We start from the raw sequence: 115,343 nt of genomic DNA, 5'->3' as shown, positions 1-115,343 counted from the left end.
CAGGGTTTCTGTGTCGTGCTTGGTTGCCATACGCTTATTCTAATGCTTTCACAGTGGTTGTCATGCGCAATATCTACGCCTTTCCAATTGTTTTCAATCTTACGCGTTTTCTTAATACTGCGCAGATGGCGACCTTGCCGTCAAAATCAAGAGTTGCTTTTTTGGTTGTCGTGAAGAATTTGGCAATATCGATGGAAAAGCGCTTGACTTCATTATTTATTCCGCCAACAATGCTGTATCGACTGTTGCAGTAATGTACAGCTTGATAAGAAGTGAGACGTCGAGGAGGGGGCAAGAAGCTTCTTGCTTTTATGGCTCGTGTGATTTGTTTTAATTTTGAAAGTTCTTTTTATGGCAACAGGTACAGTTAAGTGGTTCAATGATTCCAAAGGTTTTGGCTTCATCACTCCAGATGATGGCGGCGAAGATTTGTTTGCTCATTTCTCCGCAATCAACATGAACGGTTTCAAGACCCTCAAAGAAGGTCAAAAAGTTCAATTCGAAGTCACGCAAGGCCCTAAAGGCAAGCAAGCTTCCAACATCCAAGCAGCCTAAGCATCGCCGGCCCTCAGATGTGAAAAACCCCGTCTCCTGACGGGGTTTTTTTTCGTCCGCAGGGTGCGCGGCACCCTGCCCCTCCAGTTACATGTGCTCGATCATCACTTCGCCGAAGCCGGAGCACGACACTTGCGTGGCGCCTTCCATCAGACGGGCAAAGTCATAGGTGACGCGTTTCGAGGCGATCGATTTTTGCATCGAAGAAATCACCAGGTCGGCCGCTTCCAGCCAGCCCATGTGGCGCAGCATCATTTCCGCCGACAAAATCAACGAACCGGGGTTCACGTAATCCTTGCCCGCATACTTGGGCGCCGTGCCGTGCGTCGCTTCGAACATGGCGACGGAATCGGACAGGTTGGCGCCCGGCGCGATGCCGATGCCGCCCACTTGCGCCGCCAGCGCGTCGGAAATGTAATCGCCGTTCAAATTCAGGGTGGCGATGACGCTGTATTCGGCCGGACGCAGCAAGATCTGTTGCAGGAACGCGTCAGCGATGGAGTCCTTGACGATGATGTCGCGGCCCGTCTTCGGATTCTTGAACTTGCACCATGGGCCGCCATCGATCAGCTCGGCACCGAATTCCTTTTGCGCCAGCGCATACGCCCAGTCGCGGAAGCCGCCTTCCGTGTACTTCATGATGTTGCCTTTATGCACAATCGTCACGGATGGCTTGTCATTGTCGATCGCATACTGAATGGCCTTGCGCACCAGGCGCTGCGTGCCTTCGATGGACACGGGCTTGATGCCCAGGCCCGACGTGGCCGGGAAGCGGATTTTCGTCACGCCCATTTCATTGACGAGGAAATCCATCAATTTCTTGGCCTCGGGAGAGCCTTGCTGGTATTCGATGCCGGCGTAGATATCTTCCGAGTTTTCGCGGAAAATCACCATGTCCGTCTTTTCCGGCTCTTTCACTGGCGATGGCACGCCCGTGAAGTAGCGCACGGGGCGCAGGCAGACGTACAGATCGAGCTGCTGGCGCAGGGCCACGTTCAGCGAGCGGATGCCGCCGCCGACGGGCGTGGTCAGCGGGCCCTTGATGGAAACCACGTAATCTTTCAGCACGGCCAAAGTTTCTTCCGGCAGCCACACATCGGGGCCGTACACATTCGTCGATTTTTCGCCCGCATAGATTTCCATCCAGCTGATCTTGCGCGCGCCGCCATAGGCCTTGGCCACGGCGGCATCGATCACCTTGATCATGACCGGGCTGATATCGATGCCCGTGCCATCGCCTTCAATGAAGGGAACGATGGGATTATCTGGTACATTCAGCGAAAAATCGGCGTTGACGGTGATTTTTTGGCCGTCAGCAGGTACAGTGATATGTTGATACATCGTGATCTCCGAAGTGGGACACACCGCTGGCGGGCAACGCATGCCGGCGACGCGCTCTGCGGTTGCAGAGTTTACAAAAACAAGTGCGAACATGGCGGCAACAACGCACTTTAGCAGGGAAAGAACACCCGGGCCATCTGCGGCGCCAAAGAATCTCAATGCCATACCGTCCATGTCTTCTATAAGACATAAGACTAACACCCACATTATGCACCAGTATCCTACAGGGCGCCACGCTTTTGCGGCGCCGACCAGCAGCCACCATCGCTTACATCAATTCCTCTACCAGCATGCCACTCATTCTCTTCAATAAACCATTCCAGGTCCTGTGCCAGTTCTCGCCGCAGGATGGCCGCGCTACCCTGGCCGACCATCTGAGCATCCCCGGCATCTACCCGGCCGGCCGGCTCGACGCCGACAGCGAAGGCTTGCTGCTGCTGACGGACGACGGCCGCCTGCAGCACGAAATCAGCCACCCGGACCGCAAGGAAGCGAAAACCTACTTGGTGCAGGTCGATGGCGTGCCCGATGCGGCCAGCCTGGCGCGCCTGCAGGCGCCGCTGGACCTGGGCGACTTCATCACCAAGCCATGCAAGGCCGTGCGCATCGCCGAGCCGGACTGGCTGTGGCCGCGCAATCCGCCCATCCGTGCACGCGCCGACAAGCCGACCTCATGGCTGGCAATCACCTTGAAAGAAGGAAAGAACCGGCAAGTGCGGCGCATGACGGCCGCCGTCGGCCTGCCCACCCTGCGCCTGGTGCGCAGCGCCATCGGCCCATTCTCGCTGGCCAGCCATCCCTTGCTGCCCGGAGAATGGTGCGAGGTGCCGGCCGAGAACATTGGGAAAACGTGAGCCGGACAAGAAAAAACGCCTTCAGTACCGAATTTTGCCAATAAGCACTATTTATTTTTAGATAATGCATTAAAATCATCTGACCTCAACATGACCGAAAAGGAAAGATGATGACAAAAGCAATACTGGCCTTGGCCGCTTCCCTGCTTGCCGGCGCCGCACTGGCGCAATCGGGCGCCCAGGTGCATGCTTCCGCCGCGACCGATGCCGTCAAGCCGCCGCCCGCATCGGCTGCCAGCCATGCCTCGGCCGCCACCGACGCCGCCAAGCCGGTGCCGCCGGCATCGGCCACCGTCAACGCTTCGGCCGCGACGGATGCGGCGCGCTCAGGTGCATCGACCAAGGCCTCGGCCGCAACGGATGCGCCGCGCCTGATTCCCCAGGCGCGCAAGACCAAGCAGCCGGCCGCTGAAGGCAAGCCCGTGAAATAAACGCGGTTCCCGGGGTTACGGCAGCATGTTGCTGTAACCCCACGCTTTCGGCGCGGCCAGGCAGCACGCTTGACCAGGCGGCCACCAGCATGGCTTAATCGCCGCTTCGCAGCCACCGTCCCGCCCCATGAAAAATTCCCTACGCCGCCTCAGCCTGTCGATCGCCCTGCTGGCGTGCGCCAGCATTGCTCAAGCGCAGACAAAGAGCTTGCAACTGTCGGCTGGCATGCATTTGATCCAGGCGGAAGTGGCCGCCACGGAAGAGCAGCGCGAACAGGGTTTGATGTACCGTGAAAAGATGCCGGCCAATGCGGGCATGCTGTTTGTCTTTGGCAACCCATCGACGCAATGCATGTGGATGAAGAACACGCCGCTGCCCCTGTCCGTGGCCTTTATCGATGCCGGCGGCAAGATCGTCAATATTGAAGACATGCAGCCGCACACCCTCGACAGCCATTGCTCGACCAGGACAGTACCCGTGCGCTATGCGCTGGAAATGCACCTGGGCTGGTTCAAGCAAAAGAATATCAAGCCGGGCATGAACATCGGCAACTTGCCGGCGGCACGCTAGGCCGGCGCGGCCGCGGCCCGCCGCTGGCGGGCGCGACCGCAAAAAAAGGTGAAAAACGCGAAAAAACCCGCCAGAATGAATCTGCGGGTTTTTGCTTTTCAACCAGTGCCAGCGTACCGGCACAGGCAAGGCCACCATGGTGGCTTGCCTGCTGGCAAATATTAAGCGGACAGTGCTTTCAAAGCAGCTGCCAGACGGCTCTTATGGCGAGCTGCCTTGTTTTTGTGGATGATCTTCTTGTCAGCGATACGGTCGATGGTCGACACGGATGCTTGGAAGATTGCAGCAGCAGCTGCCTTGTCGCCGCCCTGGATCGCTTTGCGAGCAGCTTTGATAGCCGTGCGCAAGGTCGAACGTTGGGACGAATTGTGTGCGTTTTGCTTAACTGCTTGACGAGCGCGTTTGCGCGCTTGTGCGGTATTTGCCATGGAATTTCCTAAAACAGGGTCAAAGTGCGTTTGCAAACATTAGTGTTTGCCAACCGGTGCGTTCTGTGCGTCTGCCGAACCATGTGTGCCAAACCAGTGCCTGTCAAACATTAGTGTCTGCGTAACAGAATTCTGTACAGCCTTCGATTATAGCGATATTTTCAAGCGGGGGCAAATCAAAAAACCGGGTATCGCGGTAAAAACACCTGAAAATGGGCCTGGCAAGGGCGAATCGGCGGCGCTTGTTACCCGCTTGTTACCATATTTTAACCGTTTGCCAGTACCGCGCCCGGCTATAATCTGGCCCCATGAACTTGCTTAAAACCCTCGCCGCCATTTCCAGCATGACCATGCTGTCCCGTGTAACCGGATTATTGCGCGAAAGCCTGTTCGCGCGCGCCTTTGGCGCCGGCGCCTACACGGACGCCTTCATTGTTGCCTTCCGCATCCCCAACCTGTTGCGCCGCCTGTTTGCCGAGGGGGCCTTCTCGCAAGCCTTCGTGCCGATCCTGTCTGAATACAAGAACCAGCATGGCCAGGAAGCCAGCAAGCAACTGGCCGACCATGTGGCCACCACCCTGGTCTGGGCCACCCTGCTGGTGTCCGCCATCGGCATCGTCGGCGCGCCGTGGTTCGTATATGTGATCGCCACCGGCCTGTCCAAGGACCCGGGCGCTTTTGACGCGGCCGTGTGGATGACGCGCTTGATGTTCCCTTATATTACTTGCATGTCCTTCGTGGCCCTGGCCGGCGGCATCTTGAATACCTGGCGCGAATTCAAGATTCCCGCGTTCACGCCGGTGCTGCTGAACCTGTCGTTCATCGCCGCCTCGCTGTTCCTCGCGCCCCATCTGGAGCAGCCGATCTACGCCATGGCCATTGCCGTGTTCGCCGGCGGCCTGCTGCAGGTGGCCATCCAGATCCCTGCGCTGATCAAGATCGGCATGCTGCCGCGCCTGTCGATCAACCCCGCCATCGGCCTGTCCGACGGCGGCGTGCGCCGCGTGCTGAAAAAGATGGGGCCAGCCGTGTTTGCCGTCTCGGCAGCGCAGATCAGCCTGATGATCAACACCAGCATCGCGTCGCGCCTGGCCGAGGGCAGCATTTCCTGGCTATCCTATGCGGACCGCCTGATGGAGTTCCCCACCGCCATGCTGGGCGTGGCCCTGGGCACCATCTTGCTGCCCAGCCTGTCGAAGGCGAATGTGGATGGCGACAAGACGGAATACTCGGCCCTGCTGGACTGGGGCTTGCGCCTGACTTTCCTGCTGGCCCTGCCCGCCGCCGTCGGCATGGCGGCCCTGGCCACGCCACTGATCGCCACCCTCTTCCACTACGGCAAGTTCACGGCCGAATCCGTGACCATGTCGACGCAGCCGCTGGTGGCCTACAGCCTGGGCCTGATCGGCATCATCCTCGTGAAAACCCTGGCGCCTGCCTTCTATGCGCGCCAGGACATCCGCACGCCCGTGAAAATCGCCATCGGCGTGCTGATCGCCACGCAACTGATGAATCTGCTGTTCGTGCCCTACATCGCCGTGGCCGGCCTGGCCCTGTCGATCGGCCTGGGTGCCTGCCTGAACGCCAGTTTCCTGTACTGGGGCTTGCGCAAGCGCGGCATCTACCAGCCGAAGCCGGGCTGGGCCAAGTTTTTCCTGCGCCTGCTGCCGGCACTCATCGTGATGGGCGGCGTCGCATATGTTGGCGCCATGCGCATCGACTGGATCGCCATGCAAGCCCATCCGCTGCTGCGGGCCGGCGCGCTGGCCCTGGTGGTGGCCGTGTGCGGCGTGGCGTACTTTGCCACTTTGTTCCTGGTTGGCTTCCGCTTCCGCGACTTCAAGCGCCACGCGTGACAAGCTGTGCAGGACGTTGTTGCCGGCGTCTCGCCGTACTAGCGTACTGTCTTCGACTTGGCGCCTGGTCCTGCGCAGCTTGTCCGGATTGTGCAGGACGTGGTTGCGGCGTCTCGCCATACTGACGAAAGACGAAAAAAAACCCGCCGAAGCGGGTTTTTTTCATTGCAGCGAAAGCTTAGGCAGCTTTCTTGGCGCGGCGGCGGGCCACGGCGCCAACCAGTGCCAGGCCGCCCAGCAGCATGCCATAGGTTTCTGGCTCTGGTACTGGCAGGGCCGACACGGAACCCAGGTAAGCGGCATTTTTCAGACCCGTCAGGCCCGTCACATGCACCGTGTACGAACCGGCGGCCAGCTGGCCATCCCAGCTCAGGCTCTGGATACCAGCGGCGCTGGTGTTGGTCAGGTTGCCGTAACCCAGCAAAGTGGCCGAGAAATCCTTGATCGCGCCTTCAACCACGGAGAACGTTTGCAGTGCGCCAAACGACGTCGACGATGGGGTGACCAGCTTGAAGGTCCAGAAGTCGTCAACTGCCGAGTTAGCGGCAAACTTGGTGGTAATGGCCGACAGGGTATCGGAACCGGTTGGATCCAGGATGCCCAGGTCGTACGTTGCTGCCGATGCGCTGAACGATGCTGCTGCCAGAATGCCTGCAGCGATAAATTTCAATTTCATAGTTTATCCCTTAAAAAGTAATTTATGGCTGCAATGCGCAGGCCACCAATAGTTTTAGTACCGGAAGTACTAGACAGGATGGTAGCATAATCACATCAAATTACTTATAAATATTTTATCGAAGTTTCATTTAGGATAACTATTTTCGAAATGAACTATTTGCCACTATCTATGAATTTCTATGGAAAAATAGTTACCGGGGCATACATCTAATTTTTCCCATGTTTAACGGTGAAAACGCCTATTCGGCAGGGTTTTCAACGGGACTTTGCGGTTCAGGCGGCTCAACTGGCTCTGTTGGCGCCTGTTCTTGCGATGGAGTAACAGGGCGGGAAAACAACGGTGGCGCCGGCAAGGCGGGCATGATGCCGGCCTCATCACCCGCCGGAACAGTTGCCGGTCCCGCAGGCGGCACGGATGACAGCCGTGCATCGACCATGAAGTGCCACTCCGAGAAATGCGCCCTGCCTTCGAAGCCCGCAAACCGGGCGTCGAAATTGCCAACCTTTAATGGCGCCGCCTGCGACAGGCTGTGTACGCCGATGATGCCCTGGCTGCCGGGCTGGTACAGCAAGCCCCACTCGGCGCGTCCCGTGATGGGGTCCACATACAGCTTGCGCAAATGGCGGCGCAGTTGCGGAAAGCGGGGGTCGCGCAGCAAGGCCGCCAGGGTCGGAGGCTGCTGCGGCTGGCCGGCCGGCGTGGCGGCCGCATAGCTGTAGAGGGCATCTGAAAACTGCGCGCCGATGTCGAGCAACTCCTGCTCGGTCGCCTGGCGCTGCAGCAAGGAACCCATCTTCAGTCCGGCCGCCCCCACGAGGCCCAGGATAGCCACCAGGATGATCAGGCCCAGGTAGGTAAAACCACGCTGACGGCGCGCAGGACGGTGCATGGCCGCTACCAGTCGGCAAACGGCGTGCCGCTGCGGTCCTTGCCGGGCGCGCCGCTTTTCACGTCATACACCTGGCCCGGCGTGTCGTCGGGAGGCGGCACGATGAGCCAGCTGCTGTCGCTATCGGTGATGGGATCGATGGGCATGGCCCGCAAATATTTCTTTTCCACCAGCTGCTCCAGCGTATCGGGATAGCGCCCCGTATCGCCGTGGAACTGGTCGATGGTCGCGCGCAGGTTGCGCAAGTTGTCCGCCAACACGGTTTCCTTCGCCTTGTCCAGGCTGGGAAAGTAGCGGGGCACGGCCAAGGTCAGCAGCAGCGCCACGATGCCGAGCACCACCAGCAACTCGATCAGGGTAAAGCCGCGCCTGCGGTGTGGGATATTTTCAGCAGCCATGGTTCACCATAGACGGTAAGGCACGTTGTTCAAGCCCGTTTTGCCGGACGTACAATACACATCGTAGACATCGTCGCCCTCGCGTGGTTCGGCCGCTTCGCTGGCGTAGCTGCGCTTGCCCCACGTTTGCGCATCGCTCAGGCCAGCGTCCGCGTTGAACGGGTCGCGCGGCACGCGGCGCAGGAAAAACAGCTTGCTGCGCTTCGGGTTGCGCTGGTCAGGCACGCCCTCGACCAGCAGTTCCAGGTTTTTCGGATAGCCGCTGGCGTCTGGCGCGCGCAGGATACGGCCCTCGTCGCCGGCCCGTTTATAGGCATCGAGCCCCTGGCGGATCTCGCGCAGCGCGCGCCGCAATTCCTGCTCCTGGCGCCGCTGCACCGTCACCTGCGTGACGGGGATCACCAGGGTGGCCAGCACGCCCAGGATGGCCAGGGTCACCAGCAGCTCGATCAGGGTGAAGCCGCTCTGCCCACCCTGCGCATGCGCCAGTCTCATTTGACGGGCGGCGGCGGCACCACCGGCACCGGCTGGCTCGATGACAGCGGCAAGGGCGCCGCCTGCAGCGGCACGGGCTGGCCCGACGATATCGGCAAGGGCGAGGCGGCCGGCTCGGGCGACGGCGCCACTTCCGGCGCCGGAACGCTCTGCGGCAAGGCCGGTGGCACCGGGCCGGGCACCATCAGCGGCTGCGGCGGCGCCGGCTGCATGCCGACGGCCGACGGGCCGGAACGCACGATCACTGTGCCCGGCATCTGCGTGGCCGCCTTGGCCGCCATGTCGGGCCGGCGGCGGAAGCTGCCTTCCGTGCCGGCCGAGAATTCCGATTCCTTCGCTTCCGGACGCTGCACCGTACGCACGAGGTGCGGCGTGATCGACAGCACGATTTCCGTCTTCTGGCTGTCGTCCTTGCTGCTGCCGAACAGGCGCCCCAGCACGGGTATGTCGCCCAGGCCAGGCACCTTGTTGCCCGAACTGCGCTCTTCATTGTTGATCAGGCCCGCCAGCACCTGGTTTTCGCCATCCTTCAGTTGCAGCATGGTCGACGCCTGGCGCGTGCCGATCTGGTACAGGGTCGAGCCGCTGCGGGTGGTGGTGGCCGCGCCCAGGTTGCTCACTTCGAGCGAGATGCGGATGCCCACTTCATTGTTCAAATAAATGGTCGGCTCGGCATTCACCGTCAAGCCCACGTCCAGGTAACTGATGGACTCGGAAGCGAAGCCGCCCGTGCCGGGCGAAATGGTGGTGGTGACCACTGGCACCCTGTCGCCGATGACGAACTTCGCCTTTTCCCGGTTGCGCACGCGGATGCGCGGATTGGCCAGGATGTTCGCGTCGCCGTCCGTCTTCTTGGCGTTCGCCGTCACGGACAGGTCGCTCACGCCGATGGTGCGCTGGTTCAGGTTATTCAAGTCATTGATGGTCAGGCCCGCGCCGCCCGAGGTGGAGAGCGGCGTCAGCGTCAGGCTGGTGGGCCAGGCCACGCCCAGTTCCATCAGGCGGCTGCGCTTGACTTCGAGGATTTCCAGTTCCAGCACGACCTCGGCCTCCGGCACGTCCTGCAGCGCGATCAGGCGCTCGGCCAGACGGATCGCCTCCGGCGTGTCGCGCACGATGACGAGGTTGAGTTTTTCATCGGCCACCACGTCGCGCGTCTTCAAGATGGTCTTGAGGGTGTTGGCCACCTGCTTGGCGTCCGCATTCGCCAGGAAGAAGGTTTTCACCAGCACTTCCTGGTACTCCTTCAATTTTGCCGCCACGTTCGGGTAGATCAGGATCGTGTTTGCATCCATCACCTGCTGTTCCAGCTGGTTCGTCACCAGCAGGAAGTAGACGGCCGATTCCACCGTGCTGTTTTTCAGGAAGATCGAGGTTTTCGCATCCGCCTTGACGTCCTTGTCGAAGACGAAATTGAGGCCGGAACGGCGCGCGATCAGCTCGAACACCTGTTTTAATGGCGCTTCGCGAAACTCGATGGTGATCGGCTGCTTGTACGATTTGGCCAGGCCCGATTCGACGACGGGCGGCGCCGTTTTGTCATCGACCTCGCGCAGCAGCGCGCGCGCGCCGGCGTGATTCGGCTGCTCGGTCAGGATCGCGTTCAGGCGCTGGCGCGCCGGGTCGTAGCGCTTGGCCTCGATATCTTTCTGCGCTTCGGCCAGCAGCTTGCCCTGGCGCTGCTCGCGCTCGAGCGCGCGCAAGCCGCTGTTGGCCCGTTCGTTCTGTGCATCGATTTCCAGCACGCCCATGAACGAGGCGCGCGCCAGCTCGCCCTGCCCCGCCTGCGCCTGGCGCTCGGCCTGCTGCAAGCGGCTGCCAGTCGCCCGTTCGCGCGCCTGCAGATAGGCGCTGCGGTATTGCGCATTGCCGGGGTCCTGCTGCAGCGCCTCCTGCAGTTTTTGCAGGCCGGCCGGGATTTGATCTTGCGCAATCAGCTCGCGCCCGTCGCGGTAGGCTTGCTGCCCTGCGCAGCCGGACAGCAGCAAGAGCAGCAGCGCCGATGAAAAGGAACGAGACATCACTCGGAAACTCCAATGTTGAGCTGCTGAACCTGGTTCAACGGCAGATAAGTGAGCGTCATGACGGGCGGCGCAATCGTCACGACCTTGTAGGCGCCATCGATGACGGTGTTGGCGCGCACGATATACGTCTTGTCGGCGCGCGACAAAAACACTTCCCAGGCGCCATCGGCGGCCGCCTTGCCCAGGTAGACGAAGGGCAGCGGCGGCGCCATCGGCGGTGGCGGCGGCGGTGGCGCGACGGCTACCATTTTCGGCGGCGGCGGATTCCAGTTCTGGCTCTGGAAGACAGCGCCGGCGCCGGCAAAGGTATCGCCATCCTCGCCCGCCACTTCGCTGCGCGGCAGCAGGGCCAGGATGGCCGGCTGCGCGGCTGGCGGCTTGGCGGCCGCATGGCGCGCGGGCGCGACGGCCCGCTCCACCGCTTCGGCCACCTCGGCCACGGGCTGGCGCTCGCCGAACAGCAGCAAGGCGCCCGCGCCCAGCACGCCGGCCAGCATGAGCCAATGGCGCGGGGTCATGGCGCCTCTCCCGCATCGCCAGGCGTATCGGTCAGATAAAAGGTCAGGCGCAAGCGCGCTTCGAGTTCCGTATCGGCGATCTGCTCGCGGCGAAAACTTAGTTCGTCGAGCGAAGCGAAGGGGACGGCGCGCAGCGCTTGCAGCGCGAACTGCCACACGGCCGCATAACTGCCCTTCAGCGGCAAGGTCACCTGATAGCTGGCAACCCTGCTGGCCTTGTCGTAGCCGCTCTTGTATTCGCCCTGCGCCAGCAGCAAGCCGTTTTTCGCGGCCAGGTCGAACAGCTGCTTGACTTGCTGCTCCGCGTGGCGCTGCTGCCCCAGGGCGGCATAAAAGCGCGCCAAGTTCTCGCTGGATGTCGCCGGCGGCGCCGCGATGACTGCGGCCAACGATGGCTGCGGCAAGGGCCGCGCTTCCAGCTGCGCCGCCACGGCGCGCTGCTGCCAGGCCCACGCCCAGGCGGTCAAGCCCAGCGCGAGCAGGGCCACGGCCAGGCAGGCAGGCGCGCCCAGGCGGCGCAGCAGCAGTTGCACGCGCAGGCGCACGCTATTGATGTCGATGGCCATCATGGCGTGCCCCAGCGCGCTTCAAGCTGAAAGCGCAAGGGTTTGTTCGGATCGAGCGCGTTGATTTCATGGCGCAGCAGCTGCACGCGGGTGCCGAACAGCTCCTGCTGCTTCAGTTGCGCCACATACGCGACCATGGCGTCGCTACTGGTCGTCTCGGCCGTGATCTTCAGCACGCGCTTGCGCGCATCCGGTTCCAGCGCCAGCAGCGCGATGGCGGGTGGCGTGGCGCTGGCCAGCGCATCCTGCACGTCGCGCCACGGCAGATTCAGTTGCAGGATGGCCGCATTCACGGCCGCCGCCTGCGCCGGCGCGATGGGTGTTTGCGGTGCAGCCACCGGTCCCTGCGTGGCGGCCATGACGCGCTGCTGCGCCAGCCGCCAATGTGCCTCGCTTGCCTGCTGCCGCTGCAGCGCGGCGCTGCCGCTGTACGCCGCCGTGGCGATCAGCGCCGCACCCAGGGCGCCGATGCACCACACCCACGCGGGCACGCGGTGCAGGCTGCGGCGCCAGTTGGGCGGCGCGAAATCGATATCGAGGCGCGTCATGCCACGCCCCCGCTGCGGGCCAGCCGGGCGGCCGGCGACAAGGCGCCGTCCCCGTCCGGCGCGGAAAAAATCTGGCAGTGGAGCGCTTTCGCCTGTGTCAGCCATGCGGGCGGCGGCGCGCCGCACAGCTGCAGCAGCGCCGGTGCGGGCACGCCTTGCAGCAGCGCCTCGCGCGCCAAGGTCTGCGCCAGCCAGCCATGGCCGGCGTCCGGGGGCACGGGCAGCGCGCGCACGGCGCGCAGGCGGCCATCGTGCCGCACGCCCAGGGTCAGGACGTTCTCCTGCAACTGGCCAAACCAGGCGCCCGGCTTCAACGCGCCGTGCCAGCGGTTCCAGTGGCGCGCGAATTGCGGTGTGATAAAAATCAGGGCCAGCTTGCGTGCGTCGGCCACGCGCGTCAGCTGCGCCAGCAGCGCACGGGGCACGGCGCAAAAGAACGGCGCGCGCGCATCCCAGGCGCTGCTGCTGCGCCACAGGCCGGGCGCATCGCCATACAGCGACTGGAAGCGCAGCGCGGCGGCAGCCTCGATATCGGCCAGGCGCGCGGCGCCTTGCGGCATGTCCACTTGCCACAGGCGCGCCAGCCCATCGTCAAGCACCACGGACAGGGGCCAGCCGGCGTATTGGCTCGCTGGCAGAATCTGTTCCAACGCCTGGCCCAGGGCGGCAAAGTCGCCATGCAGCGTGTCGTCCGGCACATACGCGGCTTCACCCAGCAATATCCATGCAGGGGCGCGCCAGCGGCTGCTGCGCCACAGGCTCACCTTGCCCGCCGCCACGCCCAGGCGCAAACCTTGTCCAAAACCTCTACGCATGCAGGGTGACCCTCTTGATTTCCGTGATGGTGGTGGCGCCCCGCTTGACCAGTTCCAGCGCCGCCAGGCGCAGGCTGCGCGTGCCGTTCGCATACGCGGCCGCCTTGATCTGCCGGATCGGTTTCTTGTCGACGATCAGTTCGCGGATTTCATCGGTCAGCACGAGGATTTCGGCAATCGAGCGGCGCCCCTTGTAGCCCGTGCCGCGGCAGTCGCCGCAGCCCTTGCCCTGCTTGAATTGATACTGCGCCACGTCGGCGCGCGCCAGGCCCACGCTGGCCAGCTCACCATCGTCGGGCGTGTAGTCGGTGGCGCAATGGGGGCAGTTGGTGCGGATCAGCCGTTGCGCCCAGATGCCGTTCAGGGCCGAGACGAACGCATACGGATCGATGCCCATGTGGGTAAACCGGCCGAACACGTCGAAGACATTATTCGCATGCACGGTGGTGAGCACCAGGTGGCCCGTGAGGGCCGACTGCACGGCGATTTCCGCCGTTTCGCGGTCGCGGATCTCGCCCACCATGATCTTGTCGGGGTCGTGGCGCAGGATGGAGCGCAAGCCCTTGGCAAACGTCAGCCCCTTCTTTTCATTGACGGGTATCTGCAGAATGCCGGGCAGCTGGTATTCGACGGGGTCTTCGATGGTGATGATCTTTTCGCGCCCGTTGTGGATTTCCGTCAGCGCCGCATACAGGGTCGTCGTCTTGCCGGAGCCGGTCGGTCCCGTCACGAGCAGCATGCCGTAGGCTTCCTGCGCCAGCGCGCGCAAGGCTTCCAGCGACGGCGCGTCAAAGCCCAGCGCTTCCAGGGTCAGGGCGCCATACGCCTCGATCATGGCGCGCTTGTCGAGGATACGGATGACCGCATCCTCGCCATGGATGCTGGGCATGATGGAGACGCGCAGATCGATTTCGCGTCCGCCCGATTCGACGCGGAAGCTGCCGTCCTGCGGCACGCGGCGCTCGGCGATATCGAGTTCTGCCAGCACTTTCAGGCGCGAGATGATGTGCTCGGCCACTTCGATGCCGTTGACGGACGTGGCGTGATCGAGCACGCCGTCGACGCGGTACTTGACGGCCAGGCCGCCGGCCGTGCTTTCCAGGTGGATGTCGGAAGCGCCCGCCTTCAGCGCGTCATATAAGGTCGAGTTGACCAGCTTGACGGCGGGACTGGCCGCTTCCGACACGCTGGCGAACGACAGCACGGCCGCCGTCTTGCCGTCGCGCCGCGCGTCCGTGGCGGCGCCGGGCAGCAGGCTGTCGACGGCGCGCGCCGATTCTTCCTGCTTCGACAGATAGGCGCCGATGTCGGCCTGCAGCGCCAGGCGCACGTGCAAGGTGCCCTGCCCGGCGCGCGCACTCAGCCAGGTTTGCAGGTCGAGATCGAACGGGTCGGCAATCACGCCCACCAGCTGGCCGTCGGCGGCGCGCAGCAGCACGCTGTGGCGCGCCAGCGCCTGCGACAGGGGCAGCACATCGAAGGCGGGAGAAAACGCCAGCATGTCGGCCGTTTCCAGCACGTCCAGGCCGAACGGGCGCGCCAGTTCGCGCACCACGGCGCGCGCCTCGATGCCGCTCAGCTCCTGCAACTCCTCGACCAGGCTGCGTTTCGATTGGCGGCTCAGGACGCGGGCACGCTGCAGCAGGGCCGCGTCGATGGCGACGCTGGCCAGGGTGGATTCGGCAGCGGTGGGCATCATGAAATATCGCCGGCAAGGTCAAAGATGGGCATGTACAGCAGGATCACGATGGCGCCCACGACCAGGCCGATGCCAGCCATCAGCAAGGGTTCGAAAGTACGCGTAAAGCGGTCGATCCAGCGGCTGATTTCACCGTCGTAGAAGGCGGCCGACTGCGTCAGCATGGGCCCCATGTCGCCCGTGCGCTCGCCCACGCGCAGCATGCGCAGGGAAATCGGCGTCGTCAATTGATGCTGCTCGAAGGCGGACGACAGGGGCTGGCCCGCCTCGATGGCGCCGCGCGCGCCCTGCAAGGATGCCTGCATGCCCGGCGAGACCATCGCTTGCACGGTGGAAATCGCCTGCACGATGGTGATGCCGCCCTCGGCCAGCATACCCAGGGTCAGGTACAGGCGCGACAGTTCATAGATGCGCACGCGCTCGCCGATGCCGGGCAGTTTCGCCAGCAGGCGCGCCACGCCGCCATGGCGCAGCACGCGCCGCACGGCCATGAACACCGCGCTGCCGACGAGCGCCAGCCCAAGCAGCAACAGCACGCCATGCTGCGTGACGAACTGGCCCCAGCTGAGCATCACTTGCGACATCCACGGCAGGTTGCGCCCTGCGCCCTGGTAGACCTCGGCGAAACGGGGCACCACATAGCTGATCAGGAAGGCGCTGACGCCGCCGCCCACGGCCAGCAGGATGGTGGGATAGATGGCGGCGCTGACGATCTTGCCACGCACCGTATCGATGCGCTGCTGGTAGTCGATATAGCGCGACAGCGCGCGCGGCAAGTCGCTCGTGCCCTCGGCCGCCTTGACGATGCCGATATACAGAGGGGGGAACAGTTCCGCCTGCTCTGCCAGCACGGCGGAAAAGCGCTTGCCTTCGCGCAAGCCTTCCAGCAGACGCGTGAGCACGCTGCGCGTGGCCGGCGACGCTTCCTTTTCCAGCAAGGCTTCCAGCGCTTCGACGATGCCCAGGCCCGCTTGCAGCAGCGCCAGCAATTCCTGGCTGAACAGCAGCAGTGGCAAGGCGCGCGCCCGCTGGCGCCCGGCCGCGCTGAACGGCGTGGCCCGCAACGGGCGGATGGCGCTGACAAACAGGCCGCGCGCTTCGGCCTGGCGGCGCGCGTCGGCTTCGTCGCGGCCGTCGATCACGCACGTATGCAAGGTTGCTACGGCCTGGTCCGTGGAAAGCGCGCGTACTTCGAACTGCATGATGGCTTGTCCGTAGGAAAAAGAATGGCGCTGGCGTTATTGCGAGCTGATGTCGGCGTTCTCGCCGCTGCCGCCCGGCTGGCCATCCTTGCCCATCGAGACGATGTCGTACTCGCCCTTGCTGCCGGGCGCGCGGTATTGGTAGGCATGGCCCCACGGGTCGAGCGGCACGGCCTTTTTCAGGTAGGGACCATTCCAGCGCGTGCCGGCGGCGGGCGGCGCGGCCAGCAGCGCGGCCAGGCCTTCTTCCGTGGTGGGATAGCGCCCCACGTCGAGGCGGTAGGTGTCGAGCGATTTTTCAAACGCCTCGATCTGTGCCTTGGCCACCGTCACTTCGGATTTGCCCAGCTGGGCGAAATACTTGGGGCCGACATACGCCGCCAGCAAGCCGATGATCACGATGACGACCAGCAATTCGAGCAAGGTAAAGCCGCGCGCATGGCGCGTTGCCGCAAGGTTCTGCCTGTGTGCTGCATGCATCCGGTAACTCCTTATTGCCTACCTTCAATACATTGCGTCGCTGCGCGCGGCGGATGGCCACGCACAGGCGACACGCGCTTGCCTGATGCTTATCAGCCTACCATGCCGGTTATGGTTCATACAATCTTTTCTTTGCACTGTGAACAACAAATTCCGGCGGAAACCATCCAGTGTGCGCGAAACCGCCACGGCGACGCGCGCGCTTGACTGGCTGGTCAATCACTCAACTATTTTCAATGCGGAAACTATCTACTACTGGTTACCAATTCATAGTAAGTGATGAATTTTATTCATTCATTATTTGTAACTTTCAAATTAAATTTGCAAGAATATCAAACAATGAAATTGCCTCTTTTGCTATAGTAAAAATCAATTTTCTACGTATTGGTCTTATCCGTCCACGCAGGAAAGAGCATCCCAGACGCAAAACATATTGCATCCTACATAATCACCAAGGGAAAATTCATGACTCGTATTGTGCATTCGAAGGCAGCTTCCGCAGCAAGTCCTTTCTCGGCCAAGCAGTGGACCGGCGCCGCCATCCTGGCCCTGTCCGCCGCCTGGGCCCCCGCCGCCATCGCGGACGTGATCAACTTTGACAATCTGGATAGCCAGTTCGTCGGCCATGGCGACTCCCTGGAATTCGGCAAATTCCTGCTGACGGGTGCTTCGAATACCGCCGGCGCCAGTTATGGCGACCTGGTCGGCGCCGTGTTCGACGGCACGGATCCGGCCGCCTGCGGCCTGGCGTGCCCGACCAACAATACGAGCCATTACTATGCCTCGCTCAACGACGGCATCATCTACCTGGACCCGCTGAACCCGGGCGGCAGCGTCAGCCTGCAGGGTTTCGACGCCAGCTTCATCGGCTACGCCCAGGGCGTCACCTATCCGGCGGTAGCCGGCCTGCTGCGCGTGCAAGGTTTCTACGCGGACGGCTCTTCCCTGTATGAAACATACCAGCTGGGCGGCCCCATCGGCGGCAACTTCCAGTTCCAACACTACAACACCAGCGCCAGCTTCGGCAGCCAGCAATTCGCCTCGCTGGCCTTCTTCGGCTTCACTTGCAACACGGCCGGCAATTGCAACGCCTTCAGCACCAACAAGGGCCAGTTTGCGCTCGACAATATCGTCGCCTCGGTACCGGAGCCATCGACCTACGCGATGATGCTGCTGGGCCTGGCAGGCATCGGTTTCGCGGCGCGCCGCCGCCAGCAAGCCTGATTTCCCCCTTTCGATTCCCGCTACCGCCACCAGGAAACCCTACATGACATTCCGTCCCGCCTTGCGTCCCATTTCGCTCGCCGTGCTGAGCCTGTTTGCCAGCCTCAGCTTCCAGGCCCACGCCGACGACCTGCGCCGCCCCTACATCGTGCAACTGAACGACAAACCGATCGCTTCCTACACCGGCTCGGTGGAAGGCCTGGGCGCCACCCAGCCTGCCGCCGGCGGCCGCCTCGACCTGGCCAGCACACAAGTGCAGCTGTACGGCGACTACCTTGAACAGAAACAGGCCCGGGTACAAGCCCTCGTCGCCGCCGCGCCCGTGCAATACCAGTACAAGATCGTCCTCAACGGCTTCTCCGCCCTGCTGACCGACGCCGAAGTGCGCCAGCTGCAGGCGAGCGGCGAAGTGGCCAGCATCGCCCCCGACGAACCGCGCGCCCTGCAGACGAACTACACGCCCACCTTCCTGGGCCTGGACCAGCCGGGCGGCCTGTGGAGCCAGCTGGGCGGCAAGCAGCATGCGGGCGAAGACATCATCATCGGCATCGTCGATGGCGGCGTGTGGCCGGAAAACCTGTCGTATGCGGACAAGGTCGACGCCAACGGCACCCCGACCTTCGACCCGAACGCCACCCTGGCCTACGGCGCCGCACCGGCCGCCTGGAAAGGCAGCTGCCAGACGGGCGAAGGCTTTACGCAAGACCACTGCAACAACAAGCTGCTCGGTGCGCAATACTTCAATGCCGTGCGCCTGACCGAGACGGACAAGATCCAGCACTGGAGCGAATTCACCTCGCCGCGCGATTCCATCGGCGACCCGAATGGCGAAGGCGGCCACGGCACGCACACCTCGTCCACCGCGGGCGGCAATGCGGGCGTGCCCGTCACGGCCAACGGCACGCCGCTGGGCGCCATTTCCGGCGTGGCGCCGCGCGCCCGCCTGTCCGTCTACAAGGTGTGCTGGTCGTACAATCTGGCTACCCAGCCGACCGGTGCGAAGAACGGCTGCTACGGCGGCGACAGCGTGGCGGCGATTGAAAAAGCCGTACAGGATGGCGTACACGTCATCAATTACTCGATCAGCGGCGGCGGCACTGTCAACGATCCCGTCGAGCAAGCCTTTTTGCACGCCTCGAATGCGGGCGTCTTCGTTGCCGCTTCGGCCGGCAATGCGGGACCGGCCAATACCGTGGCCCACGTCAGCCCATGGATCACCACGGTGGCCGCCTCGACGCACAACCGCGCCAACCAGGCCAAGGTGACCTTGAGCAACGGCGCCAGCTACACGGGCGCCTCGCTCAACTACAATCCGCTGCCGGCCACCACCCTGATCCGCGCGCAAGACGCGGGCCTGGCCGGCGCCGATGCGCAAAAACTGGCCCTGTGCTACCGCGCCGGCGACAACGGCGGCGTGGCCCTGCTGGATCCGGCCAAGGTCGCCGGCAAAGTCGTCAGCTGCCTGCGCGGCACCACGGCGCGTACCGACAAGGGCGTCGCCGTGCTCGAAGCGGGCGGCGCCGGCATGGTGCTGGTCGACACGGGCGTGGGCCTGGTGTCCGACCCGCACGTGCTGCCGGCCGTGCACGTGAGCGCCGCCGATGGCGCGCTGATCAATGCCCAGGCGCAAACGGGCACGGCCACGGCCGCCATCTCGCGCTTCGTCACCAACGGCAACGGCCCTGCCGCGCCCGTGGTGGCCGACTTCTCGTCGCGCGGCCCGAACCTGTACGACGCCAACCTGCTCAAGCCGGACGTCACCGCGCCTGGCGTGGACATCCTGGCCGGCGGCACGCCTGCCCTGTCGCGCGCCCAGCGCGACGCCGTGCAGGATGGCAGCCTGGTCCCTGCGCAAGCCTACATCTTCCTGCAAGGCACCTCGATGGCCAGCCCGCACGTGGCCGGCCTGGCCGCCCTGCTGCGCCAGCAGCATCCGGACTGGAGCCCGGCCGCCATCAAGTCGGCCCTGATGACGACCGGCAGCACCACCTTGCCCGACATCCAGGCAGGCGACGCGCGCGGCATCCTGCCATGGGGCCAGGGCGCCGGCCACGTGACGCCGAACAAGGCGACCGATCCCGGCCTCGTGTATGACGCCAACCTGGCCGACTACAAGAAATACATGTGCGGCGTCGGCATGACGGCCGAGTGCGCGGGCGGCACCCTGGCCGGCTACAACCTGAACATGCCGTCCATCACCATCGGCAACGTGCTGGGCACGCAAACGGTAACGCGCCGCGTCACCAACGTGGGCAGCAGCAGCGCCACCTACACGGCCAGCGCCTCGCTCAGCGGCTACAGCGTTGCGGTGGCGCCTGCCACCCTGGCGCTGGCGCCCGGCGAAACCAAGTCCTTCACCGTCACCCTGACGCGCACCACGGCGCCGGACAACGCCTGGCAGTATGGCGCCCTCGTATGGAGCGACGGCGTGCATACGGTACGCAGCCCCGTCACGGCCCGCTCGGGCCGCGCGGTGCAGTCGCCGGCATTGCTGCAGGCCGACAAGGTCAGCGGTCTGCGTTCGCTGACCCTGTCCACCGGCTTTGCCGGCAAGGTCGGCGCGGCGACGGGCGGCCTGAAGGAAGTGGCGCGCAGCGCGCAAACCATCAGCCAGGCCGCGCCGGGCAGCGTGGAAACGCTGGCGCAGATGGCCGACGCGTGCAAGGCGGGCGGCAGCGGCGTGCGGGTCGTCAATGTCAGCATTCCCGCCAGCACCGTCGTGGCGCGCTTCGAAATCTTCGACCGCGACACCAGCGAAGGCGCGGGCAATGACCTCGACCTGCTGCTGCTCAACAGCGCTGGCGCGACCGTTGCCACCTCGGCCACGGCCGGCTCGAACGAGGCGATCACCGTGACCACCCCGGCGGCAGGCAGCTACAAGGTGTGCGTGGTCGGCTATGAGCTGGCAAATGGCGCGTCGACCGGCTTCGGCCTGTCGTCGGCCGTCGTCACGACAGCCGACAAGGGCGGCAACCTGAAAGCCACCCTGCCTACCAAGGTGTATGTGGGCGGCAGCGCCACGGCCGGCGTCAGCTGGTCGGGGCTGGAAACGGGCAAGCGCTACCTGGGCGGCGTAGTCTTCCTTGATGGCAACAACGCGGCAGCGTCCACCACCGTGCTGTCGGTGGAGACCAACAGCCCGTTGCCGCTGGCCGTCCCCAGCCAGCGCAACGTGAAGGCGGACGCCAAGCTGTAACGGTATCGCTCCAGGCGGTAACACGACGCGCCCTGCGGGGCGCGTTTTTTATGCGTAACACGCGTACAATCGGCGCACGGGCAACTCGTCCGCCATGCGCAAAGGAGTTTGCATGTCCGCATTTCGCCTCAGCATTGCCATCCTGGCCGGCATGGCCAGCCTCCATGCACTGCCTGTCGCGGCGCAGGCCGCTGCGGCGCGACTGTCCTATCTGGTGCAATTGCGCGCCCCGCCGCTGGCCTCGCAAGCGGACGGCGTGCATAGGCTCGATACGGACAGCGACGCGGCGCGGCGCTACACGGCCCAGCTGGAAGCGCAGCAGCGCGCCGTGCTGGCGCTGGTACCCGATGCCCCAGTGCAATACCGCTACACAGTGGCCTTCAATGGCTTTGCCGCCATGCTGACACGCGCCGAAGTGGCGCGCCTGCAAGCGAGCCCGGACGTGGCACGCGTCTCGCCCGGCAGCATCGAACACACGCAAGATGGCGGCGGCAGCGGCAAGCCGCAGGCCAGGCCGCAGGACCAGCGCTAATGGCTGAGCAAGCGCAGCGCGATGCCGCGCGACACGGCTTGCATGCGGTTACTCACGCCCAATAATTTGTAGATACGCTGCAAATGGCTTTTCACGGTGGCGCCGCTGATACCGAGAATTTCCCCCACCTCCTCATTGCTTTTCCCTTCGCGCACCCAATGCAGCACTTCCAGTTCACGCGCACTGGCCGCGCGCGTGGCAGCCGGGCCGGCCATGCGCGCACGCTGACTGCCTGGCAGCGCCAGCCAGTGCACGTGCAGGTAGGGCAACAGCAGTTCCAGCACATACGCCTGGCGCGCAGCGTCCGCCGGCATCACGGCGAACAGGGCAAAAAAGCTGCCGCCGGCATCGCCCACGCTGCCGTGCACCAGCACGCCGTCGATGACGGCAGCCCCCTGGCCGCCCGCGCGCCAGGCCAGCGCAAGGTGCGCCAGCTGGCCCTGGCGCTCGCGCAGCAGCGCGTGATCGGGCGCGGCGCTGTGCCAGGCTTCGCTGCGCAGCACGGCACCATCGGCATCCAGTTGCGCGCACATTAATATGTCGTGCGGCAACAGCGTTTGCAGCGGCCCCTGGCTCCACAGAAAGAAATCGCCGGGCGCGGCGATGCCATGCGCGCCGAGGATGGCGTGCAGCAGGTATTCCTGCTCCCGCCCCGTCAGCAGCATCATGCGCACATGGCGGCGTCAAACGCCAGATAGCGGTAGCCGCTGCCGCGCACGGTTTCGATGCGGTGGCCGCAGCCGCCCGGCTGCAACGCCTGCCGCAAACGCCCTACGTGGGCGTCGACCGTGCGCTCGTCGAGATACGCTGCATGGCCCCACACCTGGTCCAGCAACTGCGCGCGGCTATGCACCCTGCCCGGATGGTTCATCAGGAAATGCAACAGCTTGAATTCCACGCGGCCCAGGTTGACGGGCACGTTACCGGCCGTCACGCGCAGGGTGTGCGGGTCGAGCCGCAGCGCTGCCGTGCCTGCGCCTGCGCGCAAGGCCGATGGCGCGCGCCGGCGCAGCAGCGCGTGCACGCGGGCCAGCATTTCACGGGGACCGAAAGGCTTGCACAGATAGTCGTCGGCGCCGCTTTCCAGCGCCAGCACCTTGTCCTGTTCGCTGTTGCGCGCGCTGACCATGATGATGGGCAAGTCGCACAGCACGCCATCCTGGCGCACCTGGCGCAGCAGCGCGATGCCGGACGCATCCGGCAGCTCCCATTCCAGCAGCAATACATCAGGCGGGTCGGCCGCCAGCAGCGCCAGCGCGCCGCGCGCATCCAGGGCGCAGCTGACCCGGTAGCCGGCGCCTGCGAAGTTATGCGCCAGCAGCGCTTGCATGGCAGGCGCAGGGTCCAGCACCAGGATATGGCCAGGCATCGATGCATCTCCCGAAAAAAGTTGGCGGCAATCTATGAAGAACTAAGTAATCGCCAGAAAATTATTGTGAATTTATAGCAAACAGAAGTGGATGTGATGCAAGGCGCCCGGGGCGACGCAGTGCGAGCACTGCTAGCGATGGGTAACGCAGCAGCGCGCCACTTATGGAAGCTAGAAAACACAAGAATTTATTGGGGGTTACTTAGACTGCCCGACAAGTTTTTTACTATGCATCAAGCGTAAAACGGTGACCAATACAATTTAGTTTCCTGATTTATAGCTATTTCAAATAAATAAACAAAAAAACACAGCGGCCCGCAGGCGCGCTGTGTCCAGGCTGGAAAGACTAGGCCCGTGTGCCAGGCTGGCGGCGGCGCAGGGCAAAACCGATCAGCGCCAGGCCGCCCGTCAGCATCATCCATTCCGACGCTTCCGGCACGGCCGAGATCGTCGCGATGCTGGCGTAACTACTGCCCGCAATGCTGGCGGGCAAGCCGCCGTTGAGCGGGGTCAGTTCAAATTGCACGAGGTTGCCGTTCGCATTGCCCAGATAAGCCATGCCGGTGTAGTCGAGCAAACCCACGCCAAACGTCGTGCCCGCGTTGCCGGCCGTGTTCAGGAAGTCGCCGCCGAAGACGATATTGAAACCGAACTTGCCGCCCAGGGTCACGTTGTGAAACCAGTCGTTGTAGGCGCCGCTATTGCCGAAGGTCAAGGTGCCGGGCAAGCTGCCGCTGACATTGCCTTCCTGCGATGCCAGCCCGCCGAACGCTCCCGAAAAATTGCTGAGCACAGCGCTGGCGCCCGGCGCGGGGCTGTTGCCGGCGATAAAGGCGAAGTCGAGGAAACCGGCGCCCGAGAACTGGCTCGTGTCGATTTCCACGCGGTAGCCGAGCGGATCGGCCAGCGCCAGGCTGGAGCTGGCGGCCAGCACGGCGGCCAGGACGGCGTGGCGCAGGGCCGGATGAAGTGTCGTTGTCAACATGATGGTGTCCTTAGAAGTTGCCGGCGAAAATGCTGGCGGAATAATTGATCGTCACTTTCGACGGATTGGTGAAACTGACGGCAAACGAGGCTGTCGCGCCCGGCGCCAGGCTGGCCGCGTTGACGGTGACATACGCGGCGCCCGCATGGCTGCCCGTGGCATTGGCCAGGGCCACGCCGGCAGGCAAGCCGCCGAACACCACCTGGAACGGGCCGTTCAAGGCGCTCGTGCCCGTGTTGGTGAACGAGAAGGTGCCCGTGTATTTTTGCGTCACGCGGTTGTACGCGAGCCCCGAACTGGCTTGCGCCACACCGGCCGTGATGTCGCGGTAAGCGGGCTGCAAGTCCAGGCTGATGACGACGGGATCGTGGTCCGAGGCGCGGTAAGGCAAGCCGTTGTATAAGTCTTGCGGCTTGGCCGAGTCGATGTTGTAGTCGATCACTTCCGGCTCGTCCGCATTCACATGCCATTCGGCCACGCCTGCCACTTGCGGGCTCAGCGACGCACTGGCCAGCGCATGGTCGAGGTAGCCGCTCTGGCCGCCGAATACATACGAGTACGGCATGCCGGACGGCCGCACGAAACGCTCGAGTTCATTGACGAAGCCAGCGCCCGTGATGACCTGGATCGGGTCTTCCGCGCCATATGAATTCAGGTCGCCGATGACCAGCACGTCCGCGTCGCCGGCAGCGGCCGCCACTTGCGGCACGAAACTGCCCACCAGACGCTGGGCTTGCTGCACGCGGGTGGCATTCCAGCAGCTCTGGCTATCGTTCTGGTCCGCGTCCAGCCCGCTCGAAGGGCAGCTGCCCTTCGACTTCAGGTGGTTGACGACCAGCGAGAATTTCTCGCCATTGCCGGCGCGGAAGGTCTGTGCCATGGGCGGACGGTTGTTGATGGCGTTGGCATCCGACAAGGCGCCGCCTACCAGGCCCAGCTTGGCCGGCTTGTAGATCATGGCCACGCGGATGGCGTCCGTTCCCGTGGCGGCCGGCTTCGGCACCACGGCATACGTGACGCCGCCGATGGCAGCGTTGAGCTGCTCGACCAGGTAACTGACGGCTGTTTCGCCATTGTTCTGGATTTCCATCAAGCCCACCACGTCCGCATCGATGGCTTTCAGTTCGGCGACGATCTTGTCGCGCTGGCGCACGAATTCGGCCAGGTTGTCGGCGCCGCGGCAATTGCTCTTGCTGGTAGACGAGCCCACGGTGCAGCCCTGCCCCGTCTGGCCAAACACGTTATTGCCATTGGTAAAGGTCGTAAAGAAGTTCAGCACGTTCGCGCTGGCCACCTTGACGTTGCCTGATGGCAGTTCCGGGCTGCCTGTGCGCGGGTTGTCGCGCGAAAATTGCGGCGCCTGCGTCGGCTGCAGTTTGTAGGCGGCACCGCCACCGCCGATGGCGCCAAAGTCCACCACGCCCGTCAGGTCGGCCACCGTGTCGCCGCTGCGCACGGTGCCATCCTGGCCGATGTACGGTATCGTCGGCGGTGCGACAAAGATGCCATCATCGAGCACGATCAGGTTGTTCGCATTGGCGGCGATCAAGGCTTGCGCCTCGGCGGAGCCGGCCGGATAACGGTTGGTCGGCACTTCGCGCCGTCCCGCCGAGAGGGTCAGCTCGCCGCGCGCGCCCAGGTAGGCGTTTTGCGACACGGTCAAGGGCTGCGTGAAGCGCACCAGCATGCCTTCCACGGCGGCCAGGTTCTCGTTCGGCAAGGTCACATTCGTCGGCACGATGGCGTGGCCCGCGCTTTGCGTGAGGATGGCCGTCACGTCCTTGAATTCCGTATAGGAATTTTTCGCGCCCGACGGCGTGTATTCGACCACCGTGCCCGTCACGCGCACCAGCTCGCCCGGCTGCACGGTGGTGGCCGTCGCGCCCGTGTACACGAAGATGCCGTCCGACGTCGATGGGTCGCCATCGCCGGCCGCGTCCTGGATGAAGAAGCCAGTACCCACTTTCAGGGTCACCACGCCCTGCGTCGTTTGCACGGAATTGGCGTAAGGGCTGGCGGCGCCGCTGCCCTGGATCTGCGGGATCGTGTGGCTGACGGCAGCCAGTCCTTGCACGGCGACATCGATCTTGCAACTGGCGCTTTGCTGCTGGTCGTTGCTGAAATTCACGATGACAGGATAATTTCCCACCGGCACTCCGGCGGCCACCAGCAGGCTGACCATGGCGCTCTCGCCCGCCACGCCGGCCGCGCTGAAATTGGCCAGGCTGATGCCGGCCACGGCCGGCGAGCTCAAGGTGGCGGCATTCACGACGCCATCGACGTCGGATGCGCGCAGCACGGCGCTGCCGCCATTGCCCACGGCCAAGGCCAGGCTGGCTGGGCAGCTGGTGACGATCTGGTGCACGACAGGGCCGCCGCAGGCATTCAATGGCGACGCCGTATTGCGCGGCGTCACGCTGCCGGTGGCGAAGTCGGCGCTGTTATCGTCCGTATCGGCGCAGCCGCCATTCGCGCGCGCAATCGACAGCGTATTCGATGGCGCGGGAGCGACGGCGCCTTCGAAGCCGTTGGCCGTGCCGAAACCGACCAGGTCGACGATGGCGGCGCCCGTGGGGCTGGTGCCCGTTTGCGCCGTCTTGCTATTACTCAGCAACACCTTGCCCGCCGTACCGGACATGGCCAGGCTGCCCGTGGCATCCGGCGCAGGCAAGTCCTGCGTACCGCCCGCGCCCTTGGCTTGCTGGACCAGCAAATACTGGCCAGGTTGCAATTCGATAGCCGGCAAGGCCGTCACCGACCAGCTGGAACCGGCGGCGGACGCGTATTGCACGCTCCAGTTGCTCACATTCACGGGGCTGGCACCGCGGTTGAACAGTTCGATGAAATCGTTGCGGTACAGCGCCCCCGTATTGCCGCCCCCGCCATACACCTGGCTGATGACGATATCGGAAGCAGCCAGGGCCGGCACGGACAGGCTGGCCAGCAGGGAGGCCATGACGGTCAGGCGCAACGGTGTGCGCAAGGGGGAAAACGAGGTGTGCATGAGGATCCCGGTCGGTAAATAAAGGACGCCGGTCCCGCATGATCGGCCGGCGCGCCACAATTAACAAAAGTATTTCAGACTTGTTATTTGCATATTAAAGGCCCGGGATGACGACTTGATGACATTTGATTAAGCCGAATGGAGTAAGGTGGCGCCCATTAAAGTGGCGACCAAGCAACAAAAATAATTCTGCAGAACATCGCCTCAGCAGCAACAGGCAAAATATGATATATTTCCTACAAATAAGTTTAATTACTTGCAACGATTTAAATGTTGCTGGCGCCCATACTCCAGGTACCAGCAATACAGTCGAAAACGTATCGGGCCCAACCCATGCCTGTTTTTCAGCTGTGCACTGCAACAGCGATGTACCGCATTGGCCCAACGAAGACAGCACACGCTGTCAGCAATAACTCCGCGAGATCAAACATGACCACACCGATCAGTTTCAAATTATCATTCTTACTCGTCACGCTGCTGACCTTGACACATGCGACAGTTAACGCGCAGAACGCGCGCGCGCAAACCGGGGCGGAACAACAGAAACGATGCGAGGCTGCCGGCGGCAACAGCGCCGGTGGCAAGGCAAACAAAAATGACGATATGGACAGCACTTATAGCTCATGCCGGCTGATCGACGGCTATATCGGCATTGATGTCCGCAGCAACGACGGTGTCGGCGAGACAAAGCAATATGACGGCAATGACGCCACGCCCGACCTGAGCAAACCAGCGCAGTCCGGACGCACGCACTCGCTTGGCCTGTTCGACGATGCTGGTTTGAGTGGCATGAATGGCGGCCAGGGCGGCAAAGGCTTAAAGAGCCGCAACTCTGGCAGCAATATCGACCAGTTTACCTATGCGGCCACTGCGGACGAGTTTCCCAGCTGGGATGGCTACCACGCACCCTCGCTCGTGCGTCAGAACGTGCCGGAAGACGTTACGCAATTGCTGAGCTCAACCTCAAGCAGCGGCGGCAGTTTGCCAGCCGGCAGCGGCGTGGGTGGCGGTGGCAGCGGCGGCGGTATCGATACGGGCCGCAATACGGTGCCCGTCCCATTGGTCCCTCCCATTCCTGCCGTTCCTGAACCACAAACCTGGGCCATGCTGATGGCTGGGCTGGCCTTACTGGGCTTTGCCGCACGCCGCAAGGCATAACAAAAAAGGCTCGCAAGAGCCTTTTTTTTCATCGATCAACACCACCTCAGCGCCGGAACCTGGCATACGGCGCCGCCAGGGGATCGCCGATAAACAGGCCTTGCGCGGGCCAGGCCACGCTGCCCCAGTACGCTTCCAGCGCCGTCATGCCGGTCAGGTAGCGCCGCAGCAACACCGTCGAATTGGGAAACTTTTGCCAGTAGTTGCACGGCTCGCTAACGGTACCGTAGCTGGCCGTCGCGCCCGCCTCCAGCCAGCGCTGGCTGCTCATTTGCGCCGTCCCCTGCAGATCGCCACCGAACGAAGTCAGGTGATCCGCCAGTGCGCCAGGCAGGAAGCGCAAGGTGTCGAGCTTGGCGACCTTGGCCATGCCCGTCTGGTACACCATGATGTCCTGCGCCCCATCGAGCGCATCGGCCTTCAGGTTCCTGACCGTCAGCTTGCGCTGGCGCACGATTCCGGCCGGCGGAAAAAAAGCGGCACGGCTGTTGCGCGCACTTTCGCTGGTGGTCAGATAATACGCGCTGGCGGCAGGCACGGAAAAACCGCTGACCGTTCCACGATCCACCACGGCCTTGGCCTCTTCCACAAAATCGATGGGCAGCAGCATGGACAGGCGCATGCCCATCTGCGTAAATGGTTGCGGCACATTGCTGTTGAAATAACTACTGGACTTGCCGGCGTCACACGTCTTCGCGCATTGCCCCGCATCGTAGCCCAGGGTATAGGCGGAAGTGATGGAATTGCATTCGACCGCATATGGCGCACTCCACACCATCAGCACGGCCTGGATATGGGGCTTCAATTGCGCATCGATGCGCTCCTTCAACTGCGCGAACTGATCCACGCTGAGCTTGCGCGGGCGGTTCGGGATATTCACGTGCACAACGTTTGCAGGAGGAATGCCATGCGCCTGGCGGTAATATTCGCCCACCGCGATGCTGTTCGGTTCGGCGTCATTGATCACGACAGCCAATTGCGCGGCATGCAATCCCGGCGGCATGGATGGTGCATCCGCATGGGCGATGCCAGCGGCCAGCGCCAGCGAAAGGAAGAGAAATTTATGCAAGGTCAATATCGTCGTTGAGGAAGATCGAAGCAGCCGTGCCGCAGCCGCCCACTGTGCGTGACGATTATAGCCCCACGTCGGCCGGCGGCAAAAAAAACGGAGGCCGCAGCCTCCGTTTCATATCCAGAATGTTTTATCTTCAGGCTTGCAGCTTGCGGCGGCGTGCCGCGAATCCCACCAAACCCAGGCCCGCCAGCAACATGCCGTAGGTTTCCGGTTCCGGTACCGGCGTGACGGCCAGGATACCGCTATAGCTGCCACCAGTTGGCGAGGCAACATAACCATCAATTTGCAGGAAGTAATTACCAGCAGCCAAAGGCGTGGAACCGGACTGCAGCGACCATGCCTGGTCTTGCGCCGTGAAGTTGATCAGGTCAAGCGCGCCATGAAACAGAATGCCGCTGGCATTACCCAGGCTGAAGCCGGTCAGGGTCAGGCCCGAGTTGGCGCTCGGCTTGAGCGACGTCGCCAATGCGCTCAGGTCATTCAAGCCCGTCACGCTGAACGTGAATTTGTCGCTGAAAAAGTTATTGCCCGCGCCGGCCAACTGGCCTGAGGCCAGCGAAAACGAGCCCAGCAGCTCACTACTGGAATAATCGAGCAAATCTTGCGTCAGATCCGCAGTCGCGTGGCTGAGGTCAACCGGCGCCGCATGGGCTGCCAGGCTGCTGCCGGCAAACATGGCGGCCACAAACAGGGATTTCAGGAATTTTTTCATACTTTTCACCAAGAGGACTGCAACTGGCTCAGGCCAGCTGCGGGAAGGAAACGCAAACGAGGATGCCAATCAGCCAGGCAGGACTCAAGCCCCATTCTGGCGGCGACGTGCCATGAAGCCCAGCAAGCCCAAGCCCGCCAGCAACATCGCATACGTACCTGGCTCAGGCACGGCCGATACCAGGCTACCATTCGCACTGAAAGCCGCGCCCGTGTTCGACACCACATTGCCACTGACTTTCAAGTAATAGGAACCGGCGGCCAGATTGGCATACGACAGGGTCCACTTGTCATCGATGCCGGTCAACAACTGATCGCCGCCCAGCAGCAAGGTATTGCCAACGCTGCTGTACAAGCCGAAACCCGTCAGGTTCAGGCCATTCGTCGCGCTGCTGCTGCGCGAACTCAGCACAACGCTCAGGTCGCTGGCCTGTGCCACATTGAACGTGAACAGGTCATTGAAAAAATTGCTCTTTTGATTGTTTTTGAACTTGTCGCTAAACGTCAGCGAACCGCCCGCTGCCAGATTGACGGCGCCAGGCGTGGAACTGATGTCGACAGGCGCGGCAAAGGCTGCCTGCGCGAATAAAGCTGAGCCGGCAAAGGCCAGCGCGGCCAGCACCGAATACGTATTTTTCTTCATGCGATTCCACTGAGCGTAAATGCGGACGCGCCAGCGCGTCCGCATGAGTTATCTGATCAAACCAGGCAGAATCATAGCATAAAGCAATTTTTTATGTTAACTATTGTTTAATGAAAAGTTACTTTATAGCATCATTCTTTAAGCCAATAGTTTCACGGTGCTGGTATCGCAAAAACCGCACCTCAGGCACGCTGGTAGACATCCTCCAGGCGCACGATGTCGTCTTCGCCCAGGTAGCTGCCCGACTGCACTTCGATCAGGTGCAAGGGCAGCTTGCCCGGGTTTTCCAGGCGGTGCGTCATGCCGATGGGGATGTAGGTCGATTCGTTTTCCGTCAGCAAAGTCACCTTCTCGCCACACGTGACTTGCGCCGTGCCGCTGACCACCACCCAGTGTTCGGCGCGGTGATGGTGCATCTGCAGCGACAGCTTGCCGCCCGGATTGACCGTGATGCGCTTGACCTGGAAACGTTCGCCGATATCGATGCCTTCATAACTGCCCCATGGGCGGTACACCTTGCGGTGCTGCACGTGTTCGCTGCGCCCCGCCTGCTTCAAGTGATCGACCACCTGTTTCACGCGCTGCACCTGGTCCTTGTGCGCCACCAGCACGGCGTCGTCCGTTTCCACCACGATCAAGTCCTGCACGCCCAGCACGGCCACCATGCGGCGCTCGGCGCGCACCAGGCAATTGCTCACGCCGTCGAGATACACGTCGCCGCGCACCACGTTGCCGTTGGCATCACCCTGCTGCACTTCCCACAGGGCCGACCAGGAACCGACATCGCTCCAGCCGATGGCGGCAGGCAGCACCACCGCATGCGCCGTATGTTCCATGACGGCATAGTCGATCGAATCGGATGGACAGGCGGCGAAGGCTTTCTCTTCCAGGCGGCAGAAATCGAGGTCGCGGTAGCCGTCGCGCACGGCCGTTTCACAGGCGGCCAGCATGGCGGGCTGGAATTGCCCCAGCTCGCCCAGATAGCGTTCGGCGCGGAACATGAACATGCCGCTGTTCCAGAAATAGTTACCGGCGGCCAGGAACGACTGCGCCGTGGCCAGGTCCGGCTTTTCCACGAAGCGCTCGACCTTGCAGCCCGCCGTACCCGACGCCACGGGCGCACCGCTGCGGATATAGCCATAGCCCGTTTCCGGCGCCGTCGGCACGATGCCGAAGGTGGCCAGCGCGCCATCGGCCGCCAGCAGCGCCGCCTGGGCGATAGCCTGGTGAAACGCAGCCACGTCGGTGATGACGTGGTCGGCCGGCAAGACCAGCATCAGCGCCTGCGGGTCGATGGCCAGCAGGTATTGCGCGGCCACCGCCACGGCCGGCGCCGTGTTGCGTCCCACTGGCTCGAGCAAAATGCCCAGCGGCGGCAAGCCGATCTCGCGCAGTTGCTCGGCCACCATGAAGCGGTGCTCATTGCCGCACACCACCAGCGGCGGCATGACCTCGAAATCGGCCAGTCCGCTATCGCCGGCACGGCGGTTGGGCAGGCTCTGCACGCGCAGCGCCGTTTCCTGCAGCATGGTCTTGTCCGTTACCAGCGGCAACAGCTGCTTGGGCAACACGGCGCGCGACAGCGGCCATAAACGGGTGCCCGAACCGCCGGACAGGATGACTGGATAAATTTTCATGGTTTCACTTCGCAAACAGTTTATTGAGGAGCATGCACGCTCGACACTATAATCCTTCAGACGATCAGCAGGCCGCGCACGGCGCTGTTGTCCGGAGCTATCCGCCGCCATCCTTGCTCAAGGTCACTGAAACGGCGGGCGTGGCGGCGGGAAACAGGCGCGCATACGCGGCCAGCAGCTTGGGCGCTTCATATTCCCACTCCAGCTCGTTGATCACGCGATGGCGGCCAAACGCGCCCATCTGCTCGCGGCGGGCGGGATCGTCGAGTAATTCAACGATCTTGCGCGCCATGTCGATGGGGTCGTTCTTCAAGGCATACAGCGACGCCTGCTGCGCGGACACCTTGCCCTCGACCAGGTCGAATTGCACGATCGGCTTGCCAAGCGCCATGTATTCCATGATCTTGTTCATGGTCGACTTGTCGTTCATGTCGTTGGCCACGTCCGGGTTCACGCACACATCGGACGTGTTGAGCATTTCCAGCAATTGCTGGTCCGGCACGCGCCCGGTAAACGTCACGTAGTCGGCGATACCCATGTCCTGCGCCATATGCTTCATCTGTTCCAGCGACGTGCCGCCACCCACCAGGCCGAACTGCACATCCTCGCGCTTCAAGGTCTGCACGATGTATTGCGCCGCCTGCAGCAGCAGATCGATGCCTTCCTGCGCGCCCATCACGCCCACATAGCCGACCAGGTAAGTGCGGCCCTTCTTGAGCTCCGGCACGGGCGGCAGCACGCGCAAGCGGTCCAGCTTGGGCCCGCTGCGCACCACGTAGACATCCTCGGGCTTCATGCCGCCCCGCTCGATGGCAATCTTCTTGTACGACTCGTTGGTGGCGATCGACACGTCGGCGCTCTGGAACGACCAGCGCTCGAACAGCACCATCAATTTATAAAAGAAATCGCGCCGGCCGAACTTGGCTTCGTACAGTTCCGGATTGATGTCGTGGTGGTCGAACAGGAAACGCTTGCCCATCGTCAACTTGAAGAAGCCGCCGATGAGGAACAACAGGTCAGGCGGATTGCAGGCGTGAATGACGTCGAAGCCGCGCGCGAAATGCACCTTCCACGCCAGGCGGAAAGTGTGGAACAGCGCCAGCGAATATTCGACCAGATAGCCCTTCGCCCCTTCCGCTTCCAGCGGGAGGTTGTAGCGGTAGATATGGATGCCGTCGATGGCTTCGTAGCGCGACTCGTAACCCTTGCCCGTCGGGCAGATGATCGACACTTCATAGCCGTTCGCATGCAGAGTGGTCGCTTCCTGCCACACACGCCGGTCGAATGGCGAGGGCAGGTTTTCCACCAGGATCAGCACGCGACGCGGCTGGCCTGCCACGGTGTTACCAGCAGATGCCGTCATACTGTTCTCCACTTTGTTCCTTGCTGATGCGCACCAGGTCGACGATGTGCTGGTGCGGCTTCAGGCTGCCCGGCACACTCTTGAATTCGGCTGCGCCATTGCCGATGACGATGGTGTCGGCAAAGTCGAGCACGTCCTGCATGTTGTCCACCATCAGCTTGGAAATATGCGGGATCATGTTCAGGATGTAATCCTGGTTGGCACCCGTCAAGGCGGCCAGGTTGACGTTCTTGTCGTACAGCTTCAGTTCGTAACCTTTTCCCAGCAGATACTCGATGACATCCACCAGCGGCGACTCGCGCAAGTCATCCGTGCCGGCCTTGAACGAGAAGCCCAGGATGCCCACCTTGCGCGCACCTTTGTCGACGATCATCTTGATGCCCTTTTCCACTTGCCGCTGATTCGACGGCAGGATGGAGTTAAGCAGCGGCAAATCGAGGTCCAGGCTGCGCGCCTTGTAGGTCAGCGCGCGCACGTCTTTCGGCAGGCACGAGCCGCCGAAGGCAAAGCCCGGCTTCATGTAGTACGGCGACAGGTTCAGTTTGGTATCCTGGCAGAAGATTTCCATCACCGTGTGGCCATCGATGCCGACAGCCTTGCAGATGTTGCCGATTTCATTGGCGAACGCCACTTTCACGGCATGCCAGGTATTGTCCGTGTACTTGACCATCTCGGCCGTTTCCACATCCGTGCGCACCAGCGGCGCGTCCATCTTTGCATACAGTTGCACCAGCAGCGCGCCAGCCTTTTCATCGGATTCGCCAATCACCGTCTTCGGCGGATTGTAGTAATCGTAGACAGCCGTGCCTTCGCGCAGGAATTCCGGGTTGTTGCACACGCCAAAGTCGACGCCGGCCACCTTGCCCGACGCCGCTTCCAGGGTCGGAATGACCAGCGAGCGCATGGAACCAGGCAGCATGGTCGAGCGCGCCACGACGACGTGGAAGCTGTCCTTTTCACGGATGGCGGCGCCGATTTCCTGGCACACCTTGCGCACGTGGCTCAGGTCCAGGTTGCCATTGAGCTGCGAGGGCGTGCCCACGCAGATGAGCGACATGTCCGAGCCGAAGACGGCGTCGCGCACATCGAACGTGGCGCGCAAATGGCCGCTCTTCACGGTGGCGGCGATCATCTCGCCGATGTCTTTTTCAATGATGGGCGTAGTGCCCTGGTTGATCAGCTCAACCTTGGTCCTGTTCGGATCGACGCCGATGACTTCGTGTCCATCCGTTGCCAGGCAACCGGCCGAAACGGCACCCACATAACCCAAACCAAATATGCTAATTTTCATGTTTTCCTCGTATTTTCTGACAGATCAGGGGTAGCCAAACTCAGGTGAAACTGCGTGCGCAAGGTGACCGCACCTTGCAGCTGCCCACGCCAGACCACCACAGGCGCAGCCTGTTTTTCATCGAAGCGGTACGAAACCCAGCCCAGGGGCGGAGCTTCGCTGCCGCATACCAATTGCACGGAGGCATCCGGCAACGGCGGCAAATGTATTTCCAGCGAGAAGGTGTCGCCCGCCACGCGCAGCACCTGGCCGTCCAGCTGCACGCGGCAGCGGGGATCGATGTGCCAGAACAGCTCCACCTCATGCGCGCCCTCGCATTCGAGCACATCGTCGACCACGATCAGCGCGGCGCCGGGCGCCACGCGCACGTCGCGCCGGTGCAGCACGGCATCTTTCAATCCCAGGTAGCCGTCATGGCTGGCGCTCCAGAATTGCCCATCCGCATCATCGCGCCACGTCAGGCACTCTGCCCTGGCCTTACGCAGCCACAGGAAGTTACCGCCCGACTCGGACTGGTCGCGGCCATCGATGCGCACGGTGTTGTGCGCGCTGGTGCCGCGGAAATAGTCGCGCCACTGCTTTTGCGTATGGTAGGCATACGTGCCCGGGTCGACCAGCACCATCTGGCCCGCCACGGACAAGGTCAGCGCCAGCGCATCGGCATGACCGTGGGCGGCGATGCCCAGGTAGCCCAGGGGACCGGCGTCGGCGGTCAAGCGCACTTCAGCGGGCGTGCCAAAGCCGGCGCCCATCACGTAATAGCCACCCTCGGGGAAGGCGCGCGGCAAGGTATCCGGCGCAGCGTCCGGCAAGGCGTCAAACGCCTGGCGCCCCGCCTCGCCCAGCAGCCAGGCGCTTTTCTCGTCGAAGGTACGCGCCTTGGCCTTGAAGTCGGCGCGGCCGAACAGGGCTGCACCGCTGGCCAGCAGCGAGGTGTAGGGATTGGCGCCCGGCGCCTTGTCCCAGTGCGCCAGCAGCGCGTCGTCGGCGTCGCCGATCATCGGCACCTCGCCCACCACGCTCGTCATGGCGGCGATAAAGTCCAGCATGGCTTCCAGGCGCTGCAAAAAGGCGGCAGAGCGGGGCCGGCCATTGGCGCGGCCCGCCAGCACGCACAGCAGCATTTCATCGGCCACCGTATGTTGATAATAAATCGCTTGCTCGCGGTTCACGCCATCCGGGCCGTTCTGTTTCAGCGCCTGCGCTTCCAGCTCGCGTTCCGTCTGCGCCAGCCAGCCGGCACTTTCTGGCCAGCACGGCCATGTGACCGCCGCGATATGCAAGCCCGTCAATTCACCAAACAGGTGATTGTTGGCCGACGAGTGACGCGAAAAATGGCCGGCGATGAAATGGCAATGCTGGTAGATGCTGTCGAGCCAGCGCTGCAAGAAGGCTTGCCCCTGCGCGCCCTGGAACAAGGGACTATTGATGCCACCGAGTAAATGCCACGCATGCGACCAGCTGACCAGGCGCAAAGCCAGTTCCAGCGCGCTGCTCCAGTTCGGTCCCAGCGGATACGGACACTGCTGCCACCATGATTCGAGCAAGGCTTGCGCGCCGTGCGCATGGCGCAGGTCGCCACCGAGGCGGTACGCCATCGCCAGGTCGGCCACAGCCAGGTGGCGGTTCGGTTCCCACAGGCATTTGATGTCGCCTACCACCGCTTCATCGCGGTAATTGAGCGTCTTGCCAAAGCCCAGCGGCACCACGGTGCCCGTCTTCGGATCGCGGTTCCATTCGGGCGGGAAACCCAGGTCCGCATCGCGCAGGGCGAAGACATCGAAGCGGCCCGCCAGGATGCGTTCGGCTGCCGCCAGGTGCGGCGCTGCGTCGATGGGCAGGCCCAGCCATGGCGCGCCGAAACGCTGGCGCACGGCGGGCGGCGGCACATGCGCCAGGCCATAGCCGCGCGCCTGCAGCCGCTGCTGCACGGCATCGCGCACACGGTGCGCCACCTCGGGCGCCCCCATGGCGCGCAAGCGGTTCAGTTTCCAGGACAGGTTGCTCAGCATGGACATCTCACAGATACTGGCGGTGCCAGATTTCCAGGGTAAGCAAGCTCCACAGCAGCTTCTCGTGGTTTTGCCGCCCGGCCACGTGTTCGGCCAGCACCTGCTGCAAGGCTTGCGCATGGTAATAGTGACGCGTGCGCGACTCGGCGCCCGTCAGGTGCTCGTACAGATAATCCTTCATGGGGCCGCGGAACCATTCGTTGACGGGCACGCGGAAACCCACCTTCGGCCGTTCCAGGATGGCTTGCGGCAGCAACTGCTTCATGGCTTCGCGCAAGATCCACTTGGTGGTGCGGCCTCGCACGCGGTACTCGTCCGGCAGGCTCGACACGTACGCGGCCAGTTCGTGGTCCATGAAGGGCATGCGCGCTTCCAGCGACGCGGCCATGGTCATGCGGTCGCCCCGCTCGAGCAGATTGTCTGGCAGCCAGCTCCGCTGATCGAAGCACAGGATACGGCGCAAGGCGCTGTTGCCGGCGCTGCCGCAGCCCAGCGAGGGATCGCGCTGGCGCGACGGCGCCTGCATGGCCACCAGGCGCGCGCGTTCCTGGTCGGACATCATGCCGAACCAGCGCGGCATGCGCTCGTCGAACGCTTCCAGGCCCAGGTTCACGATGGCCGTCTTGGCACGGCGGAAACGGTACGGCAAGGCGCCGATGGCCGGCTCGATCAAGCCGTGGCGCAGCAGGCCCGGCAGCATTTGGTAGTTGCCCGCATAGCGTTCGTACACGTGCTTCGGGTAGCCGCCGAGGATTTCATCGGAGCCTTCGCCCGTCAAGACCATCTTCACCGTCTTGCGCGATTCCTTCGCCAGCAGGTAGATGGGAATGTCTGACGGCTCGGCCACGGGGGCGTCGCGGAAGCGCACGAGGTCGGGCAACAGCGCGATGACGTGGTCGACCGATACTTCCAGCTCATGGTGCTCCGTGGAGAATTGCCGCGCGATATCGGCCGCATACGCCAGCTCGCTGAAGCCGCCCTCCTTGAAACCGACGGAAAAGGTTTTCACGGGCATGCCCGCATGGCGCGACATCAGCGCGACCACGGCCGACGAGTCTATGCCGCCGGACAAGAAAGCGCCGAAGGGCACGTCGGAAATCATGCGGATGCGCACGGACTCATCGAGCTTGTCGAGAAAAGTGGCGACGGGGTCGGCCGGCAACGGTGCCGCCACGCGCGGCCGGCTGTCGGCAGGCGTGAAGTACACCTGTTCGCGCAGTGCGCCATTTTCCCATGTCAGGGTGGAGCCAGGCGCGAGCTTGCGTATCCCCTGGAACAGGGTTGCCGGACCCGGCACATAGCGGTAGGCAAAATAATCCCAGATGGCGGACTCGTCAGCTTGCGCGGCCACACCAGGAACGGCCAGCAATGCCTTGATTTCCGAGGCAAACAGCAAGCCGCCTGCGTGCTCGCACAGGAACAGCGGTTTCTTGCCGAACGGATCGCGCGCGATAAACAGGCGGTCGTGGCGCGCATCCCAGATGGCGAAGGCAAACATGCCGCGGAAATGCCGCACGCACTCCTCGCCCCACTGCACATACGCGTGCACGATGGTTTCCGTGTCGGATGCGGTTTTGAACGTATGCCCCAGTGCAATCAGTTGCTCGCGCAGGGGCTGGAAGTTATAAATTTCGCCGTTAAAAATTACTTGCACCGAACCATCGGCATTGCCCAGTGGCTGGTGGCCGGTGGCCAGATCGATGATCGACAAGCGCCGGTGCACCAGGCCGACACGATATTGTGCATTGCCGGTGGCGACATCGAGTATGCCGGTATCGTCGGGGCCACGATGAGCAATCGCCGCGCCCATCGCGGTCATGATGTCACGCTGTCCAGGAACAGATGCGGGGAGAATGAAACCAGCAATACCACACATGAATAACAGCCTCTTGAAAAGTAATCTTATCGACGCAGTGCGCCATAGGTGTCGCGGAAATCCTGCGCCAGGCGCTCCAGCGAATACTGGCTCTCGATGCGCAAGCGGCAGGCCTGGCCCATGCTTTGCAGCAAGGCACGGTCCCCATCGAGCCGTAAAATAGCCTGCGCCAGTGCCTGTGGATCGCGCAGTGCCACGAAAAAGCCGTGCACGCCATCCTGCATCACGTCGGGAATGGCGCCCACCGGACACACCAGCGCCGGCGTACGGGCTGCCATACTTTCCAACAACGCATAGGGCAGGCCCTCATGATGCGTGGGAAACCCAAATACATCCGCACATTTCCACAACTGGTCTTTCTCCTTGCCAAACACCGGCCCAAGGAAGCTTACGGCGTCTTGCAAGCCCAACTCGGCGGCCCGCGCCCGCAATGAGGCCTCGGCCGGACCGCTGCCGGCGATCTTCAATGTCGCCGTCACGCCGGCAGAGCGAACCATGGCCAGGGCCGCCAGCAGTTCGAACAGGCCCTTGCTTTCCGCCAGCCTTCCCACGTAGACCAGAAGCAAGGGGCGAGCATGCATCCGTTTGTCCTGCGGATCGTCGGCGATATCGATGGCATTCGGTATCACCGCCAACGGCAGCGCTTCGTCAAAATGCCGGTAGGCGCGCAATTCCGTTTGCGCCAGCAACACGACCTTGTCAGCGGAACGCAACACCTTGCGCAATAGTCCGGTAAGCAATGGCCGGTTGCCAAAAAAATCCTCTGGCAGCGCGCCGCCATGCACCTGATAAACGACTTGTTTGCCCATCAGTTTGGCGATAAATACGTACACGATATCGCGCCAGTAACTCTTTTGCTCCATCGACGTGTTCACATGGACAATATCGGGACGTTTCCGCAACAACGATACGGCAAATTGAAACGGGCTGGTCAACAGACGCACCAATTTTCCTGGCGCAGACTCCCCGCGTCCTTCGCTGCCCACCTGGAAATGTACAAGATGAAAATCTCGCGACAAGCTGGATCGGTACATTTGATTCAGATGGGTACTGACTCCACTGACCGCATCAAGGGACGGTCCAAGCAACATCACAGTAATCATTTTCATATTATAAATTATTTTTTTGCAATCTAGTTAATCATGTAACCAGTGTGCGGGCGACATCACTTTACGCCGGAGAAAAAAGCTGGAGAAAGGCTAAAGGACGTGCTTTTCGGAAATAGTGTTCAGTCGCGTATGCCGGCGGCATGGAGAAAAGCCTCAAAGGACGCGAACTGCGCCTTGTGATTCGCCACATACCGCGGATAGGCCCGATCCAGCTGGCGTTTCACCGGCACGCGGTCGTCCAGTTGGTCGCCGTCCATGAACAATGGAAATTCCTCCCAGAAATCCTCCACGACAGGACGCCGCCCCAGCCGTTCCTGGATGCTGCGCGCATACTCAAAGGCTTCTGCCACACATTTGACTTTGCGTTTTTCATAATACTGTTCAACATTTCCGACAATCCGCGCCGGATTCCCCGCCACGATCGCGCCAGACGGCACGTCCCTGGTGACGACGGCCCCATAGCCGATCACGCAGTTATCGCCGATGGTCACGCCCTTGAGCACGGTGCAATTGCGGGCAAAATACACATTTCGGCCGATTACCACCTTCCCCGAGGAATTCACGAAGTCGCCATGCAAATCCAGGAACAGGTTGGTGACGAAATCATGCGTCAGAATCTCCGTGCCGGAATTGATCGTCGTTCCCGCGCCGATTTCCAGCAAGGTTGGGCGTGTGACATCGATACTGATGGTCTTCAAATTCCCCCAACGAATGTTTTCGCCAAGCGCAACGCCGCGCCCGCGGAGCATCTGCTCAAAACGACGTACCCGCCGTGCAGCAAGCATTTTTTTTATAGAAGCAAGCATACCGATTATCCCAAGTCATTAATAACAGAACCATCCACGCGGTGCGGGACAGTCGTGCAACTTACAAAATATAGCGCCAACGCCGCGCCAGCAGCATCAACGGCAGGCTGGCTAGCAGCGACAGGAACAGCCCTGCCAAGGTCAGGCTTCCCCAGTCTTGCCATCCCCAATAGACGGCCAAGGCCAGGCAAGCAGGATGAATAAAGTAGACTGCGGATGACATTCTGGAAGCCAGCATGCTGCCGTGCGAGGGGGCATGCAGTGCCACCATAAAGCATGCTGGTGCGGCCAGGGCCAGGGCAAACAGCATGTCGAAACTTTTCTTCGTTGCGCCTTGCAAGAGATAGTTCGCATGCGATTCCAGCACAACAAGAAGCAATGCGGCAGCGGCAACGCTCGCCATCGCCGTCAGACCTCGCGGACGCCAAGCATGCCTGGCAATCAAGAAACCCGCACACAGGAAAGGGAAGCCGAAAAACAAAAAGTTACGAGACGTCCAGTTCAACGCCACGATATTTTGTAGCAGAGACGATGAGAAATTGTGATAAACGCGACAATATTGCAGGCAGCCCCCCATGACAAACAAGATGGTCGCCATTGCGGCAAGACGGATGCTTGCCTGCTCACGCAAGCAATACAGCAAGATCCCCCCACAGATCAGACCCGCCATATACCAGAGGTGGTGATACCCCATCACCATCGTGGCAAACAGCATGGCCCAGGCAGTCGCGCCGGAGAGTGTCTGCGGATGCAGATAGCAGGGCAAATACAACACCATCCAGCATACATAAATACCTGCGGCTTTTTTCAACCATGAAAGAAAAGTGGCCCGGTTCGTACATGCCTTGCTGAAATAATAGCCATTCATGATGAAAAACACGGGTACCGCTATACGGAACAGGCCGTTGACCGTCAAATAAGCCCCCTCTCCCACGGCCGCGCTGCCGGCATGCAAAGCCAGTACCATGACGGCCAGCACCATGCGAAATCCATCAAGCACCCCGTCACGCGATGGCGTGCTATTTACTGGCGACAAAGTTCCCATCCATTGATCTCCTTTGCCCTCGTTACATGGCGAAAGCCTAGGCGGCTGCGATATGGCGATACTGCTGAGCAACTTGCGCCGCAATGATGGCATAGCTGCGCGCGCTGGCAATGTACGCCGGCCCACGGCTGGCCCGCAGGCGGGCGCGTTCTGGGTCGGCCAGCACTTCGGCCATGGCGCCGGCCATGGCGGCCGGCACGCTGGCCGTCAGCCAGCCTGCCTGACTGGCCTCCAGCACCTGCACCTGGTCGGGGCTGTCATTGCCGATGGCCGGCATTGCCAGCGCCAGGTATTCCAGTAATTTGGTCGGGGAACTGACATCGTAGCGGACTCCGCGCGGAATATAGGACAGCGCCAGATCGGCGCCCAGCAGCAATTCCCAGGCTTGCGCCGAAGGCAGCCACCCGGTAATGCGCACGGCGTCGGACAGGCCGGCACGTGCCGCGTGCTGCAGCAAGTCCTGCTCATCCTGGGCATAGGGCGAACCGCCGATCAATAACAGACAGGCACGCGGAACCGTTACGCGCAACAACTGGAGCGCATCGATCATGCGTTCCACATTGCGCGACTTGTCCAGGGTCCCCAGATAGGCGAGCAGCGGTACGTCCTGCCAGCCTTCCGGACGCCGGCTCGATCGGGGGGCGCCTTCCATGAGTTCCATGTCCACGCCCATCGGCACGGCACTCAGACGCTCGGCGGGAATTCCTTTTGCAATCATATAGTCGCGCATGGCATCGCTTTGCACGAAGATGTGCTTGGCCCCCGGCAAGACGAACCGGTATAGAAGTTGCGCCTCCAACAATCCTTTGAGCAGTACCAGCCGCTGACGCAGGCTGGGCCGGCGAGCCAGCTGATGGCGCGCGTTTTCTATGCGGCCTTCGCACATCAGGTATGAGACCCAATAGGTAAATGGAATTTTCTTGAAACGGGCAATCCACATTCCAAGCAGGCCGATCGAGACCATGTCGCGTACCTGGATAATATGGCAATCGCCACGCCGGGCCGACAACAGGCTACGAAGGCTCAACTTGATGAACGACCATTCGCGCCGCAGGCGGCTGGCGTGATAGGGGGGCCGCTGCGCCGAGGCAAAATTCTGCTCCTGGAATGGCGTACTGTCCGCCGTCCCCACCAGATCACAGACGACTTGATGGCGGGGCAGATACTTACCGAACAGGACAGCCACATCCGGGCGAAAAGTCGGCAATGCCTCAGGCACGAGCTGTAGTATTTTGAGAAACATGTATGAATAGTCGCAGAGGCAGGGTGAATCAATCGTCGAGGACGAAAAATATTATCATAAATGGCATAAAATTATTATAATTATACCATCCATGCCTGGGAACAATGTCAGTTACACCATATCTTCAGCAACATGAGTCGTACTGCAGAACAAAGTGTACAGGGCAACTGGCCACACATCCGATATTTCATTGCAATTTCACCAGCTATCCGGTTACGCTGCCGTCTACCGACGCCACGCCGCCGTCATCCATCGCCAACTTGAAAAGGCCGCGCTCTCCATGCTAAGAATATTTCGCCTGTCTGCCTGGCTACACCGTCATCGCATCCCGTTCTTGCCAAGAATGCTGTATGTGCTCAACCGCATGCTGTTTGCCGTGGTGCTGCCTCCAGGCGTAACAATGGGCAGTGACGTATTGCTGGCGTATAGCGGGCTGGGTATCGTGGTGCATGCACGTACCGTCATTGGCGACCGCGTCAAAATATCGCAGAACGTCACCATCGGTGGACGCGCTGGACTGCTGGAGGTGCCGGTGATCGAAGACGATGTGGAAATTGGTGCGGGCGCCTGTGTCCTGGGCCCCATTACGATCGGCCGCGGCGCGAAGATAGGCGCCAATGCGGTAGTACTGCACGACGTGCCAGCCGGCGCCACTGCGGTCGGCATCCCGGCGCGCGCCATATCGTAGAACCGCAACCACACTTGCAACAATGCCGGCGTTGCGCCGGCATTGTCATCAAGTTTGCATCAAGGCAAGACGATAGTCTGCGTGCCTATAGTGAGCTGTCGCCCTGTCGACGTTTGCGTCAGCTGTGGTTTGATGCCCTTGCACCCCACATCGAGCACCACCAGAAACTCGCCTTTCAATGCCGCAGTCGGTTTGAGGAAGGCCGCGTGGTCTTCTACCGTACCGGCCTTCGATGGTGGACTCAAACGCTTGGCCAGCGCCGTGCCGTCAGTCGACAATGACTGCAAACACAGGCTGCGATCAACGTTGACGATCTTCGCCGCATTGGTAGCGGTAAAAGTAATGGGCGCGGCTGCATGCAGGTTCCATTCGAAAATACGCGGTGTCGCAGAAGCGAGCGTATCGAGCACAACCACCATATCCTGCCCGCGCAAATACCAGACCTTGCGCAATGCCGTCGTCAACAACCCGTTGTAAGCGGGCAAGGCATCGCCTTCGGCATAGTCCAGCGTCGGCGACGTGTGGAAGGCAGTAATGCGCCCCTTGCGATCAAGCAACTCCAGCGTACCGGCGACTGGCTGGCCCAGCCCGCCATCGACCGTCACCGCATTGTGCGCCTTGGTGGTGCGATACCAGCTCATCGCTTGCGGCGACGCAAAATAATCCTGATAACCGGCTTCCGTCAGCAGTTTGCGGCCGCCGCTGTTGATCACGATGCTATTTTGATCACCATGACTATGGTTATAGGAGCCATACGGGCTGGACTTGAAGAAAACGGAAGTGCGCGCCCGATCGGCCATGCTGCTATGCATGGCCACCCAGCCGATACTTGGAAACAGCATTGCATTCGGCGGCGGCGCCGAGGTTGTCACTGTCGCCACTGGCAGGGGGTACGGCGCCTGCAGCAACGTAAGCGGACTTTCCTCCCCCACCGTGTTGCTGACAAACCACGCCGCAGCGGGCGTTTTCTGGCGCGAGATGAACGCCTTCATCAATGCCTGATCAGGCACGCCTTCATGTACGTCGCCAAACACATGGCTAGGGGTGCCAGGCGGAGTGAATTGCATGAAGAAATTGGCAAAGCCTGCTGCCCACGGTTTTTCGAACAGGTTGATGCCGGTTGCCTGGGCCAGTGGTTGCCACACCTGCATCTGCATGTCGATCGTGTATTGCGCATACGCCGTGCCATTTGAATAGCCCCCTTCGGCGCCACTCCAGACATGGATCAAGTGCGCATATGAGCGCACTGCAAAATCGAGCCAGACCTTCGCTTCAGGCGATTCGCCCAGTGCCAGGACAGAAATCAGGCTCAGGTAGCCAAGTGCCTCGATACCGTGCGAGTCCAGCGGTGTCTGGTCGAGCCGGCCATTTGCCACCGCCAGATTATTGTAGATTGGGCGCGCGCGCAGAACCGCCATGTCCATCCAGGCCTTGCGCCGTGGCGCGTCCAGCTCATTCCAGAGCAAGTCGGCCCCCTTGGCCAGCACCAGCGACATCATGCGCGCCACCTGGTCTTGCGATGCAAAACTGGTTGCCCCCTCGGGATTGAGCGAGGCGATCTGGTCGCCTCGCGCAATGGCTTCTTGCAGATACTTCTTGTCGAGGGTGAGCCGATACATGAGCGCTGCGGCTTCAAGCTGCCGTATCACGCCACCCATCGTATTCGACACCAGCGTATATTGCGCCGAAACCGCCGCAGCGCCTGCCGTCGATGACAAGGTCGGGAAGGTCGCATTGGATACCGGCGCCAGTGAAATCATGCGCGTATTCACCTCGGTAGTGAGCTTGGCAAGGGCTCCGCCGCGGTCTGCGCGCATGGCAGCGGACCAGGTGCTTGCCGGCTGGAAGTTGGTCGCCAGTTGCCGCGGACGTGGGTGGGCAAGTATCGCCGTACCAATATTACTATTCTCGGGCACGACAAATTGTTTGGACGTAGCATCAATCATGAAACCACGCCAATCCGACCAGTCGATGACCGTGCTCAGAGGACGCACCCGCCACGCATACTGGCCAGCCTCCAGGGGCTGCGCGAGCAGGATGAAATTGCGGCTGACGGTATAGGAGGTCGTCGTCCCGCCCTTACGTTGGATTTCAACGACATATTGCGCCGGATAAGTCCGATGACGCGCCCATGTGATGGAAGGGGGATTTTGCGGCTGCGTCTGTAATTGATCTGGCGCAGGGCGTACGATGCCTGGCGTGGCCGACATGACCCAGTCCGCCCGGCTGGGCAAACAAGTCACCAGCAGGCTGGCCAGCAGCAAGCCCGAACTGGACATTATTCTTGTAGGCATTTGATATCTCCTGATATAGAGGTGAAGGGCATGATAAGCGCCTCCCCGACTGCAGTCAGGCTTGCCGGTGACAATCACCAGTGAACATATCGGACTCAAGGGGGGAACTTCTTCAATTAAAACGGCAACAGGGAATAACGGCAGTGCCAGAAAAACCTGATTAATGTTGCATTCAGCCGTCACTATACACCAAGGAATTGTAAATAACTGTCGCTTGCAGACAACCACTCCACAAAAAAATATATACGCGCAGAGCCGCATGGAATGCGACTTAAGCAACCATTTACGAAAATGAAATGTGAAATATGGATAAATATAGCGCTTTAAGCATGACTAACCAACAAGCGAACAAATATCAAATAATTAATTCCAATTTCCCGGAAAAGGATTGAAGGAAATTTGCCATTTACGGCGAATGGCAAGTTTTGCCAAGGCACGGGATAGAAGTCGCTGCACGCGCCCATCGGCCCAGGAACCATGCAATCCATAGTGATGTACGCCATAAGTTTCCGCCGTCACATCCGCATACATGAATTGCCGGGGATTGCGCGCGATATCAGGATCATACGGATTAAACGGATAAAACGACTTGGGCGTCAGAATCCTGCTATGTTCCTCCCCCGCCAGGGCGACCGCACGTTTGAGGATATGCGGCGAAGTGGCAAACATCTGGCGCTTGCTTAGCTCATCAGCGATAAGACTGCGCGCATGCTGCATCGTTAAATCACCAGCCTGACAGGCGATAAATGCGGTGGCAATTGAACGCTTGCTTTCACGTGCCAGCAGGCAGTCCACGCCAATTAATAATTCATCAATCGGACGGATCAACTCAAGATCGGTATCCAGATAAATGCCGCCATGCGCCACCAGTGCGTCAAAACGAACCCAATCGGCGACAAATGCCCATTTTTTTTGCTTGATCGCCGCGCGACAATAGGCATTATCCAGATTGGAATTACTCTCATTCCACAGCTTGATTTCATAATCGGGACAGTATTTTCTCCATGATGCCACGCACCGCTCGTGCAAGCCATTCATCTGTCCATCGCCAAACCAGCAATAATGTATTAGCTTAGGTATCATATTTATTGAGGCATCAAACGCCGTAGTAAGAATATTTTTAATATAGCCACAAGAGAAACATGCACGAGAAATGCGCTGACACTGCCTAGCAGGCCGTAGTGCGAGGTCAGCAGCCATAACATCAGCAAGTAAAAGACATTCGACCCTATCGCGATAATAGTCGTCTGCCGCAACTTGCCAAGCGACCAATATAAGGCATGCGTCGTGACGAAGGTTCCCGCCAGCATGGCGCTGGCCAGCACCACGGCGAACTCCCATGGATAATTCTGCAGGCCAGAAAATATCAAGGGCATCCATAACGTTTGGCTGGCAAAGCACAGCGCTCCTGCGACGAGCGAAACGCCTGAAAGCACGCGCAGCGTTTTCAGCCACAGCGTAAAAGCACCGCGCACGTCGCCCGCGTTCACGCGTGAAGCAAATTCGGGGATGGAGGCTGAATAGAACGGGGCACTGGCCATATTCACCAGGGCATAAATCCGCTTCAGGATACTGAATACGCCGAGGTACTCTCCCGACAGGGAAAAGCCCAGTATCACGCGGTCCAGCTGAGCCACGGGCAAGTCACAGATCGCCTGGAAAGTACTCCAGCGTCCAGCTCTAACTATGCGACCTTGATCCACGGTGCTGGCCTCGAGGCTGCCATCGAGTCCTTTCCTGGCCAAGTGAATATATAAAAAGAGGCCCGCACAGCGCAGCGCTTCCGGCACAAAATAGGCCAATACCAGCATGAAAGCGCTTGGCGAAAAATGCGCTGCCAAAAATAGCGACAGCAGGCGTAACAGACTGCTCAGCAAACCAGCCAGCATCAATACCTGATATTTGTTAATCAGGCGAAAATAAGCCGTAGGGGTGCCCACAATGGGAAAAATGGCCGCCAAGGCCAGCAATATCAGCTGGGACAAAGAAAAGGTGCTTAGCTGGCTTAGCTGAAACAGCTTCAGTATCAGCATCACGGTCATGACACCGCACACCGCGAGCAATTCGAAACGCGCGCTCTTCCAGACAGCGGCACTCAGTGCCTGCGGCAACAGGCGGCGGCCGGGCAACTCAATCAGCAATCCTTGCCAGTACTGAAAATTGCACACGGTGAACACGGCCAGCGCAATTGACTGCACCAACACCAGGTGACCGAATGCGGTGATACCAATAATCTTCAGGCTGAGTGGAATGGCAAGTACGCTGACGCCTGCCGAAGCTATGTTCAGCAGAAACATCATCGAACTGTTCTTGAGCAAATTATTAAAACTGCTGCGCGAATGGCTCATCGTCCCGGCAGTGCCCCGGCACGCGCTGTGCGCGGCTTCTGAAGCGGCTGAGCAGCTGTCGCATCCGCATGACGGTAACGGCAGAAATGTACGATACAGCCCAGACTGAAAAACATCAGCAATTGCAAGGTGGACTCATCAAGCAAGGCACGGTTGTAGATCACTGTCGTACTGAGCATGATCATTGTGACTGTACTGACATCCACTATCGCCAGCCGTTCCGGATCTGCCCCCGAGAATTTCACGTAACGCAGCCCCGCCACGATGCCCGTCAGGGGAATGGCAAGGAAGGCCAGCAAGCCGAGGACGCCGACATCCCATAGCAACGCGGAAATGGCCGTGGCGTTGATGGCCAGGCGACGATAACGCACCGCAACAATACCTTGTCCCGTACCTGCATTCGTGGCGCTTGCCCCTGGCCCGTAACCGACCAGCCGCTCCACCAGGGTGGGCATGGGGTCGCGATACCATAGATACATGGAAGCGCCGCGCCCCACCTCGCCAGTGGTGTAGTTGACACTGCGCGGGTCAAAGAAATACCCGCCCGTCCGGTCGAGCTTTTCTTCCACCGTCTTGCCGCCACCGATCACATCCCCCCAGTACAGTGCCTTATAGGCACCATACGTGCCACCCATGAACAGGCCAATAAACAGGCCAAAGGTAATAAAAGCAAAGATGTTTTTCAGCACGCGCTGGCGCAGGATCAAAAAGAGGGTCAAAGGCAGCCAGATAAAAACTGCCTTGACTTCGCCCAGGATACTGATTGCCAGAACCACCGCCAGCATAGCCGCTGGCAGCAAAGGGCCGCTCAGGCCGCGTACCCAGCGCGCCACCACATACAGCAGGCCGCTCGTGCTGAACAAGACCAGCGTAGCGCTCATGCCCAGTCCGAAAGTGCCAACGACACCATCCCAACCCAAGCTGCTCATCATGAAGAAATGCTGGTAAATTACAATTGGCAACTGGATCACAGTGACGATGGCGATCAGCTTCCAAAGCGTCTGGAGCCGGTTCAACGGCCATTCAAACCAGTACAGCGCAAACAGCACACCAAACATGGGTACGCAAAAGCGAAAGGCGGAAATCATCTTGGGCAAACTCAAGTGCCCAATGGCCATGCCGAAGAAAAAGAAGGACAAGTAGAGGAATGAGGCAACTATGACGGCGCTGGCGCCAAAAGCGGGCTTCGGCGCGCGCTCGCGGCGTCCATTGAAGGAACTCAACTCAAGAATGGCTCGGGCGAAGAACAGGGCGCCGAGGCCACTGCCCAGCCATGCCGCCAAACGCAGGTTGAACGCATACTGCGCCATGCCCTGCACCAGGAAGGTAAACACAAACAGGACCGGCAGCAAATTTTTCGTGTTGACCACCGCAACTACCGGCACGATCAGCATGATACCGGCGAGAATGAGGGTCAATTGGTTCGAACCGAGCGCCACCACGGCACCGAGCAGCAGCGCCAGAAAGGCCACTGCAAGCGCAATAAATACGGTGGAAGCACCCGGCATGCGCAAGCCCGCGTTTTTGCGGCGGGGGGAATTCGTTTGCGGCACACCTGCCGGGCTTAGCTTAGCTCGAAAAAAACTCATCTTGATTCCAATTTGGGTGCAGGCTTGCACCACATTGATTGTTTGGGCGGCAAACCAGGCAACCTCGCCAGGCAGGCGTTAGCTGCCCTGGCCCGAGAAATGACGACGATGCGCCGGTGTCATGGAGGACAGCATCTGATTGACAAACTCCTGGGCTAAAGTAAAGCCACGCGCATTATCCTGCGTAATCGTCGACACGCGCATCAGGGTAGCGTCCGGAATGCGGCCATCCAGCGCATAGGCCAGCTTGACCTTTTTCATCTGCCAGATGTCGTTAACCGCCTTCTCGCCAACCACGACCCAATAAATGATCGGCTCATTGCGATTATTTAAAGTTGCCACCAGGCGCGAGGCAGGAATGCTGCCGGCGATCGTCTCCAGTGGTTCATGCGTGGTGGCGCCGACAGCGAAGCCCTGGCCACCATAACAGCCTTCGGGGAAGTGAACCGACAAATTGTCGCTTTGATCCGTCCCGTAGGCAATCGATAGCATGATGCGTTCGCCATCACGATTGACATAGGTGCGCGTCAGGGTCTGGTTATAAATTTTGTTGATTTCCGCTAGCGCCGTCGGATTGACAACGGCGGAAATCTGCGTACGGTCTTCCTGCCAGTCACCGAACTCGGCAGGAATCGCCGTTTCCAGCATAATTTTCGGCCGGCTGTCAGCGATGCGGATCGTGGGGGTTGCACGCTGTCCGAGCCATAGTGCGAACAACATGCACAGACCCAGTATCACGCCGCTGATCCAGGACTTGCTCACTTGCGTATGCGTATTCATGGCTGGCCTCCCCGGCTGCGTTTGCTATTGCCGCGGCGCACTATCCATTGCAGCAAGGTGTCGAGACTAATAATCAGTATCAGGGCGCTGATGAAGAGCACCATGCCGGCAAAACCATGCAGGAAACCTTGACCTGCGGCATCACCAAAATAATACGTGATGAGCGTGAGCGTCACGACGCGTATCACATTGGCGGTAAAGGAAATCGGGATGATCAGCGTCGCCAGGACGATATTGCGGAACGGTGAAGTATGGCGCACCAGATTCAGGTAGAACAAGCCCAGCGCCTCAAGCGTCAACAATGTCTGCAAACCGGCACAGGCATCGGCGACCAGCAACTGATATTGCCCGATCTGCAGAATCACGCCACTGCGTGCGATGGGATAGCCGGCCCAGAACAACAGGTGTTCCGTGACATAGGAAACGGCGATCTTCATTGGCAGCGTCAATGCCGAGACGATAGCGCTAGGCAATGGGATCATGAAAAACATGAAGAAAAACGGGAACCACACGGCACGCAGCGAAGCCGTGCCAAACTTGAAGCAGACAAGCGACATCGTCACGACAACAAAGGAGCCTATCTCGAACGCCAGGATCTGTTGCGAGACGCCCGCGACATACAGCAGCAGGCCAAATACGAACATGACCGAACCCAGCACAGGGGAGCCGCGGGGATCAGCACGTTCCAGGAGCTTGGCGCGCTGGTGATACAGCAGCCACACGGACAGCGCCAAAATGATCGGTCCATGCGCCTGGTCTTCTGTCGCCCAAATACCATGGAAAAGCGAGTAAAACGATGGCAGGTACAGCGCCAGGAAGCCAACAATGATCGGCAACCATTCCAGAATGATCGCGCGCGACGGCAACTTGCCGCGCGCAGACGCAGGATGGCTCAGCGTACTCATCAAAAGTCTACCAGCACGGAACCGACGACTTCGACGCCGCTTTGCACCATTTGTTCCGTCATCGCATGGATATCGTGCAGCAGCGTGTAATTCTTGCGCGCCACCAGCAGCACGCCACCAGCCCGGGTTGCCGTGATCAAGGCATCGGAACCAACGGAAAAAGCGGAGGTATCGTACAGCACCACATCATAGCGGGACTCCAGCTGCGCATTGAGTCCGCTAAACGGCGAACGGCTCAGCATCTCCTGCGGGTTCGGAGGAAGCGTGCCGGCGCCCAGCACGGACAGATCGACAAAGGAATCGATTTTCGTGATGGCATCCTGATCAGCGCGTCCGGCCAGCATGTCAGACAGCCCCTGCCGGCCCTTCAAATCAAAGATCTCATGCTGACGCGGCGTACGCAGGTTGGCATCCACCAGCAGGGTGTGCTCCCCAAGCTGTGAAAATACCACGGCCAGGTTAGCAGCGAACAGGCTCGCGCCTTCGCCGGGATTAACGGACATCACGACCAGCGCCTTGTGGTCGCGCGCAAACCAGCGCAACATGAGTTGGCTGCGCACAGCGCGCAACGTTTCCACTTGGGCACTGAATGGCTGATAGGCCGCCACCAGCTTGTCGGAAAAATCACCCTGCCCCGCTTGCAGATAGGGGTAGTCGAACTGGCGCGCCAGAACTTGCTGGATATCGGCTTCCGTCACAAGTCCAAGGCGCTGTGCGGCTTCGCCAAAACGAATGCCCAGTTCTTTTTGCATGCGCAATACGCGCTCGGCATTTTCAGGCGAAATCTTGCCCGATTCAAGCAGCAAGCCGCCTATGCTCGAGTCGCCGCCACGCGGCAGGGTTGGGGTGGTCTGAACAGAATGTGGGACTGGATTCATGATGCTTTCCAATAAAAATTAATTTGCGCGCAAAGAGCGCGGCAACAGCGACCAGAAACGGTTCCCCCGTGAACGGGCTGGCGCATTCCAGGCAATGCTGCCAAGCATGGGCAACTGCAAGGCATCGGAAAGATCATTTTCAGAACGTACGCGGCGATCCAGCATTTCAGCCAGCAAGGCCACACCGATACCGAACATTGTGCCAAGGAACAGGGCCAGTACCGTATTCAACAAGACCTTGGGACCTGCCGGCTGGCTAGGTGGCACTGCAGGGTTCAACAGCGAGATATCGGACTGCTCGGATTGCCCTTCCAGGCGCGTCTGCGACAGGCGCTGCGATGTCGCCTCGAAAGCACGCTGGGCGCTTTCCACATCCTTTTGCAACACGCCCATCTCGTCCCGGGTACGGTTCAATTCCAGCACTTTCGCCTTTTGCGCGGCAAGCGCGGCACGAATGGCAGCTTCGCGCTGCGACATGATCTGCGCATTGTTGCCGACGCTATTGGAAGTAACACGCAGGCTTTCCTTCAGGTCACTGCGTAATTTATCCACTTCAGCCTTGGCGGACTGATACTGCGGGTGATTGGTGCCCAATCGCTGGCCAATTTCGGCAAGCTTCGATTCGGCGCTACCCAGCCCCACCTTCAGGCTCTGGATCAGTGGATTGGCCGCCACGTCGGGCGATTCGGCAAAGGCACCGCCCTGCGCCATGCGCTGGCGCGACGTCGCTTCCATTGCCAACCCTTGTGCCGCGACCAACTGCGCCGACAGGTCGTTGAGGCGGTTCGACTCGACATCGAGGCGGTTATCCAGGCTCACGATGCCATTTTTTTGTTGATACTCGGACAGACGGCTTTGCGCGCTCTCCAGGGCATCGCGCAACAGCTTCGTCTGTTCCGTGAAATACGTCGATGCCTTTCTCATGGGATCGACTTTAAGTTGAATACTGGTCTTTTGATACTCATCAGCAAAGGCATTGGCTACTGCCGCAACAAATTGCGGATCGCTACCCTTGAAACTGATGTCGACCACGCTACTTTCGTGCGAGGGAACAATTTCCAGCTTGGCCAACAGTAACTCGGCAAGCCAGTCACGCACATTGCCCACGCCCTTCGAGGCTTCATTGAACTGCGCAATCACGGCTGGACTTTCCGCCAGGTGCAATTGATCGACCACACGCAGTGCAACATTCTTGCTGCTGATAATATCAATCTGCGTGGCCATGTAGCCGGGTAACAACTGTCCAGGCATCGCCATCCCGGTGACGGGATCAATGCCCTTGTAGTTCATCAGTACCGACGCCGATGCCTTGTATGTCTTGGGCAGCAGCGCGCTGACGATGACGGTCGCGCCCACCGTAATCAGCAAGGTAATGATCAATATCCATTTGCGCGCACGCAGGATAAGTAAAAATTGTGAAAAATTCATGGTACAGCTCTCATATCAGAGAAATCGGTTCAGACAAATCATCCGGACGTGCGCGACGCAAATTAAAACAGGCTTTCCCTGACATACACGACGTCGTCGGTTTGCAGCAGATCATCGTGCTTCGCTTCAATCGTTTCCAATTTACCAGCGGTGTCGCGGCGCTTGATGCGCATGCTGCGCTCCGTGCCACGCTGCGTCAGGCCGCCACCGACAGACAGCGCCTGCAGCACGGTCATGCCCCGTTCGAGGCGGAAGGTCCCAGGTCGCTGTACCTCTCCATAGATATAGAAACGCGGCGTGCGTTCCACGTAAATCACGTCATTGCCAGTCAGATTAACGTCACGGTCCAGTGAACCGGCGCGCACCATTTCGATAATGTCGATCACTTCCTTGCTGGTCTTGCCATCACGCTTGCGGATCAGATTGATGGTATCGCCCGCATCGGCTGTAAAGCCGCCCGCCATTGCCAGCACATCCATCAGGCTGCGCTTGCCTTCGAGCGGATAACGTCCAGGGCGATTCACCTGCCCCAGCACGGATACCTGCTGGCTCTGCAGCGAAGTTACGATGATATTGACCTGTGCCTTGCGCAGAAAACCGCCGCCTTCGAGAAGGTTGCCAATTTTCTTTTCTGCAGCGGCAACGGAAAGCCCGCCAATGGGTACAGCGCCAACCAGAGGAAACGTGATCTCACCCGCTTCGCTGACGCGCGTTTCCAGACCAAGGTCCGGGCTACCGTACACGGAGATTTTCAGCACATCGCCTGCACCGAGCAAAACATCGGCGGCGCCGGCGACACCAGCGGTCAGCGCAAAAAAGGCTGCCATCATCCACATTGCAAGTCGTTTCATGATTTGCCTGCTTCCATAAAAATTGCGTTCATCTTATACCGGGCATTACTTCAGCCCAGCTGCTCCACGTTCATTCATTTCGTTCGACACTGCTGCCGGCGCGGCAGGCGCTGACGCCGGCGGGGCAGCCGAAGCCGAAGCAGCTGTCGAGGCTGCGTCCTTGCCCGCGGCAGGCTTGTTCAGATATTCGATCTTTGCCGTTGCGCGCAAACGCTTGAGCTCAGCATCGGCCACTTCCTTGGTTTTCTTATTGGCGAGAAACTGTTCGATTTGCGGCGCCGCCTGGGCCAAGGTCACTGGGCTATCCTTGATATCGACCAGCGAAATCAGCAAGGTACGGTCGCCTTCGCGAATAATGAATAACTGCCCTTTTGGCATGGTCAGCAGCTTCCCGCTCAACTCCGGCGCCAGATCGGCGCTCGAACGGGACAATTGCGTACGACCATACTTGACCTGATGCGTGTCGAGCCAGGCAGCCACGTCATCGAGCGACTTGGCTGCGTCCATTGCAGCCTTCAGCGCATCATTCATATCGGCGCTGGCAATAATCAACTCGCGCATATCGAACTGCTTGCGCTGGCTGAAATACTGTGGATTCTTTTCAAAATACGCTTCCACCTCGGCCTTGCCCGGACGGGGCAGCGCACCGATCTTTTTCTGCATATAGGCCTGTGCAATGATCAAAGACTTCGCGCGCTCGACCGCCTGCACTACCTTGGGGTCCCGGTCCATCTTTTCCTTGACCGCTTCGTTCAACAGCAATTGGCGATCGATCAGCGATTCCAGCAGTTGCTTGCTCGCGGCTTCTTGCTGCACAGCCTGTACATTGGCACGCTGCATTTCCTCATTGAGCTGAAGAACAGTAATTTCCTCGCCATTCACACTTGCCAGTGCCTGCCCGGCCTTTTTTTCCTTATTGCCACACGCGGCCATCCCTACTGCAGTCAGCAAGACCAAGGCCGAACACAGCATACGAGAGTTCAGTTCCGGCACGTGGACACTCCAACGTTGTTTATGCAAGAGGTTCAAAATTACTCCTTTAGTTCAGAAAAGAAATCGCTCACGACAATTTAATGACAAAAAACACAACTATACTATCAAAAAATATTGCCAAAATAACAGATTTCTCATGAAATTATGGGACTTGGCCACACAATTGTCAATATTATAAATATGATACACAATGTACAAGAGTCGCCGGAAAGTATTTGCTTAAAAATCCATTAAGCAGATTTAAAAACAACTGTTTCCAGGAAAACTCACAGCCAGAGCCATTTCATTCCTTACCTGCAGATTAACAAAATAGCATTTCTTGTGCTTGGTACGTATGTAGTTTCCTGCGGGCACGCTGTCGTAACGCGTTCCCGCGCAGGATCGGCGAGGATGGGGCCGTAGTCTGAAGCGCAGCATGGACATACCACCGGCGGGTGAGAAGGCGAAGCCATGCGAACCAGGCCGGCTGCCGGCAAGACAACCGAAGCAATACGCGTGGCCACCTGCCGTCACATGATGCTGTCGCACCTTTCTCATATTGTTCTTTGCATTACGCCTGGTTCGCCGGAACGGACCATGGGCCCGTACTTCGAATGCTTGCTTCATTTTAACGCGTATTGATCTGACGCAAAACAAATTCCCTACAGTGTTGCGGCGTCACTGCACTCAATGGGCATTGTCCCGCTTGAGCACGACTTTCACCGTGCGCATGATGATCCACAGATCCAGCCAGAGTGACCAGTTGCGCAGGTAGTCGAGGTCAAAATGAATGCGCGCTTCCATCTTGTCCAGGGTTTCTGTCTCGCCGCGCAATCCATTCACCTGCGCCCATCCCGTAATGCCGGGCTTGACCTTGTGACGCAGCATGTATCCTTTGATCAACTTACGATACTGCTCATTGTGCGCCACCGCATGGGGACGCGGCCCGACTATGCTCATGCGCCCCTGCAACACATTGATAAATTGTGGCAGTTCATCGAGTGAACTGCGACGCAGGAAACCGCCGATGCGCGTGACGCGCTGGTCGTTCTTCGTGGCCTGCACCACCTTGTCGCCATCCTCGCTGACCGTCATCGAGCGGAATTTATACACAATAATTTCCTCGCCATACAGGCCATAGCGGCGCTGGCGGAAAATCACGGGACCTTTCGAGGTCATCTTCACGGCAATGGCGATGATCAGCATCACTGGCAACAACATGATCTGGATCAGCAGGCCCAGCACGATGTCGCTGCCGCGCTTGACCATGCTGTTAAAGCCCGTGAACGGCGACTCACGGATGGCGATCACCGGCATGCCGCCCACATTGTCGAAGCGCGCCTGCATCAGGTCAAAGATATAGATATCCGGCAGGAAGTACACGGACGCCGTCGTATCCTGCAATTCATCGAGCATCTTGCGGATGCGCGGCTGGGCTGAAATCGGCTGGCTGATGAATATCATCTTGATATTATGTTCGCGCACATAGGCGGCAATATCAGCCATCTTGCCCAGCATGGGTTCACGCATCTTCTCCGGCCAGCGGTCATCGGTACGGTCGTCAAAAAAACCCCGCACGCTCATGAACAGGTTCGGATTGCGCTCCACGGTCGTGGCAAACTTCAGGCTGGCGTCATTGGCGCCAATGATGACGACCGAGCGCACTTCGCTGTCGCGGCCTGGATCGGCCACCATGCGCCGTGCGGCAAGATGACTGAGCAGCAATATGAATGGCGTCAGCAGAAACCAGGCCAGTACCAGCTCGCGGTCGAAATGGAACGCCAGTCCCGTCGCCGAGCCGAGAAAGATCAGAATCAGGGCGGTAATGCCCCAGCTGACAAAGACATCGCGGGCGTAAGCGAGCATGCGGCCGCTGCGCCACGTACGGTAGGGGTCGACATACTGAAACACCGACGATGAAATAAAAAACGCCAGAATCATCAGCACCAGCGAATAACCGGTAAAAGGCGAGCCCGACAGGACTGACAGCAGGTACAGCGTACCCATGATGATCAATGGGTCGAGGATGCGCTGGAAAAACGAAATCAGGGGTATATCATTGACCGTCATAATACTCATCAGAACTGGATGCTGGCGTTAATGGAAGCGCCTTTGGCACGGTAACTACCTGTGTTGATAATGGGAGCGCCTCTGCGCGTATCGCGGAATGCGCTGACGCCCAATTGAATATTGGGCCGCGGCGCATAAGTCAGACCGATGCTGGCCGTCTTCGTGGTGTCGTCGACATCGACGGGCAGCACCAGGCCGCTCGCCGCGGAAAAATCGCGTTTCTCGCGCCGCAGTTGCGCATCCATGCGCACCTTGGCCGAGATATCCCAGGCAGCGGCAAGGCTGGCGCCATTGTTCAAGCTACTGGTAATCAAGGAATTTTCCACTGCAGCAAATTCATGCCACAGGCTCCCCGTAAAACGCACCTTGCCGAGCGGGGCCCAGTTCACGGTGATGCGCCCATTGGCACCGCTGGAATCGCGTCCGGAAAATAGCTCGTTCTTGCGTTTCACCCAGCCGCCAAGCAACTGCACTTGCGTCACGCCGCTGAGAATCCAGTAAATATTCGCCTTCACCTCGTCCTGCTCATACCCCTGTTCAATACCGAACGCAGCCAGGTTTTCCCGGTTCGGATAGCTCCCTTTCAAATGGCGCAGTTGTATGCCGATCCGGCTTCCGCTGGCGGGCAAATAATCGAAGCCCAGCTCAATGGCATCTTCTTGCCTGTTGGAAAATCTTTGCGCAATCGAATCATAACTATATCGATCGCGCGAGAATCCCCCCCGCACGCGCCAGCTGGGATGAAAGCGCCAGCCGCCATTCGCATACTCGCGGCGTATCGTGCGCAAGTTACGTTCCGAGCTTCGCAAATCGCTGAACGGCGTCAGGGTCTGCGCATAGCTGGCACCCACATGGCCTTCGAGGTGATTCGCAATATGCCACTCGAGATCAGCCAGATAATCCTTGCCCGTGTAGTTGAGCTGGTCAAAATGATCAAAATAGACGCGTGACCACTTTACCTGCCCCGTCAGCAATTGCCGGCCGATGGGACGCTTGATCAGGAATCCCGCTTGCACCTGGCGCGAGGTATCGGAGCGCTGCCCATCAAAACCGGGCACATTGTCATCGACGCGGAACAGATTATCGTCATACGAGTACGAGGTCGCAATAAAAGGCGAAATCGTATCGCTGATGGCGGCGCCAGCCGGCAAACTGCATGCCGCGCCACCGGCCGCCAACAGCGTAGCTGGCAATATGCGCGCCAGAGCCGAAGCCAAACGGTTGCGCTGCAATCCTGGTTGCCCGATACGGGCAGGGCAATGATACGATGAAGTCAACATGGGCATTGTCTTTGAAAGAGCAAACAGTTGGTTAGCAATATTACCAGTAAGTCCAGTGGCCGCCGGAAACAATCCAGAGTCCCAGCACGCCGTTGGTGACGCCGTGCGCCAGGATGGGCGACCACAGTGACTGACTGCGCATATAAAGCAGAGTATAGGCGGCACCAGCAACAATGCCCGCCAGCCACAAATTATGTTCAAAGCCAAACAACACGACGCTGATGACAAACGCCTTGGCGCTGGCCAGGCGTGGCTGGAATTTCAGGAAGTCAGGGGCATCGATCCAGCGCAGCAGGAAGGAACGCCAGAACAGCTCCTCCATCACGGGCACCACCAGGGCGGCGCCGGCGATGCGCAGCACCACCAGGCTCCACTCGATCTGCCCGTCATTGCGCGGATCGAAGCCATCGGCGCTGCCGATCATCATCCAGCCTGCGTCCAGGTTAATCCACAACAAAAAAACAACAAGCCCGGTGGCCAGCGCCACCGCCAAGGCACGCGCGCCCAGCGGCATCCACCGCAGTTCCGTGTAGCTGCGGCGCCAATACAACAACATGCCCAGCACGACGCCGATCTTGACGGCGTACAGCCAGCGCAGGTTCTGCGCGGCAAAGCCCGCCCGGCCCAGCATGTCGGCGATAAAGATAAAGGAGAGGTAGGCCAGGAATGGCGCTACCCGGGGCAAGGCGGCGCGGTCAAACATGCTGATGCGCACCGGAGGTGGAACCACGCGCCGGACGCCGTGGTCCGGTGCGCGTGTTTTTGATAACAAACATGCATCCCCCGATGTAAAAAATATAATTATATAATTATATCAAGCTGAACCGTTGCCGTGGCAAATAATCCTAACTTAATTACAACAGGAGAGGTGGAAAACAATCAACCGTTGGCGCGCGCCTCGATCTGCTCCCACTTTTCCAGCGCTTCCAGCAGCTCGCCTTCGATCTCGGCCACGCGCGCATTCAGGCGCTTGCCTTCGGCCGGCGTCTTTTTGTAGAAGTCCGGGTGCGACAGCTCGGCGGCCAGCACCGATTGCTCGTCCTCCAGCTTGGCGATCAGTTTCGGCAACTCTTCCAGCTCGCGCTGTTCCTTGTAGCTGAGCTTTTTCTGCTTGGCGGCCGGCGCGGCAGCCTCGACCTTCACGGCCGGCTTGCTGGCGGGCGCCGTGGCGATCGGCAAGGTGCGCACGCGCTCCCAGTCCGTGTAGCCGCCAACGAATTCGCGCCACTTGCCCTCGCCTTCGGCAACGATCACTTGCGTGACCACGTTGTCGAGGAAGGTGCGGTCATGGCTGACAAGGAAAACGGTGCCCGTGTATTCTTCCAGCAACTCTTCCAGCAATTCCAGGGTATCGATATCCAAGTCATTGGTCGGCTCATCGAGCACCAGCACGTTGGCCGGCTTGGCGAACAGGCGCGCCAGCAGCAAACGGTTGCGCTCGCCACCGGACAGCGACTTGACGGGCGAACGGGCACGCTCCGGCGCGAACAGGAAATCGTTCAGGTAGGTCATCACGTGACGGCGCTGGCCATTGATCTCGACCCAGTCGCTGCCTGGCGCGATGGTTTCCATCAGGTTTGCCTCTTCGTTCAGCTGCGTGCGCATCTGGTCGAAATACGCCACTTGCAGCTTGGTGCCCAGGCGGATGGTGCCCGTGTCCGACTCTTCCTGGCCCAGAATCATCTTCAGCAAGGTGGTCTTGCCGGCGCCGTTGGCGCCGATCAGGCCCACCTTGTCGCCACGCAGGATGGTGGCGCTGAAATCCTTGACGATGACCTTGTCGCCATAGATCTTCGAGACGTTTTCCAGGTCCGCCACAATCTTGCCCGAGCGTTCGCCGGCAGATACATCCAGCTTGACCTGTCCCTGCTGTTCGCGGCGCGCATTGCGCGTCAGGCGCAGCGCTTCCAGGCGGCGCACGCGGCCTTCGTCACGCACGCGGCGGGCCTTGACGCCCTTGCGTATCCACACTTCTTCCTGCGCCAGGAACTTGTCGAACTTGGCGTTTTCCACTTCCTCGATTTCCAGCTGCTCCGCCTTGCGGGTCTGGTAAGCCGTGAAATTGCCCGGGTACGACAGCAAACGGCCGCGGTCGAGCTCGATGATGCGCGTGGCGACATTGTCGAGGAAGGAGCGGTCATGGGTAATGAACAGCACGCTACCCTTGAAGTCGCGCAACAAGCCTTCCAGCCACAGGATGGAGCTGAAGTCCAGATGGTTGGTCGGCTCGTCGAGCAGCAGCACGTCGGGCGCCGACACCAGCGCGCGCGCCAGCGCCACGCGCTTTTGCATCCCGCCGGACAGGGTTTTCATCAGCATGTCGCCCGTCAGGTTCAAACGGTCGAGTACGGTTTCCACCTTGTTCGGCAAGCTCCACGCATCGGCCGCATCGAGTTTGACCTGGATGTCGTGCATGCGTTCCATCAGTTCGTCGTCATTGCCCTGGCCGAACTGGCCCGTCAGCGCATCGTATTCCTTCAGCCACGCCTGCGATTCGCCCATGCCGGACGCGACGGCGTCGAACACGGACATGTCCGGGTCGAATTGCGGTTCCTGCTCCACATAGGCGATCTTGATGCCTTGCTGCATCACCAACAAGCCGTCATCGAGCTTGAACTTGCCCGAAATAACCTTCAACAGCGACGATTTACCCGTACCGTTGCGGCCGATCAAGCCGACCCGCTCCGAGGTTTCCAGTGAAAATTCCGCGTGATCGAGCAGCGCGACGTGACCGAACGCAAGTTGCGCCGATGAAAGAGAAATGACAGCCATAATGAGTAAGAGTGCTCGGGCGCCGTCTCGCGCACACCGCGTGGTGTGCAAAACAGCCGCCGATTGGATGAATGAAGCACGCATTGTACCGATAACTTGGACTTCAATCGCCATCGACCAGTAACTACCGCCTGGATGATCACAGGCTGCCGACGCGCGTTGCGTGGAAACGTGGTGTCGCCAGCAGGAATCGAACCTGCATTTAAGTCTTAGGAGGACCTTGTACTATCCATTGTACGATGGCGACACGCGCAGCGGCATTATACAGGCAAGCGCCCGTCATTGACAGCGTGGCAAGCGTGCGTTTGACGGGCCATTCAGGCCAGGATGTCCGGACGCCCGCGGCGCCGGACCCTGATCAGCACGCCCAGGCCAGCCAGCAGCAAGCCATAGGTGGCAGGTTCCGGTACCGCGCTGACAGTAAATATCTGGATGGCGCCAAAGGTCACATTGTTGCCCTGCCAAGTCGACCCATCGAGCAGGCTGATGCCGGAGAGGGGTTGGCCCAATGCATTATAGGTGTACAGAAAAGAGCCGCCGTTGTGCGTCAGGTCGCGCGGCACATACAAGTCATGCCCATAGCCGAAGGTGGGGCCGTAATCGGCATGATTGTACGTTTGATCCTTGCCGATTTCGTCGCCATTGAAATACTGTTTCAATTGGGGCCGCATGAAGCCTGACGTCAAATTGAACAGGAAGCCTGTACGCTGGCTATCGTCCATGGTCACATGCATGCCGTCGGTGGAACTCCAGCTTTGCGGATTGTAACCGCCAATCAGCCAGGTCTGTCCGGCGCTGTTGGTTGCTTCCATGACAGAAAAAGTACGTCCCTTGCCGTCGGATGCCTTGTGAAAATCCAGCGAGGTATCGCCCGCCGCCTTGGTATAAATATTCGTCAGCGCCAGGCGACCTTCGCCGAGCCAGGTTTCCAGCTGTGCCTGATAGCCGGGGGAGAGTAGCGACGTACCGGATCCCGCCTGCGCGCCCAGGCAAAAAACCATACCGGCCACGGCCAGAACCACATTCCTTGTCACTTTGAAATTAGTGCGCATCTCTACCTCGACTGTCAGTATTTAAAACCGGCGTATTTTCCGGTTGCCAAATATAACACGATAGATAATGTTTTTATATTTATTATTTAGATGCCGATACGCAATATTTCATAGCAGAAATTCATCCCGGCAGCACCGCCGTCACTTCGATCTCGACCTTCGCCCTGTCTTCGATCAGTCCCGCCACCTGCACCGCCGTCATGGCCGGAAAATGCTTGCCGATCAGCTCGCGGTAGGCAAGGCCGATTTGTGGATATGCCGCCACATATTCCTTCTTGTCGAGTACATACCAGTTCATGCGCACGATGTGCTCGGGCAAGGCGCCCGCCTCGGCCAGCACGGCGACGATATTCTGCAAGGCCTGGCGCACCTGTGCCGCAAAATCGTCCGTGTGGAACTGGCCCTGCGCATCCCAGCCTATCATGCCGCTGACGTACACCGTGCGCCCGCTGGCGGCAATGCCATTCGCATAGCCGCGCGGCCTGGCCCATCCCGGTGGTTGTAACACTTGCATATTGTATTCCTCGTTGTTCATGCGGTTCATGCGTCCGCTGCCTCGCGCAGCAGTTCGCGCGCGATGATCAATTGCTGTACTTCGCTGGCGCCCTCGTAGATGCGCAAGGCGCGGATTTCGCGGTACAGGCGCTCGACCGGATGATCGCTGACCACGCCCATGCCGCCAAACAGTTGCACGGCCGCGTCGATCACCTGCTGCGCCGTTTCCGTTGCCGTCAGCTTGGCCATGGCCGCTTCCTTCGTCACCTTGCGGCCCTGGTCGCGCTGCCAGGCGGCGCGGTAGGTGAGCAGCGCGGCCGCGTCGATACCGGTGGCCATCTGCGCCAATTTTGCCTGCGTCAGCTGAAAGTCCGCCAGGGTCTGGCCAAACATCTGGCGCTTTGTCGCGTGGCGCAGCGCTTCGTCAAACGCGCGCCGCGCAAAGCCCAGCGCCGCGGCGGCGACCGAGGTGCGGAACACGTCGAGTGTCGCCATCGCCACCTTGAAGCCCTGCCCCGCCTCTCCCAGGCGCTGCGACACGGGCACGCGGCAATTGACAAAGCGCAGGCGCGCCAGCGGATGCGGCGCAATGACGGCGATGCGCTCGGCGATTTCCAGCCCGGGATTGTCGGCATCGACGATGAAGGCGCTGATGCCGCGCGCGCCCGGCGCCTCGCCCGTGCGGGCGAACACCACGTAAAAGTCGGCGATGCCGCCGTTCGAGATCCACGTCTTTTCGCCGTCGAGCACATACTCGTCGCCATCGCGGCGCGCCGCGCACGCCATGGCCGCCACGTCGGAGCCGGCCTGCGGCTCGGACAGGGCAAAGGCGGCGATGCGCTTGCCGCTGGCCACGTCCGGCAAATAGCGCGCCTTGTTCTGCGCGCTGCCGAACAGGCCGATGGCGCCCGAACCGAGTCCCTGCATGGCAAAGGCGAAATCGGCCAGGCCGTTATGGCGCGCCAGGGTTTCGCGCATCAGGCAAATGGCGCGCGTATCGATCTTGCCATCGATACCCGTGGCATGCGCCAGCCAGCCGCCCTGCCCCAGCTGCGCCACCAGCGCGCGACAGGCCGCATCGACGTCGGCGCCGTGCGCGTCGTCCAGGTACTGCGTCGCCCAGGCATCAAGTTCACGTTCCAGTTCTGCATGGCGCGCTTCGAAAAACGGCCAGTCCAGGTAAGTCGTATCGCGTGTATATTGCATCTTAATCGCCCTCGAATTGCGGTGTTTCCTTCGCCACGAAGGCGTGATAGGCGCGGTGGAAATCGTTGGTGGCCATGCAAATGGCTTGCGCCTGCGCTTCCGCTTCGATGGCTTCATCAACACCCATGTTCCACTCCTGCTGCAGCATTTTTTTCGTCATGCCGTGCGCGAACGTGGGACCGCTGGCCAGGCCGGCGGCGAACAGCTGCGCCGCCTGCGCCAGTTCTTCCGGCTCGACCAGGCGGTTGAGCCAGCCCCAGCGTTCGGCCTCCGCCCCTGGCAAGGAGCGCCCCGTATACAGCAGCTCGGCGGCGCGGCCCTGGCCGATCACGCGCGGCAGCAAGGCGCAGGCTCCCATGTCGCAGCCGGCCAGGCCCACGCGGGTAAACAGGAAAGCCGTCTTGCTGCGCGCCGTGCCGATGCGGATATCGGAAGCCAGCGCCAGCATGGCGCCGGCGCCCGCGCAAATGCCGTCGATGGCGGCGATGATGGGCTGCGGGCAGGCGCGCATGGCTTTCACCACGTCGCCCGTCATGCGGGTAAACGCCAGCAGGCCTGGCATGTCGAGTTGCGTCAGGGGGCCGATGATGTCGTGCACGTCGCCGCCGGAGCAGAAATTGTCGCCGCTGCCCGTGATGACCACGGCCTTGACGTCGTCCGCATGCGCCAGCGCGCGAAACAGCTCGCGCAGTTCCGCATATGAGTCAAAAGTGAGTGGATTCTTGCGCTCGGGCCGGTGCAGGGTCAAGGTGGCGACGCCTGCGTCGACGGAAAACAGGAAATGCCGCGCGACGTAGCCAGCCAGGCTGGCGCGGTTGCCTGGCAGGTCTTGCGGCTGGCCGGGTAGATAGCGCATGGTCAATCCTTGAGGGAAGTGTTATTCAACTGCTGCTTCATGTGCGACAGCAGGTCGATCAATTGGTTTTTGTCGTCCGGCGTCACGCCGTGCAGCAGTTCCGCGATCCAGCCTTCGTGCACGCGCGCCATCTCGTCGAACGCGCGCCGGCCGGCCGGCGTCAGCTTGACGCTGTACGAGCGGCGGTCCTTCGGATCGACCACGCGCGCCACGAGTTTTTCCTGCTCCAGCTGGTCGGTGATGCCCGTGATATTGCCGCCCGTGACCATCATGCGCTTGGACAGTTCGCCCATGCGCAAGCCATCGGGAAAGCGTTCGAGCTGCGCCATCAAGTCGAAACGGGGCAAGGTGATGCCGAAGGTGGCGCGCAAGCGCGTGCGCACCTCGTTTTCAATCTTGACCGTGCATGAGAGCATGCGCAGCCACAGCTTGAGCGACTGGTGGTGGTCCTGCGTCAGCCGGCTGGCCAGGTCCAGCACGGGTTCTTCCGGTACGTTCTCGGTTTCTTTATCCATGGTCTTCATTCAGTTACATGACTTCGCCGCCGGCGACGGCGATCGATTGTCCATTCATGGCGGCCGACGCGGGCAGGCAGAGCCACGCTACCGCATCGGCCACTTCCCGTGGCTGCACCAGCCGCTGCTGCGGATTGCCGGCCGCCAGTTCCGCGCGCGCCGCGTCTTCGCCGCGCCCCGTCTTGCGCACGATGTTCTGCACGGCCTGCGCCACCATGTCCGTTTCCGTGTAGCCGGGGCAGACGGCATTGACGGTGACGCCGCGCGGCGCCACTTCCAGCGCCAGCGCGCGCGTCAGGCCGATCACGCCATGCTTGGCGGCGACATAGGCGCTGACATAGCGATAGCCTTTCAAGCCCGCCGTCGACGCCACGTTGACGACGCGCCCCCAGCCCGCTTCCAGCATGGCCGGCATGGCCGCCTGGCAGCAGTGGAACACGCCCGTCAGGTTCACGGCCAGCATCTGCTGCCAGATGGCGGCGTCCGTCTTGCCGAAGGGCGCCGCATGCGCCTGGCCCGCGTTATTGATCAAGATATCGATGCGGCCGAAATGCGCGGCAGCCTGCGCGAAGCCCGCCTGCACGGACGCGTCCACGCTCACGTCGAGCACGCAGATGGCGACCCTGCCCGCATGGCCCGCCTCTTCCAGCTGCATGCGCGCGCGCGCCAGCCGCGCGCCATCGCGCCCGGCCAGGGTCACGCGGGCTCCCGCCTCCAGCAAGGCGCTCGCGCAGGCGAAGCCGATGCCGCTGCCGCTGCCCGTCACCAGCGCATGTTTTCCTGATAATGCGTCCATCGATGCTTCCTTGCTCATGTCATCCTTCCAGCAGCCGCGCGGCCACCTGTTGCGGGGTGAGGCCCGTACTGGCGGCGGCCAGCTGGCGCTCGCGCTGCAGATTGCGTTCCAGCTGCTGCTGGCCCGGCCGGTACTGTTTCGGCCAAGCCGCTCCGGCGCCAGCGCCGCCGTAGCCGATGCGCGCCATTTCCGTCAGGGTCCAGGCGGGGTTGGCCAGGTGCGGCCGGCCCACGGCGCACAGGTCGGCGCGCCCTGCGGCGATGATGCTGTTGGCGTGGTCCGCTTCGAAGATCGAGCCGACGGCCATGCTGGCGATGCCCGCCTCGTTGCGCACGCGGTCGGCAAACGGCGCCTGGAACATGCGCCCGTACACGGGCTGTTCGAGCTTGCTGACCTGGCCCGAGGAACAGTCGATCAGGTCGGCGCCTGCCTGCTTGAACAGGCGGGCGATCAGTACCGCATCGTCGGGCGTGATGCCGCCTTCGACCCAATCGTGGGCCGAGATGCGCACGCTCATGGGTTTATCCTGCGGCCAGGCGGCGCGCATGGCGCGAAACACGCGCAGCGGATAGCGGCAGCGGTTTTCCAGGCTGCCGCCATATTCGTCCGCGCGGCGGTTGGTCAGCGGCGAGATAAAACTCGACAGCAAATAGCCATGCGCGCAGTGCAGTTCCAGCCAGTCGAAATCGGCGACGGCCGCAGCCAGGGTGGCGCGCACGAAATCCTGCTCGATGCGCGCCAGGTCGCTTTCCGTGGCCGCCCGCGCCACCTGCGACACGCCCGCCAGATACTGCTGTTCCGACGCCGCCAGCAGCGTCCAGTTATCCTCTTTCAAGGGCAGATCGATGCCATCCCACATGGGCCGCGTCGAGCCTTTCGGCCCCGCGTGGCCCAGCTGCAGGGCGATCTTCGCATCGCTGTTCGCATGCACGAAATCGACGATGCGGCGCCAGGCTTGCGTATGCGCTTCGCTGTACATGCCGGGACAAGCGGGCGTGATGCGCGCATCGGCCGACACGCACGTCATCTCGGCAAACACGAGCCCCGCACCGCCCATGGCGCGCGCGCCCAGGTGCATCAGATGGTAGTCGCCCGCCACGCCATCGACGGCGCTGTACTGCGCCATCGGCGAGACAGCGATGCGGTTTTTCAGCAGCACGCCGCGCAGGCGGAAGGGCGTGAGCATGGGCGGCAAAGCCTCGTCCCGCATCTCCACGCCAGCCTGCTCGCCCGCGCGCCGCGCCAGCCATTGTTCATAGCCGGCCACGTAGGCAGGGTCGCGCAGGCGCAGGTTTTCATGCGAAATGCGCTGGCTGCGCGTGAGCATGGAATAGGCGAACTGCGGCGCTTCCATGGCGCTGTAGCGCTCGACGTTTTCAAACCACTCCATGGAATTGCGCGCCGCACTCTGGATTTTCAGCACCTCGATGGCGCGCAACTGCTGGTAGGCGGCCAGCGCCGCAGCCGTCTCGGCATGCTGATCGAAGCAACGCGCCAGCTCGATGGCGTCTTCCAGCGCCAGCTTGGTGCCCGAGCCTATGGAATAATGGGCCGTGTGGGCCGCATCGCCCATCATCACGACGGGCACGCCGTCCTGTACATGCACCCATTGCCGGCAGACGATGCGGGGAAAGGTGATCCACTGGGCCGAACCGCGCAAGTGCGGCGAATTGCTCAGCAGGCCATGGCCGTCGAGTTCCTCGGCGAACAGGGCTTCGCAAAAGGCGATGCCCTCTTCCTGGCTCATGGCATCCAGGCCCGCCGCCCGCCACACGTGTTCGGGCGTTTCAACGATGAAGGTCGAGGTCTCGCCGTCATACTGGTAGATATGCGCCTGAAACCAGCCGTGTGGCGTCTGGCGGAAGGCAAACGTGAACGCTTCGAATTTCTTGCGCGTGCCCAGCCAGACGAAGCGGCAATGGCGCTGCTCGATCTCGGGCTGGTAGCTGGCCGCATAGCGCGTGCGGATGCGGCTGTTCAAGCCGTCGCTGGCGATCACCAGGTCGGCGCCGTACTGGCGCGCGATGGCCTGGTCGTCCTGCACCTCCGTCTCGAATACCAGCTGCACGCCGAGTTCCTCGCAGCGCGCCTGCAGGATATTGAGCAGGCGCTTGCGGCCGATGCCGCAAAAGCCATGGCCGCCGGAACGCACGGTCTCGCCCTTGAAGTGGATCTCGATATCCTCCCAGTGGTTGAACGCCTGCAGGATGGCGCGCGCAGTCGGCTCGTCCGCATTGGCCAGGTTGCCCAGCGTCTGGTCGGAAAACACCACGCCCCAGCCAAACGTGTCGTACGGGCGGTTGCGCTCGATGACGGTGATGCAGTGATCCGGGTTCTGCTTTTTCATGAGCAGGCTGAAATACAGGCCGGCGGGACCGCCGCCGATGCAGACAATATTCATGCGGTGTCCGTGCGAAGTTTGAAGCGCTGCAGCTTGCCCGTTTCCGTGCGCGGCAGGGAAGGCAGGAAACGGATGGCGCGCGGATATTTATACGGGGCGATCTGCTGGCGCACGAAGTCCTGCAGTTCGGCTGCCAGCAGGTCGCTGGCCTGGCAGCCCTCCTTCAGCACGATGTGCGCCTCGACGATCTGGCCACGCTCGGCATCGGCGCGCCCGACCACGCCGCATTCGGCCACGGCCGGGTGGCGCAGCAGCGCCTCTTCCACTTCCGGACCGGCGATGTTGTAGCCGGCCGAGACGATCATGTCGTCGCTGCGCGAGCGGTAATAGAAATAGCCGTCGGCATCCATCTCGAAGGTGTCGCCCGTCAGGTTCCAGCCATTCTGCACATACTCGCGCTGGCGCGGGTCGGACAGGTAGCGGCAACCGGTGGGGCCTTTCACGGCCAGGCGGCCCGTCACGCCGGGCGGCTGCGGCACGCCGGCGTCATCGACGATGCACGCCTGGTAGCCGGGAATCGCCTTGCCGATGGCGCCGCGGCGGATGCCCTCGCCCGTGGCGGAAATGAAGATATGCAGCATCTCGGTGGCGCCGATGCCGTCCGTCATGGCCAGGCCCGTCGCCGCCTGCCAGGCGTCGCGCGTGGCCAGCGGCAGCGCCTCGCCGGCCGACACGGACAAACGCAGGCTGCGCAGATCGTGGCTGGCCGCCAGGGGCGCCATCTGGCGGTAAAAGGTAGGCGCCGTGAAGCAGATCGTGGCTTGATAGGCGCCGATGGCGCGCAACAGGCCGTCGGGCGTGAGTTTTTCCAGCAGCACGGTGGCCGCGCCAAAGCGCAGGGGGAACAGCAGCAAGCCGCCGAGGCCAAAGGTGAACGCCAGCGGCGGCGTGCCGATGAAGATATCGTCGGCGCGCACCTGCAGCATGGAGCGGGGAAAGCAGTCGCAGATGGCCAGCAGGTCGCGGTGCATGTGCATGGTGCCTTTGGGGATGCCCGTCGTGCCCGAGGTAAAGCTGATCAGGCAGACGTCGTCGGCCGCCGTGTCGCATGCGGAAAATGGCGCATCGTGGGCCGCCATGCGCTGCTCCAGTTCCGTGTCGTCGGCGCCAAAGCACAGCATGGGCGGCACGGACGCCAGCGCGTCAAGTTCCGCGCGCAAGCCCTGCGCGCACAGCACGGCGTTCACTTCCGCCTTGGCCAGGATGGCGGACAGTTCGCGCGCGCGCAGCAGCGGCATGGTGGGCACGGCGATGCAGCCGGCTTTCAGCACGGCCAGCAGGCAGGCGGCCATCATGGGCGTATTCGCGCCGCGCAGCAGCACGCGGTTGCCGGGGATCAGATGCAGGTCGCTGCGCAGCACGTGGGCGATGCGGTCGACCTGCCGCGCCAGCTGCGCATAGGTCCAGCGCTGGCCGTCGGCAAGGATGGCGGTGCGCTCGCCACCGCCGCCGGCCACGGCCACATCAAGCAGCGCGGCGACGCAATTGAGACGCGGCGGATACTGCAGCTCGGGCAAGTCCAGGCACAGCTGCGGCCAGAGTTCGCGCGGCGGCAAGTGCGTGTGGGCAAAGTCGTCCTGGGGAGATGCGGTGGTAGGCGAAGGGTCGCTGCTCATGCTCATCCTGGCTGATAGCGGGCGCGTGCACAAGGCCCGGAAGCAGATACTTTAAACCTAAAGTATTTTTCCAGCAAGCGGAAAACAGCAATTTCAGTCGACGCCGTCCTGCTGCCGCAGCAAACGCGCCTGCTGCGCCACGCTGCGGGCCAGCGCGGCCAGGGCCGCTTGTATCTGGTCGCCATCGAGCACCGAGGCCCGCAGCAGGGCCATCATGCCCGCTTCCGCGCCATGCAAGCCGAGGGTGCGGCAACCGAGGTGCAGCCGTTCGAGCTGCTGGCGCGCCTGGGCCGGTTCGCCGCGTGCCAGCAAGGCATCGACCTGTTCGCCGGCGGCGACTATCTGCCCCTGGAAGCCCGTCAGATACGCCAGCAGGCGTTCGCTGTCGATGCCCAGCCGCTGCAGCGTGTCGCGCGGCGCCTCGGCCGGCAAGGCCGAGACGTCGAAGCAGGCGTCGATATGCTGGCGCACCTGCTCCGGCTGGAAAGGCTTGACGATATAGCCGGCAGCACCTGCCTGCACGGCGTCACGCACCGTGTCATGGTCATTGGCCGACGATACCAGCACGAGCGGCATGGCATCGAGCGCGCTGTCGGAGCGGATTTTCTGCAGCAGCTCCATGCCGGACAGGCGCGGCATGCGCAAATCGCAGAAGCACAGTGACGGACGCAAGCCGCCTTCGAGCTGCTCCCACGCGGCCGCACCATCTTCGGCTTCCACGATATCGTGCACGCCGCAACTGTCGATCAAATGCATCAATACCATGCGCGACACGACATCATCGTCAACCACCAGTACTTTCATTGCTTTCTCCATTGGCGGCAACGTCAAGGTGCCTGGCCGTATTCTACCCAGTTTCGCCGCGCGCTCGATGGCCGGCATTGCCTATTTTACATTTCCTTGCCCGAAACGGCTATTTGCGCCAACAGTGCGCGCAATTGCGGCAAATGCACGGCCACTTGCGTCCAGCGCCCGCCGTCCGCCGCCTCTTCCATTTCCGTGCACAGCATGTGCAGCTGCGTTTCATCGAGATAGGCGGCGCTGCCCTTCAAGCCATGCAGCAGGCGCCCGGCGTTTTCCTTGTCCTGCGCCGCCAGGGCGGCATCGAGTTCACGCAGGCGTCCCTCCAGGTCGGCGACAAAGGCGACGCGGATGCGCCGTTGCAGTTCGCCGCTGCGGATGGACTGGGACGGCGCCGGAACGGGAATCGCCGGCGCGATGCCGAACAGGGCATCGAGTTCGGCCTGTCCCCGCGCCGCGCCGCGCGGCACGTTCGACGGCATGCGCGGCAACATGAAGCCGCGCTGCAGCTGGCGCTCGATGGCGCGCGCCAGCAAGCCATGCAGCGCCGCCTCGTCCACGGGCTTGCTGAGGAAATCATCCATGCCGACGCCGAGATAGCGGCTGCGGTCTTCTTCGCTGGCATTCGCCGTCAGGGCCACGATCATCAGTTCCTGGTCGCGCACGGGCTGGTCCGGCCAGCCGCCCACGCGGATCAGGCGCGTCGCCGTCGCCCCATCCATCTCCGGCATGCGCCCGTCCATCAGGATCAGGTCATAGCGCGTATGCACGCAGGCCGCCACCGCCAGCACGCCGTTGGCGACCACGTCGACCCGGTGCCCCAGCTCTTCGAGCATGACGCGGATGATGATCTGGTTGGTGGGGAAGTCTTCCGCGCACAGCACGCGCAACTGGTGGCTGTGCGGCGCCAGCGCCACCTGCGGCACCAGCGGCGGCGCCACGCCATCGGCCAGCGGCAAGGTGAAGGCAAACGTGCTGCCCTGCCCCGGCGTGCTGGCCACCTCGATCTCGCCATCCATCAGTTCGACCAGCTGGCGGCAGATCGCCAGGCCCAGTCCCGTGCCGCCGTAGCGCCGCGTGGTGCTGGCGTCGGCCTGCTCGAACTTCTGGAACAGGCGCGCCATGGCTTCCGCATCGATGCCGATGCCGCTGTCGCTGACGGTGAAGCGGATCAGGTTGACCTTGCGTCCGCCGCTGCCGCTGGCCACGCCGGCACGCTCGACGCACACGCTGACGCCGCCGCGCTGGGTGAACTTGAAGGCATTGCCGACCAGGTTGACCAGCACCTGGCGCAAGCGGGTCGGGTCACCCACCACGAAGGGCGGCAGGTCGGGCGCGAAGTCGATGGAGAAACCGATGCTGCGCGCGGCCGCCTGCTCCTCGAACAGGCTGACGACCGTCTCGATCGCCGCGCCGAGCGCGAAGTCAATGTTTTCGATGCTCAGCTTGCCCGCCTCGATCTTGGAAAAATCGAGCAAGTCATTGATGATCACCAGGAGCGACTGGGCATTGGCCTGGCCGCGCAGGATCTGCTCGCGCGTGGCGTCGTGCAGCTGCTCGTCGCGCAGGGCAAAGCCCAGCATGCCGATCACGCCGGCCAGCGGCGTGCGCATCTCGTGGCTCATGTTGGCCAAAAATTCCGACTTCTGGCGCGTCGCATCCTCGGCCTTGCGCTTGGCCTGGCGCAGGCTTTCCTCGTTTTTCGTCAGGCTGCTGTTCACTTGCGCCAGCTTTTCCGACTGGGCCAGCACTTCGATTTCCTTGCTCTGCAACTCGGCCGTGCGTTCGCTGACCTGCTTTTCCAGTTCATTCTGTTGATGCCGCAGCGCGCGCACGCGCTGGCGGTAAGCGCCATAAATGGCGCCCAGCAGCAGCACCGCCATCAGGGTGCGGAACCACCAGGTTTTCCAGAACGGCGGCAGGATCGTGATGGCCAGGGTGGCGCCGCTCTCGTTCCACACGCCGTCCTTGTTGGCCGCCTTGACGCGAAACACGTAGTTGCCGGCATCGAGGTTGGTATAGGTGGCAAAGCGCCGCCCCGCATCCGTCATGACCCAGTCCTGGTCGAAGCCTTCGAGCCGGTAGGCGAACATGTTGCGCTGGGGCGCGGCGAAATGCAGGGCCGCGAATTCCAGCGAAAAGACGCTTTCGCGGCTGGTCAGCACGAGGTTGCGCGTGTGGTCGATGGCCGCCTTGAGCACGTGCGCGAACTCGCCGCGGCCGATGGCCACCGGCTTGTTGAAGATCTGCAGTTCCGTGATGGCCACCAGCGGCGGCACGCGGTTGTCGTGGATATCCTGCGGCACGAACGCCGTCATGCCGTTGAAGCCGCCGAAATACATGGTCCCGTCCAACGCGCGCAAGGCGGCGCCATCGAAGTACGAGCCTTCCACCGTGCCATCGGCGCTGTCGTAGTTGCGAAACAGGCCGCTGCGCATGTCGAGCCGCGTGATGCCGCTATTCGTGCTCAGCCATAGCTGCTCGTTGTCGTCGCCGAGGATGCTGGCGACGGCGTCGTCGGCCATGCCATCCTTGCGCAGGAAGCGCCGGAAACGGATCTCGCCCTTGGCATCGACGTCCATGCGGTTCAAGCCATTGGCCGTGCCCACCCACAGCACGCCGCGCTTGTCTTCGTGCAGGAAATGCACTTCATCGTGGCTCAGGCTATGCGGGTTTTGCGGATCGTGGCGGAAATGGCGGAAGTGGCCGCTGGCGCGGTCCAGCAAGTCCAGACCGTGGAAGGAACCGATCCACAGGCGCCCCTTGCCGTCTTCCAGCACGGGCCGCACCATGTTGTCGGACAGGCTGTTCGGGTTGGCCGGGTCGTGGCGGTAGGTGGTGAAGCGCTTGGTGACGGGGTCGAAGCGGTGCACGCCGCCCCGCGTCGAGACCCACAGCATGCCGCTGCGGTCGCTCACGATATTGCGGATGGTGTCGCTGTTCGGGTCGCCGGCGGCAAAGCGCATGGTGAAGAAGCGCCCCAGTGCGGGATCGAAGCGGTGCAAGCCCGTCGAGCCGCCCACCCACAGGGTGCCGTCCGGCGCCTTGTACAGGGTAGTGACCTGTTCGTCGCGCGACATGCCGGGAGAACTGCGCAGGTCGAACAGGCGCGAGCTGCCGTCGCGCGTGTCATACAGTTTCAGGCCGCCCTTGGTGGCCAGCCACAGCTTGCCATTGCCCGCGTCGGCCACGGCGCGCACTTTCTTGTCCGCCAGCGCGCCCACATCGCCGGGCGCGCGCGCCATGCGTGAAAAGCCGCCGCTGCCCAGGTCGACCCGGCTCACGCCGTTGTACCAGGAGCCGACCCAGAAGGTGCCGGCGCGGTCGCGGTACAGCGACGACAGCTGGTTGTCGGCGACGCTGTATTTGTCGCCCGTCTGATGCCGGTACTGCAGGAAGGTGTCGCTCTCGGGCAGCCAGCGGAACAGGCCATCGGCATTGCTGCCCAGCCAGACAGTGGCGTCGACATCCTGGTACAGGCTGGCGACGCGGATGGCGGAAAAGCCATTTTTCTCACCGAAGCGCACTCTTGCCTGCGGCGGCTGGCCGGCGGCGCCCAGGCGCCAGCGCTCGGCACCGGCCATGGTGCCGATCCACAGGTTCTGCTGGCGGTCGATCAGCAGCGACTGGATCACGTTGTACTTCGAGCCGGGCTCCGTGTCGACGGCAAAATGCTCGAAGCGCTCGCTGCCCGGCGCCAGCATGTCCAGGCCCGTTACCGTGCCGATCCACAGGCGCTGCTGCGCGTCCAGCGCCAGCGCCTTGATTTCATTGTCGCCCAGGCTGTGCGGGTTTCCCTCTTCATGGTGCCAGGTACGGAAGACGCCCGTGGCGGGATCGAAATGCTGCAAGCCGTCCGAGGTGGCGATCCAGAAGCCGCGCGCGCCATCTTCGAGAATGGCGTGGATATGCCGGTTGCCATTGCCGCGCTTGCTCTTTTCAGCCGGGACGTAATGGATGAAGGTCTGGCTGGCGGCATCGAAGCGGTCCAGGCCATTGTCGGTACCGACCCACAACTGGCCCTGGCTGTCGACATGCAGTTCGCCCACCCAGTTGTCGGCCAGGCTGGTCTTGTCGCCTTCGATATTCTTGTAGACGACCATGCGGTAGCCATCGTAGCGGCTCAAGCCAGACTGGCTGCCGAACCACATATAGCCCTGCCGGTCCTGGGCGATGGCCAGCACCGATTCCTGCGCCAGGCCCTGGTCGACGCTGAGCTGATCGAAACGCAGGGTGGGCGCAGGCGCCGCCGCGGCCGGGCCGCCCAGCAGCAGAATTAACAGTAAGGCAACATCGTAAACACGTCGAAATACCAGCACAATCGTCCTGTCAAAAAAAACGCGAAAAACCCGCACGCCGCTCCAAGGGCCGTCTCAGGAACCAAAGAACGCCAGGACATCATCCTTGCGGGCTTGCGTATCGCGCTGTCCAAGACGGATCAGCTCGTTAGTATACGTCGATTCGAACAATAAATACGATGCCAGCGCCGCGCCGCGCGCTTCCGCCGCGCCGATGCCCGACAACATGGTGCGGATGGGACGGGGCAGACTGCCGATATGCCGGCTGGCGATGGCGTCGAGCCGTTCGGACGGCGCGATGACCAGCAATTCCACCGGCCGCAAGGCCGTCTTGCCCAGCAATTCGGGCGGCAGCATCGACAGGGTCAGGTTGATGCGGTTCAGGCGCTCGATGTCGACGGCCAGGCCATCGAGGAAGATCGACGACAGCGCATGGCCGGCGATCTGCGCCAGGCTCGGGTAGCGCGCCGCCTCGGACGCGGCGGGCGCCGGTTCCGTCATGCGCCCCGCGCCCACCACCAGCACCTTGTTCGCGCCCAGGTGGATCGCCGGCGAGATCGGCGCCAGCTGGCGCATGGAGCCATCGCCGCAGTACTCGCGCTGGCCGCCCACATACAGGGGCACGGCAGGAAAGATGAAGGGGATGGCGGCCGAGGCAAGCAAGTGCTCCACGCCGATCTGGTCCGGCAGGGCCAGGCGCTGCGTGCGCACCCACGGCGCGATATCCTCGGCCGTCTGGTAAAACGTCATGTGGCGGCTGCCCGAATACGACGACGCCGTCACGGCCAACGCATGCAGCAAGCCGTCAGCCAGGGCCGCGTCCAGGCGCGGCAAGTCGAGCATACGGTGCAGCAGGCTGACCAGCGGGGTATTGTCGAGCAGGGAACTGGGCGGCGACGCATGCCACTGGCGCAGCAGCCAGCCGAACGACAGCAACGACAGCCAGCGCGCGCCCGAGCGGATCACGCCCAGTGAATCGGCCCGATACACTTGCTCGACTTCGATGTGCTGCCACACGTCGAGCAGCTTTTGCACGCCTTCGCCGAAGTTATCCGCGCGGCAGGCCAGCGCCGTGGCGTTGATGGCGCCGGCCGAGGTGCCGCAGATGATGTCGAACGGGTTGCGCGCCGGCGCCCAGCCCGCTTCCCACAGAATCGCTGAAATCGCCTGCAGCACGCCCACCTGGTAGGCGGCACGGGCGCCTCCTCCCGTCAGTATCAAGCCTGTTTTATTTTGCATTCCCATGCCGGCAGATTAGCAGGGTCTTGATACTTTGTGGAAATTTCAGTCGCCGCGCACCATGCCTTCCCTGCGTGGGTCGGCGCCGCCAAACCAGAAATCCTTGCCATGCGCATTCAGGCGCATGATGCCCTGCAAGCCGGAATTCTGTTCGATGACGCGCACCTCGTGGCCCATCGCCTGCAGCGCCTCGACTTGCGCGGCAGGCGCGCGGCCCTTTTCCAGTTCCGTCGGGCCGTTGCGGCTGCCAAAGTTCGGCAGGTTGATCGCCTGCTGCACGTTCATGCCCCAGTCCATGGTGCCGACCAGGACCTTGGCGACATAATTGATGATGGACGAGCCGCCGGGCGAACCCGTCGCCAGCACCAGCTTGTGCGTGCCCTTCTCGAACACGAGGGTGGGCGACATGGCGCTGCGCGGACGCTTGCCCGCCTCGACCCGGTTGGCAATCGGGCCGTCCGCGTCGCGCGAATCGAACGAGAAATCCGTCAGCTGGTTATTCAGCAAAAAGCCGTCGACCATCTGGCGCGAGCCGAACGCGTCTTCCACGCTGGTGGTCATCGACAGGCCGCCGCCAAAGGCGTCCACGGCCACCAGGTGCGAGGTCGACGGGCGCTGCAAGGCGTTGTCCATGCCCCACGCCACCTGCATGCCTGGCGGCGTGCCGGGCATGGCCTTGCCCATGGATTTGTCGCCGATCAGCGAGGCGCGCTGCGCCAGATAGGTTTTATCGAGCATCGAGGCGATACCGTTGCCTGGCAGCGGCACGAAGTCCGTGTCGGCCACGTAGCGGTTGCGGTCCGCGTAGGCCAGGCGCCCCGCTTCCGAGAACAGGTGGATCGCTTGCGCATCGAGCACGCCGTCGACGGGCGCATACGGCCGGATATCCTTCACTTCCAGCATGCCCAGCATCTGCGCGATGGCGATGCCGCCCGACGATGGCGGCGGCATGCCGCACACGGTCCATGCCTTGTAATCGCTGCAGACGGGTTCACGCACCTTGGCCCGGTAGCCGGAGATATCTTGCGCCGTCAGCTTGCCCGGATTGGTCGGATGCGCCGCCACCTTGGCGGCGATGTCGCGCGCGATGCGGCCCTGGTAAAAAGCGTCGGCGCCGCCACGGGCGATCTCGCGCAGGGTGCGCGCCAGTTGCGGGTTTTTCAGCACGTGGCCGACGGGCCAGGCCTTGCCCTCTTTATCATAGAAATAGGCGGCGGCGACAGGGTCGCGCTTCAGGGCCTGGTCCCAATTCAACAGGCCGTTGAGGCGCTGGCTGACGGGAAAGCCGCCGTGCGCCAGCTTGATGGCGGGGCCGAACAGGGTCGCCCACGGCAGCTTGCCGTGTTCCTTGTGCGCCAGTTCCAGCATGCGCAGCACGCCCGGCGCGCCCACGGAACGCCCGCCCACCACGCCCGTGGCGCGCGAGACGGGGCTGCCGTCCGCATTCTGGAACAGGTGCTCATCGGCGCTAGCAGGCGCCGTTTCGCGTCCGTCGAACGCCTGCACGCCCTTGGCCGTGGAATACAGCAGGAAGGCGCCGCCGCCGATACCCGACGACTGCGGTTCGACCAGGGTCAGGACCAACTGCGTGGCGATGGCCGCGTCGATGGCGCTGCCGCCCTTTTTCAGCATCTGGTAGCCCGCATCGGCGGCCAGCGGATTGGCGGCGGCGACCATGAATTTCTGCGCGGCCCAACCCGATTTTTCCGCATACGCGGTAGCGATTTCCGGCGCCTTTTGCGGCACCTCGGCAAATACGGGACTGGCAGCCAGGGCTCCCAGCAAGGTCAGGCTCAGCGCCAGCGGCTTCAATGTGATCATGGATTCTCCGATAAAAAAAGGGCGCACAGCCAGGCAAGGCTGTACGCCCCATACGGGGATATCCTACATCAAATCATGCCAGGCTTATTTCGGTTGCATGCGGATCGCGCCGTCCAAACGAATCGTCTCGCCATTGAGCATGACGTTTTCCACGATGGCTTTCACCAGTTGCGCGTACTCGCCGGGCTTGCCCAGGCGCGAAGGGAACGGCACCATCTTGCCCAGCGCATCCTGCACTTCGGCCGGCATGCCGAGCAACATCGGCGTTTCGAAAATGCCGGGCGCCACCGTCATCACGCGGATGCCGTTGCGCGACAGGTCGCGCGCCATCGGCAGGGTCAGTCCCACCACGGCCGCCTTCGACGACGCATACGCGGCCTGGCCGATCTGGCCATCGTAGGCCGCCACGGAAGCCGTGTTGATGATGACGCCGCGCTCGCCTTCAACGGTGGCATCCTGCTTGGCCATGGCGTCGGCCGCCAGGCGGCACATATTGAAGGTACCCACCAGGTTGATGTTGACAACCTTCTGGAACAGGGCCAGCGGATGCGGGCCGTCCTTGCCCACGGTTTTCACGGCCGGCGCCACGCCGGCGCAGTTGACCAGGCCGCGCAAGGTACCCAGTTGGGTTGCGGCGGCCACCACGGCCAGGCCGTCTTCTTCCGACGTCACGTCGCACTGCACGAACACGCCGTTCAACTCCGCGGCCAGCGCCTGGCCCGCCTCCGTCTGCACGTCGGCCAGCACGACCTTGCCGCCGGCTGCCGTCAGCATGCGCGCAGTGGCCGCGCCCAGGCCCGATGCGCCGCCCGTGATGATGAATACATTGTCCTGAATCTGCATGAAATCTCCTGAGTGATAAGGGCCGTGTTCCCGGCGCCTGATGAGTGCATGGTGTCGTGCATTACGTTTACGTAAACGTAATGTCGGCGACAATTGTAGCCATTTTTGCGGGCACCGAGCGAAAACTTGCAGCGCTGGCGTATGGAAGAGCTAAAAACACTGGATGAAAGCGCCGTTGCGGTGGCAGATGCGCCCGTTGGCATCGAGCGTGGCATTGCCCGCACCGTTATAGCGCACGCCGGCAGAGTCGCGGCAACCGCCCGTATCGCATGCACCGATGGGCTGCGGCGCGCGCGGCATCGGTACGGCCGGGCTGGGCGGCAGGGGCGCCGTGGGCACGACGGGCGGCACGGATTGCACCGGCATGCGGCCGATCACCTGCGCCATGGAACGGCGCGGCTGCACGGGCGGCGCCGGGCGGCATGGTTCCACCGCCAGCTTGCTGCTGTCGCGCGGGTCGAGCTGGCACACGGGCAAGGACTCAGGCGCCTGCTGCTGCGCCCAGGCATGGCCGCCAGCCGATACCGACATGCCGCAAGCCAGCGCCACTATGCTTTTTGTCATCCGCTTCATGCCCTCTCCCAACGCTTCCATCGCCCGGTTTTCATTATTGGCACAGGCCGCGCCAGATGCCAGCAAGGTAACAATTACTCACGTTTGCTGGTGCCGCACACCGCCGATGCGCGTCCGGTAACGGTGTTTTATTTCCTTTCAGTACTTTCTTTCTTGCCAGCATGGCATTACAATAAGAACGATTCTTATTCTCATTAGTGGAGTGAGAGCGCAATTTATTATCTTTTCACTCATTTATACCCGAGCCACCCGGAAGGCAGCCAGGAAATAACAATATCCGGAAAGTTCATCATGACCCAGCGTAGTTCCGTCTTCGTAGCCCCCGTCGCCACTCCCGCCCGCTCCATTCATTCCGCCGCCCTGCTCCTGCCCTGCCTGCTGTCGCTGGCCGTCAGCAATGCCTGGGCCGAAGGCAATGTGGCCGCCGATCCCACCATGAACACGGTAGTCGTCACCGCGTCGGGCACGGCCATCGATATCAAGGATGCGCCGGCCAGTATCAGCGTCATCACGCGCGAGGAAATCGAACGCCAGCCCGTGTATGACTTGAACACGCTGCTGCGCCGTATCCCCGGCGTGACGGGCGGCACCAGCCCTGAAGGCGAGGCGTCGAAGATCAAGCTGCGCGGCTTGCCCGACAAATACACGCTGATCCTGGTCGATGGCAAGCGCGTGGGCAGCTCGGCCGACACGGCTTACCGTCCCGACCTGGGCCGCCAGGACTTGAACTGGATCTCGCCCGACATGATCGAGCGTATCGAAGTGGTGCGTGGCCCCATGTCCTCGTTGTACGGATCGGACGCCATGGGCGGCGTGATCAATATCATCACGCGCAAGGTGCCGGGCAAATGGAACGGTTCGGCCACGGCCAACTACACGCAGCCGCAGGACAGCGACCGCGGCACGGCGCACCAGCTGGGCGTAAACCTGGCCGGCCCCCTGTCGGACACGGTCGGCATGCGCCTGGGCGTGAGCCAGTCGCGCCAGAACGCCGATAAAAAATTCGACAAAGCGGGTGGCATGGGCGGCGAACGCAACCAGACTGTCTCGGGCCAGCTGAGCTGGGCGCTGGACAAGAAACAGAACCTGTCGCTGGACGCCAGCTATGGCAGGCAGGAAGCCAGCGATTCGAGCGCGCATGATGCGGATGGCGAGCCGCTGGTCTACAGCTGGGGCGCCAACAAACTGATACGCAAGAGCGTCAGCCTCGGCTACGAAGGCCGCTGGGACTTCGGCAAGGCGACGGTCAATTTGTACCACAACGATTTCGACAACGAAGTCGTCGGCACGGTGGCGAAATCCAAGGACAGCACCCTGGACGCCAGCCTGGAGAAACGGGTCGGCTGGGGCGGCATCGAGCAAATGCTGGTGATGGGCGGCCAGTGGAAGCACCAGGAGCTGACGAATACGGACACCATCGGCACCGTGCCCACCGATTACCTGGGCAACCCCGTAAGCGGTGCGACCCTGTCGGGCACCACCTCGGCCCTGTTTGCGGAAGACCAGCTGTTCCTGCGCGAAAACCTGACCGCCACGGCTGGCCTGCGCCTCGACCACCACAGCAAGTTCGGCAACCACTACAGCCCGCGCCTGTACCTCGTGTACCACCCTGCCCCGGCCTGGACCATCAAGGGCGGCATTTCGCAAGGCTTCCGCGCCCCGAGCCTGAAGGAAAACTCGCCGGCGGCAGCGACCAACTCGGGCGGACGCGGTTGCGGCAGCCTGAAACCGCTGGGCTACATCACCGGCTCCTGCTACATGGCTGGCAATGCGGACTTGAAGCCGGAAACGAGCACGGCCGGCGAGATCGGCGTGGCGTGGGAACAGAATGGCTGGGATGTAGGCCTGACTTACTTCCACACGGATTTCAAGAACAAGATCGACTATGCGCCGCTGGGCTTTTACCAGAAACGCTGGTGGACCAAGATGACGAATATCCAGAAGGCGCGCACCAGCGGCCTGGAAGCGACGGCCACCATCCCGCTGACGAAAAACCTGAACTGGCGTAACAACGTCACCTACATGGCGGAAGCGAAGAACCTGACCACCGGCGCCAACCTGCTGTCCACGCCAAAACTGTCGTGGTACTCGGCGCTGGGCTGGCAAGTCAACGACCAGCTGTTCGGCGAAGTATCGGCCCAGTACACGGGCAAGGAACTCGATGCGGGCAAGCTGGCCGAAAAAGCCTACACCATCGTCGACACCGTCGTGTCGTACAAGGTCACGCCACAGTGGACCGTGCGTGGCGGCGTGCAGAACCTGTTCAAGAAAGGCCCCATGGCCGATGGACTGGTCGACTATTACGTGCCGGGACGGCGCATGTTCGTCGGCCTGACGTCGCGTTTTTAAGGCCTGGCTGTAAGACATGATGGCGGCAGCGTGACGGCGTTGGCCGGCACGTTGCCAGCATGGGCGCCGCCCTTCACCACCCGTTCCTGTTCATGCCGGCGTCTCAGCGTCCGCCCAAGGCCGTCACTGCGCGCCATGGCGTCAGGCAATTTTTCACATACGGATAATAGCCCTGCGGCCGCGCGCAGTAATACCACATCTGCGCCGTCGGTACGCCGCCCTGCTCGATATACACGGGCGGCAGCGGCACGACGAGCGTGCGGCCATACGGATAACGGTAGGGATAGCCATACCACGGGTCGCCATACCAGCCCGGCCCATAGCCCCACGACGACCCCATCCATACGCCCACCTGCGGGCGGCCGTGAAAGTGGCCGTGATGACCATGGTGGCCATGGAATTGGCCGTGCCCCATGTGCGCGCCATGCCCGCCCCGTCCACCGTGTCCGCCAGGCCCGGCCGCAGCTGCGCCGCTGAGCGCCAGCCCCACCACCAGCAGCACCAGCCACACGCCACGTCTCTTGTACTTGCTGTCCATGACATCCTCCCGCCATGCACCATCAACGGTGACTATCACTCCATTATTGGTCGCTGCGGCCGGAAGTCAAAGGCAGGGTAACAAATGCTCACCGTTGATACGCGAGGGATACGGATGGCAGGAAAGTTTCGCGTGTGCACAGAAAAACAGCCCCGCTGGCTGCGGGGCTGTCGAGCGTGTGTGCGCTGCCTTACTGCGCCGGCAAGACCTGCGCCGGTGTCGCCGGCGCCAGGATGGGTGGCACGGGCGCATGGATGGGTGCCGGCGCCTTGACCGCCAGCCAGCCCGTGGCCGGCAGCAGCGGCACCAGCAGCAGGGCCACGATATTGATGATCTTGATCAAGGGATTGACTGCCGGACCGGCCGTATCCTTGTACGGATCGCCCACCGTGTCGCCCGTGACGGCCGCCTTGTGCGCATCGGAACCCTTGCCGCCGAAATGGCCATCCTCGATGTATTTCTTCGCATTGTCCCAGGCGCCGCCGCCCGTGGTCATGGAGATGGCCACGAACAGCCCCGTGACGATCGTTCCCATCAAGAGGCCGCCGAGCGCCGCTGGCCCCAGCAGCATGCCCACCACGATGGGCACCACCACGGGCAGCAGCGAGGGCACGATCATTTCGCGGATGGCCGACGCCGTCAGCATGTCGACGGCCTTGTCGTATTCGGGCCGCGCCGTGCCTTCCATGATGCCCTTGATGTCGCGGAACTGGCGCCGCACTTCCACCACCACGGCGCCGGCCGCGCGGCCCACGGCTTCCATAGCCATGGCGCCGAACAGATACGGTATCAGGCCGCCGATGAAGAGGCCAACGATGACCATGGGGTTCGACAAATCAAAGGTGATGTGCTGGCCCACGGATTCGAGCGCATGCGTGTAGTCGGCAAACAGCACCAGCGCGGCCAGGCCGGCCGAGCCGATGGCATAGCCCTTGGTAACGGCCTTGGTGGTGTTGCCGACGGCGTCGAGCGGATCGGTGATGGCGCGCACGGAGTCTGGCAAGCCCGACATCTCGGCGATGCCGCCCGCGTTATCCGTGATCGGGCCATACGCGTCGAGCGCGACGATGATGCCCGCCATCGACAGCATCGAGGTGGCCGCGATGGCAATGCCGTACAGGCCCGCCAGCTGGTACGAAACGAGGATGGCGACGCAGACGGCCAGCACCGGATACGCAGTGGATTTCATCGACACGCCCAGGCCGGCGATGATATTCGTGCCGTGGCCCGTCGTCGACGCTTCGGCGATGTGGCGCACGGGCTTGAAGTCCGTGCCCGTGTAGTACTCGGTGATGTACACCATCAGGCCCGTGAGGACGATGCCGACGACGGTGGCGCCCAGCATCTTGTAGCGCATGGCGTCATCGGGCCACAGCAGCCACGTGACGACGGCAAAGCCGACCAGCGACAGGCCGGCCGCCCACCACAGGCCCGTGTACAGGGCCGACATGATTTTCGCACCCGGCTTGGTCTTCACCATCGAGCAGCCGACGATGGAGGCGAGGATGGAGACAGCGCCCAGCAGCAGCGGATAGAGGATGGCCGTGCTGCTGGCCTCTGCCATCAGCAAGGCGCCCAGCAGCATGGTGGCGATCAGGGTCACGACATAGGTTTCGAACAGGTCGGCCGCCATGCCGGCGCAGTCGCCCACGTTGTCGCCCACGTTGTCGGCGATGACGGCAGGGTTGCGCGGATCATCCTCGGGTATGCCCGCCTCCACCTTGCCCACCAGGTCCGCGCCCACGTCGGCGCCCTTGGTGAAGATGCCGCCGCCCAGACGCGCGAAGATGGAAATGAGCGAGGCGCCGAAGGCCAGGCCGATCAGGGGCTTGATCAGGTCATGCTGGGTCAGGCCGGGCGCGCCCGTCGTCACCAGCAGCCAGTAGAACAGGGTCACGCCCAGCAAGCCCAGTCCCACCACCAGCATGCCGGTGATCGCCCCGCCCTTGAAGGCCACGTTCAGCGCCTGGTTGATGCCCAGGGTGGCCGCCTGCGCCGTGCGCACATTGGCCCGCACGGAGACATTCATGCCGATGAAGCCGCAGGCGCCCGACAGCACGGCGCCGATCAAAAAGCCCAGCGCCGTATGCAGGCCAAGCAACGCATAGATGGCGATCAGGAGCACCACGCCGACGATGGCGATGGTGCGGTACTGGCGCGCCAGATAGGCGGCCGCGCCCTGCTGGATGGCCAGGGCGATTTCCTGCATGCGCGCGTTGCCTGGATCCTGCCTCAGGATCCAGCTGCGCGACACCAAACCGTAAATGACTGCGACCACGCCGCAGGCTACCGCAAACCACAAACTGGCTGCCATATCGTCCCCTTCTGTTTTTATCCGACGTCATTGCCAACAGCTGCAGACCGCACCGGGTAGGCACGCGCAGCCAGGAAAACACGACCTGCAAAAAACCTGAACTACGAAAACGATGTGGCACCGCTGCTGAAAAGCGGGCACAAAAAAAGCGGACACTCAGGTCCGCTTTTCATAAACTGCTTATTCCGCCAGGGCGGCAAATGCGCTGTCGCGGATTTGCTCGACCGGACCGACGCCGGCGATGCGGCGGTATTTCGGTGCGCCTGGCAGGCCGGATTTGGCCCAGTCATTGTAGTAGCCCAGCAAGACCTTGGTCTGGTTGTGGTACACGTCCAGGCGCTTCTTGACCGTTTCCGCCTTGTCGTCGTCGCGCTGGATCAGCGGTTCGCCGGTGATGTCGTCGATGCCGTCGACCTTGGGCGGATTGAATTTGACGTGGTAGACGCGGCCCGAACCCGGGTGGCTGCGGCGGCCATCCATGCGCTCGATGATCGACGCGTCAGGCACGTCGATTTCCAGCACGTAGTCGACATTGATGCCGGCATCTTTCATGGCGTCCGCTTGCGCGATGGTGCGCGGGAAGCCGTCGAACAGGTAGCCATTGGCGCAATCGGCTTCCTGCAGGCGGTTCTTGACCAGGCCGATCATGATGTCGTCCGACACGAGGCCGCCCGCATCCATGACTTTTTTCGCAGCCAGGCCCAGTTCCGTGCCTTCCTTGATCGCCGCGCGCAGCATGTCGCCCGTGGAGATTTGTGGAATGTTGTATTTTTCTTTGATGAAATTAGCTTGGGTGCCCTTGCCGGCACCGGGTGCTCCTAAAAGTATCAGACGCATTGAAAAGTTCCTAAAAAACAGATTTTGGATGGTGGTATGTGTAATTATTTTTAGATGGTGTTGCTAAGGCTATCTTTCCCTACGAAACTTACCACAAAAAAACCCCGGAACGCCAGTTTGCTATCGAATTGCTATGCCCTGATTGATCAAAGCCAGCAATTCGCACGACGCACGTTTCAAAATGTGGTTTTTACTGCAGGCACACAAAATTATATTTGCACGCCTGCCGTTTTGCGGGTAGCGCTTACAGGGCGCCGTAGTGGGCTTGCACCCTGGCAAGATCTTCCGGCGTGTCGACACCGGCGGCTGGCGCCGAGTCCGTGACATGCACGGCGATGGCCACACCGTGCCACAGCACGCGCAACTGCTCCAGCGCCTCGATGGCTTCCAGCGGCGAAGCGGACAATTGCGGATATTCTTGCAAGAACGCATTGCTGTATGCATACAGGCCGATATGGCGCAGCGGCACGTAGCCAGCCGGCAGGCTGTCTTTCGATTGCGCGAAACCGTCGCGGTGCCACGGGATGGTGGCGCGCGAGAAATACAAGGCGCGGCCATTCTTGTCCAGCACGACCTTCACCACGTTCGGGTTGAACGCATCCTGCACATCATGCAGCGGATGGGCGCAGGTGGCCATGGGGACGGCAGCGCTGATCTGCGCCGCGCAGGCGGCCAGCAGGCCCGGATCGATCAAGGGTTCGTCGCCCTGCAGGTTGACGACGACGGCGTCCAACGGCAAATCGAGCGTGCGCGCCACTTCGGCGATGCGGTCCGTGCCCGACGGATGATCGCTGCGCGTCATGCACACTTCCACGCCATGCGCGGCGCAGGCGGCGCGGATGCTGTCATGGTCGGTGGCGACGATGACGCGCGCGGCGCCCGACAAGGCTGCCTGCTCGGCCACGCGCACCACCATGGGCTTGCCGCCCAGGTCAGCCAGCGGCTTGCCCGGCAGGCGCGTCGAGGCCAGGCGGGCCGGGATGATGACGATGAACGCCATCGCTATTCCACTGCGTCTTGCAGGGTGCGCGCTTCGTCCGCCCACATGATGGGGATGCCATCGCGGATCGGATAGGCCAGGCGGTCGGCGCGGCAAATCAGTTCCTGCGCCTTCTTATCGTGTTCAAGCGGACCCTTGCAAACAGGGCAGACCAGGATATCAAGCAGTCGAGCGTCCACGACATTTCTCCACAATTTGTTGGGCCAGCGCGCTATCGATGCGCGCACTGACGGGGACGACCCACAGTCTCGGGTCATCTTTGAGATGTTCAATTTGCGCACATTTTACTGCATCCTTCTCGGTGATCAAGATCACATCCGTGTCGAGCGCCGCAAATGGCTGGTCTAGGAAGTCGTGATGGTCGGGCAGAGGCAATTCCATGAAGTCCAATCCGGCCCCGCGCAGCATGGCAAAGAAACGCTGGGGGTTGCCGATGCCGGCCGCCGCCACGATGCGCTGGCCGCCAGCCGCCAGGGTCGCCAAAGGCATGCGCTCGCCGCGGTCGAGCAGGCGCTCGGCCACGCCACCGGCCAGCAGCATCTGCACCACCAGCCCGCCCTGCGGCGCGGCCCTGGCCACCAGTGCCGGCGCCAGCTCGGGCGCATTGATCACCGTCACATCGCGCCGGCGGCGCGGCGATTCGCGCAAAGGCCCCGCCGGCAGCAGCCAGCCATTGCCTGCGCCGCGGCCGTCGAACAGCACGATTTCCACGTCGCGCTGCAAGGCGTAATGCTGCAAGCCGTCGTCCGTCACCAGCACGTCGACGTCGGGATGCGCGGCCAGCAGCGCCCTGCCCGCTTGCGCGCGGTCGCGCCCCACCATCACGGGGCAGCCGCCGCGCTGGAAGATCAGCAGCGGCTCATCGCCCACCTGCTGCGGCGTGGAAGCGGCGCTGACGGCGCGCGGCGCACGGTCGGCGCTGCCATGGCCGCGCGAAATGACGCCCGGGCGCATGCCCGCCTCGCGCAAGGCTTGCACCAGCCAGATCGTCAGCGGCGTCTTGCCGGTGCCGCCGATAAAAATATTGCCGACGACGACGACGGGCACGGGCAGGCGCGCGGATTTCAGGAGGTTGGCGCGGTACAAAACGCGCCGCACGGCGCTCAGGGCGCCGAACAGCAAGGATACAGGCCACAGCGCGCACGCCAGCGGACCGCGCGTCAACCAGACGCGGGTGAGAGTGGTTTCAAGCTTGGCGGGAGAGGATGTGGGCATGCGTGTCAACTAAAATTGGAACCCAAAATCGACACCTGGGGTCGGACCCTGAGGGTCCGACCCCGGCACTTCGGTTGGGGTTGGAGGTTGGCCTTACTTGCCACCCGCCTGCGCCGCAAACGTCAGCTTTTCATAGCCGGCCAGGCGTGCCGCTTCCATCACGTGGATGACCATCTGGTGCATGGCGAACTGGTCGGCGTTGACCACCACCACGGGCGTCTGCGCGGGTGCCTTGCCGCCATTGGCTGCCTTGGCCGCGCTTTGCAGGGCGTCGGCCAGGCCGGCCACGTCGCGGAACGAGACGGGCTCGCGGTTGACCGTGTAATTACCCTTGGCATCGATGGTGACGTCGATCTGCTGCGGCTTGTCCTTGGCTTGCTCGGCGTCGGCCGTCGGCAAGGTGATCTGCAGCTCCGTAAACTTGCTGTAGGTGGTGCTGACCATGAGGAAGATCAGGATCACCAGAAGCACGTCGATGAACGGGATCAGGTTGATTTCGGGGTCTTCACGCCCCTTGCCTTTGCGGAAGTTCATTTGCGGCCACTGTGGACGATGTCGACGAACTTGACCGCTTGCTGCTCCATGTCAATGACGAAGCTGTCGACGAGGGCGCGGAAATGGCGGTAGAAGACCAGGGTCGGCATGGCGATGGCCAGGCCAAAGCCCGTGTTATACAGGGCCACCGAGATGCCGTGGGCCAACTGTGCGGGATTGGAGCCGCTGGCGTTTTGCGAGCCGAAGATTTCGATCATGCCCACCACCGTGCCAAACAGGCCCATCAGCGGAGCCAGGGTGGCGATGGTGCCCAGGGTCGTCAGGAAACGCTCCAGCGTGTGGGCCACGCCGCTGCCCGCCTCTTCGATCGATTCCTTCATCACCTCGCGTGGCGCGTCGACATTGCGCAGGGCGGCGGCCAGCACCACGCCCAGCGGCGAATTGTCTTCCAGCTTGGCCACCGTGTCCGGCGTGATCTTGCCGCTGCGATACACCTGCACCACTTCATCAAACAGCTTGCGGGGCAGGATCTTGGCGCGTCGCAAATACAGCAGGCGCTCGATGATCAGGGCCAGGGCGACGATGGAAGCGATCAACAACAGCCAGATGGGCCAGCCAGCGGCTTGAAATATAGCGAGCAAAAGAAACTCCTGGAAAAGGGAAGGCGATGGACCGCCCGAACAGCCTGTATTGTACCGAGCGCCGAAGACCGATTGTACGTCCGCGCAGGAATGGCGCAATGTAGCGCGTTGCCGCGCCGGCGGCAAGTGGCGCCCGCATGGCAGTTGTCCACACGGCGCAGCGGACGCCCACCGCCGGCGCCCGGTTTTGCACATTTTATGTGGATAAGATTGTGAGCAAGCATGAAGTCCATCAGGCAAGCCATTGATTTATATGCATATTATAGAACTGCGCAAAATACAGGCATAGCAGCTTAACGGCAGTAGTCAATATCAATAAATCAATATTTGAAGAGTTCTGCACATTTACTGTGGACAAGATTGTGCGCAAAGCCCGGGAATTCAATTAAGCCATTGATTTTAAAGGAAATTAAATCAATGAGTAAAAAAGTGGCAGCGGGCGCGCGATACGCGGCATAGTGGCCGTAAAAGTTCTGCACACAATCTGTGGACAAGATTGTGCGCAAGCTCAAAGATAGGCGCCAAGCACATTGATTTATATCGTTTTTATTGCCATGCATAAAAATGTAGCACGACCTGAAAAGCGGGGTTTTCGGCGTCCGATTTCACTTCAACACGGCAGTTTTTAAGCGTGAAGGCAGTTCCACACATAAAGTGTGGATAAGATTGTGAGCAAGCGGATTGACTCCATGTAAGAGCATTGATTTTAAAGGAGTTTTTTTCAATGCTGAAAAAGGAGGCAGTGGAATGCTCTGGTCGTGCAGTGAAAAAGCCGGCGAAAAGGCGAAACGGTTTATGCAGTTTTGCACACATTCTGTGGATAAGATTGTGAGCAAGGCGTATGACGTGACGCTATGCCCTTGATTTATATGGCTATTTTTATGCTGCGCAAAATTCAGGCAAGCCATGCCATGGGCGTTCCGGTGGATAAATCAGGCGCTGTGCCAGAGTTCTGCACATTTTTTGTGGATAAGATTGTGCGCAAGGCCATGCATGGCATACTAAGCGATTGATTCCTATACACTTTATTTCGGTGCGCAAAAATGTAGCACGGCACTTTTATCGCTCAATGCTGGCTTGTCAGGCAACGTTTGTCCAAGGCAAAAAGTTCCGCACACTTTCTGTGGATAACTTTGTGCGTAAGTGGCAGGGGCTTTACTGATGTGCTTGATATTAAAGGTTTTTTTCCTTGTGCACGCAAATCAGGCATACAGGAATTCATCATGAAATCAAATACTTAGAAATAGAACTTGTTGTTTTGCACGATATATGACATAAGCATGACCTCGCCGATAATATGTGGACAGTTCCCTCCCCCATAGCACCAGATGATGACCGATACTCCAACTGACAGCGGCTTTGCCGCCCCGCCCGTGCTGACCGTCAGCGCCCTGAACCAGGCCGTCGCGCGTCTGCTCGAGCGCTCGTTTCCCCTGACATGGATCGCCGGCGAGATTTCCAACTTCACGCGCGCCGCGTCCGGCCACTGGTATTTCACATTAAAAGATGATGGCGCCCAGGTGCGCGCCGTGATGTTCCGCGGCCGCGCCCAGTTTGCCGGCTTCACGCCGCGCGAAGGCGACAAGGTGGAAGTGCGCGCCCTCGTCACCCTGTACGGCGCGCGCGGCGATTACCAGATCAACGTGGAAGCCATCCGCCGCGCCGGCGTGGGCGCCCTGTATGAAGCGTTTCAGCGCCTGAAGGAAAAGCTGGCCGCGCAGGGACTGTTCGACCAGGAACGCAAGCGCGCCATCCCCATGTTCGCGCGCAGCATCGGCATCGTCACCAGCCCGCAGGCGGCCGCCCTGCGCGACGTGCTGATCGCGCTCAAGCGCCGCGCACCGCACGTCTCCATCATCCTCTACCCCACGCCCGTCCAGGGCCAGCAGGCGCCGGAAAAGATCGCGCACGCCATCCGCACGGCATCCACAAGGGCCGAGTGCGACGTGCTGCTGGTGTGCCGTGGCGGCGGCAGTATCGAAGATTTGTGGTCGTTCAACGATGAAGCCGTGGCCCATGCCATTGCCGGTTGCTCCATGCCCGTGATCAGCGGCGTGGGACACGAGACGGATTTCACCATCGCCGACTTCGCGGCCGACCTGCGCGCAGCCACGCCGACGGCGGCGGCCGAACTGGCGGCCACGCCGCGCGCCGACTGGATGGCTTCCCTGCGCGCCGATGCGGCCGACCTGCGCCGCGCCATGCGCCGCAGCCTCGACGATGCGGCGCAGACTCTGGACCACCACAGCCGCCGCCTGCTCAACCCGAAGGCGCAGCTGCAGCAGCAGCGTTTGCAGCTGCTGGCCCTGTCGACGGCCATGACGCATGCGGCGCGCGCGCCCGTGAACCAGTCGCAGTACGCACTCGAACGCCTGCGTGCGCGCTGGGCGGCCTTGCGGCCCGACGTCGCGGCGCCGCGCGCGCGCCTGGAAGAAATGCAGCGGCGCGGCGGCGCGGCCATGGCGCAGCAGCTGGGACAGCGGCGCCACCGCCTCGACGGCCTGGCGGCGCAGCTGGAGCTGTTGAATCCCCAGCGCACCCTGGAACGCGGCTACGCCATCCTGCGCGATGAGAAAGGGGCGATCGTCCGCTCGCCGGCGCAACTGCAGGCGCGCCAGAACGTCAATGTGCGCCTGGCCGAAGGCAGCGCGCAGATCGGCATCGCCAGCGTGCAAGCGAGTTTGGAATAAACGCTGGAATAAAAAAGGCCGGGGAAGCTCCCCGGCCCAACACCTACCCTACTGAGTGGACTGCTACTGCAACTGCTCTTTCACCCTACGCCATCAGAACTTCATCGACACGCGCGCGCCAAAGGTGCGCGGCGCGTTGTAGAAGGCGCCGTAGATCTGCTGCGTGGGCTGGCATGGCATGCCGACGTCCGTGCAGATTTCATTGACGTCAAGCTTGACCGCCTTGTCCGTAGCGTTCTGCACGAACGCTTCCACCGTATAGGCCTTGTTCGCCGGCTGGAAGCGCAGGCTCAGGTCCAGGGTCGTGTAGGCTTCCTGGCGCTTGACGCCGGCATGGCCCGGCACGTCGCCGTTGAACGCGCCCGCGCCCACATACGACATGGTTTCATAATGCACCGAGGCGCGCGGCGTGAGCTGGCCGCCGGCGACATTGAAATCATGCTCGTACTGGACTGTCGTGGAAAACTTCGGCGCATGCTTCATGGTGCTGCCGCCCACGTTCACCAATGGCGCCGTCGAACCGCAGGACTGGCCATTCGCGCGCGCCGCATCGACGTCGCACGACATGAAGTCGTCATACACGGCTTTCAGCCAGGTGGCGTTGCCCGTCAGGCGGTCGACCTTCGTTGGCCGCCACACCCATTCCGCTTCCAGGCCCTTGACGGTGGCGCCGGCCGCATTGAAGTTGGCCAGCACGCTGTTGACCACCTGCGACTCGAGCTTGTCCTTGTACTTCATCAGGAAGGCATCGAGGTTCAGGGTCAGTTCGCGGTTCAGCAGGTCCGACTTGAAGCCGATTTCATAGCTGGTCAGCTTTTCCGGCTTGGTGGTGGCGCCGCCATCGCCGATGGCAGGCGAATGGAAGCCCGTCGTCACGGAGCCGAACAGCAGGATGTCCGGGCGCAGCTTGTACTCGATGCGGCCCAGCCAGGTGGCCTGGCCGTATTTCAGGTCGGCCGTATTGTCGCCCGGCGTATTGTTGCAGGTGGCCGCCGTGATGGCGCCGCCAGGACCGATATTGTGCGTGTTGGCCAGGCCCGTGCCCGGCGTGACCAGCTGCGCCAGTTGATCGGGCGTGAGCACGGTGGTGCCCAGCGGCGTGTTGGCAGGCCAGTTCGGGCAGGCCCAGTTCTTGCCACCGACGTCGAATTTATGGTCTTTCGTGTAGCGCGCGCCGGCCGTCAGCTTGATCTGATCCGTCAACTGCTGGCTGACCTGGCCGAATACGGCCTTTGATTTGAGCTGGCGGTCGCCCTGGATGAAGGACATGGCCGAGGCATACTGGCCCACGGTCGGCTGCACGAAGATCACGGCGCCGTTGGCGATATCCTGCTGCACGGCGGCCTGCGAAATCTGGCTGCGGTCGATATCGAAGCGCACCTTGTTCTTTTCGTTGAACAGGAACAGGCCGGCCACCCACTGGAACGGCGCATCGTCGTCCGAACGCGCCTGCAGCTCGTGCGAATAGCTGTCGAACTGCGCCCAGTCGGTGCGGTTTTCCGACTTGAAGCCGGGGAACAGGCCCGCATCGGCATCGTTGCTGTTCTGGCGCTTGTATCGGCTCCAGCTGCCCAGGTAGGTGAAGTCCAGCGCATCGGTCGGCTTGTAATTGAGCTTGCCCTTGTAGGTCAAAATCGACTGGTCCAGGGTGCCCGGCGTGTCGATCAGGGCCGAACGCAGCTTCTCGCCCCGTTTCGGTTCGGCCGCCAGGTACACATTGCCGGCGCCCTGGTCGAGAAAGTAGTCGGCGATGAACGTACCGCGCAGTTGCGGCGTGAACTTCCACAGCAGCGAGGCGCGCACGCCCATCTGGTCGCCGGCGCCATACTTGGCCGTACCCGGCATGACGTTCGAGCCGCGGCGGAAATCCACCGTACCGTCGTGGCTATCCTTGATGGCGGCGATGCGCAGCGCCACGTCGTCGGAAAACGGGATATTGATCATGCCCTGCGTCTGCAAATGGCGCTTGTCGCCCACCGTGATGCCGGCCGAACCCATGAACTTGGCCGTGCTCGGCGCGGCCGACACGAGGTTGACGGCGCCTGCCGTGGAATTGCGGCCGTTCAGGGTGCCCTGCGGTCCGCGCGCCACCTCGACGTGGGACAGGTCATACATCAGCGCCGTGGCGCCCTGTGGACGCGGCGAATACACGCCGTCGACATAGAAGGCGACGGCCGGGTCGCCCAGCTCCGTGTGGTTGGCCGAACCGACGCCGCGCATGTAGACGTGCACGCCGCCCGAGTCGCCATGCTGCTCGACGACGAGGCTCGGCACCATGGTGGCCAGCGACGCCAGGTCCTTGACCTGGTTGTTTTGCAGGGTGTCCTGGTTGAAGGCGGTGACGGCCAGCGGCGTCTCCTGCACGAAGGTATTGCGGCGCGTGGCCGTGACGACGATGCGGTCCATCTGTTCTGAGGCCGGTTTTGCCGCGTCCGCGGCCGCAGTGTCCTGGGCCATGGCGGCGCCGCTGCCCAGCAAGATGAACTGGGCGAATGTCGCATGCGCCAGGCTGAGGGCGATGGTATTGCGTTTGAGCTGTTGCATTGTTGTTGTCTCCTGTACCGCTGGTTGAATGATGATCACATAGCTCTTTGGCTACTGCTGCACATTTTTTGGGTGTCAATCTGAAGTCATGTCGCCTCCGTGCGGGGTCAATGGGTAGCCACGGCGCGCCCGGCCGTGTCGAATAGAAAGGCATGGCCTTCTTCCGGCGCGAAGCCGATGGCGCTGCCCTGCGCCAGCGCGTGGCGCGCCTCGCCGTGCAGCTTGATGGCCACCGCATGCGGTCTGCCGTCAATACCGCCATCGAGCGTCGCGTGAATGATTTGCGCATCGCCCAGCTGCTCGATCAGGGTGACGGTGGCGCCGTAGCCCTCCTCGCGCGGCACCAGGCGCAGGTGTTCAGGACGTATGCCGACCAGCATGCCCGCCTCGCCACCAAGCTGGCTGGCCAGCGCCGGGACGGCGGCGCACGGCAAAAAATTCATGCGCAGCGCGCCGATGAAGCCGGCCACGAACTGGCTGGCCGGATGGCGGTACAGGTCCAGGGGCGCGCCCACCTGCTCCAGGTGACCGCCGTGGAAGACGGCGACCCTGTCGCCGAGGGTCATGGCCTCGACCTGGTCGTGCGTCACGTAGATCATCGTGGTGCCCAGTTCCTGGTGCAGCTTGGCCAGCTCGATCCGCGTCTGCACGCGCAGCGAGGCATCGAGGTTGGACAGCGGCTCGTCAAACAGGAATACCTTGGGCTGGCGCACGATGGAGCGGCCGATGGCCACGCGCTGGCGTTCGCCGCCGGACAAGGCCTTGGGTTTGCGGTCGAGCAGGTGCGTGATCTGCAAAATCTCGGCCACCTTGCCTACGGCCGCGCGCACCTCGGCCTCCCCCTTGCCCGTCAATTTGAGGGCAAAGCCCATGTTGTCGCGCGCCGTCATGTGCGGATACAGGGCGTAGCTCTGGAAGACCATGGCGATGCCCCGCTCTGCCGGCGCCACGTCGTTGGCCAGCAGGTCGCCGATGCGCAGCTGGCCCGCGCTGATGTCTTCCAGTCCCGCGATCATGCGCAGCAGGGTCGACTTGCCGCAGCCGGACGGTCCCACGAAGACCATGAATTCGCCGTCATGGATATCAAGGTCCAGGCCCTTGACGATTTCCGGACCGTCGCCGTAGGTCTTGCGGATGCCGCGCAGGGAAATGGCGGCCATGTCAGTGCTCCCCGGCCAGGACGGCCGCATCGGCATGCGCGGCGCGCTGCGCGGCGATGAAGTCGCGGTACCACAGGGCGCTGTCCTTGAAACTGCGCTGCTGCGTGGCGTAGTCGACGTACAGCATGCCGAAGCGCTTGGCGTAGCCGGAGTTCCACTCGAAGTTATCCATCAGGCTCCAGTAGAAATAGCCGCGCACGTCGATGCCTTGCGCGATCACGGCGCGCAAGGCGTCCAGGTGCAGTTGCACGTACTCAATGCGCGGTTCGTCATGAATCTTGCCGTCGACGGGCTTGTCGGCAACCGCCATGCCGTTTTCCGTGATGTAGACGGGCGGCAGCCGATATTCGCGGTGCAGGCCCACGAGCAGCTCCGTCAAGCCTTGCGGATAGGTTTCCCAGCCCATGTCGTTGACCCCGAGCTTGCATTCGGGCTTGCGCGGCGGCGTCTCGGCGCTCATGAAAGCGCGCGTGTAGTAGTTCACGCCAAGGAAATCGATAGGCTGTTTGATATCTATGAAATCGTTTTCAAATATAGATAAAGCAGAAGCGTCGACGTGTTTCAGGGCCAGGGCCGGGTAGCGGCCCTTGAAGATGGCGTCCATATACCACTGCACCGAACGCGCATATTCGAGTTCGGCCAGCTCACGGTCCTGGGCGCTGTCGGTGGCCGGCGTGGCAGTCCACTGATTGAGCACGATGCCCAGTTTCGCCGGCGCGTTCACCGCGCGCATCGCCTGCATGGCCAGGCCGTGCGACAGCAGCAGATGGTGCGACACTTGCACGGCGGCGGCCGGATCGGCCATGCCGGGGGCGAACTGGCCCGTGCCGTGGCCCAGCACGGCCGTGCACCACGGTTCGTTATGCGTGGCGATGCTGGCGACCTTGTGGCCGAAGCGGCGCGCCACCTCGGCCGCATAGGCGGCGAAGTGGTAGCAGGTGGCGCGATTGAGCCAGCCGCCCTCGTCCTGCAGCGCTTGCGGCAAGTCCCAGTGATACAGGGTCAGGTGGGCGTCGAGTCCCTTGGCAGCCAGGACGTCGAGCAGGCGCGCATAAAAGTCGAAGCCCGCTTCGTTCCAGGCGCCGGAACCGGCCGGCTGCACGCGCGACCAGGACATGGAAAAGCGGTAGGCGTTCACGCCCAGGTTGGCGATCAGCTCCACGTCCTCGGCATAGCGGTGATAGTGGTCGCAGGCCACGTCGCCATTGCTGCCGTCTATGATCTTGCCATCCGTATGGCTGAAGGTATCCCAGATGGATGGGCCGCGGCCATCGATGGCGGCGGCGCCCTCGATCTGGTAGGCGCTGGTGGCCACGCCCCAGGTGAAGGTGGCGGGAAAGTTGCTGTCAATATCGTCGTTATGCATGGTGGTGGTATCAGTGTGAGGGGTTGAAATAAGTGAGTGCATCAGCCTTTGACGGCGCCCTGGGTCAGCCCTTCGATCAGGCGCTTGGAGGCAACAAAAAACATCAGCAGCAGCGGCAGCACGGCAATGGCGGCGCCTGTCATCAGCGCGCCCCACTCCGTGTTGTTCGGCGCCTGCATGCTGCGCAGGGCCAGCGGGATCGTGTAGTTCTCGACCGAGCGCATGACGACCAGCGGCGTAATGAAATTGTTCCACGAGTTGATGAAGGTGATCAGGCCCAGGGTGCCCATGGCGGGGCCGATCAGCGGCAGCACGACCCGCCAGTAGATGGCGAACTCGCCGCAGCCGTCGATGCGCGCCGCCTCGATCAGGTCCTTCGGTATCGCCGTGCCGATGTACTGGCGCATGAGGAAGATACCCAGCGCGCCTGCCGCTCCCGGTACGTACAGGGCGCGCGGCTGGTCCAGCCAGCCGAGGAAATCCATCAGCATGAAGGTGGGGATCATGTTCATGAACGACGGGATGATCATCGATGCCATCACCAGGGTAAACAAGGGCCGCTTGAAGCGGAACTCGTACATGGCGAAGGCATAGCCGCCCAGCGAGCAAAAGAACAGGGTCAGTGCCGTCGTCATCAGGGCCACGTACAGGCTGATGCCGATATTGCGCCAGAACGGCAGGCGCTCCTGCAGCAGCTCGATGTTGTTCAGCAGGGCCGTGCCGAACCAGCGCGGCGGCGGCAGGCTGTAGATCTCGGCGCTCGTGTGCGTGGCGAAGACGAACATGAAGTAGAACGGCGCAACCATGATCAGGGCGCCGATGGCCACCATGGCGTAGGCCGTCCAGCGGGTGGTTTTCATCGGACCTCCTTGCGTTCATTGCGGCTGAAGATGCGGTTATTCACCCACGTGGTGCTGGCGATGATGAGGAACAGCAGCCAGGAAATGGCCGATGCCGTGCCGAAGTCGCCCGAGGAAAACGCCGTCTTGTAGACGAAGATGGCCGTCGTCATCACCGACTGGCTCACGCCGCTCGATTCGGCCACCAGCACGAACGGCTCTTCGAACAGCTGCAGATTGCCCATGATGGTGAGGGTCACGGCCAAGTAGATCATGGGGCGCAGCTGCGGCAGGGTGATGTACCAGAACTGCTGGCGTTTCGAGGCGCCATCGATGGTGGCTGCTTCGTACAGATCCTTCGGGATCACCTGCAGCGCGGACAGGTACAGCACCAGGTTCCAGCCCAGGTAGCGCCAGAAAATGACGAAGGCGACGGCCGGCTTGATGAACAGCGAGCTGCCCAGCCAGTCGATCGATTCTGCCGGAAACAGGCCGCCCACCAGCGGCAGGCTGGCGCACCATTGGATCAGTACATTGATCTGCCCATAGTCGCGCGAGAACAGGGTATTGAAGACCATGGCGATGGCCACGCTGGACGTGATGAACGGTAAAAAATAGATGCCGATCACCAGGTTGCGCGAGCGCTTGAAGCTGTTGTGGATGAAGGCCGCCAGCGGAATGGCCACCAAGTGCTGCGGCACGCCCGAGGCCAGCGCCAACCACACGGTATTGCCCAGCGAGCGCAGGAACCACGGGTCGCTCAAGGCATACTTGTAGTTGTCCAGGCCCACCCACTGCATGGCTTCCACGCCGCTGGCCGCTTCCCACTGGTTGAACGACAAATAGATGGAGAACAGCAGCGGGAACAGGCTGAAGACGGCGAACAGGATGAAGAAGGGGCTGATGAAGATGTACGGCGCCCACTGCTTCCTGTTGAAGCGTTTCCTGGCGGGCTGCGCTGCCGCAGCAGCGGGCGCGCCCTCGGTACAAGGCATGGAGGTAGTCATGCTGCTCCTAGCGCCGCGCGCGGTGGGTGATCAGAGCCTTGGCGTCGGCCAGGGCCGTCTTGATATCCTTGTTTTGCGCCAGCACGCTTTCCAGTTCCATGTTGACGATGTCGCGCGCCACGGCGTCGAACTTGTCGACGCGGATGACGGGGATCTTCGCCGCCGTGTCACGCGCCAGCAGGCGCGTCTTCTGGCCGCCGAAATACGCCTGCGGCTCGTCCATCATCGGGTCCGCATAGGCTGCCTTGAGGGCCGGAAAGGCGCCGATCTCTTTCAGCGAGTGCAGCTGGATATCCTTGTTGACGGTCATGAACTTGATGAATTCCCAGGCCTGGGTTTTATTCGCCGCCTTTTTCGGAATGCCGTAGAAGGAGCCGCCGTACGACGCCAGCGCGCCGGCCGGCAAGTTCGCCGCGCGCCACTGGCCGGACGAAGCCGGCGCCAGCCACTTGGCCAGGTGGCCGCTGAGCCACGATCCCATCATCTGGCTGGCCACCTTGTCGCGTTTGAAGCCTTCGGCCCACTCGCCCGTCCAGGCCACGGTGCGCGCATCGATGCCAGCCACCCGCGCCGCCTTGGCCAGCTCGAACGCCTTCACGAAGCGGGGCGAGTCGACCAGCACCTGACCCTTGTCGCCAAAGTAAATGCCTTCGCCATCTTTCAAATTGGCGCGGATATAGATGTCGGCCAGGTCGCTGGCGCCGGCCAGCAGATAAGTGCCGGTGGCGGCCTTGAGTTTCTTGCCGGCGGCGATATACGACTCCCACGATTGCGTCAGGTCGGTTTCCTTGATGCCCGCCTTGTCCATCAGATCCTTGCGGTAGAACAGGGTGCCCGGTCCCAGGTCGGCCGGCATGGCGCCCAGGGTGCCGCGCGAACTGGTCGCCTGCACGAAGGTGAACGGCACGAACTGGGCGCGGTACTGTCCTGCCCCGTATGGCGCTTGCAGCAAATCTTCCATGCCCTTCGATTCGGCGAAGCTGCCGACATAGCGGAAGTCGATGGCCATCACGTCGGGCAGGCGCGCGCCGGCCGCCAGCGCCGTCGTCATCGAGTTGTGATGATCGTCGATCTGCAGGCTGACCAGCTTGACCTTCACTTGCGGATACAGTTTTTCCCACAGGGGCAAGGCCGTCTTGACGGCGCGGTCCAGGTCGGGGAACGAGGCGACGGTAATCGTGGCCGGGGCCAGCGTCGGCAGGGCTGCAGCCGGCGGAACGGCTGCGGGCGCGGCGGCCACATTGGCGGCCAGGGTCAGCGCTGCCAGCGGGGCGGCGCCAAGGATGCTTGACTTCATTATTTCATCTCCGTTTATTGAGCGTTTTCTATCTTGAAAACGTTTTCACAACATGTGTCCATTTAACACCGCAAAGAAAATCAAGTCAACCGAAAAAGTTGTCATTTTTATTGAAGGCAGCATGGCAAGCGGCACGCCGTGGCGCGTTTTCTCCTATGAAAAAGCGCAAAAATTCGTCATTTGCGCTGCCGTTGTTTTTTGTGAAAACGTTTTCATATGGAGGTCGAGCGGGTCGCCGAGGCGCGCGAGCGCGTCATCCGACGCATTGCTGGCGGCAAAGGCATGGTTCCAAGGCATTGCTTGGCCTTGATGTGTCGGCTTACGCCCTGCGGGCTAAGCCGACCTATGCCGACCTATGCCGACCTGCGCCGACCTGCGGTTGCTCGTGGCCATTTATGGTAATCTTCCGATGAAAAGGTTTTCAGAGCACTGAGAACCAGCCATCTTGATACCCAGGAATCACCTTGAACGATAGCGCCCACGCTGCTCCCCCTTCCACCCTGCTCGACGTGGCACGCCAGGCCGGCGTGTCGCCCAGCACCGTCTCGCGCATCCTGAATGGCACGGCCAGGGTCTCCGACGACAAGCGCGACGCCGTGCTGGCGGCGATCGCCCACATGAAATTCGCGCCGAACCAGATGGCACAGGGGCTGAAAAAAGGCCGCTCGATGACCATCGGCATCGTGGTGCAGGACATTTCCAGCCCCTTCTTCGACGAAAGCCTGCGCGGCGTGGACGATGGTTTGAAGGACACGGGCTATGCGTCCGTCATCGTCAGCGGGCACTGGAATGCGCAGGAAGAGGCGGACCGCATCCGCCTGCTGCTGGCAAGAAAGGTGGACGGCATCATTTTGCTGTCGGGGCGCATCTCGGACGAGAGCGTGCTCGATTTCTCGCAGCAGCGCCCCATCGTCTCGACGGGCCGCCTGCTGGCCACGAAAAGCGCCATCGGCTTCAAGCTCGACAACGAATACGGCGCCTACCTGGCCGTGCGCCACCTGGTGGAACTGGGACACCGGCGCATCGCCTTCGTGGCCGGCCCCGCCAACAACACGGATGCGGCCGAGCGCCTGACGGGCTACCAGCGCGCACTGCGCGAAGCGGACATCGCCATCGACCCGAAGCTGATGGTGGAAGGCGATTTCCACGAAGCAAGCGGGATGCTGGCCATGAACCATTTGTTCGATACGCAGCAGCAGTTCAGCGCCGTCTTCGCCGCCAACGACCTGTCCGCCTATGGCGTGCGCCTGTGCCTGTACCGCAAGGGCATCCGCGTACCCGACGATATCTCGCTCGTCGGCTTCGATGACTTGCCCGGCTCGTCCTACACGACGCCGCCGCTCACCACCATCCATCAGCCCCTGTACGACATCGGCCGCATCGCCACGGAAGCGCTGCTGGGCCTGATCAATGGCGAAGCCGTGCAGGCCGCCATCCCGCCGCTGGAACTCATCGTGCGGGAAACCACTCGCCGCATCCGCTAAGGATTGCACCATGATAAACCTACTGCGCAGCCCACTCTCGGGTCGGCGTTGCTCGCTGTACTTTTTGTACAGCTGCGCTACTCAACCCGATATCGGGCTTGCTCGCTACGGTTTCTCAAGGTGCTGACGCTTCACCATATACCACTATTTTCCTGAACGAGAATCAATACGCCACCAGTATCCGCAACGCATGCGGGAATCTGCAGCAATGGCGCATCCGCTTTACAATAGTGGCTCGTTCAGCAAGAATGCCTGCTTCAAGCAAGCTTGGCTCAACCCTCCGGCCGCAGGCTGGAAGACTCCGAACACTCACCACAAAGGGACATCACATGGAACATACTCTGCCACCACTGCCGTATGAAATGGACGCTCTGGCGCCGCATATTTCGAAAGAAACCCTGGAATACCACTATGCCAAGCATCACCAGGCGTATGTCACCAACTTGAACAACCTGATCAAGGGTACCGAGTTCGAGAACCTGTCGCTGGAAGAGATCATCAAGAAATCGTCGGGCGGCATCTTCAACAATGCAGCGCAAGTATGGAACCACACCTTCTACTGGAACGGCATGAAGCCGGCCGGCGGCGGCGCGCCTGCGGGTGCCGTGGCTGACGCAATCAACGCCAAATGGTCGTCGTTCGACAAGTTCAAGGAAGAATTCACCAAGTCGTGCGTGGGCAACTTCGGTTCGGGCTGGACCTGGCTGGTGCAAAAAGCCGACGGCTCCGTCGACATCGTCAACACCTCGAACGCCGGCTGCCCGCTGACCACCGGCGACAAGCCGCTGCTGACCTGCGACGTGTGGGAACACGCCTACTACATCGACTACCGCAACCTGCGCGCCAAGTACGTGGAAACGTTCTGGGGCCTGGTCAACTGGGACTTCGTTGCCAAGAACTTCGCGTAAGCAGTTCCTGTCAACGTAGGGAGAAAAAGCCTGCGCCGCCCCGCGCGGGCTTTTTTTTGCCTGCTGAAAGGCGAGGCGCTGCGCTACAATCAGCATCTTCCCACCCCGCCCTGCCCCGATGTCCGCTCGCCTGCTGCGCCGCCTGTTGATTTTGCCCCTGCTGGCGTGCCACCTGCACGCGTGCGCGGCCGCCCCCTCGCCCCTGCTGTCCGACTACACCCACAACGCCTGGGGCGCCCTGCAAGGCGCGCCCGTCGACGTACTGAAATTCGCCCAGGGCAAGGATGGCTGGCTGTGGATCGCCACGGCCACCGGTTTGTACCGCTACGATGGCGTGCGCTTCGACCGCGTCGACAGCGTGTACGGCCACCGCCTGCCGTCGAGCAATGTGCTGGGCCTGGCCACGCCGCCTGACGGCGCCGTCTGGGTCGGCTACCGCCTGGGCGGCGTCAGCGTCTTTCGCAAGGATGGCGCGCGCACGTACGGGGAAGCGGACGGCTTGCCGCCAGGCGCCGTATTCCATATCGAGGCAGCGCCCGACGGCGCCATCTGGGTCGGCACGCGCGATGGCGCGGCGCGCCTGGCGCCGGGCGCCGACCGCTTCGTCGCGCAGGCCGCCAACGTGGGCCTGCCCGACAAGCGCGTGTACCAGATCCTGTTCGGGCGCGATGGCACGCAGTGGATGGGCACCATGCACGGCGTCTTTTTCCGCAGGCCGGGCGAGACGCGCTTTTCCCATGCCTGGCCGCGTACCATGCTCACCAGCATGGATGAAGCGCCCGATGGCGCCATCTGGGCTGTGGACGCGCAAAGCAATTACTATCGCGTGCGCACCAGCGCGCCGCGCGGCGACGCGCCCATCCGGCCCGACGCCACGGGCAACGGCATCCGCTTCGACCGCGCCGGCACCATGTGGCTGATGCAGCCCGATGGCATTGAGCGCAAGTTCGATCCTTCCGGCCCCAGCCTGCCGGCCCAGCGCCTGACGCGCCAGAACGGCATCAGCGGCCCGCTGCCGCAAACGTCGTTCCAGGACCGCGAAGGCAATCTGTGGTTCGGCACCTCGACGGGCCTGGACCGGCTGCGGCCGAACCGCCTGAAGACCCTGGCCGTCGCCGTGCCCTTCGACCATCCCGGCATGCTGCCGGGACCCGATGGCGACGTGTGGATCGGCGACTACGTCGGCGACGTGCGCAGCTTTACCGCCGACGGGGTGAAGAAAGTGATACTGAAAAAGGGGGCGCTGGCGGCCAGCCACTGGGCGCCCGACGGCACGCTGTGGCTGGGCAACGAGCAGGAGCTGCACCATCGCGCGCGCAACGGCGCCATGACGCGCGTGGTGCCGCCCGTGCTGGGACTCGATCCTCAGGCGCTGCAGCAGGACCGCTCAGGCGCCCTGTGGGCCTCGTTTTCCGGCGGCGGCCTGTTTCGCCTGAGCGAAGGAAAATGGATCGCCGACGGCGGCCTGTCCGGCCTGCCGGCGGTGCTGACCACGGCCATGGCGATGGATGGCGCCGGCACCGTCTGGCTGGGCCATGCCGACAATACGCTCAGCCTGGTGGCCGATGGCCAGCGCGCAGGCGCCGTCAAGCGGCTCGGCGCGCCCGAGGGCCTGCAGGTGGGCACCGTGCTGCAGCTGTACCGCGATGGCGAGGCGATGTGGGCCGGCGGCGAAAACGGCGTGGCCCTGTACCGCGCCGGCCGCTTCCAGATGCTGCGCGGCGCGCACGGGGCGGCGTTTCGCGGCGTATCGGGCATCGTGCGCCTGCCGGACGGCGACCTGTGGCTGCATGGCGCGGACGGCATCGACCATATCGCTGCCGCCAGCCTGGCCGCGTGGATGCGGGACGGCAGCGCTGTTACCTCGGAGCGCTTCGACGCGCTCGACGGCTTGCAGGGCCATGCCTCGCAACTGCGCCCCGTGCCGTCGCTGATCCATGCGCCCGATGGCAAGCTGTGGTTCTCCACTTCGGCCACCATCGCCATGCTCGACCCGCTGCACATCCGCCGCAACGCCCTGGCGCCGCCCGTGCAGATCCACAGCTTGCTGGCCGATGGCGTGCGTTACGCGCTGGACGATGGCAAGCCGCAGCATCTGCCGCAAGGCAGCAAGACCCTGCAGATCGGCTTCACGGCCCTGAGCCTGTCGATGCCGGAACGCGTGCGCCTGCGCTACCGGTTGGCAGGCGTGGACACGGGCTGGCAGGAGGCGGTGGGACGCCGCGAAGCGTACTACACCAACCTTGCCCCCGGCAGCTACCGCTTCGACGTCACGGCCGCCAACGAAGACGGCGTGTGGAACACGCAGGGAACAGGGCTCGACATCGTCATCGCGCCCACCTTCGTGCAAACGCCGTGGTTCGTCGTGCTGCTGGCGCTGGGCGCCGCGCTGCTGCTGTATGGCGGCTACGTGCTGCGCATCCGCCACCTGACGCGCAATATGCAGGAACGCTTGCAGGAGCGCCTGGCCGAGCGCTCGCGCATCGCCCGTTCGCTGCACGACACGCTGCTGCAAAGCGTGCAAGGCCTGATCCTGTCGTTCCATGCGCATGCGGACATGCTGCCCAAGGGCACGCGCGAACGGGCGCGCCTCGATGGCACCCTCAACCTGGCGGACCAGCTGCTGATCGAAGGCCGCGACCAGATCATGGACTTGCGCGCCTCGGCCGAACCCGACGAACTGCGGCTGGCGCTGCAGCAATTCGGCAAGGGCCTGGCCGAGCACCGCGCGCACGCCTTCACGGTGCATGTCAGCGGCACCTGCCGGCGCCTGCAGCCGCGCGTGCATGACGAAATCTATGCCATCGCGCGCGAAGCGCTGTTCAACGCTTCGCGCTACGCCGAGGCGGCAAACATCGTGCTGGAACTCGACTATGCGGAGCAGGCATTCACCCTGCGCGTGCGCGACGACGGCTGCGGCCTCGATGACGCCGTGGCGCAGGCGGGCCAGCGGCCCGGCCACTGGGGCCTGGTCGGCATGCGCGAGCGCGCCGCCGCCATCGGGGCCAGCCTGCGCATCGACAGCCGGCCCGGCGCCGGCACGCAGATCGAAGTGAGCGTGCCGGGCCGCCTGGCCTATTGACGGCACACTTGCGGGCGCGCCCGCAAGCGTCTGCGGCCCGGACAGGAAATGTTATACGATGCGCAAGAGCGCTGCCTTGCTCGCCTATCCTGCCACACCACTTTCTGAAAGCACTCCATGAAAAAATGCCTGCTCGCCCTATTGCTCTGCGCCTCCGGCTCCGCCTTCGCCAACTCGGCCTGCGACACGCCGCGCAATGACTTCGATGGCCTGTATTGCCTCAACAAGGTGTACCAGGAAGCGGACAAGGAACTCAACGCCAACTACAAGAAACTTAGCTCCCAGCTCGATGCCGGCGGCAAGCAAAAGCTGAAATCGGGCCAGCTTTCCTGGATCAGCGAGCGCAACGAGCGATGCTCGAAAAAGGATGGCTCGGGCTTCTATGTGAACCTCGATTGCGCCACGCGCACCACCATCGAACGCGCGCAATTCCTGCAAGACCGCGTGCGCGAATGCGTGAGCGCCGGCTGCCAGAACAGCAAACTGTGAGCTGAACCTGCGCTAGCGCAAACAGGAGAGGGCGGCAGGCGCCCATACTGGCCGCTCCGATGTCTTCCCCGTTTGTGCCATGAGCAAACTCATCGACATTTCCCTGAACCAGTGGGACGCCAGTGGCAGCGCCGTGCAGCAGGCGGCGGCGCTGCAGGCACTCGAAGATGGGCAAGTGCTGCTGTTGCCCCGCCTGGGCTTCGCCCTGCGACAGGAAGAGCATGCGCTGCTGAACGGCGCGGTGGGTAACGCCAGCAGCGCCAAGAATATCAGCTGGGAGCCGGCGCGCGGCGTGCGCGGCCACGGCGATGCCTGCGATGCGGCCCTGCTGGCCGCGCTGATGCAGCGCTACGCGCGGCACACGCAGCGCTTGCTGGGCGGCTTGCTGCCTGGCTATTCCTCCCATCTGCAGCAAGGCAAGGGCAGCTTTCGCCCCGTGGAAATCGCCGGCCGGGCGAGTTCCTGGCGCAAGGACGATACGCGCCTGCATGTCGACAGCTTTCCCTCCTCGCCCACGCAGGGCCGGCGCATCCTGCGCGTCTTCACCAACATTCATCCGCGCGACGCACCCCGCGTGTGGAAACTGGGCGCGCCATTCGAGCAGGTGGCGCAACATTTTTTACCCGTCGCGAAGCGTCCGCAACCCGTGCTGGCGGCCCTGCTGCAATGGCTGGGCATCACCAAGTCGCGGCGCACGCCCTACGACCACTACATGCTGCAGCTGCACGACGCCATGAAGGCCGACCTGGGCTACCAGGCGCAGGTGGAACAGCACACCCATGCGTTCGCGCCGGGCCAGACGTGGATCGTCTTCAGTGACGCCGTATCGCACGCGGCCCTGCGGGGACAGCATGCGCTGGAGCAAACCTGGCTGCTGCCGGTGCACGCCATGGCGGCCCCGCACAAATCGCCGCTGGCCATCCTCGAACGCCGGTTGCAGCGCCCGCTGGCCTAGCCGCGCCTGATCTGGCTTGGCTTGGCCTGATACTGCGGCAGGAGCGGGCTCAGGCCGGCAAGCGGGCCGCCTTGAAGCGCCGCCAGGCCTTGTGCATGCGGCCATCGCTGCCCTGCGCCTGCGCGCGCGCCGCCAGATAGCCGCGCACGAAGGCCGCGTGCAGCCGCAAGCCGTCCCGGGCGAACTGGGCCGACTGAGCGGACTGGTCCGCCTGGCCAGTCTGAACCTCGGGCAATTGCTGCAGCAGCCGGTCCGCCACCTGCACATCGTTGAGCCAACCCAGTTCATCCTGCAGCAGCGACAGCCGCCCCACATACGGCTGCACGGTGCGCGCGGCAAACAGCGAGGCAAAGAATTCCGTCGCATACCGCGTCTTCTTGGCCGCGATGCGCACCCGATGGCGCTGCTGCGGCGTGGCATGCATCAGGCGCTTGCCGCGCTTCATCAGGCGGCGCTGGTCCTTGCGCAGGGTTGCGCGGGCAAACGGCAAGACGTGCGCGTCCAGGCGCCGCAATTGGCGCGCGGAGCAATTGTCGCGCCAGGCGCACGCCTGCAGCCAGCGCTGCAAGCCCAGCATGCAGGCCGTGTAGCGCGCCGAGGTGACGGCCTGGGCCGCTTGCACGTGCTTGAACCGCGCCTGCGCGTGTGCCGCCTCTGTCAGCGCCGCCGCATCCGAGGCCGCCTCGCCATCGAGCTGCGCCAGGGTATTGCCAGCCAACACATCCCAATCGCGGGCTTCGCCCAGCGCGCCGCCCAGCCAGCCGAGTTCGCCCTTCAAGGCGTCCGGCAGCGCCAGCAGGGACTTGAACATGCCCAGCGCCGAGCGCAAGCGGCGCAGGCCCACGCGCATCTGGTGCACGCTTTCCACGTCCTCGCCCGCCGCCACGCCATCCTGGTTGCCGCTGACTTGCTCCAGGCAATTGCCGGCGATGGCCAGGAATACCTGCTCCACGGACATGGCCGCGTCCAGCGCCAGGGGCTGCGCCTTGACGGCTTGCAAGGGATAGGATGCCGCCAGCCGGTAACCGCGTTCCGCCTTGCTCATGTGGCCCAGCTGCAGCGGCACGTCCTGCAGCAGGGCCAGCGCCACGTCGAACAGGCTGGCCGCCTGCCCCTGCTTCAACTCCAGTTCGATCTCGCTGACGGGCACGCTGCGGATGGCGCCATCCGCCCCATCCGCACCGCTTTCAATGACACCCTGGTCCAGCACGCATTCGATCTGGTCGCCCTGCGGCGTGCACAGCTGCCATACGGTGCGCTCGATACGCGTGGTAAACACGGGCTGCAAGGCGTCGCGAATGGCGTCCTGGCGCAGCAGCGCGCGGATCGGTTGCTTGCGGCCGATGGCCGCATCGAGCGCGGCAAGGTCCGGTTGCGGCCCGGGAACTTCGCCCTCCCACTCGTGGCGGCTGTGCAAGCCGCCGCTGACAGTGCCGCCCGCCTTCAGGGTTTGCACCCAGTGTCCATCCACGTGCCGCACGCGCAAGCCCGCCTGCTGGCGGCACAGCTGCAAATCGGGCGTATCGACATAGATATCGTGCATCTGCATCTGCAGCAGCTGCGGCTCGCCTTGCGCAGACTGCGCCAGCAGCGGGTGCGCGCGCAAACGCAAGACATCTTCCTGCGCCAGCAACAATTTCAATTCGATTTCCATGACCGCTCCTTGCGAGACTTCTCAATGCTTATTGTAAGGCGCGTCCCTTCGCGCGCAAGGCGCACGCACGCAGACCTTGATTTTGCGCGAAAATAAGCACTTCATTCAACCAGGAGATGCCATGACCTACCACGCCGCCGAGAACCGCTACGACAGCATGCAATACCGCACCTGCGGGCGCAGCGGGCTGAAACTGCCGCTGCTGTCGCTGGGACTGTGGCACAACTTTGGCGACAGCAACAGCCTCGCTTCCCAGCGCGACATGCTGCGCACGGCGTTTGACCTGGGCATCACGCATTTCGACCTGGCGAATAACTATGGTCCACCATATGGCAGCGCGGAAAGCAATTTCGGCAAGCTGCTGCGCGACGATTTTTTACCATACCGCGATGAACTGATCATTTCCACCAAGGCAGGCTGGGACATGTGGCCGGGCCCATACGGCCAGGGCGGCGGTTCGCGCAAATATGTGCTGGCCAGCCTGGACCAGAGCTTGCAGCGCCTGGGCCTCGACTACGTCGACATCTTTTACTCGCACCGCTACGACGCCGACACGCCGCTGGAAGAAACCATGGGCGCGCTGGCCACGGCCGTGCAGCAGGGCAAGGCGCTGTACGTGGGCCTGTCGTCGTATTCTCCGCAAAAGACGGCCGAGGCGGCCGCCCTGCTGAAAGAGTGGAAAGTGCCGTGTCTGATCCACCAGCCGGCCTACAATATGCTCAACCGCTGGATCGAGGAAGACGGCTTGCTCGACACCCTGCAAGAGCAAGGCGTGGGTTGCATCACGTTCACGGCGCTGGCGCAGGGGCTGCTCAGCGACAAATACCTCGATGGCGTGCCGCAGGATGCGCGCGTCAACCGCCCCGGCGGCGGTTCGCTGCTGCAAAAGCACCTGAGCGCGGAAAACCTGGCCCGCGTGCGCGCGCTGAACCAGATCGCCGCGCAGCGGGGGCAAACCCTGGCGCAGATGGCGCTGGCCTGGGTATTGCGCGATCCCCGCGTCACCTCGACCCTGATCGGCGCCAGCAGCAGCGCGCAAATCCGCGAAAACGTGGCCGCGCTGCAGCAATTGTCATTCACGGCCGACGAGCTGGCCGCCATCGACGTGCAGGCGCGCGAAGGCCATATCAATCTGTGGGAAGGCCCGTCGCGGGCCGTGTAAGGCGATTACGCTGGCGGTGGCAGCAGGGCCAGCAGTTCCTGCGCCACTTGCCGGCGCCGTTCGGGCGTGGCGAACACGCCCACGTCCACATGCGCGCCAGCATGGCCGACATCCTTGATGCGTATCAACTGGCGCGGCCCTTGCGGCATGGCGATGCGCGTGCGCCACGGCGAAAAGTGGTGGCGCCGGCAGCGCCCGGCACTGACCTGTTCAATGATCAGCTCGCCGTCGCGCAAGGCGATGTGTTCATAGTCGCGCGCATGGCGCAGATAATGCAGCAGTGCAATGGCCACCAGGCCCAGCTCGGCGAACGAAAAGACGGGAATGTACCAGAGGCCCCGCAACGCAAAGGCGGCGGCAATCACGAGGGAAAACAGGCATAGCAAGCCATAGGCGCGCAGCAACTGGCGCGCCGTCAAGGCACTGTGGCGCGCGAGCAGCCATTGCGGCTGCTCGCGCGAGTGATCGCGTGGCATGGCGCCTCCCGCACTATCGCTCCATCACCGCAGCGGCCCCCGCCGCCGCCAGGTTCAGCCAGATCGCGCCAAGATCAGGCGCCCATGCGCACCAGCGCGTGGCCCACGTGCTGCCACCAGTGATCGCGCGACTTGACCTGCTTCAGGCAAGACGTGTCGATTTCCGTGGGGAACACGTGATCCTGGCAAGCCTTCGTTTCCAGGGCATAACGCTGGTTTTCCGCCGCCGCCAGGGCCACGACAAGCCAGAACGCCAACGCCAGCAAGACCACCAGCAAACTCCAGGCCAGGTGATTGGTGTTACTTTTTTCGCCAAAAAACTCGCGCGGCCGCGTCTCGCGGTACATCGACATCAAGTCTTTTTCTTTCTCTTCCGACATCTGCGTTTGCATCCTCTGACATCCTATCCTGTGCCGGCCGGCTGGCCATGGCGGCGCGCACGCCGCCTTGACCACATTTTACGCTGATGGCGCAGGAGAGACAGTAATTCGTGGCGACCGTGCCGCCAGCAGCCGTCAGGGGCGCGGCGCAGTCCCCCGCGAACCGCCGGGTTCGCCCTCGCCCTCCTCCTCTGCCGGCCGCACGGGCGCCACGCTTTCCACATGGTCGACGTCGATATCGCCGCCATCGGGCGCCGCATTCTGCGGCTCCACGCCAGCCCGCTCGCCCGTGCCGGCCGCATCGCTGTCGTTCTCGAGCGCTTCCGGGTCCTGGCCCGGCACGCCCTGCATGTCGCTGCCGCTGTCGGAACTGTCGCTGGGCCCAAGCGCGCCCTTGCCATGGCCGCTGCCCAGGATACGGTCGGGCGTGACGGGCAAATTATCCGGATCGAGTGAACTGCTGCTCATGGCTGACTCCCGTTAATAAAAAAACCAGCTTACTCCCCTGGCCTGGCCGGCGGCGCACGCCTGCACGGCATATTCCCTGGGGGAAATGCGGCGGCGCACAAATATTTTCAAAAATTACTTCACAAATGTAATATTCATTGCTATAGTTAATTCAAGTAAGCATCTTCTCATCCAGAAACTGCTTCATCGGCGGCAAGGCACCCACCAGCGCCCTGTCGCCGAACCGACCGGTACGTGGCGATCCGGCCCATCCACCCAGCCATCATGCACATTTTGGAGTCTTATCATGCAAGCCAAATCACTCATCGCAGCATTGTTTGCCATCACCACCGCCACGTCGGCTTTCGCTCAAAGCGCCGCGCCAGCCGCTGCCAGCCAGCAACTCACACGCGCCGACGTCACTGCCGAATACATCCGTGCCCGCAACGCCGGCGAAATCGCCACCAGCGAAGTCGACTACCCGAAAACACCTGCCACCGCCGCCAGCAACGTGACGCGCGAACAAGTCATGGCCGAGTTCTACGCCGCCCGCAAGGCTGGCCTGATCCCGCAAACGGAAGCGGACTTTGATGTCGCGCAAACGGCAAAACACGTCGTGAAATAAGAAACCAGTCAGCCGGTTTCAGTCAGTCAGTAACACACCTCAGTTGCGGCGCAGCACCCGGGCCACTCCCGGCGCTCACCGCGGCGAGCTGTCAGCATCACCCCAACCCCACCTTCCGGAGTTCCTGCATGTCCCTGCACCGCCGTTTGCTTGCCGCCAGCCTGATCCTTGCCTTGAGCGCTTGCGCCGACATGGGCCATATCGCGCCGCAATCGGCCATGCTCGACGCCAACAAGCTGCAAGCGAGCCAGGCCATGGATGCCGCCGCCAGCGCCGCCATCCAATGGCCGCGCACGCAATGGTGGCAAGACTTGCACGATCCCCAATTGAACCGTCTGATGGAGCAGGCGCTGGCCGACAGTCCCACCCTGCGCGGCGCCCAGGCGCGCGTGCGCCAGGCCGAGGCGCTGGCCGGCGCGGCCGAGGACAAGACCCGTCCGCAGGCGGACGCGAATGTCTCCATCAACCGCGAACTGTATTCCCAGCACGGCAGCACCCCGGCGCCGCTGGCCGGCAACTACGCCTGGCGCAACCAGGCCACCGTCACGGCCTCGTACGACCTGGACCTGTGGGGCCGCAACCGCGCCGCCCTGTCCGCCGCGCTGGGCGACGTGCAGATGGCGTCGGCCGAATCGCAGATGGCCCGCCTGGCCCTGGAAACGGCGCTGGTGCGCACCTACATCCAGCTGTCGTATGAATTCCAGCTGCAGGACGTGATCGAACGCAGCCTGGCGCAGCGCGCCCGCATCCTCGACATCACGCGCCAGCGCAAGGCCGCCGGCATCGGCACGGACATCGACGTGGCGCAGATCGAAACCACCTTGCCGGCGGGACGCCGCCAGCTGGAACAGTCGGCCGAATCGCTGGCCCTGCTGCGCAACCAGCTGGCGGCCTTGGCGGGCAAGGGCCCGGCAGCGGGCGCAGCCTTGAGCCGCCCCGTGCTGCGCCTGGACCAGCCGCTGGCCATTCCCGCCGCCCTGCCGGCCGACCTGATCGGCCGCCGTCCCGACATCGCCGCCCAGCGCTGGAGAGTGGAAGCGGCGGCGCAGCGCATCGACGCCGCCAAGGCCGAGTTCTACCCGAACGTCAACCTGGTGGCCTTTGCCGGCTTCCAGGCCTTCGGCTTCAGCCACTTTCTCGACGCCAATTCGCAGGTGCGCGGCGCCTCGCCCGCACTGAGCCTGCCCATCTTCGCCGGCGCCCGCCTGCGCGCCCAGCTGGGCAGCCAGACGGCCGTGTACGACGGCGCCGTGGAGCAATACAACGCCACCGTCATCAACGCCATGTCGGACGTGGCCAATGCCGTCACCCGCGCCCAGTCGCTGGCCAAACAGCACCAGCTGACCGTGCAGGCGCTGGCCACGGCGCAGCGCGCGCGCGACCTGGCGGAAAAAGCCTACAAGGCGGGCATGAGCGACGCCATCAACATGCTCAACACGCAAGTGGCGCTGCTGGCGGAAGAACAGCAGCAGGCGCAGAATGGGGCACGCGAGCTCGATCTGTACGTTTCCTTGATGAATGCACTGGGAGGCGGCATCTGAGCTTGCAATCCTGGCATTGCCCTAGCCCAACAAGATACAATCGGAACTTTATTCACACATGAAGGAATATGACATGACCGCTTTTGACGCCACCTCCAAGCGGCTGCAAAACATCCGCACGCGCATGCCAGGCTTCCCCATGGAACTGATGCGCCTGTTGCGCATGACGTACCACATTCAAAAAGGCATGAAAGACCTGACCAACGCGGCGCTGAAAAAGCATGACCTGGTCGATGCCAGCTACATGGTGCTGGCCGTGCTGTACGGCACGGACGACGAAACCTCGAACGCCTGCACCCTGGGCATGGCCTGCCATGAAAAGCCGGCCAACCTGACGCGCGTGTGCAACGACCTGGAAACGCGCGGCCTGATCCACCGCGGCACGCGTCCCGGCGACCGCCGCTCGGTGATGATCTCGCTGACCGACAAGGGCCGCGCACTGATCGAAACGGCACTGCCCGATGTGTACCAGGAAACCTCGGCCCTGTATGAAGGGTTCACGGACGAAGAGCTGCAAGTGCTCGACAAGCTGTACATGCGCCAGTTGCGCAACCTGAACAATCTCAACAACCAGAACTGATAGCCTATCGATGACGCCAGCCACAGCAACCAAATTCACACACGGCCCCCTGACCCGGGCGGCCCACTGGCTGGCGCTGGCGCTGCAGGACTGGCGCGCAACGGAAGGCGAACGCTGGATCTACGTCGGCAAGACCCTCATCGCGTCCTTCTGCGCCCTGTGGCTGGCCTATCGCCTGGGCCTCGATTCGCCCAGCACGGCGATGACCACCACCATCATCCTGGCCCTGCCCAGCAGCGGCATGGTGCTGGAAAAAAGCTTTTACCGCCTGTGCGGCACCCTGCTCGGCTGCACGGCCGCGCTGACCCTGATCGGCCTGTTCCCGCAGCAGCCCGTGCTGCTGTTCGCCGGCCTGGCCCTGTGGGTGGGCCTGTGCACGAGCGGCTCTGCCCTGCACCGCAACGCCCAGTCGTATGTGTACGTGCTGGCCGGCTACACGGCCTGCATGATCGTGCTGCCCGCCATCGAGCAGCCGATGCAGGTGTTCGCGCTGGCCGTCACGCGCGTGGCCGAGGTCAGCCTGGGCATCATCTGTTCGGCGGCCGTCTCCAGCGTGCTGCTGCCGCGCCACCAGGGCACGCAGGTGATGCGCACGGTGCAGGCGCGCTACGGCAAATTCCTCACCTTTTGCCAGGACGTGCTGCAGCAAAAACTCACGCCGGCGCAGGTGGAACTGACGCATTTGCAGTTTGCCGCCGACGTCGCGGCGCTGGAACTGGGCCGTTCGGCCGCCCTGTTCGAAGTCACCAGCAAGGTCAGCCACGTGCGCGCGCAAAACCGCAAGCTGCACGCCTTCAACGCCACCTTCATGACGGCGCTGACCACTTTCTACACCTTCCACCGCCTGTTCGACCGCCTGCAGCGCGATGGCGAAACCCAAGTCATGCAGGCCTGCGCGCCCCTGTACGCCATCGTCGCCGAAGCGCTGCAGGCGACGCCTTCGCAAGACTCGCTCGACACCATGCAGCTGCACCTGCAGACGGCCCTGGCGCAGGCCCGCTCGGACATCGATGGCGCGACCATCGCGCATGCGCAGCGCATCGATTTCGACACCGTGTGCGAACTGCTGGAGCGCTTCGCGCGCGACATGAGCCGCTTTCACGAAGTGTATTTCAGCCTGGCGCACGACACGCCCCTGGAAATCAGCACGCCGCAGGCGTATGCGCCGAAGACGCCACCCGCGCTGGTGATCGCCAGCGGCGCGCGCGCGGCCATCAGCCTGGCCCTGCTGGCGCTGGGCGCCTACTTCCTCGCCTGGCCCTACGCCAGCACG

100 protein-coding genes and 1 tRNA gene (2 of these 101 running past the window's edge) are annotated in these 115,343 nt (G+C 62.3%); 23 read left to right on the top strand and 78 right to left on the bottom strand.

Translation table 11 applies throughout. The annotated features are described in order from the left end of the window. Positions 1 to 30: the 5' portion of an ATP-dependent Clp protease adapter ClpS gene (gene clpS, locus JAB1_RS27460; RefSeq protein ID WP_034751577.1), read on the bottom strand. 273 nt of this gene lie to the left of the window's left edge; the window shows 30 of its 303 coding nt (coding positions 1-30); the start codon lies at positions 28 to 30; its stop codon lies off the left edge, out of view. Positions 31 to 351: 321 nt separating this feature from the next. On the opposite strand from clpS, the gene JAB1_RS27455 reads away from it, so the two are divergent. Next, complete coding sequence (locus JAB1_RS27455) at positions 352 to 555, top strand: cold-shock protein (RefSeq protein WP_010395943.1); 204 nt, start codon at positions 352 to 354, stop codon at positions 553 to 555. Positions 556 to 642: 87 nt separating this feature from the next. Here the strand turns inward: JAB1_RS27455 and icd are convergent, their stop codons facing one another. Beyond that, positions 643 to 1,896: an NADP-dependent isocitrate dehydrogenase gene (gene icd, locus JAB1_RS27450; protein ID WP_070282785.1), complete on the bottom strand. Its 1,254-nt coding sequence runs from the start codon at positions 1,894 to 1,896 to the stop codon at positions 643 to 645. 290 nt (positions 1,897 to 2,186) lie between these two features. On the opposite strand from icd, the gene JAB1_RS27445 reads away from it, so the two are divergent. The 3 genes from JAB1_RS27445 to JAB1_RS27435 all read left to right on the top strand — a co-directional run bounded on the left by JAB1_RS27445 (position 2,187) and on the right by JAB1_RS27435 (position 3,752). Next, positions 2,187 to 2,750: a pseudouridine synthase gene (locus tag JAB1_RS27445; protein ID WP_034782188.1), complete on the top strand. Its 564-nt coding sequence runs from the start codon at positions 2,187 to 2,189 to the stop codon at positions 2,748 to 2,750. 110 nt (positions 2,751 to 2,860) lie between these two features. Next, complete coding sequence (locus JAB1_RS27440; RefSeq protein ID WP_070282783.1) at positions 2,861 to 3,181, top strand: hypothetical protein; 321 nt, start codon at positions 2,861 to 2,863, stop codon at positions 3,179 to 3,181. A gap of 127 nt (positions 3,182 to 3,308) precedes the next feature. Then, positions 3,309 to 3,752 carry a DUF192 domain-containing protein gene (locus JAB1_RS27435; RefSeq protein WP_034782186.1) on the top strand — a complete coding sequence of 148 codons (444 nt, stop codon included), beginning with the start codon at positions 3,309 to 3,311 and terminating at the stop codon, positions 3,750 to 3,752. Between the two features lie 161 nt (positions 3,753 to 3,913). Here the strand turns inward: JAB1_RS27435 and rpsT are convergent, their stop codons facing one another. Further along, on the bottom strand, positions 3,914 to 4,180 hold the full coding sequence (gene rpsT, locus JAB1_RS27430) for a 30S ribosomal protein S20 (RefSeq protein ID WP_010395935.1): 267 nt from the start codon (positions 4,178 to 4,180) through the stop codon (positions 3,914 to 3,916). A 308-nt stretch (positions 4,181 to 4,488) separates the two neighbouring features. On the opposite strand from rpsT, the gene murJ reads away from it, so the two are divergent. Continuing rightward, positions 4,489 to 6,036, top strand: coding sequence for a murein biosynthesis integral membrane protein MurJ (murJ, locus tag JAB1_RS27425; RefSeq protein WP_070282781.1), 1,548 nt, complete (start codon positions 4,489 to 4,491; stop codon positions 6,034 to 6,036). 178 nt (positions 6,037 to 6,214) lie between these two features. On the opposite strand, the gene JAB1_RS27420 is transcribed toward murJ, so the two are convergent. The 12 genes from JAB1_RS27420 to gspG all read right to left on the bottom strand — a co-directional run bounded on the left by JAB1_RS27420 (position 6,215) and on the right by gspG (position 16,349). Next, on the bottom strand, positions 6,215 to 6,712 hold the full coding sequence (locus JAB1_RS27420; protein WP_052140113.1) for an FxDxF family PEP-CTERM protein: 498 nt from the start codon (positions 6,710 to 6,712) through the stop codon (positions 6,215 to 6,217). 241 nt (positions 6,713 to 6,953) lie between these two features. Continuing rightward, positions 6,954 to 7,604 carry a type II secretion system protein gene (locus tag JAB1_RS27415; protein ID WP_070282779.1) on the bottom strand — a complete coding sequence of 217 codons (651 nt, stop codon included), beginning with the start codon at positions 7,602 to 7,604 and terminating at the stop codon, positions 6,954 to 6,956. A 5-nt stretch (positions 7,605 to 7,609) separates the two neighbouring features. After that, a complete protein-coding gene (locus tag JAB1_RS27410) occupies positions 7,610 to 8,002 on the bottom strand; it encodes a prepilin-type N-terminal cleavage/methylation domain-containing protein (protein WP_034782179.1) in 393 nt (130 codons plus the stop codon). A 3-nt stretch (positions 8,003 to 8,005) separates the two neighbouring features. Beyond that, entirely contained in the window at positions 8,006 to 8,497 is a 492-nt protein-coding gene (locus JAB1_RS27405) for a type II secretion system protein (protein ID WP_070282777.1), read from the bottom strand. Continuing rightward, the gene (locus JAB1_RS27400) at positions 8,494 to 10,518 is read right to left on the bottom strand and encodes a secretin N-terminal domain-containing protein (RefSeq protein WP_070282775.1); all 2,025 of its coding nucleotides are present in this window, start codon (positions 10,516 to 10,518) and stop codon (positions 8,494 to 8,496) included. Before JAB1_RS27400 ends, JAB1_RS27405 begins: the two co-directional genes overlap by 4 nt. Continuing rightward, on the bottom strand, positions 10,518 to 11,039 hold the full coding sequence (locus tag JAB1_RS27395) for a hypothetical protein (protein ID WP_070253562.1): 522 nt from the start codon (positions 11,037 to 11,039) through the stop codon (positions 10,518 to 10,520). Before JAB1_RS27395 ends, JAB1_RS27400 begins: the two co-directional genes overlap by 1 nt. Continuing rightward, a complete protein-coding gene (locus JAB1_RS27390; protein WP_070282773.1) occupies positions 11,036 to 11,608 on the bottom strand; it encodes a hypothetical protein in 573 nt (190 codons plus the stop codon). The genes JAB1_RS27395 and JAB1_RS27390 overlap by 4 nt, the downstream gene beginning before the upstream one ends. Beyond that, positions 11,605 to 12,153: a hypothetical protein gene (locus JAB1_RS27385; RefSeq protein WP_070282771.1), complete on the bottom strand. Its 549-nt coding sequence runs from the start codon at positions 12,151 to 12,153 to the stop codon at positions 11,605 to 11,607. The genes JAB1_RS27390 and JAB1_RS27385 overlap by 4 nt, the downstream gene beginning before the upstream one ends. Next, positions 12,150 to 12,968 (bottom strand): hypothetical protein, encoded by an 819-nt coding sequence (locus tag JAB1_RS27380; protein ID WP_139144701.1) that lies wholly within the window; start codon positions 12,966 to 12,968, stop codon positions 12,150 to 12,152. The genes JAB1_RS27385 and JAB1_RS27380 overlap by 4 nt, the downstream gene beginning before the upstream one ends. After that, positions 12,961 to 14,667: a GspE/PulE family protein gene (locus tag JAB1_RS27375; RefSeq protein ID WP_070282767.1), complete on the bottom strand. Its 1,707-nt coding sequence runs from the start codon at positions 14,665 to 14,667 to the stop codon at positions 12,961 to 12,963. The genes JAB1_RS27380 and JAB1_RS27375 overlap by 8 nt, the downstream gene beginning before the upstream one ends. Continuing rightward, complete coding sequence (locus JAB1_RS27370) at positions 14,664 to 15,869, bottom strand: type II secretion system F family protein (RefSeq protein WP_070282765.1); 1,206 nt, start codon at positions 15,867 to 15,869, stop codon at positions 14,664 to 14,666. Before JAB1_RS27370 ends, JAB1_RS27375 begins: the two co-directional genes overlap by 4 nt. A gap of 36 nt (positions 15,870 to 15,905) precedes the next feature. Beyond that, a complete protein-coding gene (gspG, locus tag JAB1_RS27365) occupies positions 15,906 to 16,349 on the bottom strand; it encodes a type II secretion system major pseudopilin GspG (RefSeq protein ID WP_034782166.1) in 444 nt (147 codons plus the stop codon). A gap of 465 nt (positions 16,350 to 16,814) precedes the next feature. Between gspG and JAB1_RS27360 the strand changes: the two genes are divergently transcribed. The 3 genes from JAB1_RS27360 (at position 16,815) to JAB1_RS27350 (ending at position 21,301) form a co-directional block, all read left to right on the top strand. Next, positions 16,815 to 17,573: an NF038120 family PEP-CTERM protein gene (locus JAB1_RS27360; protein WP_070282763.1), complete on the top strand. Its 759-nt coding sequence runs from the start codon at positions 16,815 to 16,817 to the stop codon at positions 17,571 to 17,573. Positions 17,574 to 17,616: 43 nt separating this feature from the next. Then, positions 17,617 to 20,769 (top strand): S8 family peptidase, encoded by a 3,153-nt coding sequence (locus JAB1_RS27355; RefSeq protein WP_070282761.1) that lies wholly within the window; start codon positions 17,617 to 17,619, stop codon positions 20,767 to 20,769. Between the two features lie 112 nt (positions 20,770 to 20,881). Further along, the gene (locus tag JAB1_RS27350) at positions 20,882 to 21,301 is read left to right on the top strand and encodes a protease inhibitor I9 family protein (RefSeq protein WP_034782162.1); all 420 of its coding nucleotides are present in this window, start codon (positions 20,882 to 20,884) and stop codon (positions 21,299 to 21,301) included. On the opposite strand, the gene JAB1_RS27345 is transcribed toward JAB1_RS27350, so the two are convergent. From JAB1_RS27345 to JAB1_RS27330, 4 genes are all read right to left on the bottom strand, one after another. Continuing rightward, on the bottom strand, positions 21,298 to 21,969 hold the full coding sequence (locus JAB1_RS27345) for a LuxR C-terminal-related transcriptional regulator (protein ID WP_034782161.1): 672 nt from the start codon (positions 21,967 to 21,969) through the stop codon (positions 21,298 to 21,300). The genes JAB1_RS27350 and JAB1_RS27345 overlap by 4 nt on opposite strands. Then, positions 21,966 to 22,670, bottom strand: coding sequence for a winged helix-turn-helix domain-containing protein (locus tag JAB1_RS27340; protein ID WP_034782159.1), 705 nt, complete (start codon positions 22,668 to 22,670; stop codon positions 21,966 to 21,968). The genes JAB1_RS27345 and JAB1_RS27340 overlap by 4 nt, the downstream gene beginning before the upstream one ends. A gap of 346 nt (positions 22,671 to 23,016) precedes the next feature. Continuing rightward, on the bottom strand, positions 23,017 to 23,655 hold the full coding sequence (locus JAB1_RS27335; protein ID WP_070282759.1) for an NF038129 family PEP-CTERM protein: 639 nt from the start codon (positions 23,653 to 23,655) through the stop codon (positions 23,017 to 23,019). A 10-nt stretch (positions 23,656 to 23,665) separates the two neighbouring features. Continuing rightward, positions 23,666 to 26,659 (bottom strand): ExeM/NucH family extracellular endonuclease, encoded by a 2,994-nt coding sequence (locus JAB1_RS27330; RefSeq protein ID WP_070282756.1) that lies wholly within the window; start codon positions 26,657 to 26,659, stop codon positions 23,666 to 23,668. A gap of 429 nt (positions 26,660 to 27,088) precedes the next feature. On the opposite strand from JAB1_RS27330, the gene JAB1_RS30445 reads away from it, so the two are divergent. Next, positions 27,089 to 27,817, top strand: a complete 729-nt coding sequence (locus tag JAB1_RS30445; protein ID WP_070282754.1) for a PEPxxWA-CTERM sorting domain-containing protein — start codon at positions 27,089 to 27,091, stop codon at positions 27,815 to 27,817. A 46-nt stretch (positions 27,818 to 27,863) separates the two neighbouring features. Here JAB1_RS30445 and JAB1_RS27320 read toward each other — a convergent pair whose 3' ends face one another. The 12 genes from JAB1_RS27320 to JAB1_RS29080 all read right to left on the bottom strand — a co-directional run bounded on the left by JAB1_RS27320 (position 27,864) and on the right by JAB1_RS29080 (position 42,628). Continuing rightward, positions 27,864 to 28,886, bottom strand: a complete 1,023-nt coding sequence (locus JAB1_RS27320) for a TIGR03790 family protein (protein WP_343216005.1) — start codon at positions 28,884 to 28,886, stop codon at positions 27,864 to 27,866. A 139-nt stretch (positions 28,887 to 29,025) separates the two neighbouring features. Beyond that, positions 29,026 to 29,604: an FxDxF family PEP-CTERM protein gene (locus JAB1_RS27315; protein ID WP_034782144.1), complete on the bottom strand. Its 579-nt coding sequence runs from the start codon at positions 29,602 to 29,604 to the stop codon at positions 29,026 to 29,028. An 84-nt stretch (positions 29,605 to 29,688) separates the two neighbouring features. Beyond that, positions 29,689 to 30,246 carry an FxDxF family PEP-CTERM protein gene (locus JAB1_RS27310; RefSeq protein WP_034782143.1) on the bottom strand — a complete coding sequence of 186 codons (558 nt, stop codon included), beginning with the start codon at positions 30,244 to 30,246 and terminating at the stop codon, positions 29,689 to 29,691. A gap of 182 nt (positions 30,247 to 30,428) precedes the next feature. Next, positions 30,429 to 31,883: a mannose-1-phosphate guanylyltransferase/mannose-6-phosphate isomerase gene (locus JAB1_RS27305; protein ID WP_070282750.1), complete on the bottom strand. Its 1,455-nt coding sequence runs from the start codon at positions 31,881 to 31,883 to the stop codon at positions 30,429 to 30,431. Positions 31,884 to 31,980: 97 nt separating this feature from the next. After that, positions 31,981 to 33,246 (bottom strand): glycosyltransferase family 4 protein, encoded by a 1,266-nt coding sequence (locus JAB1_RS27300; RefSeq protein ID WP_070282747.1) that lies wholly within the window; start codon positions 33,244 to 33,246, stop codon positions 31,981 to 31,983. Further along, entirely contained in the window at positions 33,227 to 34,537 is a 1,311-nt protein-coding gene (locus JAB1_RS27295; RefSeq protein ID WP_070282745.1) for a UDP-glucose/GDP-mannose dehydrogenase family protein, read from the bottom strand. The genes JAB1_RS27300 and JAB1_RS27295 overlap by 20 nt, the downstream gene beginning before the upstream one ends. Continuing rightward, complete coding sequence (locus JAB1_RS27290) at positions 34,534 to 36,549, bottom strand: alginate lyase family protein (protein WP_070282841.1); 2,016 nt, start codon at positions 36,547 to 36,549, stop codon at positions 34,534 to 34,536. Before JAB1_RS27290 ends, JAB1_RS27295 begins: the two co-directional genes overlap by 4 nt. 7 nt (positions 36,550 to 36,556) lie before the next feature. Continuing rightward, positions 36,557 to 38,425 (bottom strand): asparagine synthase (glutamine-hydrolyzing), encoded by a 1,869-nt coding sequence (gene asnB, locus JAB1_RS27285; protein ID WP_070282743.1) that lies wholly within the window; start codon positions 38,423 to 38,425, stop codon positions 36,557 to 36,559. 26 nt (positions 38,426 to 38,451) lie between these two features. Further along, positions 38,452 to 39,534, bottom strand: coding sequence for a glycosyltransferase family 4 protein (locus tag JAB1_RS27280; RefSeq protein WP_080753338.1), 1,083 nt, complete (start codon positions 39,532 to 39,534; stop codon positions 38,452 to 38,454). A gap of 119 nt (positions 39,535 to 39,653) precedes the next feature. Further along, entirely contained in the window at positions 39,654 to 40,340 is a 687-nt protein-coding gene (locus tag JAB1_RS27275; protein WP_070282741.1) for an acyltransferase, read from the bottom strand. A gap of 61 nt (positions 40,341 to 40,401) precedes the next feature. After that, positions 40,402 to 41,385 carry an acyltransferase family protein gene (locus tag JAB1_RS27270; RefSeq protein ID WP_161789565.1) on the bottom strand — a complete coding sequence of 328 codons (984 nt, stop codon included), beginning with the start codon at positions 41,383 to 41,385 and terminating at the stop codon, positions 40,402 to 40,404. A 37-nt stretch (positions 41,386 to 41,422) separates the two neighbouring features. Next, positions 41,423 to 42,628: a glycosyltransferase family 4 protein gene (locus tag JAB1_RS29080; RefSeq protein ID WP_080753334.1), complete on the bottom strand. Its 1,206-nt coding sequence runs from the start codon at positions 42,626 to 42,628 to the stop codon at positions 41,423 to 41,425. A 190-nt stretch (positions 42,629 to 42,818) separates the two neighbouring features. Here JAB1_RS29080 and JAB1_RS27255 point away from each other — a divergent pair, with 190 nt between their 5' ends. Beyond that, positions 42,819 to 43,316 (top strand): DapH/DapD/GlmU-related protein, encoded by a 498-nt coding sequence (locus JAB1_RS27255; protein ID WP_240317614.1) that lies wholly within the window; start codon positions 42,819 to 42,821, stop codon positions 43,314 to 43,316. A gap of 59 nt (positions 43,317 to 43,375) precedes the next feature. Here JAB1_RS27255 and JAB1_RS27250 read toward each other — a convergent pair whose 3' ends face one another. The 29 genes from JAB1_RS27250 to JAB1_RS27110 form a co-directional block, all read right to left on the bottom strand. Then, a complete protein-coding gene (locus JAB1_RS27250; protein ID WP_244965417.1) occupies positions 43,376 to 45,595 on the bottom strand; it encodes a heparinase II/III family protein in 2,220 nt (739 codons plus the stop codon). A 378-nt stretch (positions 45,596 to 45,973) separates the two neighbouring features. Beyond that, on the bottom strand, positions 45,974 to 46,648 hold the full coding sequence (locus tag JAB1_RS27245) for a glycosyltransferase (protein WP_052140108.1): 675 nt from the start codon (positions 46,646 to 46,648) through the stop codon (positions 45,974 to 45,976). A gap of 47 nt (positions 46,649 to 46,695) precedes the next feature. Next, entirely contained in the window at positions 46,696 to 47,958 is a 1,263-nt protein-coding gene (locus JAB1_RS27240; protein ID WP_083300030.1) for an oligosaccharide flippase family protein, read from the bottom strand. Then, positions 47,955 to 49,547, bottom strand: a complete 1,593-nt coding sequence (locus JAB1_RS27235) for a hypothetical protein (RefSeq protein ID WP_034782122.1) — start codon at positions 49,545 to 49,547, stop codon at positions 47,955 to 47,957. Before JAB1_RS27235 ends, JAB1_RS27240 begins: the two co-directional genes overlap by 4 nt. A gap of 78 nt (positions 49,548 to 49,625) precedes the next feature. Next, positions 49,626 to 50,327, bottom strand: coding sequence for an exosortase-associated protein EpsI, B-type (epsI, locus tag JAB1_RS27230; protein ID WP_052140107.1), 702 nt, complete (start codon positions 50,325 to 50,327; stop codon positions 49,626 to 49,628). Then, positions 50,324 to 51,232, bottom strand: coding sequence for an exosortase B (gene xrtB / locus JAB1_RS27225; RefSeq protein ID WP_070282731.1), 909 nt, complete (start codon positions 51,230 to 51,232; stop codon positions 50,324 to 50,326). Before xrtB ends, epsI begins: the two co-directional genes overlap by 4 nt. Continuing rightward, complete coding sequence (gene epsG / locus JAB1_RS27220) at positions 51,232 to 52,110, bottom strand: chain length determinant protein tyrosine kinase EpsG (RefSeq protein WP_034782117.1); 879 nt, start codon at positions 52,108 to 52,110, stop codon at positions 51,232 to 51,234. The genes xrtB and epsG overlap by 1 nt, the downstream gene beginning before the upstream one ends. Positions 52,111 to 52,128: 18 nt before the next feature. Then, the gene (epsF, locus tag JAB1_RS27215) at positions 52,129 to 53,538 is read right to left on the bottom strand and encodes a chain length determinant protein EpsF (protein ID WP_034782114.1); all 1,410 of its coding nucleotides are present in this window, start codon (positions 53,536 to 53,538) and stop codon (positions 52,129 to 52,131) included. A 62-nt stretch (positions 53,539 to 53,600) separates the two neighbouring features. Further along, positions 53,601 to 54,389 (bottom strand): polysaccharide export protein EpsE, encoded by a 789-nt coding sequence (gene epsE, locus JAB1_RS27210; RefSeq protein WP_034782113.1) that lies wholly within the window; start codon positions 54,387 to 54,389, stop codon positions 53,601 to 53,603. A gap of 45 nt (positions 54,390 to 54,434) precedes the next feature. Next, positions 54,435 to 55,418: an EpsD family peptidyl-prolyl cis-trans isomerase gene (locus tag JAB1_RS27205; protein ID WP_342355193.1), complete on the bottom strand. Its 984-nt coding sequence runs from the start codon at positions 55,416 to 55,418 to the stop codon at positions 54,435 to 54,437. 630 nt (positions 55,419 to 56,048) lie between these two features. Next, on the bottom strand, positions 56,049 to 57,431 hold the full coding sequence (locus tag JAB1_RS27200) for an undecaprenyl-phosphate glucose phosphotransferase (protein WP_070282837.1): 1,383 nt from the start codon (positions 57,429 to 57,431) through the stop codon (positions 56,049 to 56,051). A gap of 8 nt (positions 57,432 to 57,439) precedes the next feature. Beyond that, on the bottom strand, positions 57,440 to 58,711 hold the full coding sequence (epsL, locus tag JAB1_RS27195) for an XrtB/PEP-CTERM-associated polysaccharide biosynthesis outer membrane protein EpsL (protein WP_070282835.1): 1,272 nt from the start codon (positions 58,709 to 58,711) through the stop codon (positions 57,440 to 57,442). 40 nt (positions 58,712 to 58,751) lie between these two features. After that, positions 58,752 to 59,441, bottom strand: coding sequence for a CAAX prenyl protease-related protein (locus JAB1_RS27190; RefSeq protein ID WP_254672268.1), 690 nt, complete (start codon positions 59,439 to 59,441; stop codon positions 58,752 to 58,754). A 149-nt stretch (positions 59,442 to 59,590) separates the two neighbouring features. Then, positions 59,591 to 61,483: an ATP-binding cassette domain-containing protein gene (locus JAB1_RS27185; RefSeq protein WP_034782110.1), complete on the bottom strand. Its 1,893-nt coding sequence runs from the start codon at positions 61,481 to 61,483 to the stop codon at positions 59,591 to 59,593. A gap of 172 nt (positions 61,484 to 61,655) precedes the next feature. Next, a tRNA-Arg gene (locus JAB1_RS27180) sits at positions 61,656 to 61,730 on the bottom strand. A 70-nt stretch (positions 61,731 to 61,800) separates the two neighbouring features. Beyond that, positions 61,801 to 62,535, bottom strand: coding sequence for a PEP_CTERM-anchored TLD domain-containing protein (locus JAB1_RS27175; protein ID WP_175445124.1), 735 nt, complete (start codon positions 62,533 to 62,535; stop codon positions 61,801 to 61,803). A 121-nt stretch (positions 62,536 to 62,656) separates the two neighbouring features. Beyond that, entirely contained in the window at positions 62,657 to 63,049 is a 393-nt protein-coding gene (locus JAB1_RS27170; RefSeq protein WP_034782311.1) for a RidA family protein, read from the bottom strand. A gap of 26 nt (positions 63,050 to 63,075) precedes the next feature. Then, positions 63,076 to 64,236: an acyl-CoA dehydrogenase family protein gene (locus JAB1_RS27165; RefSeq protein WP_070282725.1), complete on the bottom strand. Its 1,161-nt coding sequence runs from the start codon at positions 64,234 to 64,236 to the stop codon at positions 63,076 to 63,078. Position 64,237: 1 nt separating this feature from the next. After that, positions 64,238 to 65,092 (bottom strand): enoyl-CoA hydratase family protein, encoded by an 855-nt coding sequence (locus JAB1_RS27160; protein WP_070282723.1) that lies wholly within the window; start codon positions 65,090 to 65,092, stop codon positions 64,238 to 64,240. A 2-nt stretch (positions 65,093 to 65,094) separates the two neighbouring features. After that, on the bottom strand, positions 65,095 to 65,607 hold the full coding sequence (locus tag JAB1_RS27155) for a MarR family transcriptional regulator (protein ID WP_081345395.1): 513 nt from the start codon (positions 65,605 to 65,607) through the stop codon (positions 65,095 to 65,097). A 13-nt stretch (positions 65,608 to 65,620) separates the two neighbouring features. Continuing rightward, a complete protein-coding gene (locus tag JAB1_RS27150; protein WP_070282721.1) occupies positions 65,621 to 66,421 on the bottom strand; it encodes an SDR family NAD(P)-dependent oxidoreductase in 801 nt (266 codons plus the stop codon). 1 nt (position 66,422) lies between these two features. Continuing rightward, positions 66,423 to 68,804, bottom strand: coding sequence for a bifunctional salicylyl-CoA 5-hydroxylase/oxidoreductase (locus JAB1_RS27145; RefSeq protein WP_070282719.1), 2,382 nt, complete (start codon positions 68,802 to 68,804; stop codon positions 66,423 to 66,425). After that, positions 68,801 to 70,420: an AMP-binding protein gene (locus JAB1_RS27140; RefSeq protein WP_070282718.1), complete on the bottom strand. Its 1,620-nt coding sequence runs from the start codon at positions 70,418 to 70,420 to the stop codon at positions 68,801 to 68,803. Before JAB1_RS27140 ends, JAB1_RS27145 begins: the two co-directional genes overlap by 4 nt. Positions 70,421 to 70,513: 93 nt before the next feature. Further along, complete coding sequence (locus tag JAB1_RS27135) at positions 70,514 to 71,224, bottom strand: response regulator (protein WP_070282716.1); 711 nt, start codon at positions 71,222 to 71,224, stop codon at positions 70,514 to 70,516. A gap of 86 nt (positions 71,225 to 71,310) precedes the next feature. Beyond that, positions 71,311 to 75,540 carry a two-component regulator propeller domain-containing protein gene (locus JAB1_RS27130; protein WP_254672266.1) on the bottom strand — a complete coding sequence of 1,410 codons (4,230 nt, stop codon included), beginning with the start codon at positions 75,538 to 75,540 and terminating at the stop codon, positions 71,311 to 71,313. 54 nt (positions 75,541 to 75,594) lie between these two features. Next, the gene (locus JAB1_RS27125; protein WP_034751717.1) at positions 75,595 to 76,764 is read right to left on the bottom strand and encodes a patatin-like phospholipase family protein; all 1,170 of its coding nucleotides are present in this window, start codon (positions 76,762 to 76,764) and stop codon (positions 75,595 to 75,597) included. Between the two features lie 39 nt (positions 76,765 to 76,803). After that, positions 76,804 to 78,579, bottom strand: a complete 1,776-nt coding sequence (gene ggt, locus JAB1_RS27120; protein WP_070282714.1) for a gamma-glutamyltransferase — start codon at positions 78,577 to 78,579, stop codon at positions 76,804 to 76,806. 84 nt (positions 78,580 to 78,663) lie between these two features. Beyond that, on the bottom strand, positions 78,664 to 79,422 hold the full coding sequence (locus tag JAB1_RS27115; RefSeq protein WP_034782099.1) for a 3-hydroxyacyl-CoA dehydrogenase: 759 nt from the start codon (positions 79,420 to 79,422) through the stop codon (positions 78,664 to 78,666). A gap of 150 nt (positions 79,423 to 79,572) precedes the next feature. Then, on the bottom strand, positions 79,573 to 79,986 hold the full coding sequence (locus JAB1_RS27110) for a hypothetical protein (RefSeq protein WP_139144700.1): 414 nt from the start codon (positions 79,984 to 79,986) through the stop codon (positions 79,573 to 79,575). Positions 79,987 to 80,286: 300 nt separating this feature from the next. Between JAB1_RS27110 and JAB1_RS27105 the strand changes: the two genes are divergently transcribed. Further along, the gene (locus JAB1_RS27105; protein WP_083300026.1) at positions 80,287 to 82,344 is read left to right on the top strand and encodes a TonB-dependent receptor; all 2,058 of its coding nucleotides are present in this window, start codon (positions 80,287 to 80,289) and stop codon (positions 82,342 to 82,344) included. A gap of 103 nt (positions 82,345 to 82,447) precedes the next feature. Here JAB1_RS27105 and JAB1_RS27100 read toward each other — a convergent pair whose 3' ends face one another. The 8 genes from JAB1_RS27100 to JAB1_RS27070 form a co-directional block, all read right to left on the bottom strand. Further along, a complete protein-coding gene (locus JAB1_RS27100; RefSeq protein WP_070282710.1) occupies positions 82,448 to 82,882 on the bottom strand; it encodes a hypothetical protein in 435 nt (144 codons plus the stop codon). Between the two features lie 190 nt (positions 82,883 to 83,072). Continuing rightward, entirely contained in the window at positions 83,073 to 85,196 is a 2,124-nt protein-coding gene (locus JAB1_RS27095) for a sodium-translocating pyrophosphatase (protein WP_070282708.1), read from the bottom strand. A gap of 180 nt (positions 85,197 to 85,376) precedes the next feature. Further along, a complete protein-coding gene (gene adk, locus JAB1_RS27090) occupies positions 85,377 to 86,033 on the bottom strand; it encodes an adenylate kinase (RefSeq protein WP_034782090.1) in 657 nt (218 codons plus the stop codon). A gap of 244 nt (positions 86,034 to 86,277) precedes the next feature. Further along, a complete protein-coding gene (kdsB, locus tag JAB1_RS27085) occupies positions 86,278 to 87,033 on the bottom strand; it encodes a 3-deoxy-manno-octulosonate cytidylyltransferase (RefSeq protein WP_070253520.1) in 756 nt (251 codons plus the stop codon). Between the two features lie 2 nt (positions 87,034 to 87,035). After that, a complete protein-coding gene (locus JAB1_RS29075) occupies positions 87,036 to 87,212 on the bottom strand; it encodes a Trm112 family protein (protein ID WP_010395789.1) in 177 nt (58 codons plus the stop codon). Then, a complete protein-coding gene (lpxK, locus tag JAB1_RS27080; RefSeq protein ID WP_070282706.1) occupies positions 87,193 to 88,248 on the bottom strand; it encodes a tetraacyldisaccharide 4'-kinase in 1,056 nt (351 codons plus the stop codon). Before lpxK ends, JAB1_RS29075 begins: the two co-directional genes overlap by 20 nt. Positions 88,249 to 88,341: 93 nt before the next feature. Then, positions 88,342 to 88,782 carry a biopolymer transporter ExbD gene (locus JAB1_RS27075; RefSeq protein WP_034782086.1) on the bottom strand — a complete coding sequence of 147 codons (441 nt, stop codon included), beginning with the start codon at positions 88,780 to 88,782 and terminating at the stop codon, positions 88,342 to 88,344. After that, entirely contained in the window at positions 88,779 to 89,384 is a 606-nt protein-coding gene (locus tag JAB1_RS27070; RefSeq protein ID WP_070224614.1) for a MotA/TolQ/ExbB proton channel family protein, read from the bottom strand. The genes JAB1_RS27075 and JAB1_RS27070 overlap by 4 nt, the downstream gene beginning before the upstream one ends. Before the next feature lie 854 nt (positions 89,385 to 90,238). Here JAB1_RS27070 and JAB1_RS30055 point away from each other — a divergent pair. After that, positions 90,239 to 90,397, top strand: coding sequence for a hypothetical protein (locus JAB1_RS30055; RefSeq protein ID WP_175445123.1), 159 nt, complete (start codon positions 90,239 to 90,241; stop codon positions 90,395 to 90,397). A gap of 315 nt (positions 90,398 to 90,712) precedes the next feature. Then, positions 90,713 to 92,074, top strand: coding sequence for an exodeoxyribonuclease VII large subunit (gene xseA, locus JAB1_RS27065; protein ID WP_070282704.1), 1,362 nt, complete (start codon positions 90,713 to 90,715; stop codon positions 92,072 to 92,074). Between the two features lie 93 nt (positions 92,075 to 92,167). Here the strand turns inward: xseA and JAB1_RS27060 are convergent, their stop codons facing one another. From JAB1_RS27060 to JAB1_RS27035, 6 genes are all read right to left on the bottom strand, one after another. Further along, entirely contained in the window at positions 92,168 to 94,618 is a 2,451-nt protein-coding gene (locus JAB1_RS27060; RefSeq protein WP_070282702.1) for a TonB-dependent receptor, read from the bottom strand. A 107-nt stretch (positions 94,619 to 94,725) separates the two neighbouring features. Continuing rightward, positions 94,726 to 95,778: an ATP-binding cassette domain-containing protein gene (locus tag JAB1_RS27055; RefSeq protein WP_070282700.1), complete on the bottom strand. Its 1,053-nt coding sequence runs from the start codon at positions 95,776 to 95,778 to the stop codon at positions 94,726 to 94,728. Between the two features lies 1 nt (position 95,779). Next, positions 95,780 to 97,144, bottom strand: coding sequence for a GH1 family beta-glucosidase (locus JAB1_RS27050; RefSeq protein ID WP_070282698.1), 1,365 nt, complete (start codon positions 97,142 to 97,144; stop codon positions 95,780 to 95,782). A gap of 41 nt (positions 97,145 to 97,185) precedes the next feature. After that, on the bottom strand, positions 97,186 to 98,004 hold the full coding sequence (locus JAB1_RS27045) for a carbohydrate ABC transporter permease (RefSeq protein WP_070282696.1): 819 nt from the start codon (positions 98,002 to 98,004) through the stop codon (positions 97,186 to 97,188). Beyond that, positions 98,001 to 98,990: a sugar ABC transporter permease gene (locus tag JAB1_RS27040; RefSeq protein ID WP_070282694.1), complete on the bottom strand. Its 990-nt coding sequence runs from the start codon at positions 98,988 to 98,990 to the stop codon at positions 98,001 to 98,003. The genes JAB1_RS27045 and JAB1_RS27040 overlap by 4 nt, the downstream gene beginning before the upstream one ends. A 7-nt stretch (positions 98,991 to 98,997) precedes the next feature. After that, positions 98,998 to 100,287: an extracellular solute-binding protein gene (locus JAB1_RS27035; RefSeq protein ID WP_083300025.1), complete on the bottom strand. Its 1,290-nt coding sequence runs from the start codon at positions 100,285 to 100,287 to the stop codon at positions 98,998 to 99,000. Positions 100,288 to 100,751: 464 nt separating this feature from the next. Here JAB1_RS27035 and JAB1_RS27030 point away from each other — a divergent pair, with 464 nt between their 5' ends. The 5 genes from JAB1_RS27030 (at position 100,752) to JAB1_RS27010 (ending at position 107,205) form a co-directional block, all read left to right on the top strand. Beyond that, positions 100,752 to 101,771, top strand: coding sequence for a substrate-binding domain-containing protein (locus JAB1_RS27030; protein ID WP_034751748.1), 1,020 nt, complete (start codon positions 100,752 to 100,754; stop codon positions 101,769 to 101,771). Positions 101,772 to 102,100: 329 nt separating this feature from the next. Next, positions 102,101 to 102,679 (top strand): Fe-Mn family superoxide dismutase, encoded by a 579-nt coding sequence (locus JAB1_RS27025; RefSeq protein ID WP_034751750.1) that lies wholly within the window; start codon positions 102,101 to 102,103, stop codon positions 102,677 to 102,679. 118 nt (positions 102,680 to 102,797) lie between these two features. Next, positions 102,798 to 105,761: a sensor histidine kinase gene (locus tag JAB1_RS27020; RefSeq protein ID WP_070282691.1), complete on the top strand. Its 2,964-nt coding sequence runs from the start codon at positions 102,798 to 102,800 to the stop codon at positions 105,759 to 105,761. A gap of 117 nt (positions 105,762 to 105,878) precedes the next feature. After that, a complete protein-coding gene (locus JAB1_RS27015; protein WP_034782071.1) occupies positions 105,879 to 106,250 on the top strand; it encodes a lysozyme inhibitor LprI family protein in 372 nt (123 codons plus the stop codon). Positions 106,251 to 106,329: 79 nt separating this feature from the next. Then, positions 106,330 to 107,205, top strand: coding sequence for a Kdo hydroxylase family protein (locus tag JAB1_RS27010; protein ID WP_070282689.1), 876 nt, complete (start codon positions 106,330 to 106,332; stop codon positions 107,203 to 107,205). A gap of 49 nt (positions 107,206 to 107,254) precedes the next feature. Here the strand turns inward: JAB1_RS27010 and JAB1_RS27005 are convergent, their stop codons facing one another. Continuing rightward, positions 107,255 to 108,859: a CYTH and CHAD domain-containing protein gene (locus JAB1_RS27005; protein ID WP_070282687.1), complete on the bottom strand. Its 1,605-nt coding sequence runs from the start codon at positions 108,857 to 108,859 to the stop codon at positions 107,255 to 107,257. Positions 108,860 to 108,980: 121 nt separating this feature from the next. On the opposite strand from JAB1_RS27005, the gene mgrA reads away from it, so the two are divergent. Beyond that, on the top strand, positions 108,981 to 110,021 hold the full coding sequence (mgrA, locus tag JAB1_RS27000) for an L-glyceraldehyde 3-phosphate reductase (protein ID WP_070282685.1): 1,041 nt from the start codon (positions 108,981 to 108,983) through the stop codon (positions 110,019 to 110,021). A gap of 5 nt (positions 110,022 to 110,026) precedes the next feature. Here mgrA and JAB1_RS26995 read toward each other — a convergent pair whose 3' ends face one another. The 3 genes from JAB1_RS26995 to JAB1_RS26985 all read right to left on the bottom strand — a co-directional run bounded on the left by JAB1_RS26995 (position 110,027) and on the right by JAB1_RS26985 (position 111,345). Then, positions 110,027 to 110,497, bottom strand: coding sequence for a DUF2244 domain-containing protein (locus JAB1_RS26995; RefSeq protein WP_070282683.1), 471 nt, complete (start codon positions 110,495 to 110,497; stop codon positions 110,027 to 110,029). Positions 110,498 to 110,571: 74 nt separating this feature from the next. Further along, positions 110,572 to 110,889, bottom strand: a complete 318-nt coding sequence (locus JAB1_RS26990) for a hypothetical protein (RefSeq protein ID WP_034782067.1) — start codon at positions 110,887 to 110,889, stop codon at positions 110,572 to 110,574. Positions 110,890 to 111,012: 123 nt separating this feature from the next. Continuing rightward, positions 111,013 to 111,345: a hypothetical protein gene (locus tag JAB1_RS26985; RefSeq protein WP_070282681.1), complete on the bottom strand. Its 333-nt coding sequence runs from the start codon at positions 111,343 to 111,345 to the stop codon at positions 111,013 to 111,015. A 286-nt stretch (positions 111,346 to 111,631) separates the two neighbouring features. On the opposite strand from JAB1_RS26985, the gene JAB1_RS26980 reads away from it, so the two are divergent. From JAB1_RS26980 to JAB1_RS26965, 4 genes are all read left to right on the top strand, one after another. Then, entirely contained in the window at positions 111,632 to 111,949 is a 318-nt protein-coding gene (locus JAB1_RS26980; protein WP_034782066.1) for a DUF4148 domain-containing protein, read from the top strand. A gap of 128 nt (positions 111,950 to 112,077) precedes the next feature. Further along, positions 112,078 to 113,490 carry an efflux transporter outer membrane subunit gene (locus JAB1_RS26975; RefSeq protein WP_070282679.1) on the top strand — a complete coding sequence of 471 codons (1,413 nt, stop codon included), beginning with the start codon at positions 112,078 to 112,080 and terminating at the stop codon, positions 113,488 to 113,490. Between the two features lie 73 nt (positions 113,491 to 113,563). Continuing rightward, on the top strand, positions 113,564 to 114,070 hold the full coding sequence (locus JAB1_RS26970) for a MarR family transcriptional regulator (protein ID WP_034782299.1): 507 nt from the start codon (positions 113,564 to 113,566) through the stop codon (positions 114,068 to 114,070). A 10-nt stretch (positions 114,071 to 114,080) separates the two neighbouring features. Beyond that, a protein-coding gene (locus JAB1_RS26965; protein WP_070282677.1) for an FUSC family protein crosses the window boundary here: on the top strand, positions 114,081 to 115,343 show its 5' portion. Its footprint extends 882 nt past the window's final position; the window shows 1,263 of its 2,145 coding nt (coding positions 1-1,263); it begins with the start codon at positions 114,081 to 114,083; the stop codon falls past the right edge of the window.

The organism is Janthinobacterium sp. MP5059B (assembly GCF_001758645.1).
Classification (GTDB): Bacteria; Pseudomonadota; Gammaproteobacteria; order Burkholderiales; family Burkholderiaceae_D; genus Janthinobacterium; species Janthinobacterium lividum.
The sequence above is the reverse complement of the archived record's forward strand: the minus strand, read 5'-3'. Positions and strand labels throughout refer to the sequence as shown.

Coding starts and splice junctions, on each gene's coding strand:
- JAB1_RS27455 (WP_010395943.1), top strand. CDS start 352: ATGGCAACAGGTACAGTTAAGTGGTTCAATGATTCCAAAGGTTTTGGC.
- icd (WP_070282785.1), bottom strand. CDS start 1,896: ATGTATCAACATATCACTGTACCTGCTGACGGCCAAAAAATCACCGTC.
- JAB1_RS27445 (WP_034782188.1), top strand. CDS start 2,187: ATGCCACTCATTCTCTTCAATAAACCATTCCAGGTCCTGTGCCAGTTC.
- JAB1_RS27440 (WP_070282783.1), top strand. CDS start 2,861: ATGACAAAAGCAATACTGGCCTTGGCCGCTTCCCTGCTTGCCGGCGCC.
- JAB1_RS27435 (WP_034782186.1), top strand. CDS start 3,309: ATGAAAAATTCCCTACGCCGCCTCAGCCTGTCGATCGCCCTGCTGGCG.
- rpsT (WP_010395935.1), bottom strand. CDS start 4,180: ATGGCAAATACCGCACAAGCGCGCAAACGCGCTCGTCAAGCAGTTAAG.
- murJ (WP_070282781.1), top strand. CDS start 4,489: ATGAACTTGCTTAAAACCCTCGCCGCCATTTCCAGCATGACCATGCTG.
- JAB1_RS27420 (WP_052140113.1), bottom strand. CDS start 6,712: ATGAAATTGAAATTTATCGCTGCAGGCATTCTGGCAGCAGCATCGTTC.
- JAB1_RS27415 (WP_070282779.1), bottom strand. CDS start 7,604: ATGCACCGTCCTGCGCGCCGTCAGCGTGGTTTTACCTACCTGGGCCTG.
- JAB1_RS27410 (WP_034782179.1), bottom strand. CDS start 8,002: ATGGCTGCTGAAAATATCCCACACCGCAGGCGCGGCTTTACCCTGATC.
- JAB1_RS27405 (WP_070282777.1), bottom strand. CDS start 8,497: ATGAGACTGGCGCATGCGCAGGGTGGGCAGAGCGGCTTCACCCTGATC.
- JAB1_RS27400 (WP_070282775.1), bottom strand. CDS start 10,518: ATGTCTCGTTCCTTTTCATCGGCGCTGCTGCTCTTGCTGCTGTCCGGC.
- JAB1_RS27395 (WP_070253562.1), bottom strand. CDS start 11,039: ATGACCCCGCGCCATTGGCTCATGCTGGCCGGCGTGCTGGGCGCGGGC.
- JAB1_RS27390 (WP_070282773.1), bottom strand. CDS start 11,608: ATGATGGCCATCGACATCAATAGCGTGCGCCTGCGCGTGCAACTGCTG.
- JAB1_RS27385 (WP_070282771.1), bottom strand. CDS start 12,153: ATGACGCGCCTCGATATCGATTTCGCGCCGCCCAACTGGCGCCGCAGC.
- JAB1_RS27380 (WP_139144701.1), bottom strand. CDS start 12,968: ATGCGTAGAGGTTTTGGACAAGGTTTGCGCCTGGGCGTGGCGGCGGGC.
- JAB1_RS27375 (WP_070282767.1), bottom strand. CDS start 14,667: ATGATGCCCACCGCTGCCGAATCCACCCTGGCCAGCGTCGCCATCGAC.
- JAB1_RS27370 (WP_070282765.1), bottom strand. CDS start 15,869: ATGCAGTTCGAAGTACGCGCGCTTTCCACGGACCAGGCCGTAGCAACC.
- gspG (WP_034782166.1), bottom strand. CDS start 16,349: ATGCATGCAGCACACAGGCAGAACCTTGCGGCAACGCGCCATGCGCGC.
- JAB1_RS27360 (WP_070282763.1), top strand. CDS start 16,815: ATGACTCGTATTGTGCATTCGAAGGCAGCTTCCGCAGCAAGTCCTTTC.
- JAB1_RS27355 (WP_070282761.1), top strand. CDS start 17,617: ATGACATTCCGTCCCGCCTTGCGTCCCATTTCGCTCGCCGTGCTGAGC.
- JAB1_RS27350 (WP_034782162.1), top strand. CDS start 20,882: ATGTCCGCATTTCGCCTCAGCATTGCCATCCTGGCCGGCATGGCCAGC.
- JAB1_RS27345 (WP_034782161.1), bottom strand. CDS start 21,969: ATGATGCTGCTGACGGGGCGGGAGCAGGAATACCTGCTGCACGCCATC.
- JAB1_RS27340 (WP_034782159.1), bottom strand. CDS start 22,670: ATGCCTGGCCATATCCTGGTGCTGGACCCTGCGCCTGCCATGCAAGCG.
- JAB1_RS27335 (WP_070282759.1), bottom strand. CDS start 23,655: ATGTTGACAACGACACTTCATCCGGCCCTGCGCCACGCCGTCCTGGCC.
- JAB1_RS27330 (WP_070282756.1), bottom strand. CDS start 26,659: ATGCACACCTCGTTTTCCCCCTTGCGCACACCGTTGCGCCTGACCGTC.
- JAB1_RS30445 (WP_070282754.1), top strand. CDS start 27,089: ATGACCACACCGATCAGTTTCAAATTATCATTCTTACTCGTCACGCTG.
- JAB1_RS27315 (WP_034782144.1), bottom strand. CDS start 29,604: ATGAAAAAATTCCTGAAATCCCTGTTTGTGGCCGCCATGTTTGCCGGC.
- JAB1_RS27310 (WP_034782143.1), bottom strand. CDS start 30,246: ATGAAGAAAAATACGTATTCGGTGCTGGCCGCGCTGGCCTTTGCCGGC.
- JAB1_RS27305 (WP_070282750.1), bottom strand. CDS start 31,883: ATGAAAATTTATCCAGTCATCCTGTCCGGCGGTTCGGGCACCCGTTTA.
- JAB1_RS27300 (WP_070282747.1), bottom strand. CDS start 33,246: ATGACGGCATCTGCTGGTAACACCGTGGCAGGCCAGCCGCGTCGCGTG.
- JAB1_RS27295 (WP_070282745.1), bottom strand. CDS start 34,537: ATGAAAATTAGCATATTTGGTTTGGGTTATGTGGGTGCCGTTTCGGCC.
- JAB1_RS27290 (WP_070282841.1), bottom strand. CDS start 36,549: ATGCTGAGCAACCTGTCCTGGAAACTGAACCGCTTGCGCGCCATGGGG.
- asnB (WP_070282743.1), bottom strand. CDS start 38,425: ATGTGTGGTATTGCTGGTTTCATTCTCCCCGCATCTGTTCCTGGACAG.
- JAB1_RS27280 (WP_080753338.1), bottom strand. CDS start 39,534: ATGAAAATGATTACTGTGATGTTGCTTGGACCGTCCCTTGATGCGGTC.
- JAB1_RS27275 (WP_070282741.1), bottom strand. CDS start 40,340: ATGCTTGCTTCTATAAAAAAAATGCTTGCTGCACGGCGGGTACGTCGT.
- JAB1_RS27270 (WP_161789565.1), bottom strand. CDS start 41,385: ATGGGAACTTTGTCGCCAGTAAATAGCACGCCATCGCGTGACGGGGTG.
- JAB1_RS29080 (WP_080753334.1), bottom strand. CDS start 42,628: ATGTTTCTCAAAATACTACAGCTCGTGCCTGAGGCATTGCCGACTTTT.
- JAB1_RS27250 (WP_244965417.1), bottom strand. CDS start 45,595: ATGTCCAGTTCGGGCTTGCTGCTGGCCAGCCTGCTGGTGACTTGTTTG.
- JAB1_RS27245 (WP_052140108.1), bottom strand. CDS start 46,648: ATGAATGGCTTGCACGAGCGGTGCGTGGCATCATGGAGAAAATACTGT.
- JAB1_RS27240 (WP_083300030.1), bottom strand. CDS start 47,958: ATGAGCCATTCGCGCAGCAGTTTTAATAATTTGCTCAAGAACAGTTCG.
- JAB1_RS27235 (WP_034782122.1), bottom strand. CDS start 49,547: ATGAGTTTTTTTCGAGCTAAGCTAAGCCCGGCAGGTGTGCCGCAAACG.
- epsI (WP_052140107.1), bottom strand. CDS start 50,327: ATGAATACGCATACGCAAGTGAGCAAGTCCTGGATCAGCGGCGTGATA.
- xrtB (WP_070282731.1), bottom strand. CDS start 51,232: ATGAGTACGCTGAGCCATCCTGCGTCTGCGCGCGGCAAGTTGCCGTCG.
- epsG (WP_034782117.1), bottom strand. CDS start 52,110: ATGAATCCAGTCCCACATTCTGTTCAGACCACCCCAACCCTGCCGCGT.
- epsF (WP_034782114.1), bottom strand. CDS start 53,538: ATGAATTTTTCACAATTTTTACTTATCCTGCGTGCGCGCAAATGGATA.
- epsE (WP_034782113.1), bottom strand. CDS start 54,389: ATGAAACGACTTGCAATGTGGATGATGGCAGCCTTTTTTGCGCTGACC.
- JAB1_RS27200 (WP_070282837.1), bottom strand. CDS start 57,431: ATGACGGTCAATGATATACCCCTGATTTCGTTTTTCCAGCGCATCCTC.
- epsL (WP_070282835.1), bottom strand. CDS start 58,711: ATGTTGACTTCATCGTATCATTGCCCTGCCCGTATCGGGCAACCAGGA.
- JAB1_RS27185 (WP_034782110.1), bottom strand. CDS start 61,483: ATGGCTGTCATTTCTCTTTCATCGGCGCAACTTGCGTTCGGTCACGTC.
- JAB1_RS27175 (WP_175445124.1), bottom strand. CDS start 62,535: ATGCGCACTAATTTCAAAGTGACAAGGAATGTGGTTCTGGCCGTGGCC.
- JAB1_RS27170 (WP_034782311.1), bottom strand. CDS start 63,049: ATGCAAGTGTTACAACCACCGGGATGGGCCAGGCCGCGCGGCTATGCG.
- JAB1_RS27165 (WP_070282725.1), bottom strand. CDS start 64,236: ATGCAATATACACGCGATACGACTTACCTGGACTGGCCGTTTTTCGAA.
- JAB1_RS27160 (WP_070282723.1), bottom strand. CDS start 65,092: ATGCGCTATCTACCCGGCCAGCCGCAAGACCTGCCAGGCAACCGCGCC.
- JAB1_RS27155 (WP_081345395.1), bottom strand. CDS start 65,607: ATGGATAAAGAAACCGAGAACGTACCGGAAGAACCCGTGCTGGACCTG.
- JAB1_RS27150 (WP_070282721.1), bottom strand. CDS start 66,421: ATGAGCAAGGAAGCATCGATGGACGCATTATCAGGAAAACATGCGCTG.
- JAB1_RS27145 (WP_070282719.1), bottom strand. CDS start 68,804: ATGAATATTGTCTGCATCGGCGGCGGTCCCGCCGGCCTGTATTTCAGC.
- JAB1_RS27140 (WP_070282718.1), bottom strand. CDS start 70,420: ATGAGCAGCGACCCTTCGCCTACCACCGCATCTCCCCAGGACGACTTT.
- JAB1_RS27135 (WP_070282716.1), bottom strand. CDS start 71,224: ATGAAAGTACTGGTGGTTGACGATGATGTCGTGTCGCGCATGGTATTG.
- JAB1_RS27125 (WP_034751717.1), bottom strand. CDS start 76,764: ATGGGAATGCAAAATAAAACAGGCTTGATACTGACGGGAGGAGGCGCC.
- ggt (WP_070282714.1), bottom strand. CDS start 78,579: ATGATCACATTGAAGCCGCTGGCGCTGAGCCTGACCTTGCTGGGAGCC.
- JAB1_RS27115 (WP_034782099.1), bottom strand. CDS start 79,422: ATGCAGATTCAGGACAATGTATTCATCATCACGGGCGGCGCATCGGGC.
- JAB1_RS27110 (WP_139144700.1), bottom strand. CDS start 79,986: ATGACAAAAAGCATAGTGGCGCTGGCTTGCGGCATGTCGGTATCGGCT.
- JAB1_RS27105 (WP_083300026.1), top strand. CDS start 80,287: ATGACCCAGCGTAGTTCCGTCTTCGTAGCCCCCGTCGCCACTCCCGCC.
- JAB1_RS27100 (WP_070282710.1), bottom strand. CDS start 82,882: ATGGACAGCAAGTACAAGAGACGTGGCGTGTGGCTGGTGCTGCTGGTG.
- JAB1_RS27095 (WP_070282708.1), bottom strand. CDS start 85,196: ATGGCAGCCAGTTTGTGGTTTGCGGTAGCCTGCGGCGTGGTCGCAGTC.
- adk (WP_034782090.1), bottom strand. CDS start 86,033: ATGCGTCTGATACTTTTAGGAGCACCCGGTGCCGGCAAGGGCACCCAA.
- kdsB (WP_070253520.1), bottom strand. CDS start 87,033: ATGGCGTTCATCGTCATCATCCCGGCCCGCCTGGCCTCGACGCGCCTG.
- lpxK (WP_070282706.1), bottom strand. CDS start 88,248: ATGCCCACATCCTCTCCCGCCAAGCTTGAAACCACTCTCACCCGCGTC.
- JAB1_RS27075 (WP_034782086.1), bottom strand. CDS start 88,782: ATGAACTTCCGCAAAGGCAAGGGGCGTGAAGACCCCGAAATCAACCTG.
- JAB1_RS30055 (WP_175445123.1), top strand. CDS start 90,239: ATGCCCTTGATTTATATGGCTATTTTTATGCTGCGCAAAATTCAGGCA.
- xseA (WP_070282704.1), top strand. CDS start 90,713: ATGATGACCGATACTCCAACTGACAGCGGCTTTGCCGCCCCGCCCGTG.
- JAB1_RS27060 (WP_070282702.1), bottom strand. CDS start 94,618: ATGCAACAGCTCAAACGCAATACCATCGCCCTCAGCCTGGCGCATGCG.
- JAB1_RS27055 (WP_070282700.1), bottom strand. CDS start 95,778: ATGGCCGCCATTTCCCTGCGCGGCATCCGCAAGACCTACGGCGACGGT.
- JAB1_RS27050 (WP_070282698.1), bottom strand. CDS start 97,144: ATGCATAACGACGATATTGACAGCAACTTTCCCGCCACCTTCACCTGG.
- JAB1_RS27045 (WP_070282696.1), bottom strand. CDS start 98,004: ATGAAAACCACCCGCTGGACGGCCTACGCCATGGTGGCCATCGGCGCC.
- JAB1_RS27040 (WP_070282694.1), bottom strand. CDS start 98,990: ATGACTACCTCCATGCCTTGTACCGAGGGCGCGCCCGCTGCTGCGGCA.
- JAB1_RS27035 (WP_083300025.1), bottom strand. CDS start 100,287: ATGAAGTCAAGCATCCTTGGCGCCGCCCCGCTGGCAGCGCTGACCCTG.
- JAB1_RS27025 (WP_034751750.1), top strand. CDS start 102,101: ATGGAACATACTCTGCCACCACTGCCGTATGAAATGGACGCTCTGGCG.
- JAB1_RS27020 (WP_070282691.1), top strand. CDS start 102,798: ATGTCCGCTCGCCTGCTGCGCCGCCTGTTGATTTTGCCCCTGCTGGCG.
- JAB1_RS27015 (WP_034782071.1), top strand. CDS start 105,879: ATGAAAAAATGCCTGCTCGCCCTATTGCTCTGCGCCTCCGGCTCCGCC.
- JAB1_RS27010 (WP_070282689.1), top strand. CDS start 106,330: ATGAGCAAACTCATCGACATTTCCCTGAACCAGTGGGACGCCAGTGGC.
- JAB1_RS27005 (WP_070282687.1), bottom strand. CDS start 108,859: ATGGAAATCGAATTGAAATTGTTGCTGGCGCAGGAAGATGTCTTGCGT.
- mgrA (WP_070282685.1), top strand. CDS start 108,981: ATGACCTACCACGCCGCCGAGAACCGCTACGACAGCATGCAATACCGC.
- JAB1_RS26995 (WP_070282683.1), bottom strand. CDS start 110,497: ATGCCACGCGATCACTCGCGCGAGCAGCCGCAATGGCTGCTCGCGCGC.
- JAB1_RS26990 (WP_034782067.1), bottom strand. CDS start 110,889: ATGCAAACGCAGATGTCGGAAGAGAAAGAAAAAGACTTGATGTCGATG.
- JAB1_RS26985 (WP_070282681.1), bottom strand. CDS start 111,345: ATGAGCAGCAGTTCACTCGATCCGGATAATTTGCCCGTCACGCCCGAC.
- JAB1_RS26980 (WP_034782066.1), top strand. CDS start 111,632: ATGCAAGCCAAATCACTCATCGCAGCATTGTTTGCCATCACCACCGCC.
- JAB1_RS26975 (WP_070282679.1), top strand. CDS start 112,078: ATGTCCCTGCACCGCCGTTTGCTTGCCGCCAGCCTGATCCTTGCCTTG.
- JAB1_RS26970 (WP_034782299.1), top strand. CDS start 113,564: ATGACCGCTTTTGACGCCACCTCCAAGCGGCTGCAAAACATCCGCACG.